Below are 115,343 nucleotides of genomic sequence, written 5' to 3'. Positions count from 1 at the left end.
ACAATTAGTACAAGCGATACATTCCAATTGAACCCCTCGGCGAATATCTATACCTGTTGGACAGGCCTTAACGCAGGCAAAGCAATTGATGCAATCACCATGCTCATTTTTTTCCATGCCTGGCTCTCTTCTTGGCTCTCCACGCTTCTCATCATAGATAATGGCCATAGAGTGCTCATCCATCATAACGGATTGTATTCTTCCGTAAGGGCAGGCAATAATACAGAACTGTTCTCTAAACCATCCAAAGTCGAGAAGAAAAAGAAGTGTTAAAAACCACATGAAAAGAAAAAGAGTCATGTGCTCGCTTGGAGGCGAAAGAGTAATCCAAAATAACTTTCTCGCACCAACAAAGTAACCTAAAAATGAATGAGATATATGCATGGAGACAACGAGAAAGAGAAACCACTTAAGTGATTTCTTCCAAGCTTTTTCAAAGCTCCATGGACTAGCGCTTAGCTTTTGTCTTTGTCGAGGTTTTCCTTCAACAAGGCCCTCGATTTTTAAATATATTGATGTAATGAAAACGGTTTGTGGACAGGCCCAACCACACCAAACTCTTCCCCAGATACTGGTGATAAATCCAATAGTAAAGAGAAAGCCTAAAAGGACAAAGAGTAGTAGGGGGGCATTGTGTGCATAAAATGTATAACTAAAGAATGTGAATTCTCTTGCTGGAATATTGAGGAGAACAGATTGCTTTCCTCCAATATTGATCCATGGAAGGATCATATAAAGAAAGATGAGAAACCAATAGAAATACTTTCTTCTTGTTCTCCAAATTCCTTTTACTTCTTCTGGGAATAGATAAACTCTCTCTCCATGTTCGCCAGTTGTTCCAAGCCTAGACTCATGAAGATCAAATTTGTTTTTCTTGCTCATTTTATTATCCTATTTTTTAGCATTCGCTTGTAATAACCGCCATGACTTCACTTTAGTCCAGGCTCCAAAAGTGGGCCATGACGGTCATCAAATTTGAGATTATTTCTCGATATTTTCCCCTTGAGGCTCTTTTGCCTTCGGAGGAGTTGTTCCCTTAAGCGAGATGACATAGGCAACAGCTGCGTACATGTCTTCTTGGCTTAAGATCTCACCCCAAGCTGGCATACCATTTTCTTCAACACCTTTGTTGACGACACGGTATAGCTCACTTGGAACTCTGTCTTTTACATTAAGCCAATACTTATCAGTTAGGTTTGGCCCGATGTCACCACCACCGCCTTCAGCGTGGCAAGTGAGACAGTTTTCAACATAGACTTGTTTTCCAATACCAAGGGCATCGTTATTCTTTGTCCATGCTTCATAGCTAGCAAGCTTGAAATCACCAAGAAGTTTCGCTTGCTCGGCCTTGATTTCTTTAATCTTAGCTAGGTCTTTTTCATACGTTGCTCTTAGACCATCTCCACCTGCGACATGAAAGTACATGAAGTAGGGAACAGAGAAAATAATTGAGATAATCCAAGTTCCAACCCACCAGCTTGGTAGAGGATGGTTTAGCTCATGGATCCCATCATAGTCATGATCTAAGACGAGGTGTTTTTCGTCATCCAGAAGATGAACTTTCTTTTTATCGTCGCTCATCATTTAGCTCCTTTAGAATTCATAGATGAAAGAGTAGTTCCATCTTCTAGAGGAAGGTTAGAGGCCTCATCATAAATTTTGTGGCTCTCCTTTCTCATGGTCCACAATGTGGCGCCAATAAAGATAGAAAAGAAGAGAAATAGTCCTAGTGTCGGATACCAGTGGCTATTTATATTTGCCATCACTTCTTTAAACATACTCGATCCTTTGTGATTATTGCTCGCTCTCGGCAACATTCTCTTGAGTTTCCTCTTCAGCTGTATCCACTCCTAAACGTTGTAGATAAGCAATGAGAGCAACCATTTCTTTGTTCTTAATACTCATGTCAACACCAGAACTTGCTAGATCTTCGGCAACCTCTTGCGCTTGTGTTTGCGCAATAGAAACTGCATTTTCGATCTGCTCATCACTGTAAGGAACACCAAGGGCCTTCATGACTTTGAGCTTTCTTTTAAGAGTGTTGTATTGAATTTTGTTTTTTGCTAACCACGGGTAGTTCGGCATAATTGATCCTTGAGTAACTTCTCTCGGATTGATCATATGCTTGTAGTGCCACATGTTGTTACGCTTTCCACCTTCTCTTGCGAGGTCAGGACCAATACGACGAGAACCCCACTGGAATGGACGATCGTAAACAGAGTCGGCCGCTTCAGATGGTTTTCCATATCTTAGATACTCTTCAGGAGTAGGACGAATGTGTTGTGAGTGACACACATAACATCCTTCTTTTATGAAGATGTCACGACCTGCAATTTCAAGAGGCGTGTATGGCTTTACTTTTGGGTTCTTCTCAACAAACTTATCAGAGATAAGTGATGGGATAATCTCAACAGCACCACCAACAATAATTGCTAGAGTTGTTAAGATAGTGAAGAGAATTGGAAGACCCTCTAGTTTTCTGTGAGCAGTCGCATTTGGCTCAAGTGATGAGCTATCCATTGCTGGTGCCAAAAACTCCTCTTCTTTTTCAGCTTTAGGAGCTGCTTTAATTGTCTTGTAGAGGTTATAAACCATAACAAGGAAACCAAGAAGAACGAATGTTCCACCAATAGCACGTACCCAGTACATTGGAATGATTTTAATAACTGTTTCAATGAAGTTTGGATAAACAAGCTTACCTGTTTCATCGATTGCTCTCCACATAAGAGCTTGAGTAATTCCCGCAACCCACATTGACATCATATAAAGTAGAAGACCAATTGTTGCTGACCAGAATTGAACATTTGCTAGCTTTACTGAGTAAAGTTTTGTTCTAAAAAGTTTTGGAACAAGAAAGTAAAGCATACCAGCAACCATCATGTAGTTCCAACCAATTGTTCCCGCGTGAACGTGTCCAACAATCCAGTCAGTGAAGTGCCCCATGTAGTTAACTGATTTAAGTGAAAGTAGTGGTCCTTCAAACGTTGCCATACCATAGAAAGTCACGGCCGTTGCAAAGAACTTTAGTACTGGATCTTTTCTAACTTTATCCCATGCTCCACGCAAAGTTAGAAGACCATTGATCATACCACCCCAAGAAGGCATCCAAAGCATAACTGAGAAAACCATCCCTGTTGTCTGTACCCACTCAGGTACTGCTGAGTAAAGGAGGTGGTGAGGTCCTGCCCAAATGTAGATAAAAACAAGTGACCAGAAGTGGATGATTGATAGACGGTAAGAGTATACCGGTCTATTGGCCGCTTTAGGGATGAAATAATACATAATCCCTAGAAATGGTGTTGTTAAAAAGAAGGCAACAGCATTGTGTCCATACCACCATTGAACAAGTGCATCTTGAACACCAGCATAAACTGGATAAGATTGCATGAAGTCAACTGGTAGTGAAATTGAGTTCACAATGTGAAGTACTGCAACTGTTACGATTGTTGCAATGTAAAACCATAGAGCAACATAGATATGGCGTTCACGACGCTTAACTAATGTTCCAATAAAGTTTGCTCCAAAAGCAACCCAAACTACGGCAATCGCAACATCGATTGGCCAGATAAGTTCAGCGTACTCTTTCCCTTGAGTGAACCCAAGAGGGAGTGTGATGGCGGCGGCAACAATAATTAATTGCCATCCCCAAAAGTGAAGACGTCCAAGGAAGTGACTCCAAAGGCGTGCTTTACAAAGTCTTTGCGTAGAGTAGTAAACACCTGCGAAAATGGCGTTACCAACAAAGGCAAAGATGGCCGCGTTAGTGTGTAGTGGACGTAGTCGGCCAAACGTTGTCCAAGGGAGATCCAGGTTGAGTTTCCAGTAGGCCAGTTGAAAGGCAATTGTAACACCTAGGGCTAGGGCTACAACTCCCCACAATACAGTGGCTCCTAAAAACATCTTTACCAAAGAATCATCGTAAGAAAACTTCTCCATTTTTGAGTTTTCCAAGGCTTCAGTGCTCATAGACTTTCCTTTTTAGGGTTAATATTGAGTGCAACATCTACTTTAAATTCTTCATCATCGAGGAGCATGCGGTGAGCTGGAGTTTCCAAGTCGTCGTATTGCCCTTGTTTTGTGGCCCAAATAAATAGACCAATAAAAACAGCTCCAAGTAAGAGGGCAAGAGGGAGGAGAAAGTATATAATATTCATTGAAGTTCTCCCTGAATGTTATTTGTAAGTCTCTTCATCGTTCTCGTTCCATAAATAGTTGAGAAAAGAACTGTTAAAGAACTCGCTGGCATAAAAAATGCCGCCCATAAAGGGCTTACCCAACCAACCATGGCGGCGTAAGCGCCAAATGCATTGTAGGCAAGAGAAAAGGCGAGGTTTCTATTGATAAGACTAAGTGTCTCTTTTGAAAGAATAATAAGATTGAGAATTGGTGCGATTCCTGCTTTTGTTAAGTAAGCATCGGCAGCACGCAAGCTAATATCAACACTTCCTTGTACCGCAATTCCAAGATCAGCTTTTCCAAGGGCAAGAGCATCGTTAGCTCCATCACCAACCATGATTGTTGAATCCATCGATTCGATAAGCTTGGCCTTAGCTTCAGGAGAAAGTTCACTGAGTGCTTTAGAAGAAGAAAGTCCTAACTCTCGACCCATTGCCTCTACAACTTCGTGGTGATCACCTGAGGCCATAAGAGGTTCAACATTCATCGCTTTAAGTTTAGTAAGTGAAGACTTAGCATCACTTCTAAGCTGATCACAGAGAGAGAAAGTCCAAAGTAGCTTGTCTTCTTTGTAGAGACCTACTTGAGTCGATATATCTTTTACACTTCGATCACTTTCATTAACTGTGCGCACTTGGTAGAGATCGCCTTCATATTGGGCCTGTACACCTTTTCCAATGATCTCTTCATAATCTAGAACTTCAATATCTAAGAGGTTATATTCTCTTTCGATAAAATCACAGAGTGCTCTTGCAAGAGGGTGCTTTGATTTTCTCTCAAGTGTATAGACGAGTGAGGCGTAAAGCTTTTGTGAATTTGAATCGACAAGCGATGAAAGCTCACTTTTTACGACACTAAACTTTCCTCTTGTTAGTGTTCCTGTTTTGTCGATGACCATATTCTTAAGGTGACCAATCTTTTCGAGAATTGTCTCATCCTTAATGATGATACCAAGCTCACTTGCCTTTGAAAGAGATTTTGTCATAGCAAGTGGAGTGGCCAGACCGAGAGCACATGGACAACTAATAATAATTAGAGCAAGGGCCCTTGAAATTCCTGTATTGATATCACCAGAAAAAGCAAAGTATCCCACTGTTGCAATCGCTAAAAAGAGAACGATTCCAACAAAATATTTTGAAATGATATCTGCTTTACTAACAATTGGCGCTTTTTGTGAGTGAGTTTTTTCAACTTCTTTTAAAATCTCTCCAACACGAGTGTGCTCACCGGCCTTTTGAACTTTAATGATCAGATCAGAAACGAGATTTTCTGTTCCAGAGAAAACTTCATCACCTGCTTTTACTTTTTGTGAAAGAGACTCGCCAGTGAGAAGACTTGAGTTGATCTGACCAGAACCTTCAAGGATAATTCCATCTGCTGGAATCATTTCTTGTTCTAGGACGCGAATGATATCACCGGCCTTAAGATACTTGGCATGTGTTGAGATAAACTTACCTGAGTCCTTATCTTTTCTAAGTACCTGACCACTATTAAAGAAGTGTCCAAGGCTTCCTGCTTCAAGACCTTTTTGTGAAGCCTTTTTCATGAAGTAGCGAGACAGAAGCAGAAGAAAAACAAGAGTTGCAATTGAATCAAAATAAATCTCTCCTGATCCTTGGATCAAGTGAACGAGGCTTACTGTGAAAGCGAGCCAAAGAGCAAAGGCAACGGGAACATCGATAGAGAGTGTTCTTCTTTTAAGTGCTGATCTTGCACCTTGATAAAAAGGAGTCGCACTATAAAGGAGAACAGGCAGAGAAAAAAGAAAAGTAATATACTCGAAATACTTAGCAAAAAGGCCATCAGCTCCAGCATAGAGACCTACAGCATAAAGCATCGCATTTCCGGCACAGGCCCCCGCAACACCAATTTTTAGAAGTGTCTTTCTCTCTTCAAGTCTTTTAAGTTTTTCAATCTTGCCACCTTTTTTTAGTGGGTGAGGACGATAGCCAAGTTTTGAAACTTCACTGGCAACTTCACTTAAAGAGTGATCTTTTTTCACAACAAATGTTGCAACTTGTTTTCCTAGATCGAGTCTAGCTGATCTTAGGGAAGGGATAAATTCAGGAGTTTTTTCAATAAGCCAAAGACAGGCAAGACAGTGAACTCCTTCAAGATAGAAATCAACACTAATGTCACCATTCTCTTGAATGAGGCAAAAGTCGTTAATAAAGTCTTTATCATTGAGATAAGAAAATTTATCTTGAGCAAGCTCTACTGGTCCATTTCCTTTTGTCTGGGCCTTTTCTTTGATATTGTAATACTGAGAGAGACCTTTTTCGTTTAGTAGGTTGTAGACTGCTCGACAACCATTACAACAAAAAGGCACAAGCTTTTGTGTGTCCTCTTGATTGAATAGAGGGTTGAGTGTTTCCTCTTCACAGTGCTTGCATTGAATTTTTTGAACAACAACTTCTTTCATCTCAGTTTCGCTTAATACCGTTGATTTTATTCTTCGTCTTTTGGTCTCATTATGTGAATGTCACATGGAGAATATTTAAGAAGGTGTTCTGCAAAAGAACTTGAAAAGAGACCTTCGATTCCATGTTTTCCTCTTGTCGCTACGACAACAAGATCGGCATTTGATTCTTTGAGATACTCACGAACTCTCTCTTTAGGAGAGTGAGAAAAGAAACACTGAAAATCAGCATTTTTAAGTTGCTCTTCTGTACAGATTTCTTTGGCAAGGTTACCAAGAATTGCTTTAGAAGATGTTTCAATTTCTGGATATTTTTCTTCAGTTGGAAAAACGTAAGGAGAAAAATCTGAAGTATAAATTTGAATCTCAAAGCAGTGAACAAAGTGAAGTTTTGCATCTTTTAAAAGATCATTTCCCTTGAGAAGTTTTAGTAAATCTAGGCTGTGGTCATTTAAAGAAGCACAGATAACGATGTTTTTCATATTTCAATCCCTTGTTTTATTTCAATTATAATTTTAAGTACTTCGAAGTCAAAAAAACATGATCTAAATCATTTTCTCTCAGGACCTTTGTTAAGATGTACTTAAGTTTTGATCAATTTCTGAAATAATTCTCCAATATCTTGTCCTTGATGTTTCTCAATGAATTCAAGCACAGAGCTCTTGTCTAAAAAGCAAACCTTAGTTCCTGGTAGGATCTGAGCACTGTAGTGCGATGGAGAGTTTGTCATAAGCTCTTTAACGCCAAATAAAGTACCCTTACTGATGATTGCTTTTACTTTCTTATTCCTAAGCATCTGTACGTGACCATCGAGAAGAAGGTAGCCAACGATTGGAATTTGCCCCTCATAGAAGAGGTCTGATTGAATAGGGAAGGTATGAGTGTCGACGGCTTGTTCGATCTCACAGATGGTTGAATCATCTAATTCTATTATGTTTTCTTCACTTACTCTTTTCATGTTCTTAATTTAGTTCGACAAAACTATTAAGAATATGATTTAGATAAGCTTTTTAAAAAATTATAGATAGTAATTGATAAAAAAAAACCGCCTTTTAAAGGGCGGTTTTTTCATTATGTAGAATAGATATAATTTGATTAGTAATTTAAGTTGGCCCAATCGACAAGTTTTTCTTCGTTAACAACAAAGAGAACTTTCCCTTCTTGCTCGATGAGATTCTCATCTTTAAATTCAGAGATAAAACGTATAAGAGTTTCATTGGCCGTTCCAATCATTGTGGCCATCTCTTCTCTTGTTAGTTTGATATTGAGCTTGAAGCGCCCTGTGGAAACTTCTTCTCCGTGTGTTTCTTTGAGAAGTAGAAATAATTCAGCGAGTCTTTCACGAACATTTTTTTGGTGAAGTGAAGTAAGTTTTGACTCCGCTGCACCCATATCTCGACTTAATTTGTTAATGACATTGAGAGCAACACTTGGTTTTTCTTCAATCACTTTCAAGATATACTTTTTATCGATAAAACAAACTTTTGAGTCTTCAATGGCCGTGGCCGTTGCCGAGTAGTAATCATTTGTAAAAAGGCTTCTATGACCAAGAACGTCTCCGCCTTTAACGATACGAACAATTGATTCTTTTCCATCAGGTCCCGTTTTCGTCACTTTGATATTACCAGAATTAATACAGTAAATTCCAAATGGGTGATTCCCTTGCACAAAGAGAGTTTGTCCCTTCTTGTACGTGTTGGTCACTTTATGCTCTGAAATCTCATGTAGTTCTGAGTTCTTCAGCTCACAAAAGATCCCCTGACCTTTTGAAGGGCAGTGCTCACATCCATTCATTTCTCTTGAATTCTTCATGGTAAATTCCCGTTTACAAACGAAAGCTAAATTTTTGCTTAAGCATAATTTAGCAATCGACGCGTATTCTCAATATGATCTAAATCATATTATAGACCAGAACGATAATAATTCTATAGTTAAAAGGAGTTTTTAAGCATTTAGAGGCGCTATTTCAAGGAAAAAGGCCCCTTTGCTTTAAGATAGGTTAGAACTTATTACAAAAAGAAAGAAATCTTTATTTTACACAAGATTTCTTCGCTTCTTTTACTGCATTTTTAACAACCTTGGCCATTTCATCAGTATCCAGTTGTCTAACCATAGAGAACATTTTCTCAAGAGCATCTGCTGGTAGTTGGGATGAAAGTGTCATAAAGAGGTCGTAATCTTCTTTATTATCTAGTTTTTGCGCGAGATTTTTTAAATTTTCAGCATAAGCTTCATCACTACTTCTTTGGTAAAAGGCCGAGAGCTTGTCGATTTCATCTTTTGAAACCTGACTTGTTCCTTTTGCCTTTTTAAGAAGATTAATTGCTTTAACTGCAGAAAGATCGAGTGCACTAAGTCCAACAGCGAGAACAGCATTTGTTCTGGCTTCTTTGAATCTCTCAAAGGCCTCCTGGTATTCGATCTTTTCTTGATCATCTGAAAGTCCCGAGAGAATTGCTTTTCTAGAGAGATCGTAGTCGTCATATTTTTCAAAAGAGCTCTGAGTCCAATATGCTGCTTCAGCTCCTCCAAGTGCCATGGCCGCTGGTGCTGACATGGTGAGCGCTGCACCTCCAGCAGCGAGCCCAGCAGTTAGACTTCCCCCTAAAAGAGCTCCACCGACAACGGCTCCAACCCCTGTGGCAATGAGAAGTCCCCCTCCAATGGCCGCTGCAATAATTGCTAGTTCATCACGTTTTTTTGCTTGTTCACTTTGGCGGTCAATATCTTTTATTAATGAACAGGCTATGGCCGAGAGTTCAGGTGAGTTTAAAAGAATCGGTCCAAGAGCGTGAGGGGAGTTTGCAATCAGGTCTGTGAGGTTTTTTTGCAAGGCCTGATCTTTCATTGAGTTTTCAATGAAATCTCCCTGAAGCATGCGGTTTTTAGGAACGCTAGGCTCTTTTGTCATCGTACTAAGATCGAGCATATGCTCTTGAAGCTTTGACGATATCTCTTTAGCCGCCTCTTCTATATCATCATGTTTAATTTTCTCGTGTGGCCTAAAAGAAAATTTATCTTTTCCGGTTGTGATGAATTCATCGTGATCTCTATTGTATAGATGAAGTTCTCCCATTTCGTCTCGTAGGTTTGAACTCATTAAAAGAGCTCCTCGAGGATCACTGGCCATTTCTAAGTACTGCTTTCTGTATTGAGAGTAGTGAGCATTTTTTTCAGGTAGATCAATCTTGTCAAACCAATACCATCTCTCATTACCTTTGAGATCAATTTTCGAAAGATTTCTATTGAGCTTATCAACGCCCTCATTGAGATAGTTTTTAAGTTCTTCTTTGCTATAGCTTGGCTTCGATGAAAACTCTCTACGAAGGTTTTCAATATATTGGTCAATGCTCTTTTTCTGCTCGCTAGTGCACTCAAGGTTTTGACATAATTTCTCACTTGAAAGAGGAGGTGCCTTTAAAACATTGGCATAGCGTTTTTCAAAAATAAGCTGTGAACGGATATTCGATTTTAAAGAGCGATCGATGAGTTGAGCTTGAAGCCTTTTCTTCATATTGCGCTCCATTGCCTTGGTGACATCGCCACTCCAACTTTTTATTTGTTGGAATTGGTCACCACTTGGTTGGCAAGGAGTGAGCTCTGCTGTTTGGGCAGCATTAAAACTTCGCTCGATAAGATTGTTATCTGTTTGGCATTGTGAAAATGACTTATGTAAAAAGAGTAGTCGCTTGGCCTTCTTTTGATTTTCGATTAACTTTTTGTAACCAGGTTGATTGGATAGAGAAGACGAGCTCCTCTGTATTTCTTTATCTAGTGAATCGATAATCTTTTTAGAAGACTGTTGAAAGAGTTTAAAGTCAACTTGTGGGGAGAAGAGTCGCTTTTGCACAGCGAGCATTTCTTGTACCTGAGTAGAGCCTAGGGCCTGTGGACTAAGGGCGAAGTTCAATAAAATAATGAGACTATTTAGTTTTTTAATTTCCATATCCCTCTTATCGGTGAAAATTCTCAACTATTGAGCTGTAAGTTATTGATAATCAATGAGTCTTAAAGATGCTAACTCTTCAGTTTACAAGAAGTTAGCTTTGCAAGAGTTCTCCTCTATGCTATATCCACAGGATTAATTTTAAATCAAAGGGAGCATTTGGCGTGAGTGAAAAAAAGTCACTAAATGTTATTGAGAACATTCTAACTGAGGCCAAGGCCTACACTTCTATCGAGTTGATTGAAAGTGCCGTCGAAGCGGGAAAAGACTTAAAGCACTTTCCTGTTCAACCTCTCTATTTGGTTGTTAAAGACCTTCCTCTCGACAAGATCTCACAAACATTGCCACTCATGACAAAAGACCAGAGAAAAGTTTGTCACACAATCGATCTTTGGAGCAAAGATAATTTGGATCTCGAGCATTTTCCTCGTTGGATTGTGGCCACAGCAGAATGTGAAGATGATAAGGTTCGCTTGGAATTTGCTTCAAGTAGTGAGTTTGCTCTTTTCTTGAAAGGTAAGTTCAATATTTGGACCTTCGATGTGGAAGATCCGCTCTATCCTGAACACGATAATTATTTTCTAACTGAAGACAATCTTCTGCTTGTTGAATTTGATGATGAGTGTGTTTATGTTGAGCATGTAAAAAAGCTAATCAGCGACCTCTACACGGAAATGGGAGTTGAAAATGCTTATGCCCACCTTTTCAAGTATGTCTCAGAGGGGTTTCTAACTCTACAAGAGGAAGAATTTCATTTTAAAAAGAATTTTATGAACGACTTTGGTTTTGTTGATTATTTCGAATCACTTGAAGTCGATAATAGTTTTCCAAGCTTTTCTCATATTGATCACTTTATTACATCTAAAAAGAGAATCACTGGAGAATTGCAAAATATTTCCAAGGAACAAGGTCTGCACAAGAATGCTCTTATGGCCTTTGAAAAAGGTTTTGAGTCTATTTATGAGCAGCTTAATAAGGTTACTGATGAAAAGAGATTCCAGTACCTTCACTTCAACTTTGTTCGCCTCATAAATGCTAAGGCAACACTAGATAACTCGCTTAAGAGTGGGTCTGTTGCTCTTACTAGAACGGGAAATCGAACGAAAGAAAGAATGATTCTTGGTTATGCTTACCTTATGGACTTTGCCTTGAAAGGTGAGATCAAAGAATTCGTTGCCGATGATTCAATTTTTAATCTCTTCGAGTTTACTGATGTCTATAAAGTTGGAAATTCCCTTATTTCTCTCGTTCAAAAAGAAGTGAAAAAAAACCTTCGCCAATTTCAATTTGAAGGTGAGGATGAAACATTTGTCGGAAGCTTTTGGGAAGATTTTCTCGATAATACATTTAATGAGCAAGTTCGCTATAGTGAAAATGGACGCGCAGAAAAAGCTAAGGCCGTTAGTGATGTTGAAACTTATTTGACATGGAAAAAGAGGGCCGAACTTTTTAATCAATCTGCTCCTTTTATTTCACAATTTAAAGTTGCATTTAACAAGCTCGTTGAAGAGGGAAAACTATCTGATACTTTTTATATTAACTATAAAATTGAAGAAATCGACTTTGAGGCCATTATCCTCTCTAGCTTAGCGAACTTTCTTCTAGGCAATTATGCTAAGGAAGATAGTGCGCAGAAAATGGGGCTTACTGTTGATGAGTTTAAAAGCTTTTGCAATCTTGTGTTAACAAGTGAGGGAGAGATTAGCCTCGATGATAAAATTGACGCTAAGTTTGAAGAATTTATCAATAACTTTGGTCTTTCTGAAATACCTGACTTTAAAACGTATCTTTTAAAAATTATTCAAGACCAACTTTCAGGTTATGATGTCACGACACTGACAATGGATGATTTTAAGCACGTTGGCGGACCGATTATTTTAAATGTCCTTTAAAAAAGAATTTTCAAGGAGTTTTTGATTTTTCAAAGGCTCCTTGCTTAAAATCTCATCTAAATTTTCAAGATCAAGCCACAACTCTTTTCTTTTTTTAAGCTCCTCGTCTGGAAAAAAAGGATTGTTGATGTAGTGAATTTTTCTCGAACTAATTTTAGACTTTAAAAGAGAGACGCGAACAATAGCATCATTGAGAAGCAATTCTCTTATCTTTCCTTTCGAGACGAGTCTTTCCATTCCATCATTTAATCTCTTGTGGAGCCTTTTATTTTTCTTACTTACAAAGAAGAAAAAAGGGGCGTGGTAAAACAAAGCATGAGTCTGATCTACAATTAATTCTCCTAGGCCATATTGGTGTATTTCTGTATAAGGTTCTGTAACACCGCGAGGATAGAAGTCATATCGTCCAATGCGAAGAAGATCAAAAGAGGAGTTGTAACTACTAAAAGGAAAAACATTGAATCCTTGTGATCTTAAAATTTCTGTGTCCGGCCAATCTTTTTCTTGGCCGAGCTTAATTTTTTTTAGTTCAGTAATTGTCTTTATATTTTCAAAGCGAACTTTATCTTCTTTTCTAATGATGAGAGTTCTAAGACCTATGAGACCCATCAACAAAGGTATTTTAACGGGTTGAAGTTTTTCTTCTCTCGAAATTGAAGTCATGGACCAGATGAGATTGAGCATCTTATTATCTGCTGTAAGGACGACCTCTCGTGCTTGAGTGTATTTTGGAGTTTCTTTTAAGATATAAGGGCCATAGTCTTTTTTTGTCTCTTCTAGAGCGGCCAGAAGTATTTTTCTGACGATTTCAAAGTGGGGTTGAACAAAAGCATGGCTAATGACATCTTGAGCACGAACTGTACTAATGAGTAAAAAGGATATGATTAGGACTTTCATCCTATCCTCCAAAGGCCCTTTTAAAAAGAAGTTCAATATTCTTATTAAGAGCACTATCGTTTTCAATATATTTGTGAACGAGCTTATGCTTGAGTTGAATTCTTGATTTCTCTAAGCTTTCAATGAGAGCTTCTGTATTGTCGCTCTTTATTTTACTTGGCAATTTAACTGCGTAGAGAAGATCTAGCTTTTTGTGTCGATTAAGTTCTGATTCTAGAAAAGCACTAATTTTATAGCTTTCTGTGAGCTTTTCATTGTCTCTTCTATTTTTCTTTGACTCTACTTGTTCAATTTCATCAACGACAAGATCCATGACCTCTTCAAAGCCTTGAAGTTCTTTCATTTTGTCTTCTGTTATTTTTTTTATTCTTTTAACCATGGGCCTATCTTCTCTCGTTTAATTCGATAAGTTCTTCGTAAAATGTATTCTCTTTACTTTTTTCGAAGAGTTTTCTTTGTTTTTTTACTATGGGAATGGCCTTGGCCTTGAGCTGGTCAATATTGATATTGGAAATTTTTTGGGCCAGTATAGAGGATTTATTTAAAAGAGATAATTCTTTATTCTTAACTCGAATTTGTTTTTGAATGAAATACTCGGGCAATTTCTCAATTGTATCGATCGTCAAAAATGGGCAATGGGGTATATCAAAGTCAGTAATGACATAGAAAGGATACGGAATATTGGGGTCCTTTTCTAGTTCAATAAACGCATTTCTAATATTTTGAATCGTCGAACTGACTGCGGCATAGCTTAAACCACGCAAGTCTGTGTAGAGTGGATTTTTAGTTGACGACTTTAGTTGAGTCGTTAACTCGGGTAGTGCGATGTCGTTAGTTTTTATTTTCTCAAATGTAGGAATTTTCATTGTTCTATTATAGCCCAATAAAAAAAATCTTCAAAGATTGCACTCTTGTTCCCAGGGCCTAAATTATTTAAAATTAAAGAAAAAAAGAGAAGAAGGGCCAAGTGTTAAAATATCCCTATATTAATTTTCCATCTGATTTCGCAACATTGTTGAGGATGAATATCCAGTCCGCAGCTAAAGACATGGGTCTTATTCACTCAACAATTTATTCAATGCCTAGCTTACTTGCCATGATAAAGAAAATGACAGGTCAAAGAGAGGAGAGCTTTATTCTTGAAAAGGAAGTTAAGGCGCAGGGATGGAAGCCTTTTGAATCGAGAATCGCAGCGTTTTATCTTGAAAAGAAAATGCGTGGAGAATATCCAAAAAAAGAAGATACGAAGATTTTAAAAGAAATCCTAGAATTTGAAGATCAGCTCTCTTCTTTTTCTATCGCCGGTTACTCTCGCTCTTTTCAACTTGGCATGTATTATAAGCTTTGGTCGATTGAGTCCAAGGATTTAGATGCAAGCTTTCAGGGCAATCCAATGATTGGCAAAGAGCATACACTAGAGCTTATCCGCTTAACTGGTTCGAGAGTTCTTCAAGTCGATTACCTCTATATCGTTCTACAACATCTAGGAACATACCTTGGAGTTGATAAGGTTAAGTATCATCTTGAAAATGGTGAAGATTACTTCTCTCTCTACGATCTTTTGGATCGCGACTTAAAAGAAAGTCTAATACACAATCTATTAACATACAGTGCATCTATTGATGATAAAGAATTTTTTCTTCCTTTGGAGCTATAAATGATGAATGAGGCAAACAGTGTTTGGAATATGATTAATGAGCTAAGCACGAAAAAGGGGATAAGTGAAATAGTCATCAATGATCCTAAAACAGTTTTCGTTGAACGTGGTGGTAAATTCATTCAGCTCAATGTTCAATTAACTAAAACTGATATGTATGAATTCATATCAGATGTCGCGAAATTTAATAAGAGAACTTGTGATGTTAATCATCCTATTCTCGATGGAAATCTTCCCGATGGAAGTCGTATTAATGCTATTATCGAACCGTTTAGTTCTGGCTCGCCTGCAATCTCTATTCGTCGCTATTTAAAAGTGGCCCAGTCTTTTGCTAAAAACCCAAATGCTTTTGGCCTTAATGAAAACTGGTGTGAGCTAATGAGGGCCCTTGTTAGTGCAAATATGAATGTCATCGTCTCCGGAGGAACGGGGGTCGGTAAGACGACTTTTTTAAATATGCTTCTTGGTGAGTTATCTGTTGGAGAGAGAGTTGTAACGATTGAAGATACTCTTGAATTATCGCTCAATCGCCCAAATGTTGTAAGGCTTGAAGCTGCTTCTCGCTCCACATCAAAAGCGGATATTGGTATCAGAGAGCTCGTTAAAAATACATTGAGAATGAGACCTGATCGAATTATTATCGGAGAGGTTAGAGGTGCAGAAATCTTTGATCTTCTACAGGCCATGAACACTGGTCATGATGGCTCAATGACATCGGTTCATGCGAGTTCTCCTGGAGAGTGCTTTCAAAGAATTGAAACCCTCTTTCTCATGACTGGCTTTGATGTTCCTATAAAAGTAATTCGTAAATTACTTGTTTCAGCAGTTGATTTTGTTATTCAAATTTCAAGGGATCGTGATGGAAATAGAGTGATCAGCGAGGTTCGTGAACTTACGGGCATGGAAGGGGATATGATTACATCTCAAGTGATTGCAACATTTGAAGATGGAAAACTAAGTGCAACGGGACTTAGTCCTCAGAGAATGGAGAAGCTCGCTAGACTTGGCGGACTTCCCCTGGACTTCTTTAATAGCTAATCTATCGAATTAATAGTCACTCTTAGATGTAAGGCCTTGCATGATTTGAACTCCACTGCTCGCACCCAATCTGCTGGCACCAGCTTCAATCATGGCCTTAGCCTGTTCAAGGTCTCTAATTCCACCTGAAGCCTTTATGAGCATGTTGCTTTCAATTGTAGACTTCATCAGTTTTACATCTTCGATTGTCGCTCCGCCGCCGGCAAAGCCAGTTGATGTTTTTACAAAATGGGCCTTGGCCTTATCTGTGATCTTTGTTGCTGTTGCAATTTCTTCTTTTTCTAAAAGAGCTGTCTCAATAATAACTTTAACAATAATTTCACTTTTAGAATCTTGCTCTTTTGCGGCCAAAACAACAGCGCGAATATCATCTTCTACTAGTTGAAAATTTCCCTCTTTAAGAGCACCAATATTAATAACCATATCAACTTCATCGGCTCCATCAGAAATGGCCTTCTTTGTTTCAAATACCTTTGTCTCAGTTGCATTGGCCCCTAGTGGAAAACCAATAACAGTACAAACTTTTACCGGACTATCTTTCAAGATCTCTTTTGCAAGTTTGATGTGTGTTGGGTTGATGCAAACTGAGGCGAATTCATATTCCATGGCCTCTTGGCATAAACGTTTTACTTGCTCACTCGTTGCATTTTGCTTGAGTAAAGTATGATCGATTGTTTTATTGATTGGCATCATAGAGAACCTCGTCTTTGATTTTTACTTAGAAATAACTCTTAAAATTGCTCATAATTCTAACAATTTGGTGGGCAAGAGTGAAGTTTTTAATCCCATTCTTTCGTGGTAAGCTAAATTATGCAAAAGTTACGTTGGTGGAATAGACCACTATTAATCCTCGTTTTAACGATTATAGCCCTGGGCGTTAGTTACTATCTCTATCTCGATAGCTATCTTCGTGTGCAAGAGGCCATGGCCAACTTTGTTATCAAGTATAAGCTCGAAGAAAAACAGGATCTCGATACTCAAAGCTGGGTCTTGATTCTTATTTTAAGTATTCTTTTAACGGTCATTCTTTTTGGAATGTCTATCATCTATGTCTACTACCAAAAAATGATTCAGCTCTATCGTATGCAACAGAGTTTCATTAATGGTTTCACTCACGAGCTTAAAACTCCAATTGCATCACTTAGACTGTTCCTCGATACTTTCACCAAACATGAACTCTCAAGAGAAGATCAGTTAAAATATCTCGAGTTCATGAAAAAAGATACTGAGCGACTTGCAGAGAATGTTGAGCAAATACTCTATTTAGGAAGAATTGAAGATAGAAGTTACAAAGGGGAGAGGTCAACATTAAACCTAGGTGACTTTATTTCATCGATTGTTGAAAAGTCATCCCACCACTTTGACGATTTGACGATAGAATTCAACGAAAGTGATGAATGCTGGTGTGAAGTGGATAAGAAGCTCTTTGAGTCGCTTGTTCTCAATCTTATTTCAAATGCTCAGCGCTATAAGAAAGATGGTCAGGGCCAGTTGAATATCTCATTGAATACTGCCGGTTCAAAGTGTTTCTTAGAATTTCAAGATCGTGGTATAGGACTTGAAAAGAAACATCTCAAGAAAGTGTTTAAAAAGTTTTTCCAAGTTGGAAAGAGTGTCAAAGGCTCAGGTCTTGGACTTTATTTTGTGTGGCAAGTGACAAAACTCCATCATGGATCAATCAGTGTTCATAGTGAAGGGTTGCAAAAAGGTTGTCTTTTCAAGTTAAGTTTTCCGCGAGTGATTTGGAATAAAAAGGATTCTCTATGAATCAAAATAAAAAGAAGATATTGGTTATTGAAGATGAATTTCATATTGCTGAGGGGATTAAGCTCAATCTCTCTTTGCAGGGGCACGATGTAAAAGTTGAAGGCGATGGTATTCGAGGATTAGATACGTGGAAAAAATGGTCGCCAGATCTTCTTGTTCTCGATCTCATGCTTCCTGGACTTGATGGGCACAAGATAATTAAGGCCATCCGTGAAGAGAATCTTCAAGCTCCAATTCTCGTTCTATCTGCTAAGGATCAGACCCGCGATAAAGTACGTTGCCTAGAGGATGGCGTTGATGATTATATCGCTAAGCCTTTTGACTTAGACGAGTTTCTTTTGCGTGTAAAACGACTTTTACAACAATCAGATTGGTATGATCATAGAAAGGGACAAAGTGATCTTGAAGTTAATGAGTCCCTTGTGGAATTTCAATTTGGCGACAATCAAGTGAACTTGAAAACACTTGAAGCGGTAAGTGGGAAGAATCAATTCAAGCTTACAGCTCAAGAAGCGCAGATTCTAAAGCTTTTCTTTTCAAATGAGGGAAGGCCTTTAAGTCGAAAAGAGTTGCTTCTTTTTGGATGGGACTATGATGCTGAGACATCAACGAGAACTGTTGATAATTTTATCGTCCGTCTTCGCCGCTACTTTGAAAAAGATCCCAAAAACCCACGCCACTTTATTTCAATGCGCTCAGTCGGATACGTCTTTAAAAAGGGCTAAATTAGCGGATTCTCGCTCTCTTTTGGGTTGTCATCACCATGGCCGCTTGTTACCGTAATTGCCATCTATTCAATAAGAATAAAGAAGGAAGGAATATGGGACTGTTACAAGATAAAAAAGTTCTAATTTTAGGTTTAGCAAATGATAAGTCGATTGCTTGGGGAATTGCTAAGCAAATGAAAGAGCAAGGGGCGAGAATTGGACTTTCTTACCTAAACGAAGCTCTTCAAAAAAGAGTTGAACCACTTGCGCAAGAACTTGGTGCAGACTTTACATTTGAAATGGATGTTACAGTTGATGAGCACTATGAAGATATGAAAAAAGTTGTCGAGAAAGAATGGGGAAGTGTCGATGTTATCGTTCACTCACTAGCTTTTGCCGATAAAACTGATCTTAAAGCTGGTTTCACGCAAACTTCAAGAAATGGATTTAAAATGGCCTGCGATATCTCGGCCTTCTCTCTTGTTGGTGTAACACAAGCACTTCAAGAACTTCTCTCTGACGATGCTTCAATTATGGCCCTTACTTACCATGGTTCTGTAAAAGTTCTTAATGGTTACAATGTTATGGGTGTTGCAAAAGCAGCTCTTGAAGCTTCTATGCGCTATCTTGCAGATGACTTAGGTCCAAGAGGAATTAGAGTTAACTGTATTTCTGCAGGTCCAATTAGAACTCTTGCAGCTTCTGGAGTGCCAGGTCTTAAACAATTTCTTAAAGATGTTGAAGAGAAAGCTCCTCTTAGAAGAAACGTTACTCAAGATGAAGTTGGTGGAACGGCCGTTTATCTCGGTTCAAAACTTTCTAACGGTGTAACGGGACAAGTTCTCTACGTTGATAGTGGTATCTCGATTTTAGGGGCATAGATTCCAAGATGATGGATCAAGAATATCCTCTCGATTTCTTTATACCAATTACCAATAACGATCATTTATTAGGTCGCCTAACTGTCAATAAGTTGGGCGATTCTTTTAGTGTTGAGATTGATATTATCTTTGATGAATCAAAGAAGATCTATCAGCACATTGATATTCTCTACAAGCGTGAGTCAAAAGAAGATGCCATTGACTCAGGTGTTTCGCGCTTGGCACAATTTCTCAATAGCTCCAATAAAAATCAGTAAGTTAGACTGTGTATTCCTTTCAGTAAAGACTGTTGATTTAGTCGTTTGAAATTTCTCATGCTAAAAGATTTCAATCACTGTGGGGAATACAATGAAAAAGATTATTTATTATTTCATCGACAATAGTTTTGTCGTCAATTTACTTTCGGCCTTCCTTATCATTCTTGGCGTCATTTCTCTTTTAACGACAAATCGTTCTTTAATGCCTCCTTGGGAAATGAAGCAAATTGATATTAATGTATCAATCCCTGGAGCAACTGCAAATCAAGTTGAGTACTATGTTACTTTTCCAATTGAGGAGGCCATTTCTTCTTTTGCTGGAATTGAAGAAATCAAATCAACCTCTTCTCCCGGTTATTCTCAAATTAAATTAACTCTCAGTGATAGTTTTAATGACGAAAAAGAACTAAAAGATAAGGTTGAATCAAGTATTAATAATCTCAAGTCCAATCTTCCTCGAGATATACGCTCTATAGAAGTAAAGCAAATCAAATCAACCGAGTTTTGGGTAGCTTCTATGAATCTTTTAAAATTTGATTACCAGTCCAGTGATCATCGAGAACTTCTAAAAAGCTTTATTCAAGAAATTAAAAGGCTTCCTGGAATTAGTAACGTTTACGAATATACAAGTGCTCCTTCTGTTATTTTAAATTTTAGGACCGATGCGCTTTCTCGATATCAAATCAATCTCTTATCCGTTCACCAAAAAATACAGGATTACTTTCAATTTGTTCCCATTGGAAGAATTACTAAGAATGGAAAGACGACCAATATTGAGATTAAGCAAAATTATAATGATTTAAATGATCTTAAAAATCTCATTGTAAGAGGAAATAGTTCGGGCTCTCTAGTTCGACTAAAAGACCTCGCTGAAGTTCGATTCGGCCAGTTTAAAAGAAGTAACATCAGTCTCATCGATGGAAAAGAAGTCGCAGGAATGGATGTTTTCAAGGATCAATCCAGCGATGTTATTAATATCGTCAATGCTATCAATGAGGTTGTCGAGAAATTTAACAAAGAACATTCTGTTCAGGTTGAAGCGAAGATGACTGTTGATGGTTCCTCATTTTTAAAGAGACAGCTTCGAACCCTTAATAGTAATGGAATCGCTGGATTCGTTTTGGTTCTTGTTACTTTATTTCTCTTCTTTGGCGCTAAAAACTCGCTTATGACAAGCTTTGGTCTGCCTCTTAGTTATCTAACAACCTTTACTGTTCTTTCCGTTTTAGGAGTTGGAATTGATTTAATTTCAGTCATCGGTATGCTTCTTGTTGTAGGTATCCTTGTCGATGATGCCATCATTGTCTCCGAACAATATACTCAATACCTTGAAGCTGGAAAAGAACCTCGAGAGGCCGCCTACCTGGCCGTTCAAAAGACTATGCTTCCTGTTACAGGAACTGTTGCAACGACTGTTGTGGCCTTTTTACCGATACTCTTAAATGATGGAGGTGTTGGGAAGATTCTTAGGGGGATTCCAATTGTCGTTATCTCTTCGCTGGCCATGAGCTGGATCGAATCATTCTTTATCCTTCCTAATCACTTGGCCCATTTTGTGAAAGTTCCACCTAAGAAAAAGAAAAAAGGAATCTTTGATAAAATCAAATATTTTTATACCTCGACACTAGGTCAAGTTCTTCGTTTTCGCTATCTCGTCGTGATTTCTTTTTTTGCTATGATGATTGGAAGCTTTATTTTAGCGAGTAAGAAAGTTCCTATGGTTTTTAACCTTCGAATTGGAAATGAAGCTGTTAAGCTTGTGACTATTTTAAAAGAGTCTGATTCAGTTGAACAAACTCGAGATAAATTAGCTCCTATATTTAAGATCGTTCAATCAATTGATCCAAAGAAGTATCAAAATTGGAGCGCTCAGATTGGACAAGTTTGGTATAACGGAGAGAAGAGTGAAGGTGAGCGCTTTGCAGGAATTCGCATTACTTTTTCAGAAGAGCACGATAGTTATAAAGAGGACTTCGAATTCATTAAGAATTATCTAGAAAAAGAAATCGAAAAATTAGATAAAGAACCATTTGAAGTTTTAACAATTGAGAAGAATATCGCGGGACACGATAATGCGAGAGAAAACGCACTCTCGTTGAGTGTTAAAGCAACAGATAATCTCGATGATTACCTTCTTGAAAAAAGAATCAAAGACCTAACGAAAGAGGCGAAGGGCCTAAAGAAAGTTTATCGTGATTCTCGCTTTCATGCCAAGGGTTGGATCTTCTATCCTAATGAGGAGCAGCTCCACTCTTACGGTGTTTCTCGTTATGATCTCGCTAGCTATATTCGTGGATTTGTCGATCGATCACTCGTGCATGAGTTTAGAAAAAATGGTGAACTCACAAACGTCTATTCTTATATCGAAGATTCCAATGAACTGACGTTTGAAAAGCTCAATGGTCTCTCATTCATTTTGGCCAATGGAACGAAAGTGGCACTCGTGAAACTTGGAAGCTGGAAAAAAGAAGAGTCCGTTGCAAAGATCTTACATGTCGATGGACTTAAGACTTTCGAATGGGATCTTTCTTTTGATCCTGAGCTTGTAAAAAAAGAAATCTTTCAAAAAGAAGTCGATAAATTAATTGCTCCCCTTAAAAAGGAATTTCCAAACGCGCAAATTGCACTGGAAGATGCAGATATTCAATCTAAAAAGAATAAGTCCTCGATGGGAAAGATTGTGGCCACGTGCTTACTTCTCATTTTTCTCGTTCTTGCTCTTATTTTGAAATCACTGGTCCAACCTGTTCTCATTGTCATGGCAATTCCTTTTGGTTTGACTGGTGTCATTCTAGCTTTTTACTTTCATGATCAGGCCATTAACATTATGGCCATGGTTGGAATAATTGGAATGGCAGGAGTTGTTGTTAATGACTCTTTAATTCTTGTGGATACAATCAACTCCCTGGCCAGAGCAATGGGTGAGAGGAGCCGTCAAATTATTGTCAATGCAGCTTCAAGTCGATTTAGACCAATCATCATTACGTCTCTAACGACTCTCGGTGGAGTCTTTCCCATGGCCTATGGGATAGGTGGAGATTCTGGATTTTCGAAAACCTTGGCACTCGCTATGGGCTGGGGTCTACTTTTTGCAACATTTCTCACTCTTTACTTGCTCCCTGCTTTGATTGAGACGACTTTTGATTTTTTGAATCTCTTTAAAAAGATAAAACGAAAACTTTCCAAAGCAGATCAGTCTTTTGATTCAGATGAAGGAGAGGGGTCAAAAAAACAACGCGAAGACGCACCAAGTCTGTCATAAATATGACGATTCTGTAGGGCGCTATCCACGTTAAATCAGCTACTTATGTTGCAGTTGAGTCGTCCGAAAAGTTGGCACGCACTTTGCTATATAGAGGGTGTGTGTGTAGGAGCTATTGAAGAAAGGATTTTTTCATACTCCGTCGAATGTCTCTCAAAAAAGCCCGCGACCAATCATCGCGGGTTTTTTTTTACTTGTTCTTATTACATATCTTCTTAAGATCTATGGCCGCGTCTAAAAGGAGCATTCCTGGCGAATCTTCACCCGTTCTATATTCACTAGGCAGGTCTTGGTATTCTCGAAGCCCTTTTTGAATCATAGGACGAGCTTCATAACAGTAGTCTTTAATTAAACTTCTAATCTCGCTTGAATTTCCTGTTGAACATGCGGATGTAATTTCTATGCTTTTTTCTACAAAGAAGTCGGTCTCATGATATTTACCTAGTTGATACAATTGCCAATTTACAGTTAGTGCCGTCGCATTAATATTAGTCAGCGATTCACATTGATTTGCATAGGTATGGACTGAAGTTAGTGCAATTAAGCTAATGAGAAGTTTTTTCACGGTGCCTCCTAAGTTGTTTTATTTCCTTGTTTCTAAATACTGTTTTAATACATATAGAAAAAAGTATTCTATTTTTGATGGGCAATGAAATGATTACAATTTGATAAAAAGAGGTCTTTAGGTTGTTGTTGTATCAACGATTAGTTAGGGCACTATACTTAAGGAGTTATTTTGAACTTATTGATTGGTCGGCAATCTATTTAAGTGAAAGGCCCGTTTCAACGGGCCACGCTATGAAAGATTATTCTAGTTGTGAAGGTGCACTTCTTCAAACATATGGTCGTGTAGAAATCTTCTTTGATCTTTACCTAGCATCTTAGTTACTTTTTCAAAGGCACCAATCATGATGTTAAGCTTCTTATTATAGAGCTTTTGAACCTGTCTTTTAACTTCGTGTACTTTTTGATCGTTATATTTCGGGTTAACTAGTTCTTTAAAGAGCATGATCTTAAGCTTTCTAATGTCCTGGTTAATTTCGTAAGTTTGAGACCAAACCTCGTCATGCATCGACATGAATTGCTCTTTCTGCTCTTCAGTGATTCCTTTTCCATGAGAGAGAACTTTTCTCATTCTCATCATCATTTCTTCTCTAGAGCCAACATTTGTCATTTGACTCTTTTCTTTTTGGATTTCTCTTTGAGTTTGCCCTGCACATGAAGTTAGAAGTGAGACAAGTGCGATGGCCGAAAGTAGTTTTTTCATTCTGATTCCTTATTTTTTTGTTTAACACATTCTCTTTATAGTTAATCGAAGTGGATTAAACTTTATTTTATCCTAGATAAAAAGATGACCTTTATCATGTTTAGAATAAAAAGGCATAAATTAGAGCACTGAGGTAGCGGGCCCCTTTCTGCGAGAGATCATCAAAGAGGGGATTGTACTCGTAAATACCCAGATACTTTCTCTCTTGCTTAAGCTCCTTGTACCAAGTGAAAATCTGTTCAACACAGTTGGCCGGAATTCCTTTGTGATTAACGGCACTAACACCAGACATGATATCACTTGAAAGAGCATCACAATCAAGACTCAAAACGACGGTGTAATCACGAAAATTTTCAGTGAGCTCGTCGAGCTTTGGACTAATGTTCTGTGTAAAGCTTTTAGTCCACTCTCTCATTTGATCGAGACCGTATATATCCATTTCACCCGTTTTTAGCTTTTGATAATTGCTCTTCGCGTTGGCGAAATCGTGAATACCTAGTTGAATGAGCTTAAATTCTCCCGTGGTTTCATTGGCAAATTGTCTAAAGGGAGTGCCCGAGTGGTAGAGCTCATCTGTTCGCGTATCAAGGTGAGCATCGATATTGATGACAAGGATTTTTCTCGATTCTTTTTCAATAGACTTCAAAAGAGGGTAGACATGATCATGACCTCCTCCAAAGTGGATAATATTTTTTGAACTCTCTGCCAGTCCTTGCGTTATATTTTCGATCTCTTTTTCTTGAAGTCTGTTGAAGTCATGAGCATCACGATCTGTGATGACTGTTTTTTCTTTCAGGCTTAAAGACTCGCCGTTTTGAACCTGCATCTTTTTTAAGCAGTTCATTATATTTTGAGCTGCGTAGCGAGTCCCTCTTCTTCCGCCGTTTCGACAAACACCAATATCACTTTTTGCTAAGAGGAACAGATGCTCTACTTGGTCATCGCTAAAGTAGGCCTGGAGGCGATCGCCTGCTCGTTTTGAGAGTTGTTCTTCTATTTCTTTAAAATCTTCTTTCATAAATGTTTCCAAGAGCTTGTGATTGTTTAAAGGAGAGTATAGCATGTTAGTATATTATGAATAAAGTATGGTTTGTTGTTGAAAATAATCAAATGCTCGGTCCTCTGGATCGCTCTCATGTTCTCGCTCTTTTGAGTGAAGGGGAGCTACGTGGAGAGAGTCTTCTAAAGAAGAAGGGGCATGATGAACTCTTTCGAGTCGACACGCTTGAAGAGTTTGAAGAGTTCTTTTCTCTTCCAGATCTACCTATTCAGCCAGAAGTTCTTCCCGAGCTTCCTGAACTACCTCCACTTCCTCCCGTTGATCTTAATGAAAGTGAAGAATTTGAGTTAAATGATTCTGATGACATCTATGAAATAGATGAAGATGAAATATCGGATGTGTCACAAGAGGATGTTCCTCCTATTGATCAACCACCGCTTGATATTCCTGAAGTCACTACTGTTCCAGAAAATGTTGAGCTTGAGCACGAAGAAGTTGTTTCCAAGGTCGATGAAATTCCTGATGAGCTTGCCGATGAATATATCGAAGAGTATGAAGAGCTTCCTGAACTCGAAACTGAACTCGATGAATCTGAAGATCTCTTAGAAGAACAACCAATCAAAGACTTTAGAAAGTTCTCTCACTCATCTGTCGTCTTAGTGATTGTTGGTGTAAGTGTCATGTTAAGTGCTCTTGGGATCGCTTACTTTTTTACAAAACCAAAGCTTGTTAATAATGAGCCTACTAATATTGTGGTTACTCAGCTGAGACAGTTGCAAAAAGTAGCCTATGCTAAACCTACTCCTTTGCAATTTGATCTGGCCCTCAATAGAGAGAGTTCTTTAATTTGGATGGCCTCTAATTTAAAAGGACTATTTGAAGTTCAAGTTGAGTTCAAATCCATCAAGGGCAAGACTTTGAGTGATAGTGAGACGATCTTCAGTGCAAGGGGAACTTTGAATGAGCATTTTGGTTCTCTTACAGACTTTCGTTATGAAAAGGGAATCAAAATAGATCACGGTGAATATGCTGTGACGATTCTTTATCGACCGATGGGATTAAAGTCGAAGCTCGATTCCAAAGGCCAAGAAATCCCTTTCAAAACTTATAAGAGAAATAGTCTTCTTTATCCAAAAGAAGCGCAAGAATTCCTTTCAAAACTTGAAGAGAGAAAGAAGGCCAAGAAAAAGGCCATTATTGATCCACTCAATCAAAGACTGGAACTTTATAAAACACTTCGTTCATTTACAATGCGATCAAGAGACTCTTACTTTAGACTCCTTGATAAGGCCTTAAACGGTGCTTCTGTAGATGAATTTGAACAAGAGTACCATCAGTATATTGGCCCTCTCTACAATGGGATCGTCATTAAAATTAATCAAAGAGTGAAGCTCAATGATAGTGAAACAGGTTTCTATGAAGACCTTTTCACATCTTATAAAGAATATGGATCACTGGTTAGTGATATGGTGACGTCAACTCGCTCAAAGAGATGGCTTAGAAAGAACGTAAAAAAGAAGCTTCGGGATGTCTTTGAGCGAAAGATCTCAACTTTCTTAGAAGAGATCGACGCTCAAATTAAATCATTAGAAGATCTTATTTCAAAAGCTCAGTAGCCAACTCTTCTTTGGCCTCATAACGCTTCTTTGCCACGTATTTCTTTCTCTCGTTTAATTCAATATCAGCACCCCAATAAAGTGGGTCGTGTTCAAAGATGGCCGTTAGATTTTTATCAATAACAAAATCGAGAAACTCTCTTTTGTATTTTGTCGTGACTCCTGGTTCTATGTCATAGCCCATGACCCAAGGGATATGAATGTGATTGCTCGTTGGGATGAGATCTGACAGGTAGATGAATTTGTCATCATAGGGATGCATGAGCCAAGGAGTATGACCAAAAGAGCACTTAAATCGAAGATCTCCTTGTGGCATAGAGATGAGTAGACCCTCAGTTCCTTCGTGCCAATGAATTTGATTTTTATCCTTATACCAATCAACTATGGGATTAAAGACATGCATATGAAAGGAGCCACCGTCTCTTTCTGTCGGGTTATTTGCATATTGGTAATGCTCTTTGTGTAGATGGAGAGTCGCCTTTGAAAAAACTGGCTCGAGCTGCCCCTCTTTTTCAATGGCAATACCTCCGATGTGATCAAAGTGCATATGGGAGATAATAAGATCTGTCACATCATCAACAGACAGACCAATGGCCGCGAGAGCTTTAGAAAGAGGTTCTTTTCCTTGGCGAACATCAAATTGATTATCGAATTTTTCACCGTGATAATCTCCAATTCCTGTGTCTATGAGGATGACTTTCTCATCAGTCCTAATAAGCTGAAGGCGAAGGGCCATATCAATTCTGTTGTGTTCATCACTAGGATGTACCTTGCTCCAAAGCGGACGAGGGATGATTCCAAACATTGCACCGCCATCAAGTCTAAATTTTGCCGGTTGTAAACAGTAATATTGTTTATTTTTAAGCATCGTAACGCTCCTTTTTCCTTATATTATCCTCTTTTTTTATAGTTGATCAAAATAATCAAAAGAAATCAACTTGTTATGGAACAGTGCTCCTAGTATGATAGGTGCGTCATGACTATTATTGAATCAACTTTGATTCCAAACATAAAAATCTTAGGAGTTTTTTTATGAACGTACACGAGTACCAGGCCAAGGCGCTGATGAAAGATATCGGTCTTAATGTCCTTGGAGGCCAGGTAGCAAAGACTGTGGACGAAGCAGTAGAGGGAGCTAAAAAGCTCGGTGGTAACATTTGGGTTGTTAAGGCGCAAATTCACGCTGGTGGCCGTGGAAAGGCTGGAGGGGTTAAGCTTGCTAAGTCTCTTGACGAAGTAAAGCTTCACGCTGAAGACATTCTAGGTAAAACACTAGTAACGCACCAAACAGGACCTGAAGGTAAGAAAGTTCACACTCTTCTTATTGAAGAAGGATGTGACATTGCTCACGAATACTATGCAGGTGTCGTCCTGGATAGATCGACGGGTAAAGTTACAATGATGGCTTCTTCTGAAGGTGGAGTGGAGATCGAAAAGGTCGCCGAAGAAACTCCAGAAAAGATCATTAAAGTAGCAGTTGATCCAGCAGCTGGTTTCACTCCATATGTTGGTAGAAAACTTGCTTACGGTATTGGTCTTAAAGATAAAGAAGAAGTGAAAGAAGCTTCTAAGTTTTTCAAAGGACTTTACGACCTTTATCTTGCAAAAGATTGTTCAATTGCTGAAATTAACCCACTAGTAAAAACTAAGTCGGGTGACTTCATTGCTCTTGATGCAAAACTAAACTTTGATGACAACGCTCTTTTTAGACAAAAAGAAGTTGCCGCTATGATGGACCCAACAGAAGAGAGTGAAAAAGAACTCGAAGCTAATGAGTACGGTCTTTCATATATCGCGCTTGATGGAAACATTGGGTGTCTTGTAAATGGTGCAGGACTTGCGATGGGTACAATGGATATTATTAAGCTTCACGGTGGTGAGCCAGCGAACTTCCTTGACGTAGGTGGTGGAGCAACTAAAGAAGCTGTTCAAAAAGCTTTCTCAATTATCCTTTCTGATGACAATGTAAAAGCTATTCTTGTGAACATCTTTGGTGGGATCATGAAATGTGACATTATCGCTGAAGGTGTTGTTGCTGCAGCTAAAGAACTTGGAATTCAGGTTCCTCTTGTTGTTAGACTTGAGGGAACAAACGTTGCACTTGGAAAGAAGATTCTTAATGAGTCTGACCTTGAAATCGTTGCAGCTGATGATCTAGGTGATGCGGCTAAGAAAGTTGTTGAAGCTGCTAAAGGGGAGGCATAATGGCCATTCTAATTAACAGAGACACAAAACTAATTACAGTAGGTTTTACTGGTAAACAAGGAACTTTCCACTCTCTTCAATCAAGAGATTATGGAACAAATTTTGTTGGTGGTGTTACTCCTGGTAAAGGTGGAACAGTTCACGAAGGTTTCCCTGTTTTCAATACAACTAAAGAAGCAATGGAAAAAACTGGTGCTAATGCCGCTATGATCATGGTTCCACCTCCATTTGCTGCTGACTCAATTCTTGAGTGTATCGACGCTGAAATGCCACTTGTTATCTGTATCACAGAAGGAATTCCTATTCTTGATATGGTAAAAGTAAAGGCTGCTCTTCAGGGTTCTAAAACAAGATTGATTGGGCCAAACTGTCCAGGTCTTATCACTCCAGGTGAGTGTAAGATTGGAATTATGCCAGGTCACATCCATATGCCAGGTAAAGTTGGTGTTGTTTCACGTTCAGGTACTCTAACTTATGAAGCGGTATATCAGCTTACTCAAAGAGATATCGGTCAATCATCATGTGTTGGTATCGGTGGAGACCCTGTAAATGGGACAGACTTCATTGACGTGCTAGAGCTTTTCGAGAATGATCCGGAAACTGAAGCTGTTATCATGATCGGTGAGATCGGTGGTTCAGCTGAAACAGATGCTGGTCGTTGGATTCAAAAGAATATGACAAAGCCAGTTGTATCTTTCATCGCAGGTGCATCAGCGCCTCCGGGTAAGAGAATGGGACACGCTGGTGCGATCATCGGTGGATCTGATGATACTGCAGAAGCAAAGTTCAAGATCCTTGAAGAATGTGGTGTAACAGTATGCCGCTCTCCAAGTGAACTTGGTCAAAAAATGGAAGAAGTTCTAAAAAATAGAAAGTAATCGACTTTTTTAAGGAGAATAAAAATGGAAAGAACGCTATCAATCATTAAGCCAAACGCTGCGCTTGATAACAACATCGGAAACATCGTAAAGAGATTTGAAGGTGAAAACCTAAGAATCGCTGCTATGAAACTTACTGTACTTTCAAAAGAAAAAGCAGAAGGTTTTTATATTGAGCACAAAGAAAGACCATTCTTTGGTGAGCTAGTATCATTCATGACTTCAGGACCTGTAGTACTTATCGTTCTTGAAGGTGAAAATGCAGTTGAGAAAAACAGAGAAATCATGGGTGCAACTAACCCTGCTGAAGCTGCTGAGAACACACTTAGAAAGCTTTATGCAAAATCAATCGGTGAAAACGCTGTTCACGGATCTGATTCTCTTGCTTCTGCTGATAGAGAGATTAACTACTTTTTCGACAAGAACGAAGTATTCTCAAGATTCTAATTCAAAAAAAAATAAGGCTCACTTCGGTGGGCCTTTTTTTGCCTATGATCTAATTGGGTTTTTATCTAACTCTTTCAATAAATCAGGAGTTGATTTACTTAGACTCCTAAGAATAATGTCTTCTAATTCTTTCTGATCTTTCTCATTTCCATTTATGTAATCAATAAGCACATCGGTAGAGAGGTTTTCTGTCACTTCCTTAATCGTGTCTACGAGATCAAATGTTGTTAGCGACTTATTATCATTTTCTCGCTCGACACTTGAGAGCTTATTAACAAGCTGGTTTCGAACAATTTCTAAATACTTCTTTCTAAGATCAACTTTCTTCATGAGTTCATGATTCGTCTTTTCTTTGGCCTCTTTGATTTTCTGCGCTCTTTTAAGCTCAAATAGATCTTTTGAGTAACTTTTTCTAGTTTCTTTTATTTCTTCAATTAGCTCATCGAGTTCATTGGTCGTGTAGTCTTTATACTTTTGTATAAGCTCATTTCGATAGGCAACCTCATCAAAGCCTTCGGGCTTTTCTTGTACGAGGTAGAATTCAAGAAGAAGATCGACATAGTTTTTAAGAGTAATTTCTTGGGCCCTATCAAGAGTTTTACTGTTGATAGCACTTTCAATACCACTTGAGTATTGATAGGTCATATACAGCATGCTGATAGAGCTTGCTGCTATAATAGCGCTTTTGGCATGGTTTATCGCTAGCTGAGCTGTGGCCCTGTTCTTGTATTTTTTAAGAATTATATCAGAGGCCTTATCGATTCCTTCAAAAGCGATTAATTCGAGCTCCTCTTTCGTGAAATTAAAGCGAACCATTTCCTTTGAAAGGCCTAGGGCCGGAAGTGAGATCATTGCAGTGAAAGTCTTCTTAAATATACTTTTTGTTTTTCCTACTGGATCGAGTCGCTCTAATAAGCTATTTCTAGCATGAAAGTGACGCTGAAGATTCTCCTCAAGTGATCCCTCTAAAGAGGCGAGAATAATTTTTTTGTAGACGAGCTCTTTAGCATTTAGACCAAAGTAACTCAATAGAGTGTTAACTCCCTGAGGGTCGACTCTATTGGCCATATATTGTGCATGAACGATGTCTTTTAATTGCCTGGGGCTAATTCCGTAACTAAAGTCGAGGCGATTGATTTTCTTAAAGAGATTATTTAGGTATTTCTTTTTAGAACGAGAGAGTGTTTTATCAAGCAATTGTGCTTCAATACTTGTGAGATTGTATTTATCGTACTCTGTAATAGCGTCAATAAAGGCAATCTTCTTTTCGAGCGTTTCAAAATAATCTTTTTGTAGTTTTTCAATTAAGACCTCTGTGGTCTTATTCTCTTCAAGAAGGCCTTTTATATAATCTCGCTCTTTGAGATAGCTTCTGTGATCAAAGTTATCCACAATTTCTATTCCATTGACAAAGATATTGTAGTTTTCTTTAAATTTAGAATAGTGCTTAAAGCAATTTTTAAAATTAAAAGAACTTGGCCCACGCTTTTGAAGTGTATTCATCGAGCATGAACTTAGAAGTATCATGGATAATAGGAGAGGTGTCTTTTTCATATCTTTTACTCTTCGTTCACTTGTTTAAGGAGCCAGTGCGCCTGGTTCTTTCTTCTATAGTTTCTAAAGGCACAGACGTGCGATGAATTCACTTCTCGTAAATCTTTTTTAGAACCGTAGTTCTCGCTCTTTTTAAGGGCCTTTTGATACTGGTAAATCATATCGTTGTAACTCATTGTGAGACTTGAACCATGTTCATCTAAGAGCATTGGGTCGAAGCTCTCAAGGCGTGAGTCTAGGCAGTAGTCGAGATACTTATCTTTATTTTTAAAAGCAAGAGACTGAATACAGAATCTCGCTTTTGTTGCACGTATACTATTGTATTCATCTTCTCTTGTGATGACCTTATCTACATCTCCTTGAAGAATTGGAAATTCATAGCGATCTCCTCGATAGAAGATATTAAAAAAGAACTTACCAAGTCCAAGACTTGGAATATAAGAGTCTTTTGCAAGATCACTTATATTCTTTTTAGTTATGTTGATATCACTATTATTTTTTCCACTTTCAATTAAATCCAATTCGCGAATAAAACGAATCATGTAATCTGAAAAAAGTCTTTCAATATTAGCGATATTCGTCTGGTTAATATATTGGGCCATGTTAAGTTGAGTCAACATACTCGCAGGATCAGATCCGATAGAGTCGTTCATAAGACGACTAAGAAGATCATTCCCTGATACTAAGAGTAGATCTTTTTGATACTCAGTCATATTGATTTTATTTTTAATATTGAATGAGTAGTCGTAGCGAACAAATGTATTTAAACGTGTCATCATGAATGATTCACGTTGTAAGAGAATATTGAATTGATCGTAGACTGTATCAATGAGATCGATATATGTTGAACCAAGCTGGCCTTTGGGATCACCCAAAACACGGATGGCCGCTTCAAAAGTTTTAAATTTATTGGTATCGTAAAAAAGCTGTAGTTTACCCTCGGAGTAGTCGGTGAGGAGTCGAAACTTTTCAAGAACAGCATCTATTTTTGTAATCGTATCAGCGATATTAGGAAGGATCTCAGGATCAACATAGTATTCACCTCTATGCTTTTCTAATTTGTTTCCAAATTTCGTTAGATAAGACTTAATGCGAATAAGAGAGTCTTTAACAGAAATCGTCTGACTCGTAACCGCTTCATCGACTAAGTTTCTAATATCGACAATGAAACGCTCTCTAAAGTATGCACTACCAGAACTAATGGCCTTATTTGTAAGGTCTTCAACCTGTCTTTCAATGATCTCTAAGAGTCTGTCAGGATCTTTAAAAGCAGGAATGTTTTCAAAAGATCCATCACCGATAACATATTTATCCCAGGCCATAACGAAACGACCTTCATTATTGGCCGCAACGGCCTCAGGAATTGTTCCAATACCCATGAAATACCAAGGCATTTCAATTTCTGGTACAACGATGTGGTAGAAGTTTACACTTCCTTGTTTAGAGTCTTGTCCCCATCCTCTTGCCGTCATTCCTACGAGTGCTTCAATTGTCTCAAGAAGATAGTTTCTCTTTTGTTTTATATTTTGAGCTGTTTTTGCGTAGTTGATTCTTCTATCACTTATGTAAGCAATCAAGTTGAAGTTATCAGAGAGCAATTTGTTAATGTTTTGAAGAACTGTGTTCTTATAAGTTGCATCGGTAATGAGCCTAGGCTTAACTCCAAATTGGACTCTTTGTAGCCAGTCTGTGACGATCTTAACTTCCCTGTTTAGAATAAAGTAACCTTCAAGAGGATTGTATTGATCCTTTTTGAACTCAGGAATCATTTCAGGTCTAGACTTTGAATACTCAATCATTTCGATTGCATCTTTAGCCGCGCAGTAGTTCTCTGTCGCAGATTCTAAGATACAAGAGATAGAGCTCCAGAATTCTGTAGCATTGATCTTTCCATAAATTTTAGAAAATTTCTTATTCTGAAGAAAGCTTACAAGACTTTCAACTGTCTTATTAATTCCCGAAGTGAAGATATCTCCACCACCCGCGACGGCAGAAATCATCTTTGTTGAAGCGTTTACTAAACTCCACGCTGCATTTGGATGATTGAGTAGACATTGTTCATGTTGAGGGAGTGCTTGAATAATACCATTGAGGGTTGAAACTCCACCTGCAAATAAATTTTCCGTTCTTAGATCTGACTTTTCGATATCTGTTTTAATAATTGAATTTTCAACGGCCTTAGCAAAGAGAATGCTAAGAGCATCAGAGCTTTGAGAGTATCTTGCGACATCTCTAATGACACCCATATCGATGCTGTTATTTTCTAGACCTTCAACTTTCATATCTGGTGCTAAGTTTTCAAGATTTGCAACATTGATTCCCTTAATGAGGCTTTGGCAATTTTCATCACCTTGGAGTTGTTCCATGACGCCTCTAATTTCGTCGAGCTGACTCAGGGCCTCTTGAACCCATTTTCCTTGAGAAATACAACTTCCTCCAAAAGAGAAGTTTGTAGAAGCTATACTTCTTAGTGGTGCTTTTGAGTTCTCACTCTTTGGCGCTTGCTCTTCGTAAAAATAAAGAGAGACACCTAGCGAGGTCGATAAAACTAAGGTGAAGATAATTTTCCACCATTCATTCAATGCTTTTTTCATTTAACATCCATTATCAAGACAAGTTGCAACTTCTGGCTTTTCGGTTTTTAAATGACGATCTTGAGTGAAAAGCTTGGGTATTGTGTGAAATTAGTAAGTTAGCTTGATTACTTGTCGTTTTCACATTCGATCTAAGAAGATAAAATAGGCTTAAGAAAGGCCTTAAAATGAAAAAAAAATTAGTTCAATCGTCACTTTTTCTCTTTGTTATTTTTTCGATAATTTTTTCGAATACAACTTATTCAAATGATATCTCCGAGATTTATTTCAACGTGCGATCAGCAATTTCTAAAGCGGATGATGAAAAGATAAAGACAAAGTTTAAAGATGTGACTTTTGTTTTTCTTCCTGGAATTCTTTCTGAAACAAGTATTGCTGATTCTAACCAGCCACTCAATGTATCAATTATTCTTGGAGACTATTTCAGAGACTACATGAATTACGCAAAAGAGATGGGGCTTAAGTATAAGCGAATCATTGTTGAGTCAGAAGATCCTGTTTCAAATAATGCGGCCTTTATTGAAGCAGAGCTTTCAAAGATTGAAGGGGATATTGTTATTATCTCTCATTCAAAAGGTGGGCCTGAATTTCTTTCAGTTATAATGAATAATACAAAAATTAAAAACCGCACAAAGGGATGGATCACAATGCAATCTCCCTTTTATGGCGCTTATATAGCCGATGTTCTAGGCGGTGGTCCCATTCTTGGAAGAGGCTCTAGGTGGATTTTTGATTTCTTTGGAGGAAGCATCGATGGGCTTCTTTCTATTTCAATGAAGCAGAGACAAGAGTTTCATAAAAAACATCAAGAGGCGATTGCTAAGGCCATGAAGGGGTTGAGGTTCATTCATTACCGATCTTCTATTGCCGATAGACCACTTGTTGAAACTCCACTTGAATTCACACGTGATCACATAGAAAAAAAATATGGAAAAAATGATGGTCTCGTAGAGCTTCGCTCAACACATTTTCCTTTTGGAGATAGTGTGATTGAAGAAGATGTGGATCATTTAACAACCGTTCTCGATTATAAGAGGCTTAGACTTCTTCCTCTTCGAAATAGAGAAACGAAGAATTGGAATTTCAATAAAGTGAATCATTTTAAGAGCTTACTTCTTTTACTCAATAAGAAAAACTTACATTATCTGTGAGTATAATTTGCTCTAAACTCTAATGGATGACAAAAGCATTTCTATGAAAAATTTAATGCTTCTTTTTGTCATCTCTGTTCTCTCTCTTAGTTCTTTTGCAAGGGAGCGAGTTGTCGTTTATAAAAGTAAACGTATCATGCAAATCTATCAAAATGATGAACTCATTAAAGAGTTCCCCGTCATGCTTGGATCAAATCCTAATGGACCTAAGAGGCAAGAGGGTGATCGCAAGACTCCAGAAGGAGAGTATATTCTTGATTACCATAATCCTGAAAGTCGCTTTTATCTATCGGTGCATGTGAATTACCCAAATGATAAGGACCTCGAGTATGCAAGAGAAAACAAAATAGATAACCCAGGTAATGAAATCTTCATTCATGGGCTACCAAAGAAAGTTCTGAATAAGACCAATTCTAAGGAGATTTATCAATTTCTAAAAAGACTGAATTGGACTTGGGGATGTATTGCTTTATCGAATGAAAATATGAAGTTCTTTTATGACTTTATTCCCGATGGAACACCACTTATTATTTATCCATAAAAAAGGCCCTCAATTGAGGGCCTTCTTTTTTATTGTTGTAATTCGGCTTCGTTGTGATCGTAGACATCATGCATTTCATGGATGTGCTCGTTAAGCTCTTGAAGCTCTTCATCGACATCGTACTGTCCTGCATTCTTATCGTTATAGACACTCTCATCAAATTCTTGTTCAGATTTTGCAACAAGGATTGAAACGATAGCATCACCTGAGATATTAACAGCAGTTCTTGTCATGTCGAGAAGTCGATCAACACCAATGATTAGTGCGATTCCTTCAACTGGTAGATTTACTTGTGTAAGAACCATTGAAAGAGTAATCAGACCAACTCCTGGAACACCAGCTGTTCCAATCGAAGCGAGTGTTGCTGTTAGGATAACTGAAATAAAATCACTTAGTCCTAGATCATGGCCATAGACTTGTGAGATAAAGACAACGGCAACCCCTTGCATAATGGCCGTTCCGTCCATATTGATTGTGGCACCAAAAGGGACAGAAAAAGATGCAATTGATTTTGAAACACCAAGTCTCTCAGTTACAGCTTTCATCGTTACTGGAATTGTTGCATTACTTGATGACGTCGAAAAAGCAACAAGAAGTGTGTCATAAAACTTCTTAAAGAACGTCATAACACTTAGGTTTCCAACAACTCTGAGCATTCCTGAATACACAAGCATGAGGTGTGCAAAGAGGACGGCAAGAACTGTAAGCATATACTTAATGAGTGGCAGAAGTGCTGAGACTCCTTGATTTGTAAATACCTTAGCAATAAGACAGAAGACCCCAAAAGGAGCAATAAGCATAACAAGTGTAATCATCTTCATAATGATTGTATTGAGCTCTTGAAAGAACGTAAGGATCATTTCTGCTTTCTTACCAACTGAAGCCAGAGCAATTCCTGTTAGCATGGCAAAGAAAATAACCTGAAGCATATTTCCTTCAACCATAGAGGCAATAACGTTGTTAGGGACAACATTAATAAGGACTTCAGCAAAACTTGGCGCTTGTGTTGCTTCAAATTTTGCAGCATTCGTTGCGATATCAAGCCCATGCCCAGGATTGATGAAACTTGCCATTCCAAGGGCAAGAGTAATTGCTAGTGCCGTTGTTAGTAGATAGAAAACAAGTGTTTTTCCACCAACTCGACCAAGCTTTTTAATGTCGCCAATTCCGGTTACACCACAAATAAGTGAGACAAAAACCAGAGGAACAACGAGCATTTTAATCGATTTAATAAAGATCTTTCCAACAACATGAAAGATTCCACCTGCAAGATTGTCTGCGATAAAGGCCTGGACTTCAGGAGATGAGTGCGCGCTTATCTGATTGAGAACAATCCCCGTGATAAGACCACCGATAAGAGAAAGTAAAATCCAGGTCGTCAGACCGATTTTTTTAGAATTAGACATAAACTCCCTTTATTTCAAAGTTAACGTCAAAATTGAAAATAGTGGCCCATCATAACCCCTTTTCCAATTTGATATCTTTTTTTTCTATTTCAATAAAATTTAAAGCAATTTTGATGCCAAAGGAGTGATTCCATCTTCTTGAAAGTAGGATCACGAATCCTTAATAAATTGTCCCTAGGTGTGACATTGTATAAAAGATCAACACTATTTCAATGAGGTGTAAAAGAATTATCTTTTTTTGATCTCTACATACACGTTTTTAAGGACTTTTAGTCCATCTAAACGATAATGATTTGTAGAAACGCTTTTAAATTTGACATCAATGCGTCCCTGAGTTTGCAGGCGCTGTAGATAATCAATACTGTGTTGTTTAAGCCCTACAAGTCTAATATGCCCTTCTATTGGCCTAATAACTCTGATGGCCTCATTAATGACTTCCCTTGATGTCCTTTCGTCTAAGTTATTCAAGAGCTGGTGGGCCATGATAATATCGATTGAGTTATCTTCTATAGGGATATCCGTTGCACTTCCCTGAATTAAATGTTTTCCATAGTTTCTCGTATATTCGCGCATTAAGCGAACTGTATTGTTATTTGCAGGAAGATCATCCATGGCGTGGTACCAAAGGTCGAGACCCTTTACTTCAATTCCTTGTGAAAGAAGAAAAGGAACTAGCCCACTAAAGCCCTCTCCAAGTGAGAGAGTTCTTGTACCGTTTGCCCGCCATTTTATCAGGTGGTAGGGCTCAATCATGAGACTATCGATAATGTCTTCTGTCTTATAAAGAACTTCTTCCCCAGTTACTAAGATGTCATTGACCCAGAGATAGGATCCGCTTTGATCCTCTTGGTAATTAAGTTTTTGTACACTTCTTTTAGATGAGAATTGTTTGTATTGGTCATAGCACTCTTGAGAATAAGAGTTCGTTGGGCCAAAAAGAAAAATAAAGGCCAAAAGAACGTTTGATATGACTGTGAAATGCTTGAAGTACATAGTGATATTATTTTCTTAATTTCACTCTCTTACCATTGATTCTGTAAAAATGAAGGGGGCCGTTAGCTTTCTGACAGGCGAAACTAGGGATTTTCATAGTGTAAGAATGGTGCGTTAAAAACATAAAACTTACATTTACTTACATAGTGGGTAAAAATATTCACTACTTATAACAATAGTAATGAGCTTCCAATATGTTTTGTTCATCAACAAAAAACAAAGGAAGTCAGTTGAAAAAGTTAAGTGTTTTATTGGTTATGTGTTTAGGGCTTTTCTCTTGTGGTAAACAAGATAACATTGCATCTAAAGAAGGATTTTTGAGCAGTGATATCGTTGCCCTAAAAGGTGCCAACTGGCCTCTTGGTTATACAATTCCAGTAACAATTATTGATGACTCAATTCGTTTGTCGGGTTTTGCTCATTCTAAAAGAACGACTGTGGCCGAACTTGTCGAAGAAGTTAAAGAATCGATGAATACGTGGTCAAAATTTGCCAATATCAACTTTGAATATTACTCAAGTCCAGATGATATTCCTGAGGAGCTTTCTGTAAGACCTCATGTGAGAATTACTTTCTTAGAGTCTAAGGGGAACTGGGCCTATGTTGGTCCAACTTATATTAATAAAAAGATTCCATTTAATATGTCCTTAGAGGGAATTGGGAATACATCTTTTACAAGAAAGGCCACGATGGTTCATGAATTTGGACATATTCTAGGTCTTGCTCACGAGCACCAGCACCCGGATCGTATTGTGAGTGATGACGAGATAAAGGCAAATTGCAAGAGAATAGGTTTTAATGAAGTCGGTTGTGAGTCGCAAATGTTAAAAACTCACAGTAGTGAAACAGCGGTAATTCTTCCTTATGTAGCAAATTCAATCATGCACTATGAGATTGAATCTTCTGCTGGTACGGAAGGAGTTGTTGGTGGAAGTGGTTTCTTTACTCAGGGAGATGCCGTTGCTGTAACTCATCTTTACCCAGGTCGCTTTGAATCAACTGAGCAATTTGAAAAGACATATGAAAATGCTCTTGCTGATTCAATTGATGAGTTTAATGAAGCTGTTCAAACAAAAAATTGTTTTATTGCAAAGCCTAGCTATTGTCCGAAGGATGCTCCTTTTCAAATTGCATTAAAGATGAATGGAACACCTTTAATGAAAAGTTGTGTAAAAAGTATCAGACTATCGATTAATTCGATGAACTCTTGGAAGTTCTGTCACTAGAAATAAATCATTGATTTTTCTTATAGTGGCCGACTTAGAAACCTATGTTTTAAGTCGGCCTTTCTCATTTAAACTAAAATTCATTTTTAATTCATCCCAAAATTTGACATAATAAGATTGACTTTGTTCAGGAGGAACAGATGAGTCTATTAAATTCCTATTCGATTGGAATGACAGGTCTTCAAGCAAGTTCAAAGAAAATGAGTAGCGTTTCTGATAATATCAGTAATTCCCAGACAGCAGGTTTTAAAAAATCAAATTCTGAATTTGAAGAAGTCCTTACTGATTCGATGAATGATCACTCAAACTCTGCCTCAAATCTTGGAGGAGTCAGAGAGTCGAGAGTGAAATCAAATTTTGATCAAGGCGAGCTTGCTAGAACTAGTTCGGCAACAGATATGGCCATTAATGGTAAAGGTTTTTTTAAACTTCAAACTCCCTTTGGACAGGCCTATTCCCGTGATGGTTCTTTCCATTTTAATAAAGATGGTGAACTTGTTAATAGTGATGGTCACAAAGTCTTAGGTTATCAAGTCGATGAAAATGGGAAACGTACGAATAAGCAGCTTCCAATAAAGCTTAATCAACTTGAGCTTGGAGCAAAGTCTACTAGTAGTATTAAAATGACCTATAACTTTGATGCCAGAGAGAGACCTAAGGTTTTCGATCAAAACAATCCCGACGCTACATCAAACTTTTCTCGCGTGATAGAAGTCTTCGATAGCAAAGGAGCTTCTAGGCACATTAGTGTTTATTTTAACAAAGTCTCAGAAACGCAGTGGCAATACAATGCCATGATTGATGGCAAAGACTATCAAGGTGGAGTGGCCGGACAAAAGTATTCGGGTGCCAGTGGAACAATTGATTTTAATGAAAAAGGTGAATTATTAAGTGAAACTAGCTTAACGAATTCTTTCAACTTTAAAGACTCTGATAATCCAGCACAGTCAATTAACTTTGATTTTGGTCCCTCTCTTAATGAAGGGGGTGATGGACGAAATGCAACGACTCACTATGGAACAAAGACAAGTGTTTCTAAGATGACAAAAGACGGATCTAAAGCAGCGACAATGAGTTCAATGAACTTTGGACCAAATGGAACTCTTCAGGCCTTCTTTGATAACGGGGAAGTTAAAGATGTCGCTCAGCTTATGATTGCCGATTTTACAAATGAGCAAGGTTTAAGAAAAGTTGGAGGCAATCTCTTTGTCGAGACATCAAGCTCTGGACAGGCCACTCTTGGTGCTCCAGGAGAAGAGGGAAGAGGGGAAGTTCTCTCAAAAAGTATAGAGCTTTCAAACGTTGATATGAGTACCGAGTTAGTCGATCTACTCGAAACTCAAAGAACTTTTACGGCAAACTCTAAGGCCATGAGTGTTTCTGACGAACTTCTTAGAAATGTTATTAACGTTCGAGGTTAAGTTGCGCTTTTTATTTCTCTTATTAATGGTTTCATTTCTCACTTCATGTTCAACGACAGTGGATTTTAAAATTCCTTCTAACCGCTTTCACACGCCTGAGTCATCGGGAAGAACTCTTGGTGGAGAAGTTGGAATAGGTTATGGTTCTTTACAAAAGTATGAAACGGCGCAAATCTATAATTATTATATTTTTGATGATGTTGAAGCTGATTTTACAGATTCCATTTCAAGATCAAGTGGGATCGCGGCTTATGCTCAGCTTGGGGTGCTAGAGAGATTAGATCTCTATTACAATACGGCCCATGATTCTGCAGATGTCTTTGGACTTAAATATCAGTTTTTAGGAAAGGCAAAAGAGCTTGGTCATAAAATGGCCATCATGTTGGGATATGGAAATGGGAGTGAGAGTAAGTCATCGACAAATCTTGTCTCTCGTTCGGACTCAAGGGACTATCAGGCTGACCTTGACTATGATGCCTATGAAGCAGAAATTCTCTACGGGTATAGGCAAACGAAGAATCTTCTTTATTATGTGAACTTAAACTATTCTCTCTATGATACGGTTACAAAATTAAGTTCTTCTAGTTACGAAGACGAGTCCATTCGCGGTATTGTGCGAACGGTAAACACATTAGTTGGTATTGAAATACAAGAGTCCAAAGAAATGCTCTCTATTCGAATTGAAGGGGGGATTGGTAGAAGTAAGTGGGAAGATCGCTATAGTAAAACGTTCTACCCAATTGGCTTCTTTGGTGTTCTTAAATTTTAGTGTAGTTTAAAACTTCTTCTATTTTAAAAACAGCTTCACCCTCGCAGTGATCTTGTGTTGTACAGATCTTTGGGATAAAGCATCTCTTTCCATTTCTCTTAACGCTTTCATAGTCTTCTACACCTGAGATGAGAATTCCTTCAACCTCTTCGGTTTGAGCGTTAATAACAGGAGAGCCAGAGTTTCCTTGAAAGGCATCAAGGCGAGCAAGGTAGTAGCTTTTAGAAGGATTTAGTGATTTTAATGTTCCAGCATCGGCGATCTTTTGTGGAAGTCCACTCGGGTGCCCGATAATAAGGAGTTCATCTTGTTTTGTGATCTTCGATTGAAGGTTTAATTTTAAGGGAGCTCTATCCGTTACGGGGCGATCTAGTTCGATCAGTGCAAAGTCAACGATATCTTTGCCATTGAAGTACTCAGCTTTTTGAGCAATTAGTTTCTTGCATGAGTAAACGTTTTTTTCGTAAACCTTGATGTTTTTTCCTGCGTAATACCCATTTCCAACTTTGTAATCAAAGACCCATTTTTTGTTATTACATTCATTTTGAGATTGTATGCAGTGGCCTGCTGTTAGAATTTTTGTTGGAGATACGAGAAATGCACTACACTCGGCAGCTGTCGTTTGACGAAAGAAATTCTCGTAAGAACAAATACCCAATTGTTCAAGAGTTTTGGATCGAAGTTGGGCCATTCCTTCTTCCACTCCAAAGCGAAAAGCATACATGGGAACTTGGGCCGCAACGGACTTTGCAATATTTTGAATCCTCTGCGACGCTTCCCTTGTTTCAATGCGATTGTCTTCACCATAAACGACTTTATCGAGTGAATATACCTGCATAGAGTAAAGGAGAGTTAAGAGTGTAACTGCTAATGTCGAAGATCTTGTGTTCATAGGGATTCCTTGGTGGAAATATCCTAAAAGAGATCCCTATGTATGGCAAATAATCTTTTTTTAAGTTCGTATTTTGGCAAGAAATGAGCTTGTTTGTTCATTTCTAAATTCAAGAGAGAATGTTTGCGATGCGCCATCATCTGTCTGAGCATTCTGTTCAATAAAAAGATCAATTTTCTTTGTACCAAAAGGGATCTCTCTTTTGAATGTCGCATAGAGAGTCTTTGCTTTTAGACCACGAGAACAAAGGGCATCTTCTAATAACTCAAAGTAGCAAGTGTTGTTTAGGTGCTGGTTAATATCAAAGTCCGTGTAGCGAAGGGCATAGGTTATTGGCTCTGATTGAAGGCCTACTTTTTTCAAGCGCCAATTGGAAATGTCACTTTTAAAATTCGTGCGATGAACTTGAATGAAATTTGGAAACATCTCGCTTGGAAATTCCTCAGGTTTTTTTTCAATGAAATTTAAATAAATCCACTCGCTCTGTGCTTTTACAAGAATCTCTCCCTGACAAGAAATTTCGTATTCGCGATGGCCTTTAATTCCTTGAGTTCCCTTAGACCAAGTGGCCACTTGGATTTGCTCACTAAGTTTTGGCAGGCGGGTTATGTGAATCTCCATCTTAGTTAAAACCCAAGAACGTCCCGATTTTACAACCTCATCCCAGCTTTGTGCTTTTGTCGTGTAGTGCTCTAAGGCAACTTTTTGAAACATCAGCAGAAGTCGCTTAAGGGTGAGTTGCCCTTTAATACAAACATCATCTGCATTGATATGAAGATCGTTTGAAAAGACTCCTTCATTATATTTTGTTGTCACAAGAATTCCTTTATCGATAAATTTTACTGTAGTGTATAAATTATTTCATTGGCAAGCCTTGCTTGCTAAGCCGGTTCGCTATAGCGTATCAAAAGCAAAAATATAAAGGGATTTGAAAATGAAAGAAAAACTATCACTACTACCCATCGCCTTATTTCTTGCCATCTTTTTAGGCGTTGGTAGCTATCTTCACTTGCAAGGTGTTGACTATGCCTTTTATCAATTTCCAGCACCTGTTGCGGTTGTACCTGCTTTGATTTTAGCTGTCATTCTCGGTGGAAGAAAAAAGATTCAAGAAACACTAGATACACTCATTAGTGGAGCCGGTGATAAAGATATTATAGGAATGTGTTTGATTTACCTTTTAGCGGGAGCTTTTGCTAGCGTCTCTAAGGCCAGTGGTGGAGTTGATGCTACAGTCAATTTTGGACTCTCTTTCATTCCTGTGGATTACATCTTGCCGGGAATCTTTATTATTAGTGGTTTTGTTGCAACGGCCATGGGGACTTCCATGGGAACAATTGCAGCAGTATCTCCAATTGCTCTAGGAATTGGGCAAAAGCTTGGTATTGATCTCTCTTTGATGGCGGGAGTTGTTTTAAGTGGTGCCATGTTTGGTGATAACCTCTCGATTATTTCTGATACAACGATTGCTGCAACTCGCTCTCTTGGTTGTCAGATGCGAGATAAATTTAAAGAGAATGTTCTCATCGCACTTCCTGCCGCTTTCATTACGATTGCTTATCTCATTTATGTCGGGGAGCCTCTTCCAAGTATTGAGGTGAGCGACTACGAACTCTATAAAGTTCTACCCTATGTAGCGATTTTAATCTTGGCGCTAATGGGAATGAATGTTTTTATTGTACTGATTATCGGTATTCTTATTGCTGGAGTTATTGGACTTTTAACAATTGATCAGTACACGGGGCTGAGCCTTGCTAAAGACGTATATAAAGGCTTCACCGGAATGCAGGAAATCTTTCTTCTCTCAATGTTTATTGGCTCTTTAAGCGCTCTTGTAAAGTCTCAAGGAGGAATGAAAGTTCTTCTCTCTCCCATAGAGTCATTGATTGAATATTCAAAACGCTTTGGCCCGAAAGTATCTTCTCTGGCATCAGAAGTGGGCATTTCTTTAATGGTTTCTGTCGTAGACCTCTGTACGGCCAACAACACTGTGGCGATAATTGTTTCGGGTCCACTAGCAAAAGAAATCCAACTCAAGTACCAACTTTCAAGAAAGCGCGTTGCCTCTCTTCTCGATATTTTTAGTTGTGTAATGCAAGGATTAATTCCCTATGGTGCTCAGGCCCTTTTAGTCGCGAGCTCTTTTAACATTTCTACATTTTCAGTAACTGAGAAGGCCTATTACTGCTGGGCCCTTGCTCTGGTTGCTCTTTCAAGCATGATAAAGAGAGCTTGGACTAAGTAGTCTTTGTTTAAGAATATGAATGATAAAGAGGGGGCGAATGCTCCCTTTTTTTTCATAAATGAAGCGATCTTAGGGTTCGCTTAAGAAAAAAACGCTACTTTTCCAAAATATTTATTAGTTCAATGTTATACTGATGATAGTTTTTTAGAAGCAAAAGACTGAAATTCCCTCTATCTCAGTTGTCTTTTTATCTCGGTCTCTGTCGTTGGTCTTGGGCTTCAAAAAAATCCCTTTAGAGGTTCTCTAACGGGATGAGAGCTAGAGAAATGGTGTGACGGATAAGCTTGAAAAGAATTAACCGAGCTTAATAAAACAATCTTTTTAAAACCCCAAATCTTTTTAGCAAGTTTGTAAAAATTACAACCTTTATTGAGGCATGTTTTGCTTTGCGGTATAACAAAATAGATTTATCTTGTTAGGAGGTAAAAATGTTTAAGATTGGCGATTATACGGTTTGTCCTGGACATGGTGTCGGACAAATTTGTGATATCGAAGAGCGTGAGTTTGGTGGTCAGACGAAGTATTTCTACATCATCAAAATTATCGCTAATGGTATGACAGTCATGGTGCCAACTGATAGTGAAAATGGCGTAAGAGATCTTGTTAGTGATAATGAGATCGATCAAGTTTATGGTCTTTTAAAAGATCATGAAATCGCAATTGATACATCCACTTGGAACAGACGATACAGAGAGTATATGAACAAAATTAAAACAGGCTCTATTACAGAGATTGCTGAAGTTTTGCGCGCTCTTTTTCTTCTTAAAGACAAAAAGAATTTAAGTTTTGGTGAAAAGAAGATGCTTGAACAATGTCGTGATCTGATCTCACAAGAGATTTCTCTTTCTAAGGGAATGGATCAAAAAGAAGTGAATACCTCAATCGATGGGTGTTTCAACTAAATCAACTTTCTTTTTTTAAAGTATTGATCAATAAGGCCGCATTTAAAGTGTGGCCTTTTTTTATTGCCCTTTCTAAAATACTTTCATGAACACAAAATCACCTTTCAAATTACAGTCAAAATTCTCTCCATGCGGAGATCAACCCGAGGCCATTGAGAAGCTCTTAGAGGGCTTTGAAGAGGGGAAAAAAGAGCAAACCCTCTTAGGGGTAACGGGTTCTGGTAAAACCTTTACTATGGCCAATGTGATCGAGAAAATGGGAAAGAAGACGTTGATCTTGGCCCATAATAAAACTCTTGCCGCTCAGTTATATGCTGAGTTTAAAGAATTTTTTCCAGAAAATGCAGTCGAATACTTTGTTTCTTATTACGACTATTATCAGCCTGAAGCCTATGTGCCAGGTTCTGATACTTATATTGAAAAAGATGCCTCTGTTAATGATGAAATCGATAAGTTGCGCCACAGTGCTACTCGTTCTCTTTTAGAACGGGACGACGTTATTATTATTGCTAGTGTCAGTTGTATTTACGGGATCGGGTCTCCCGATGAATATAGTGCTCAAAGAATCCCTCTTTTTGTTGGAGATACAATCGAGCGCGATGATCTTTTAAAAAAACTTGTTAGTATTCAATACGAAAGAAATGATATGGACTTCTCACGAGGATGTTTTCGCGTCCGTGGCGATCTTGTTGAAGTTTTTCCTTCACATGAAGACAGTGATGTCATTCGCATTGAATTTTTTGATGATGAAATTGAAACGATTTCAATCGTCGATCCTTTGCGTGGGATTGTTTTAAAGACTCTTTCTAAAGTTACGATTTATCCTAAATCGCATTATGTCGTTGGAGAAGAGAAGCTTGAAAGGGCCATTGATACGATAAAAGTTGAACTTCGTTCTCGATTGCAAGAATTAGAGTCACAAGGAAAACTTGTAGAAAAGCAAAGGCTTGAGCAGCGAACGCTTTTAGATCTAGAGATGCTCGAGGAGATGGGTTTTTGTTCTGGTATTGAAAACTACTCAAGACATTTAACAGGTCAAGAAGAAGGTTCGGCCCCTCCGACACTCATTGATTACTTTAAAGATGACTTTCTTCTGATCATTGATGAGTCCCATATCACCGTTTCTCAGGTTGGAGGAATGTATCGTGGGGATAGGGCCAGAAAAGAAAATCTCGTCAACTTTGGTTTTAGACTTCCGAGTGCTCTTGATAATAGGCCCCTCAATTTTAAAGAATTTGAAAAGAGAAAAGATCATGTACTCTATGTTTCAGCAACACCTGCTGATTATGAGTTAGAGCAATCAAATGGAGAGTATGTCGAACAGATTATTCGCCCGACAGGTCTTCTCGATCCCGTTATTGAAGTTAGAGATGCCACTGATCAAGTAGATGATTTTCTTATTGAGAGTAAGAAGGTCATTGAAAAGGGCTTTAAAGTTCTCGTTACAACTCTTACAAAGAAGCTTGCTGAAGAGCTAACAAATTACTACCAAAGTGTAGGAATGCGCATTCGCTATCTTCACTCTGATATCGATACACTTGAGCGAATGGAGATTATTCGTGATCTTCGCCTAGGGAAATTTGATATTCTCGTTGGGATTAACCTTTTAAGAGAAGGGCTCGATATTCCAGAAGTTGCTCTTGTTGGAATCCTCGATGCTGATAAAGAGGGCTTTCTACGCTCTGAGAGATCGCTTATTCAAACGATTGGAAGGGCCGCGAGAAATTCTGAAGGTAAGGTTTTTCTCTATGCTTATAAAAATACGAAGTCTATGCAAAAAGCGATTAGTGAAACTTCTAGAAGACGCTCAATTCAAGAAAAATATAACAAAGACAACGGCATAACTCCTCAAACGATTATAAAGTCTGTTTCTGGTGGAGTTATAGAAACTCTTAGAGGTGCTAAGGGACAATATAAAACAAAGAAAAATAAAGTTGTTGAAGAACTTCAAAGCATCGAAGAAATCGACTCTAAAATCGAGTCTCTGTCTCTTGAAATGAAGAAATTCTCTAGAGATTTACAATTTGAGAAAGCTGCTGAAATCAGAGATGAAATTAAAAAACTTAAGGAAGCCCGCCTTCTTCTCTAAAAGGTAAGAAACGTTACACCTAGAGCATGATTAAGATCAGTTTCCTTAAAGAGAATATAAAATATTCAATAAAAGTTAAGAACATTTTTATTGCTCTTGATTGTGTAAGTTATTGTAATCTTTGCCGGTATTAACTAGAGTTTACCTAAAGTTCACAAAAGTTGGGAAAAGCTGTTTTTTGCTCTTTTCAAGATCGTTTCTAAAGGATATTTATTCTCCCAAAATACAAAACATTTCACAAATCCAAACGGGAGAATGAATGAAAGCACTATTACCACTTTTGGCCCTTTTCATGGCCTTCAATGTTCACGCTGTAAACCTTGCATTCAAATTTGAAGTTACTTCTTCTGGTAACTCAATGTACGCTTGTAACGCTGGTTTAAAGCACAAGCCTTACCAAGATAGAGTTTGTTACGAGAGAGGTGACACGACGAAATCTTGTAACCCTGCTCAGTGTAAAGACGGTCAAGCATGTAACTGTGTTTGTACTGGTGGATTTACACTAGGACAATCTATGTCTGGAGACGGTGAGTACAGACTTGATTACTTCAATGCAAAAGTTGCTAACTGGAGTGATAACGGAGAAGCTGCTACAAACGTACAGACTATGACAAAGACAGCTCTTACTAACGGATACAGATTTGCTGTTGATTCTGCTGATGCATTTTCTACACAACTTCTTGGTCTAGAATTCTTTCTGGGTTCTGAAAGATACGGTGCTGAATACTTTGTTGATGTTTGTTTTAGAGCAACTCAAATTGATTACCCAACTAGCTATGACGTTGGTTACCTTAACTGGTCACTAACAAGAGCTGTTACAATTACTGATCTTGGAACATCTAATTCACCAGACACTCACGTATGGGACCTAGATGAAACTGATGATATCTGGTACACAGCTAAAACTTACCAAGATCTAGCTGGTCTAAAAGTTAAGTCACTTCTTTACTGTAAAAACAAAGATGGTGGAGTAACAATTAACGATCAAACTGATTGGACAGACTTTAACAACGCTCAAGCGATTACTTTTCCTTCAAAATCAACTCGTGAAGACCTTAAGGGTTGTTTCTTTAGATATGAATTTAAAGAATCAAATAGAGATGGTCTTGCAAGTGTAAGAAAGTGGAAAAAGCAAAAGGCAAGAATCTGTACTTACTCTTCTGCTAACGAAAGCGCTCAGTAAATTTTTTTAAACGGGTAGGTCTTCGGACCTACCTATTATAAGCTTGATTTGGTGATGTATGAATAAAACAATAATTGTTCTTTTTTTGTTTTTAAGAGGAATAAGCTTTGCTTGTTCAAGCATCAATGCGCCAACTCAAGTTAATATCGCACTCGATCCTGCTAATGATACTCGTTATTTTTACAACGATCTAAAAGTTCTAGGTGAAAGACCATTTATTGGAATTGAAAATTGTATTAAAACGGCAGCTGAGGACAAATTTCTTATGTTCTCTGTTGGACTAGAAAACTTCGTTTTAAGTGATGAGTTTCTAACTTATAGTTACAACGATCAGCTATCCTCAAAAGATAGTCAGTGTAAAATTGAGAATGCTCCACTTAAAGACCTATCGGATCAAGAGTCTATCTACAAACGTCTACTTTCTCGTCGAAAATTTCTCAATGAGTGTTTAACATTTCAAGTAACAGACTTTGCTAAAGCAGGTCTTTCGGTGCCTTCAAATCAACCGGGTTGTCAGGTCGAGAGAATATCTGATCACGCGATTAATTTTAAGGGACCATTTTGTTTTGTTAAACCCCACGCTGAATCTTCGATCGTCTTTAGCGTTGATATCAACGGAAGTTGTCTTGAAGAAGAGTTTTTAAAAGAAAATAAAATTAGTTATCAAGATGTTCTTGGTCTTCTTGCAATTTATAAAGCAGGGGATACAACGGGGACATCAACTGATTTAACGGCACTTAAGCAATTAAATCTTAGAGCATCAGTCAATGCTGATCCTAGACTATTAAAAACGAATACTGAGACGGGAACAAAGAGGCCGACGTGGCCAGTTGATTGGAATGTTACTTCAGTTCTTCCTGGAAAAGTTGAAATTAATAGTAAACTTTCAAAGTACGATGAAATTATTGTTCCACTCTATGTGAATAATGTTTGTGATCAAAAATGCGTAGATGGACTCTGTTCTTCGAGCTGTCTTTATTCTCAGCCAGTTGTTGGAGATTATCGTCTTTTTGAAATTACAGAAAAGGGACCAGACTTTCTCTACTCATGGTATGACGGTGGAATGGCCCCTGCTATGTGGAGAGGAATGCTTCATGGTCTTGGTGCAAAGATCCAAAAGGGACTTCTAAAAGAGGGGAAAAAGTATGTCGTTAAGATTGATCTAAGCGATCAAGAACTTAATTACATGACTTTCAAAGGAATGATTAAAAGAAGACTTGGACTTCGCCCTAATCATATTCCGAGAATCAATCGCGAGGGTGGTCGCATTGCAAAAATTCCACTTCTTGGAGTGATTGGAAATATTTCGAGACTTCCTGAGATTGAAGGAATTTCTGGCATTTCATTTTCTGGAGATGGCTTTATAGGGGTACGTAGGGCGCTTAATTCTATCAATAGAGTGTTTAAAAATATTTATTGGCCGCCATATTTTCAAAGAATGTGTTCTGGTGATGATTGCATTTCTGCGAAGAAACACAATCTAGAGCTCTTTGTTGAATTTACTTACAAAGATGGGAAAGCTGTTGATCTTAAAGGTCTTAAAAAAGGGTCTATGGTTGCAGGTAAACAACATATTAATGACCTTCCTCATTTGAACTGTGGGAACGATAACGATTCATCTGACGATGATTTCGATATCGATTTTGATTTTTAAGATGAAAAAACTTTTACTAACACCATTTATTTTATTTGTTTTAGGCCTAAGCTCTTTAGCATGTCCTGACTATAAAACTGTCGTATGTCACAGTGGTAGTGGTGCTCACTATGGTGAGATTTGTATTAGTTTCTCTGGACTTTGGGGACATCTGGCCCAACATGATCTCGACTATTATGGTAAGTGTAATGCTGTTGGAGATGAGGGAATCCCAAAACCTTATGTCTGTAATGCAGGTCTTAGACAGAAAGATTTGGATGAAGAAATTTGTTTTGAAAAGGGACGTTTGGAAGAGTTTAACGAATATGTTGAATGTCGAAACTCTTCAAACTGCGTTTGCTTTGACAAAAAAGATCTTTATTTAGCAGACTTTATGAGTGGGCAACTTTCAACGTTTAATCCTTATACAGAAGAAATTAGTAATACGACTTCTTTAAACCTTCAAGCAAAGAAGAATCTATTTCAAGTTTTTGGAACAGATCCATTTTTCCAAACACTCGCTACAGATCAAGGTCTTTCTTTTGAAATTGGTTCAGAGAGAATGAATGCAGAGTACTTTGTTGATACTTGCTTCACTAATACAAGTGGTCTTGAGGAATATTCGATTTCATTTCGATTGAATTCGACAATTTCAACAAATCTCTATCAAACACAAGTTGATTACCCGTCAATGAGTAAGCTTAAGTCTAAGTATCTTCTTTATTGTGACTCTGTTTATGATGGTCTTTTAAATTATGATACAGTTTCACTTGAAAAAGAGGGGAGCTTTTTTGATTTTAGAGCAGGACAGATCCACAATGATAGTGTCACAATCCAAAATAAAGAAGCGTGTGTTATTAGACAATATTTCAAAGAGAACGAATTATCTCTTGCACGCCAGCACGATCTTAAAAAAATCACAGTTTCTAATCTTTATGAAAGCTATGATGAGGAGTTTAACTTCTCCGGTGATCAGGTTGATATCTGTCACGTTCAGGCCTTAAAGCAAAATGGATTGAGTTTTCCTCTGCCTGGTCTTCCAAGTGATCCTATTGTTAGATTAAACGGAGTCTCAAGTAAGTATGCTTGTTTTCAAATGACTTTCACTGATCGTGATCAAGTGAAAAGATATGTAAGTTCTTATCACTCAAATACTGAATATAAAAAAATACATCAACATGACTATGTTGGATTATGTCGAAGTGTCTGTGGTCCAATCCATGGAAACGGAGCTAATTAGGAGTCCTTTATGAAAAAAATGTTTATTTTAGCATTAAGCTGTTTCTCTCTTGTAACTTACTCTGGTGATATCGATGACTACTTTGGTGGTGGTGAAGATACATATGATTTTGAACAGCGCTACTCTGATGCCGATATCCTAATGCAAGTTGATCGCGATGCCGCTGTTGCTTGTCACGGAAGTCTTTGTACTCTTCACTCTGTAACAAATCGTTATGGTGGGTTCGAAGTAGAATTTACTGTTGGTCAGAACCTCAATAATACAAACGGATCTGGTGCTGTTATCATTACTGGTAATGGTAAAGATGGATACGATACAACATGTGATACTTGTGACGAGGGAATTAGCTGGGGTGTAACACTTCGTTATGCTAAGGGGCAATGTACTCAAACAATTGATGTTCCTGTATCAGTTTACAAAGCGATTAACACTTATATGTATGGACTCATTAGGCAAGGTGGAGGAACAAGATCAGGTTTCACTCCTGCTGATGAATCAATGATCATGTTCTATACAACAATCATGAGCCAGGCGACTGGTTGTACAATGAAGTAGGAATAGTTGTTGAAAAATCTGAGCATAAGATTCATATTCATTTTTATTATTTGCGCTTTTTCTATAAGTGAGGCGAAGGAGTTTGGTATAAACTCTCTTCGTTTCACTAACCGTGCTCAGTGTGCTCTTGATTCTAAAAATCCTACTCGATCTGCTTTTGTTATTGTTAACAATATTGATCCGGGAAAGGCCATTTATAGGCTTGCAAAAGTTACTGGTCGCCCTGTAGGTGAAACAACAAAACGAGGGATTGAGCTCTTTCGTTATTCGGTCGTTAATCTTATACAAATGATTCATGAGAAAATGATGAATCGCGACCTTCCTCTTCTCGTTTCTAATACAACGAAAATTGAGGGTCATATTCCTGATGACTACTTAAAATATTCTAGAACATGTTCTAATGAAGATGAGTGTGATGAGCTCAATGATTACATCAAAGAACTTTGGGATAACTCTGAAAGAGATGTCTCATCAGTTCAAAAAGTTCTCGATAATTACAAGCTGGATAACTTCCACTCTAAAGACAATTATATGAGAAAAAAAGATTTTGATAAGAGCGGGCAAAAGCTCTATTGTCATTATCTCAAGAAATTTTCTCCACTTCAATCCCATCTTTTTGGGACAAAGCCTACTCGTAAGGCCTATGAGCAATTTGCTGTTGCCCTCGATAATATCGATCAACATTTAGGAGATTGCTATGACTTTAACTCACAAGAAAATCTAAAAGTTGCCGCTTATCAATTTGATCTAACGGGATTAGACGAAAAGGATTGGCAAAGTAAAGGGTTTGACTATTGGTATAGCATGAAAGTTTACTTTTCATGGGCCTTTCGTCATGCCGAAATAATGAAATCACTTTCAAATGAATATTATAATATCTTCAAGGGTCTCGATATCGAGAACCTTGTCATGATCATTAGTAATGGTTGTGAAAGTATCACAAGTCCAACTTGTGGAGGCGAACTCCTTTCAAAAGGAATCATGAGAGAGTTTGCGAAGGCCGATTTCAAAAAAGCCTCTCTAGATATGGATGTATTTGATGGTGTTCCTGATGGACCTCAAGACGATATCCTTGTTGATCCTTTTACTGATGTAAATACAAATATTATGGAAATTAGTACTCGAGATGCCGCTACAAAGTGGGGAGAAAATCTTGCAACTAATTTATCATCAAGTAGAAACCAAATTAAGAATAATTTATTGAAGGCCGTAAACTTTGTGAATATTCTTTCGAGACATTTTCCACTTCAATCTTTTGAAACAGTTTTTCAAAAACAATTTCAAAAGATTTTAGATGAGGAGAACTCTCGTGAAGGTGAGCTAAAAAATGAACTCTACTTCTTATGTAGTGAGTATTACTTTCTTTCGCATGAGACTTTTAGTAGTGTTTCTGGTGATCTTGAAATATTAAGAAAGACCAATGTCTTAAACGATGTTCTTTTTAACGCTTCAAAGAAAAATGTTTCAGAACTCTTTTCTTATTTTGATCTCTTTTCTAAAGAAGTGGTGAGGCTATGCTCTGGTCTTCGTCAAAAAGAGATCTTTGATGATCAATTTGTACTTGAAAGAGAAGGTTATCAACAATGGTACTTAGAGAAAGTCTTTACTAAGAATAATGTTGAATCAAAATACGATGCGATTCAACTTTCAAAGCTTACTCCTAATTTGAAGCCTCTTTTAAGTTACTCTCTTTTTAGTGAGAAACCGAACTTTGATAATATTGTCTGTATCGATGCTTCTCACTGTGCAAGACGTCTTGCTCGTTCAATTGTAGATATCTATCGTGCTGCAACTTATGCACGTGGACTATGGGCGAAAAAAGGTGAGGTTAGCTCTAATGAAGCTTTTAATCCTTATGCTGAAAGAGTCGCTTGTAAAGTTTATGATCCGTGGTTTAAAACGAAATCGATGATCTTTCATTTAGTAAGTGATATTGGGCAGGCCGCTGCAACTCTTGTTACTCCTGGACTTATCTATGGGCGAGTTGATTTAAAGCCTGGTCGGGTTGTTTCTTTTAAACAACTCGTTAAAGAAGGGAAGATCGAGTATGAGCCATCAATGGACCCTGAGAGAATCTCTCTTGGGTTACATGCTGATTTTGGACCTCTTCTTGGAATCCCTTGTAAGATCTCCGTATCGAATACGGCCAATAACCCATACGATTCACTTCGTTTTGTTGGTGTGAGTGCAAGCACTTGTCATTCAAAAGAAGAGCATACTGTTATTGCGTATTCAGGAAGCGATGTTCGAAGAACACCTGTTAATGATTATTCTGCTTGCGCAGGATGCCGACTAGATTTCGAAGCTGTTGCTTTATCTGTAACGAGAATGAGCCACTATGTTGGTCCTGTTTATTTTCTCGTGCGTGCTTTTGTTAGGCTTTATAAGGCCTTAAAAGATCCTCATAATATTCCTCGTGATTGGATTGCAGATCCAAGTGATGTTTATGATACTTACAAGAAGTACGGTTATATTCCAGCTCGCTGTGTGAAGAAGTTTAAAAAGGGGAAATCATGTCGATGAAGTTTCTTTGTTTACTTATTTTCTTTTTTTCGCTTCAGTCTAAGGCCATCGTTTTTTATAACGAGTGGACATTTGATTTTGAGAAAAAGTTGAACGTTGCTTGTTTTGAACAAGATGGAGATTTTTGTCATCGTTTATGTGGTGATTTTGAAGATTGCCAAGTAGATGAGCCCGTTTGTGAAAATTGTGTCGCTAATAATTTACTAATGACTAAGATCTTCTTTGATATGGGAAGAGAGTATGTCAATACTTATGAATTTGCGCAAAATGATGAACTCTTAGAGCTTCTACGTTCGGGCGAGTTTGTTAGTCTTGATTCAAGGTCTGTTTATAATCTTGTCACTGGTCACGATTCAGCACGTGTACAAGAAGGATTTCAGTCGCTTTGTTACAATGGTGTAGGCTACCCTCTCGTTCTTTTTTCTACTAAGAGAAATCGAATTGATAAGGTTAAGTTTGTCTCTTGTGGTGTTGATACTTTTCATATGAGTGACGAACCTAATATTGACTTTGAAAATGCTAAGGCAAATCTTTATTAGTGATTTTCATTAAAGTGACGGCAAGTAACTCTAGAAATCCTAACTTTTCCTTCTATTGTATGTTCATATTTCTGTAGAAAACTTTCTAAGGGAAGAGTAAGACCCATATCACAAGCAAAGCTATCTGCTTCAATTTGTGCTTCAAGGGGATCAATGTCTCTATAGGAATGTTGATAAAAAATGTGACCTACCTCATGCGCCAAAATTGCAAGTCCTTCTTCTGGCAGAGGAGATTTAAGCATTTTTTCTATTTCTGGAAATATCATGATAATGTGAAAGTCTTTTTGTGCACTAAGGGCACAGGCGTATTTTCCTTGGGCCTTAATAAAAGCGATGGGCCTTTCTTTTAATAGCCTTGTAACTTGCTTTTCATTCAGTCGATCAAAAAATGACTTAAAAGACTCAAGTAAATAACGGTCTTTAAGAATCCATTGATTTTCTTTATTTGATAAGAATGAGCGTTTAAGCTTTGATCGCTTTGTCGCCAGATTTTCTTTAAGTACTTTTGATTTTCTAAATAGTTCGAGCATTAGATGGCCTCCAGTATCCCTTTCGGCGCAATCGTTTACTGTAATAAGAGTGGTTGTACTAAAGGGAAAGATCTTCCAATGTAAAGTCAGTGCCATTTTTGATAGAATAAACGTGTGAATATATTGAAATTATTTATCTTTTCTTTGTTTTTTATCTCTTTATCAACACAGGCCGTTGAGAGATCTTCTGCCTTTATCATTAAGGCCTACGGAGATCACTTCAAAGTCCTGGCTCCCTCGCAATTTGTTGGTATAAAATCTATAACGAAAGCTAGACAAGTCGCTGTTATTATAGAAAATAAGACACTCTCTAAACTCTATGGAAAAATTGAGAGTTCAAGTGGTGATCAAAAAGTTTTCGTCAACACGAAGCCTGGCCAAATACCTTCAACGGTTGAGATCAAGTTTCAAACTAACCAACGCTATTTCTTCTACCCACTTAGTCCTTCTTCGCAAGAGGTTGAATTAAAAATAGGTCAAAAAGCATATGAGATTCCTGCAAAAAGATAAAATTATAAAGTCTGTTATTGTCATAAGCGATATCCACCTTGGGGCGGGACAATACGTTAATGGAGATCGAAATTATCTGGAGGACTTTCATTTCGATGAAGAGCTTGTTGATTTCCTCGATTTCTATAGTAGTGGGGATTACTTACATCGTGAGGTTGAGCTCGTGATCAATGGAGATCTTCTTGATCATTTGGCAGTTCCTTATGTAGAGTATTACGATGATGAATATTGGTCAGAAAAGGCCGCCATTAAAAAAACAGAAATGATTCTTGATGCTCACAAAGAAGTCATTAATGCGTTTGATGAATTTGCGAGTAAGAAGAAAAAGAAAATCACTTATATCATTGGTAACCATGATGCCGAGATGGTCTTTGAAAGTTGCCAAAAAGTTTTAAAAGATCGTCTTAGTGAAAAGGGGAGAGAGAACTTTCAAATTCTTTTAAACCCTGATGCAGACTATTCTCCTTATAAGGGAATTGTCATTAGACATGGTCATGAGTACGAGCTTGCTCATCAATTTGATCCCAATGACTCTATCATTGAAGCAAAGTCGGGAGATCGATATTTCAATCCTCCTTGGGGTTCTTACTATGTCACAAGAATTATTAACAAGTTTAAAGAAGAAAGAGACCATATTAATGCCGTAAGACCGATCAAAAAATTTCTTATTAACGGTCTTATTTATGATCCACTTTTTACGATTCGTTTCATGCTCGCTAATGCTTTTTACTTTTTCATGGTGCGATCGATTTTCATCATTAAACAATCTAAGAACCTTTCTAAAATATTTGATCTCGTCAAAAAAGAGCTTGAGCTCTTTCAAGATTACGAACTTTTGACTGAGAAGTACTTACAGGAAAATGAAGAGGTAAGAGTCCTTCTTGTTGGGCATACTCATGAGCCTGTTATCAGAACTTTTTCAACGGGACAAACTTTTATCAATACGGGAACGTGGACGAGAATGTATCATCTAGATTTTGGAAAAGGTCAGGATCTTCTTACTTATGCGAGTGTCGATATTAGTGAGGAAAATGAAGAAAGGCCACAATTAGAAGTGGCCCTTAATAATTGGAAGGGAACTAATAAGCTCCCTTATACTGAATTATCTTAGTTACCATCACCTTCAGCATAGCAAAGTTCCATGTACATTGGTCCATGGGCAGAGCTAATTGGGATAAGGATAACGATCGTTCCATTCGGATAAGAGATTGTGTGCTCTTTACCTTCTATCATGGATGGGATGGCCATATTTGATGTGTAACCAAGTCCTGCGAGATCTCGTTTGGCATTACCCATAATCATATTTGTAATCTCTCCACCGACATCTTGAATTTCTTCATTAAATTCAGTGAATGTATCCATAAGCATGGCAGAAGCTACTTTAAAGTATGTTTCATATGGCCATGAGAGGACAAGCATTGCTCTATATGGCCTTTTAACGCCATCTTTTTCTACTTCACCATTAAGGCCTAGAACCGCCGAAACATCACCCTTAGATGTATTTCCTTGCTTGATACTTGGCTTTTGGGGATCGAGTTTCGTAAATACCATAGTCTCGAAGACATTTCGTGCCGCTTCGATAAATGGCTTTGAGAACTCAATAAAGTTATGTTTAGCCGACATTATTTACTCCAGTCTTATAATCCTAAACTTGACATGAGATCATCAATTGAAGATTGAGACAGATTCTCACGATCTGGCTCAACTGCACATGATGAACGCTCAATATCTTTAAATTTATCTGATAACCAATTTAATCTTGTAACAAAGGCCTGTGTGTTTAATTTATCAAGAGCGTTGTCATTACCAGTTTTGATTTGATCAACCATTTTTCTAAGTAACTCTACTGAGTCGAATAAAATAGCGACAACAACTTCAACAAGGGCAACTTCTTTGGTTTGACTAGATTTGTAACCAATCAATTTACCAAGCTCACAAAATGTTGCAATTTCCATTGCACCAATTGATTTTGCTGCACCCATAACTCTATCAATAACTTGTCCGAATTCTTCTAGTTTTTCAGTTTTAGTTGGATCATCTTCTAAAACTTCTAGATGCTCTTCTAATTGACCAAATAATTCGAGCGACTCGTCACAAAAGTCGAGTACAATCTCTCTCATAGAAGGGTCATTAATTAAACTCATCAGCTATTCCTAATTAAAAATCTTATCAATTTTTTCTTTAAGAACTTGCGCAGAGAAAGGCTTGACAATGAAGTTACTAACTCCGGCCTTAACTGCAATAACAACGTTTCCTTGTTCAGCTTCAGCTGTAATCATAAGGAAAGGAAGTTTCTTTGTCGTTTCTGTAGCTCTCACTTTCTTTAGTAGTTCTAGTCCTGTCATCTGTGGCATGTTCCAGTCTGAAACGATAAATTCAAATGGCTCATTGGCCTGAATTGCTGATTCAATCATTGGCCATGCTGTTGCACCATCATCGGCTTCTTGAATATTTTTAAATCCAATTTGACCAAGCATGTTTTTGATAATCTTTCTCATCGTGGCCATATCATCGACGACAAGAATTTTCATGTTAGCATTCAGTGACATTTTTTCTCTCCTAAATCAATTGGCTATGCGGCCATATTTTCACTATCTCGATTATTTAGATTCGATTGTTCATCTTCTGTATTAATTATTAATGATAGATTTTCTAATATTTTATCGCCAAACTCTAATTCGAGTCCAGAGGTAAGTGTTTTATTTTTAAGGTTTTTAATAATTGACCTTAACGGTTTTTTTGTTCCGGCTACCTTTCCTTGAGAGTATTCAAAGAGGTGAGCTATAGCTCCAATTATCAGAGCTAATTGGTCAATATAATCTCCTTGGCGCATAGAGGGGTATCCCGAGCCATCGTAGCGCTCATGATGTTGAAAGATGATATGTTTACATCTATCGGATATATCCAGTTGTGCTTTAAGAATGAAGTGGTGAGAGTAGCCAGGATGTTTTTTAAACTTCTTTCTTTCTGTATCATTTAGTTCTACTTGAGGTTTGTGATTTAAGTAGAAATCCATCTGAGTCATTCCTAAATGACAAAAAAATGAGGCGCATATTAGATCAGAGAGGCTTTCTTCGTCTTTTATATCGCAGTTCTTCGCCAGAAAGTAAGATACGGCGACTATTCTATTTGTAATATTATCACTACTTAGTATTTTTTCAGCTAAGTAGGAGGCTAAGCTTACTGTGGCCGATACGCGCAGACCGAAGGTCATTATTTCCTCTTGGGCCGCAAGAATCATTGGAAGAAAGTTGTCATTCTTTTCGCATTCTTTAAATCCAATTTTAAGATCAAAGATACTCTCTTCATTATTAGTTCTTTTTTCAATCAATGCTTGAATTCTTTTCTCTCTTTCTATTTCAATTTCTTCTAGTTCCTGTTCTTGAAGAGAGGGAATATCTTCTTTAGATAATTCCATTATTGTAAAGAAAGTCTTTTGTTGATTGTCTGCAATCGCTATTTCACCATGTCTTTCTAGTGCGTAATCCAGAAAGAACTCTTTGTTAGAAGTGAGAGGGCTATTAGCATAGAGAAAAGGTGTGTGTTGATTTGTATTTGGATTATATAAATAAATATGAAAAGGAAAAATCTTTCTTCCTTTTAAATGTTCTTTTTCAATGTAAAAAAACTCTTCAGGGGCCTTCATCAACCAGTCCTTTTAAAGAATCTTCCGAAAAAAGATTTAATGGCCGAAACAGGATTTGTATTTTTCTCTTGTTCTTTTGCCTTTTCTTTTTCTTCACGTTTTGCTTTAAGTGATTCATATTCAACAAGTCTTTCCATTCCACCATGATAATGATCGAGAATAAATCCTCTAATACCTTCAAGAACAGTTTCGACTACCATTGATTCTTCTTCGCTAATACCTTCCGTGAAATCACAGGTTACTAGTCCCATGAGTTCAACACCTTCTATATAGGGAAAGATAAAAAAGTTATCGCTACTTTGGAATTTGTCATCTTGCCAAGAAGGTATACGCGTTTCTTGCCATTGGGAGAGATTCTCTTTTTTCATTCTCTTCCAGCGTTCAATACTTTCTTGCTCACTAATTCCAAACTTCTCGTCATTATAAAGAGAATAGACTTCTTGAGCTTTTGTTGTGCCCTTTTTAACTAAAAAGAAACTACAAATTGCTCCGTAGTTTGAGAGTAAGTAGTGAGAAGCTATTTCAAAGAGAGTTTCTTTCTTTGTCGCTCGATCGTAATAGAGATTGAGCATATCAATGGCCACTTCTATTCCACGTGGCTCGGGATAGAAAATTCTTCGCTGTTCCATTTGTGGATCTTTGTTTTGGGCAGGGATTGGAATATCAAGCTGATTTAAAAGATCAGTAGGGTAGTAATTTTGGGTCTTTGTTTTTCCAAGTGATTCTCCTGGAATATAAGTCGGACCTTGTTTTTTCTTTTTCTTTCCATCACCGTAGATCGTTACATTGGCAAACTCTTCTTTTATCTTTGAATAATCAATAGTCTGCTCACCAAGGTCAACTTTCTCTTTAAAGTTGATCTCTACTTCGCCCTTCTTTTTTCTTTCCATTTCGACTGATTCATTTTTTTCATCTTTCTTAAGATCCCAGTCAAATTCTTGATGTTTGACTCCTTTTCTAGAGTCATAATATGTTTTAATGTGCTCAGTTTTTGTTGAGCCCCTTTGATTTTTTTCTTCTTCAATATCTAGATATGATGACTTTGATTTTTTCTTTTTAAACTGGTCTTCTTCTGTCTTTTGAAGATCGACCGCTCCAGATTTATCACCGTCTAAATCGAGCTTCTTTTCGCCTTTACCTTGACCGTACTCTTTTTCTTCAGCTTCATTGGAATGCTGTTCTTTATTTTTTGAGTCATTTAAATCGAGATGAGTTTGCTTGTCTCTATCTTTGTTTTTAGAATCATCATCTTCTAAGTTAAGAGAATTTTCTTTTTCTCTTTTCTTCGTATCCTCTAATTCCTGCTCGTGTTCTTCTTTTTCTTTTCTTTCATCATCTGCTTGAAGTGAGAGACCTTCTTTTTCTCTTTCTTTTCTTTTTCTTTCTTCTTGGACCTCAGTCTCTTTGTTTCGAGAGGTATCATCACTTAAGTCAAGTTGTTGATCTTTCTTTTTTCTTTTCTTTTCACTGTCTTCTAGGTTGAGATCATTGTCTTCTTTTTTCTTCGATTTAGATTCTTCTTCTAAGTTGAGTGCTTTCTCTTTTTTCTTTTTGTCCTCTAGATTGAGTTCATCCTGCTCTGATGATCTTTTCTTATCATCAATAAGGTCTAGTTCATCTTTCTTTTTTGCTTTATTTTTCTCGTTTTCTTCTTCAAGATTTAGTGTGTTATTTTTCTTTTGATTCTTTTTTTGCTCATCCACTTCTTCATAGAGATCTCTGGCCGGTGAATCATCATCGAGATCAAGATTAAGTGCTCTTTTTCTTATACGATCAAGTTCATCGTCAAAGTCATCGTCTAGGTCCAGTTCTGTGTTCTTTTTCTTTTTTGCCTCTTCATCCGCATCGATGGAGAGCATTTCTTTTTTTGAACCATCTTCTAGATCAAGAGTGATTTCCTCACTCTTCTTTGTCTTTTGATAATCATCTTCTCCAACAAGAGAGAGTGACTCACTTTGTTTCATTTCATAGTCATCATCATATTCAAAAGATGATGTTTGCTTTTTCTTGTTGTCTTCTACATCTAGCTCTATTTCTACATCAGATTTTTTAGATTTTCCCTTGTAGTATGATTCAATGTGATTTTCTTCGTAATTCTTTTTCTTTTTCTTTTCATCTTCTTCATAGTCAAGAGAGAGCTCTTCTTGTTTTTTCTTCGATTTCCAGTGACCTTCGATAACTTCTTGACCCATTTTCTTTTTGGGTTTTTCTTCGATGTCACTTTCAATCTCTAGTTGCTTCTCTTTCTTTTTACGAGCATAGAGATCTTCATCATCTTCATTTGAATCATCTGCGAGAATTCCTTTTTCTACTCTTTGAGCTTCTTTAGGCTTTTGATCTTCATCTTCTTCTTTTTTAAAGACTTTCTCTTCTTCCTCTTGTTCATCGCTTTCTGTAACGACAATCGTGTTTACTTGCATCTTAACTTTGAACATGAGAGTCTTTGGGTTAACAGGATCTTCGATCATTTCTGTTAATCCAATTTTTTGAAATTTATCTAACGTTTTTCTTGGTAGTTTTTGCTTAGATAAAAGAAGAACTTTTGAAGAAAGCTTTTGAATATACTTTCTGTTTGCCTGAAGCATGAGGGCACATTTCTTTGGTTGAGCACATAGGACAACAGACTGCCCAATAGTTGGAAGCAGCTGGTTGATTTCCATAAGTTCATCAACATCAAAAATTTCAATCCCCATATCATCAACACTTTCTGTCAAAGCTTCTTTAAGCTTTTCTAATGACTCAGAAAGAGGATGAACAAAGACGAGGGGTTTTTTAGCACTCATACTCACTTTATCGTCTATTTTAACCTCTATCCTTAAAGAAAAAGGGCCATAGAGATAAAATTAAAGTGGACCTGTAAGGTCGGGTAATTGTTTGAAAAAAAAATATTTTTTTTCTTAAGGTTTTTGCGTGAGCGCCGAATTAGGTCTTGTAACACTTAACCACGGTGGTTGAGTCAAAAAAAGACATTTCTATTACGAGCAGTACGCTCATTGGTCCGCATGGTAAGGGACTAATCTCCAGTAAGGAGAGAGTTGAACCAAGGAGGATTTCAATGGGTTTACGTATTAACACGAACGTCTCGTCTCTATCTGCTCAAAGAACGTTAGGAAACAACAACGCGAAACAAGCAGACACTCTAGGGAAGCTTTCATCAGGTACAAGAATTGTAAAGTCGGCCGACGATGCTGCAGGACTTGCGATCTCTGAGAAATTGAAGGCACAAGTAAGATCAACAAATCAAGCGGAAAGAAACGCGAATGATGGTATCTCAATGATTCAAACTGCAGAAGGTGGTCTGAATGAGATTTCTAACATTCTTACTCGTTTAAGAGAGCTTTCAATCCAATCAGCTTCAGACACAGTAGGTGATTCTGAAAGAAAGTTTACAAATCTTGAGTATCAAAACCTTAAGCAAGAAATGGAGCGTATCTCTCAGGTGACTGAGTTCAACGGTAAGAAGCTTCTTAATGGACAAGGTGATACTTATGATTTTCAAATTGGTATCAACAATGATGATTTCCAAGATAGAATTAAGTTTGATGCTCAGCAGTTAAATGCATCAATTGGAAATCTAGGTGTTTCTGAACTTTCAGTAGGATCTAAAGAAGATGCTCAAAATGGTTTAGAATCAATTGATACGGCCATTCAAATGGTATCTGGACAAAGAGCGGAGCTAGGTGCGAAGCAAAACAGACTAACGTCTACAATCCAGAACCTACAGATTAGTTCTGAGAACCTCTCTGCTGCGAACTCTCGTATTAGAGATACTGACTTTGCTGCTGAAACTGCGAGAAAAACTAAGTTAGACATCCTAACTAACGCAGGTACTTCAGTTCTAGCTCAGTCTAACTCTCAAGGACAAGCTGCACTAAAACTTATCGGTTAATCAGTAAGATAGCTATGATAGGAAGGGCCCATCAAATGATGGGCCTTTTTTTATTCTACACTTTCAATTTCAATATTATTTTTTAAAAGAAGCGTTGATAAGACGCCTTCGCCTTTGATCGTTTGGCCACTGTAGGTTCCATCATAAATTTCACCATGACCGCACATTGGAGATTTACTTTTTAAGAGAGCTTTCGTTGCTCCTGTCAGTTTGGCTATTTTTAAGGCCTCGCTTGCACCTTTTTCATATTCAAAAGTAACGTCTTTGCCTTTTATCGAAAGAACTTTCCCATTAACAATTTCAGCCGGGTCTCGAGGTGTGGAAAGTCCTCCAAGCTGCTCTGGGCACACTGGAGTGGCAAGACCCTTTTGAACAAGCTCAACAACAAATTGTCTTTCTTTACTTTGACAGTCATAGCGACACTCAAGCCCTGCTAAACATGCACTGACAATATATTTCGTTTCCTTTTCCACGACTAACACCTTTTAAAGCTAACAGATACTCCTTGTCCCACACCGACACACATTGTGGCAAGGGCCTCATTAAAGCTTGGATGATCTTTCATTATATGAGTGAGTGTCGTAACTATTCTTGCTCCTGAGCAGCCAAGCGGGTGACCAAGAGCAATGGCTCCTCCTCGTAGATTTACTTTCTTCTCGTCGATATCGAGCTCTTTTGTACAACTTAAAACTTGAGCACTAAAAGCTTCATTAATTTCAAAGAAGTCAAAGTCAGTTATCTTTTTATTAAACTTTTTAAGGAGAACTTTTGTCGCTTCAACTGGACCAATTCCCATTGTATTTGGATGAACACCTCTGATACCCGCACCTGTTAACTCAACTAGTGGACTCAGGTTGTGGCGTTTAATAAAATCCTCACTAGCTAAAAATAGGCATGAGGCGCCATCGTTCATGCTTGATGCATTCCCTGCAGTAACTGAACCATTTTCTCTAAAGACGGCCCTTAGTTTTGATAACTTTTCTAAGTTTGTATCTTCTCTCGGTCCTTCATCTTGATTAACGATGAGACTTTCTTTTTTCAATTTAATTTCTAGCGGTAAAATTTCGTCGTTAAACTTACCACTCATTATCGCACTTATGGCCTTTTGGTGCGATGATAGCGCAAATTCATCTTGTTTTTCACGAGTGATATTATGTATCGTAGCAAGTTCTTCAGCTGTTTCTCCCATACTCCATAGAGGAAAGAGCTTTTTCATTTTTTCATTTGGAAAACGCCATCCAAAAGTAGAGTCATACATTTTTGAATCGCGGCCAAAAGAGCTTGAAGGTTTACTCATGACAAAAGGAGCGCGAGTCATACTTTCAACACCACCAATGAGGACGGCTTGATTAAGTCCAAGAGAAATTCTTCCCCAACCATCAATGAGGGCATCAAGTGAAGAAGCGCAGAGGCGATTGACAGTAAGACCTGGAACTTCAAAGGGAAAGCCTGCTAAAACAAGGCTCATTCTTGCGATATTCCTATTATCTTCTCCGGCTTGATTGGCACAACCTACAATCACATCGTCAATTTCGCTCATGTCAAAGTCGTGGCTCTTTTTGAAGTCTGAAAAAAGGGCAGCAAGCATATCATCTGGGCGCATGTGAGAGAGCGCTCCATTAATTCTTCCAATTGGGGTTCTTTTTGCATAGGTAAGAAAAACGCGAGTCATATGATCCTCATTGTTAGTTTTTCTCTTATTATGCCTTAAGGGTGGGGGGGATAAAAGAAGAAAAGGGCCTAAAATAGGCCCTTTGTATTTGAAAGATTATTCTAAGTAACCTCTTTTCATTTGATCTCTTTCAATGGCATCAAAAAGTGCTTGGAAGTTTCCTTCTCCAAATCCATTGTGGTTTTTTCTTTGAATGAATTCAAAAAAGAGGGGACCAACATAAGTCTCAGTAAAGTTTTGGATGAGGTATCCTTCTGGGTCTCCATCAACAAGAAGTTGTCTTTCCTCTAGAACTCCTAAATCTTCTTCTACATCAAAGTCGCGCTTAGGAATATCTTCATAGTAAGTGTGAGGGATATCTAGAAATTTAATTCCTCTCTCTCTAAGATCTCCAACTGTTGAGATTATATCTCCACAAGTTAGTGCGATATGCTGAACTCCAGCTCCTTTATGTAGGTCTAGAAATTCTTGAATTTGGGATTTTCCACCTTCTGCTTCTGGCTCGTTGATAGGAATAATAACTGCTCCATTTGGAAGTTGAACAACTTCTGATTGGAGTCCTGTTTTTACACCTTTAATATCAAAGTATCTCGTTACTTCAAAACCGTAAACGCGCTTGTAGAATTCTACCCACTTTGTCATTTCACCCTTAGGTACATTATTTGTAAGGTGGTCAATTCTTGCGACACGAGAAGAGAGTGGCCTTGCTTTTGGATCAGTCTCTACTTTTACATAATGAGGACGAAAGTTAGGTCTTGGTCTTTCAACAAATTCGTTAAGAACATCACCAAAACCTTGAATTGTTGCTGTTTTGTAGACACCAAATTCGCATTCGTTAACCTCGAGTTCACCAACAACTTCAGCGCCTCTTTTTTTCGCTTCATTAATGGCATGTTCACAATCTTCCACAAGGAAGCTCATTTTAGAAACACCTTCACCGTGCGCTTTAAAATAACGTGCAGGATGTGATGTTTCATCTTTGCTCGCAGTCATTAGAAAACGAACTTGTCCTTGAGTAAATAATTCTGTGTTGAGGTCTTTATTTTCTTCTGTTTTAGAAAAACCTAGAGTGTAGAAAAGCTCTTTCGTTTCTGTTTCGAGCGTTTCACAAGTAAACTCTAAGTGGTCAATGGCCAAAATCCCAAGTGGGTTCTTTTCACTAATTTGTGATCTCACGTAAGTCTCCCAGATTATAAAATGATCAATAATATCTATGTCGTTTTGGTGAGCGGCTATTCTTGCTTACAAATCATGACTCGTAAAGAGCGACGGGTCATAATGCTGCGCTGAGCCCTCGTTTTTGTTATCTCATTTCCAATTGTTATGTATCGCTGAGATCGTTATAATAGATCTATGAGAAAATCCGTCGTCGCTGCCATCCAATTTGAAGATCAACTCTTTTATATTAAAAGAAGTGAGAAGTTATCTGTTTTCCCAGGTTATCTCTCTTTTGTTGGAGGCAAAGTTGATAGAGGCGAAAACTTAAAAGAGGCCCTTTATAGAGAAATCCACGAAGAACTTGGCCTTAATTTAAATGATTCAATAGTTGAATCTATCGAGCCTTGGGCCATTGCAATAACGCCGGACTTTAATCCCTATCGCTTTGAAACTCATTTTTATCGTGTTGTTGTTAATAAGAGACCTGATTTTATTTTTAATGGTGAAATTAAAGAGGGGCTGTGGCTTAGTCACAAAGAGTTTTATAAGCTATTTGATCAAGGCGAAATTATTACAATTCCCCCAATCAAAATTTTAACGGATAAAATTAATTCACCAGAGTTCTTGGGTCATTTAGAGATTGACTTTGATAATGAGATACCTATTTTAGAAAGCCTCAAAAATCTCTTTGTTCTTTTCCCAAGATCTAATACATTCCCTCCGGCAAGTCGAACTAATTGTTTTGTTATTGGCAAAGAGGATTCGATCATTGTTGATCCTTCCCCCTGCGATGAAAATGAGTATGGGAAATTAAAAAGACTTCTGGCCCAATTTAAACCGCGATCAATTTTTTTAACTCACCACCATAGAGACCATATTGAAAAGGCCAACCTATTGGCAAAGGAGTTTAATATTCCCATCTATTCAAGCTTAGATACGAAAGAGCGAATTGAAAAAAGATGGAATGCTAACTACTTTGATGAAATCACTTGGAAAGAAGCTTTTGAAGGAATGAAACTAGGAGAGTGGTTAGGAGAGGAACTTCATGTTGTAGCCGTTCCTGGGCATGATGAAGGCCAGCTCATGATCATGGATTCAAAGAAGAGATTTGCCATAGTCAGTGATCTCATTCAAACCATTGGAACAGTGGTGGTAGGGGATGAAGAAGGAGATATGACTAAGTATTTTTTAAGCATGGAAAAAGTCATTTCTTTAAATCCAAAAGTCATTTTTCCATCACATGGCATAGGGCTTGGTGGTGTTTGGAAAATAAAACAAACACTCTCTCATAGAAAGCAACGTGAAAAAGTCATTAAGGAACTCTACCTAGAAGGAAGGAGTGAAGATGAAATTTTGGCGATTATTTACGCTGATTTACCAAAAGAGCTGATAAAATATGCTAAAAAGACCATTTCTTGTCATTTAGATCGAATAAAAACATTGCTATAGCAACTCTCAGTTAAAGAATTTGGGTAAACCTGTCGAAAAGTCTAGGGAATATTAATTTTTCTTAGGTGATCGGTTATTTTAAAAACAATTAAGACCCTATTAATTTCATCTTTTTTACTATTAAGCTCCCATGTGTATGCTGTTGGTGGGCTCAGTGGTTCTGCATCCTCTTCTCCATCTTCAAGTAATGCTAGTTTTTTTACAAAAAAGGTTAGCCCAATAACTTCTTCTGAAATGAACTTACTTTATCCAACAAAGTGTCAGAATGATTATTCAAGCTCAGGTGTTATTCCTCAAAAATTAAAGTGTTTTGCAAACGATGATACATTCCTTAATGAGGATAAAAACTTAAAAAGAATTCGTGAAAACTCGCTTGAGGTAAATGAAGAGCTTAAAACAAAGAAAAATGAAGATGGAACTCTAAGGTCCTTCAATTTTGATGAAGAAAATTATAAGGACGATGACATTATTGATTGTGAAAATGGATCTTCGAAAAAAGCGCCTGTGAATTCATTATTTCAAGATGTCTCAAAATCTGGAATGTGTTTAGTAAATGCAACTCCTGAGAAAGTTTGCTCATGCATTCAAAGTCAAGTTTCAAAAGGGAATCAAAAGGCCATCGGTAAAAAAGAAATTGATGATATTTCACATAAATTACGATCGATGATGCAAGTGAAGACCCTTTTAGGTGCCACTTCTAAGCAGGTCTCAATTTTTACAAAAATTCATTACTATTTAGAGCATGGAACAAAAGAGCAGAAAAAAAAGCTCCTAAGTTCTAATGAAGTTCAATGGTGTCTTCCAGGTATTTCAAAAAGAAAATTGAAAGCGAGTAGTTGTAAGAAAAGCACGATTAATAATGTGAGTAATACCTTAAAAGAAATTGCTAGAGATTGTAATAGAAATTCAAACTCGAGATCTCTTTGTAAGCCTTTAAAGACCTTTAGTGAAATGAGTGATATTAGTACAAAAGAACTTGAAAACGCTTCTCGACCACTTCTCACAATCGTCGATAGTAATATTGAACAAGCTCTGAAGAAATTAAAAGATAGCTCTGAGTATGCAGAAATTGTTAAATCAAAACCAAAAGATCTCCAAAAAGAGCTTTTGAGATTTATTGAAAATGAGAAGGAGACTGTTCATCTTCTCAATGCCTTTTCAAATGAAGGCTTTGAAAAAATGTCGAATATCGATTTCGTTAAAAGAGTTGATACTTATGAAAAAGAAAGGCTCAGAGAGGATTTTACTAGCAAGCAACGTGATGCAAACTTGCTTTTAAATAATTCAACACCAGCCCCTATGGGAGCGATCACAAAAGAACATTTACCTTATTATGAGCATGCAATGGCCCTTTCAAGCTATATCCTTAGAAGTCCAATTATTGGTAAAGAATACAGAGAGATGGTAGAGGGAAGTGAAGATGAGGGAATTTCTGAATTCTTAGAAAAGATGATTCTTGAGCAAGACCTTGGCGAGATGAGTTTTTCTGATTATGTCTTCTCTAAAGAAGATGAGGGAATTGAAGAATTAATTAGTACATGTGGTGAAATTGGAAAGGACTTTTCTAGAGTCTGTGGTGAAATTGAAACATTTGATAAAATATCCATTGATGATTTTTATAATAAAGATGGAAACCCAATGCTTACTGGACTTGAAGATTTAATCAATGTTGATTCATCTGGTGAAATGGGGATTAAAACAGCTCAGTACTACTGCGTTGCTTTTTCTCAAGCTCTTGAAAGAGGTAAAGACCCTTTAAGTGTTTCTGATCTTATTTATGATGATGATAAAATGAAAAATATTACATCCAACTCTAATAGTTATATGAGAAAAAATGGGTTGCTAAATCCTGACACAGAGCTGGTACAGGTCGGGAGCGTTCAACCTCAAAATACAAAATTGTCAGCAGCAACGAAAGCACAGGTTACACCTGAACAAAACTCAAGTGCCCCTAAAATGGCAACTCCAGATTATCAAAATACTAATTATCAAAACCAGTCCCTTGTCCCTCTTTATGATGGAATGGTCAAAAAAGAGGCCATTAGTGCAAGAGAAGAGGATAATTCACTGAGGCAAGATGATGGACGAGATGCTTTAGCTCAAGAAATTGCGGATTTAAAAGCTCAGTTAAAAAGTGCAAATTCCACTCAAGAGTCTACTCCTAGTGTCGAGGGCAACGAGAGAGTTGATTCCCTTTTAGCACAAATTAAAAGATTAGAAGATAAGATGGCAAAGTCTCGCGAGATTGCATCAGATGATGATTCTAGTGAAGGAAATAAGCAAACAAAACAAGTGGGTTCTAGTAGAACTTCTCCTTCTCGATCAAATAGCTCTAGAGTTTCAAGAGCTTCTAGCTCTCCAGGATCTGGTGTGATCAATGAATCTGTCGCATCTTCTTCTGGGTCTTCAGGCGTCTCGAGCTTAAGTGCACCAAGTGCAAATTCATCTGCTTCATCTTCTGGTGAGAGCTCTTTTTCAAGATCAGCGAGCACAAATGGAAAGACACAATCTAGTGCTCTTTCATTTTCTCGTTCTGATATTGGAAAAGATTCCATTGTCATTGGTCAAGATGGCGATCTCTTTCAAGCTCTTTTGAATTCTAAAGGAGAGCCGGTTTTTCAAGAAGTTGAAAAAGGTGTTTTCTATAAGTACGAGCCAATTCTTGGAGAAGATGGGAAAGTTGTTATAAAAGATGGTAAACCATTATTTAAGAAAGTTCTCGTTAAAGATAAAGAGAGGGCGATTGCTTCTGAAAGAAAGAAAAAGACAATTGCGGCCCCTAAAAAATCTCGTAAAATCTACCGATTAGATGAAATGAATCGTCAAATTGACGAAGCTAATCAGTAACAAAGGGATTTTATGAAGTGGTTGGTTATTGTTGTCTGTCTGCTCAGCTTCTCAAGTCATGCTAGAAAAAGTGAATTTTTCTCCCACACTGAAGCTGCTGATGTTTTTACTATCTTAGATAATCTCTCTGAGTGGTTTCCTGCCTCTAAACGCGAATATCGCGTAGCCTGGCAGAAAAAATTTGGACTTAGTGATCGCGATATTGAAAAACTGCAACTCTATCGTTCCTTTCGATTGCGTTTTAAACAAAAGTCTCCCTCTAGCGAAACTTCAATGTTTTCTGAACTCGATGTTCCTCTCGATATTATTTCTGAGGCCTTTTATACATCTGAATCTGTTGATGAAGCTTTAAGAAAATTAAGTCCAAAGCTAAAGAAGGATGATATTCTCTTTCTCGCCGAAACCATTAAGTATTTCAAAGAAAATATTAAAGAGTGGTACAAAGAATCCATCGCCTTTAAGTCAAAGGTGAAATTATTGAAAAAGAATTTTTCAAAAGATAAAGTCAACCGCGTTTTAAAAGATATTGCGAAGTTTTTGGGAGTTAAAAAACCAAATATCAATATACACATGGTTTGGTGGCCTTCGGCAAACGCTCCTGTTGCAAGCTTTTATGGTCATCATGTCGTTTTGCACTTTAATCCAATTGATCATATTTCTAATCTTAATAACTCTATTGTCATTGAAGCTGCAATTGCTGGAATGCTTAGAAACCTTCCTTCCAGCTCTAAAGAAAGTTTTACAAAGGCCTATTTTAATCAGTGCCAAATCCAAAAGAGATTCACTGCACTTTCACAAGAGCAATATCTGGAGCGTCCTTTAATTTTAGCTCTTAGTCATCTCAATCATGGAAATCAGAAGCTTAAAAAGAAATTCGATGTCTTCGTAAAATGGGATCAAAATGAAATGGTAAACCTTTTGGCCCGTGACTTTTTCTTTTATTACTTACAAGCGAGACGTTCAAAAGTTAGCTTTGGGACAGAATTTGCTAACGGACTTGGATCGGTGTGTCAGAGTTATGTTGACGCATTCTCCCAGGCTAAGAAACCCTAATTTCACGATCTAAGGGAAGGACATAAGTCCATTTATGACCTTCTCTTTCTAGAATTCATCTAATTTCATCATCTTAGTTCCCTAACAACTTGTGTTAGTGACCGCCCATGTCTTGTCGATTTTAAATAAACCAATTAAAATACTCGGGCTTAACACAACGCTTACACTGGGGAATCTATGGATGTTTACCATTCACAAATAGATGTTAATTCAGAAGTTTTCAAAGAGAACCAAGAGTTTCATCTTTCGTTGAGAAGCGAATTAAAAGAAAGATTATCTAAAGTTAAAGAATGTGGTGGTCAAAAGTATGTTGATCGTCATCATTCGCGTGGCAAATTCCTTGCTCGCGAAAGGATTGAGCGCATCTTAGATGAAGGCTCTCCATTTATTGAACTTAGTGCTCTGGCCGCCAATGGGATGTATGGAACTGACGTTCCTGCTGCTGGTGTTGTCTGTGGTGTGGGAAGAGTTCACGGAATTGAATGTATGTTCGTAGCTAACGATGCCACTGTTAAAGGTGGAACATACTTTCCAATGACTGTTAAAAAACACTTACGCGCACAAGAAATTGCTCGCGAAAATCGTCTACCATGTATTTATCTTGTTGACTCTGGAGGAGCCTTTCTTCCGATGCAAGATGAAGTTTTTCCTGATCGCGATCACTTTGGAAGAATCTTTTATAATCAAGCACAAATGTCTTCGATGGGAATTCCACAAATTGCTGTGGTACTAGGTTCCTGTACTGCTGGAGGAGCGTATGTTCCGGCCATGGCCGATGAATCGGTCATTGTAAAAGGAAATGGAACCATTTTCTTAGGGGGACCTCCTCTTGTTAAGGCCGCAACAGGTGAAGAAGTTACAGCAGAAGAGCTCGGAGGCGCTAAAGTTCATACAAGTGATAGTGGTGTTGCTGACCACTTTGCTGAAGACGAAGGTGAAGCACTGATCATCACGAGAAATATTGTTGAGAATCTCAATTATAAAAGCCCGGGGAAAATTCTTGGGCAAAAAGATATTAGTGAAATTAAAGAGCCTCTCTACGATAGAGAAGAGCTTTATGGAATTGTAAATAAAGATTCTAAAAAGCCTTTTGATATTCGTGAGATTATTGCTCGTTTGGTCGATGGTTCTGAGTTTCATGAATTCAAAGAACGCTACGGGACAACTCTTGTTTGTGCCTTTGCCAAAATTCACGGACAACAAGTCGGAATCGTCGCCAATAATGGTATTCTCTTTTCTGAATCGGCCGTCAAAGGTGCTCACTTTATTGAGCTATGTGGCCAAAGGAAAATCCCACTTGTTTTCTTGCAAAATATTACTGGTTTCATGGTTGGTAAAAAATATGAATCAGAAGGGATTGCTAAGCACGGGGCAAAGATGGTTACGGCCGTCTCAACTGTTGATGTTCCAAAGTTTACTGTGATCATTGGTGGTTCATTTGGTGCTGGAAACTATGGAATGTGTGGACGCGCTTATTCTCCTCGTTTTCTATGGATGTGGCCGAATGCTCGTATCTCCGTTATGGGCGGCGAGCAAGCAGCAGGAGTACTTACGACTGTTAAGCAAGCAGCTTCTAAAGGAGCTATGAGTGATGAGGAAGTAAAGGAATTTCAAAAACCAATTCTAGAAAAATATGAACGAGAAGGTTCTGCTTACTATTCTACAGCAAGACTTTGGGATGATGGGATCATTGATCCTGCTCATACGAGAGAAATTCTTGGACTCGCCATTTCAGCCTCTTTAAATGAAGAGATTAAAGAGTCGAAATTTGGCGTTTTTAGAATGTAAGGAGAAGATAATGAGTGATTTATATTTATTAGATATCGATTCGAGAGGAGTGGCCACGGTTACTCTTAATCGACCAGAACTACACAATGCCTTCAACGATGAACTTATTGTTGGGTTAACAAACGAGTTTCTTGAACTCGAAAAAAATGAAAAGGTACGTCTTATTGTCCTAACTGGTGCTGGTCGCTCATTTTGTGCTGGTGCAGATCTTAATTGGATGAAAAAGATGAAAGACTATTCTGATAGTGAAAACTATGAAGATTCACGTAAGCTTTCTCGACTCTTTGAAGTCATCAATAGTGTTACAAAACCAGTCATTGGAAAAGTTAATGGTCATGCCCTCGGTGGAGGAACCGGTCTTGTAGCCGTATGTGACTATGTCATCGCTAAAGAAGGTGCAAAGATTGGCTTTACCGAAGTTCTTTTAGGATTAGTTCCCGCTGTTATTTCTCCTTATGTTATGGCCAAAATTGGCCACTCTAAGGCAAGAGCTTACTTTTTAACTGGTGAGAAGTTTGGTCCTGAAAAAGCGATGGAAATGGAGCTTGTTCATCAAGTGTCTCTTGAACGATATTTCGAAAAAGACGTTGAACAAGTCGTATCAAAATTTCTTATGGCCGCACCTGGGGCACAACAGGTTTGCAAACAGCTCATTCAAAATGTTGATGCTAAAGTACTAGATAATCAATTTGAATCAGTCATTGATTACACGTGTAAAACGATTGCTAAACAAAGAACGAGCGAAGAAGGTCAAGAGGGGATGGATGCCCTTCTTACAAAGCGTAAACCAAATTGGTTAGAGGGAGTTTAATCGTGAGAGAAATAAAGAAAATTTTAATTGCGAACCGTGGTGAAATTGCTCTTCGAGTTATTAAGACAGCTAAAGAAATGGGCATTAAAACAGTCACGATCTACACTGAAAAAGAAAAGTCTTATCCTCATAGCTATATGGGTGATGAGTCTTATTGTTTAGGTGAAGGGGCCTTGAGTGAGACGTATCTCAATCAGGCGAAGATCATCGATATTGCTAAAAAATCTGGTGCCGATGCCATTCACCCTGGTTATGGTTTTCTCTCTGAGAATGGAACGTTTGCTGATCGTGTGATTAGTGAGGGAATTATTTTTATTGGACCTCGATCTGAGTCAATGCTGATTATGGGAGATAAGAAAACTTCTAAGCAAAAAATGGAAGAACTTGGAATTCCACTTATTCCTGGTTACCACGGTGATAATCAAGAGGAGAACTTCCTTCGTGAACAAGCAGTAAAAATAGGATTTCCCGTTCTTGTCAAGGCCTCTGCCGGAGGTGGTGGAAAGGGAATGAGGGTCGTTTGGAAGGAAGAAGAATTTCTCGAGGGCCTTCAATCAGCTATGCGAGAAGCCAAAAATGCTTTTGGTGATGATACCGTACTTATAGAAAAATACATTACTAATCCACGCCATATAGAAGTTCAGGTCATGAGTGACTCTCATGGTAATCATCTTCATTTCTTTGAAAGAGAGTGCTCGATTCAAAGAAGGCACCAAAAAATTGTTGAAGAAACTCCATCTGTTGCACTAAGTGATGAACTTAGAAAAGAAATCACTGAGAGTGCCGTGGCCATATCAAGTGGTATTGATTACCTCGGAGCTGGAACGATTGAATATATCCTCGATGATGATGGTCGATTCTACTTTCTTGAGATGAATACAAGACTTCAGGTTGAGCATCCTGTCACTGAAATGGTGACTGGAGTTGATCTTGTTCGCATGCAGATTATCGCTGCAAGTGGACAGCGTATCGAGATGAAACAAAGTGAGATTCAACAAAAGGGGCATGCTATCGAAGTACGTCTCTATTCTGAAGATCCAGACAATAATTTTCTTCCTGCAACGGGAAAAATCAGCTGCGTCGGTTACCCACTTTTAAACGGAGTACGTTTGGACTCTGGTTATGTAGATGGAAATGAAGTCACAGTTAATTTTGATCCTATGCTTGCTAAACTCATTGCATGGGGAGAAAGCAGAGAAAGTGCGACAGAGAAGATTCTTAATTCTCTGGATGATATTCCTTTTCTTGGAGTAAAAACAAATAGAGATTACTTAAAAAGAATTTTATCTACAGAAGAATTTGCTAAAGGGATTACTTACACCCACTTTGTTGAAACCTTTAAAGATAAATTATTGAAAAAAGATGAGACCGAGCATCAGATTGCAATGGCCATTGCGGCCTTTCTTATCAATGAAAGAAAGCAAAAACCTGCCCAGTCGGGACAAAGTGTTTGGCAATCAAGTTTTGGATTTAGAAACGTATAGGTGAGTGATGAGAAAATCAATTATAGTTAATGGAAATAAAGAAGAAGTCCTTATTAAAGATAGAAGTGCTCATCATGTAAACTTTGTTTTTAATGGGAAAGAATATAACGTTAATTTGAAATCCCAGCATACAAATGAAATGGTTTTAGAGAAAGAAGCTCAAAATCAGAGAATCTTCTTTGATGGGCAACGAGCACTTGTTGCTGGAGCAGAGATTTCTCTATCCAATGTTAATATGTCGAGGCGAAAAGGTAATCAAGATCAGGATAGTGAAATGAATGCCCCAATGCCTGGCAGTATTTTTAAAGTAAATGTTAAAGTTGGAGATGAAGTTAAAAAGGGTGATACACTACTTATAATGGAGGCCATGAAAATGGAACATGCTATTAAGGCATCTCATGATGGTACTGTATTAAAGCTCTTTTTTAATGAAGGTCAGCTGGTCGAAGCTGGTGCTCAACTAGTTGAGTTAAGCTCTCTTCCAGAAAAGGAGGCCTAATGCTAAATCATCTTCCAAGTGAAGTGAAGATCATTGAGGTTGGTCCGCGCGATGGACTTCAAAATGAAAAAACGGTCCTAGATACTCAGACGAAGCTTGAATATATTCGTTTACTCTCAAAAACGGGGCTTAAAACGATCGAAGCAACTAGCTTTGTTCGTGCTGATAAGATTCCCCAGATGGGAGATGCAAAAGCATTGTACGAAGGAGTACAGTCGCTTTCTCTAGACTCTTCGATTTCAACTCCTTGTTTAGTTCCTAACTTAAAAGGATTAGACCTGGCCTTGGAGTGTGGTGTTGGTGAAATTGCTGTTTTTACGGCCACAAGTGATACTTTTAATATGAAGAATATCAATGCCTCTGTCGATGAGTCTCTCACTCGCTTAGCTCCAGTTATTGATAAGGCAAAAAGTGAAGGACTTAAAGTCCGCGGTTATATTTCGACTGTTTTTGGCTGTCCTTATGAAGGTGAGACGAGCTTAGAAAACCTTTTCAAAGTTTCTCACTTTCTAGAAAAAGCTGGCTGTTATGAAATTTCGTTAGGCGATACCATCGGAGTTGGTCACCCGGTTCTCGTTAAAAACGTAATTAGCGAGCTCGATAGAGAGTTTGATATCTCTCTCTTCGCTATGCACTTTCACGATACAAGTGGAACGGCCTTGGCCAATATTTTAACTTCCCTTGAATATGGAATTAAGGCCTTTGACTCTTCTTCGGCAGGCCTTGGGGGATGCCCTTATGCTAAAGGGGCCACTGGAAATGTTGCTACAGAGGATGTTATCAATTTACTTCATTCAATGGGCGTTTCTACTGGGGTTGATATGGAGCTTTTAACAGAGGCGAGTACTTATATTTTAAGTTCTTTAAAAAAGCACTCGAGTTCAAAGTTTTATAATGCCTACCTTGGTAGAAAATCATAGAGGAGTATCTATGAGTACGTATTCAGATCTTAAAGATTTAAAAGTTGTTAAAGAAGATAACCTTTTATGGTTAAGTCTTGATAACTCTAAAATGAGTAACGCTATTACAAGTGATATGATCGACTCTTTAGAGTTGGTTTTAGAAAAAGCAGAAAATGATCAGTCTATTTCTGTTGTTATTTTAAAGGGTGAAGGAAAGCACTTTTGCGCTGGAGGCGATGTTAAGGCCATGCTGGAGCAAAGTGGAATGTTCGCCGGTGAACCTTTGGAGCTTGGGAAGAATTATAAGAAGTTTATTCAAAGAATTCCCCTGGCGATGGAGAGATTTCAAAAGCCTTTGATTGCAATGGTTAATGGAGCGGCAATTGGTGCTGGTTGTGATCTCGCTTGTATGTGTGATCTTCGAATTGGTTCAGAGAAGTCTCGCTTTGGAGAAACTTTTGCTAAGCTTGGTCTTGTGCCTGGTGATGGTGGCACATTCTTTCTTCAAAGAGTCGTCGGCTATTCTAAGGCAATGGAAATGATACTAACTGGTGATCTCTATGTGGGAGAGCAAGCAAAGCAAATGGGGCTTCTCACTCGTCTCGTTTCTTCTGAGGACTTAGAGAGTAAAACACGTGAACTTGCTATTCATGTTTCTAGTCTTTCTATATCAGCAATTGAATTAACTAAAAGGGCGATGAAAATGGCCATGAAACAAGATCTCTCTTCTCATTTAGAGGTTCTTTCAATGTATCAAGGCATCGCTCAAAGAAGTGACGATCATCTACAGGCCCTAGAGTCATTCAAAAAATAACTTTAAATTCTATACAAAAGGGAGTGTCAAAAGCTCCCTTTTGAAATGTTAGTTTTTTTTAAAAATTACTTTCTAATCTTTGTTGACAGAGTGTCGTCTAACCGTAAAAATTTTAATGAAAACAATATTTTACATGGATGTTCAGTGAGACCTCTCTACCTTCTATGTTTGCTCCTTGTTTCATGTTCAAGCATGACTTTTGACTTGAGTGAAGCGCAGAGTTTTAACCAATCTGGTAACGACAGAGTAACGAAAGTAAGTCGTTCTAGAGGAAGAATAGAGACATATCTTTGGGGAATGACTCCCGCCAAACAAGTTGTTTCAGTTAAAAATGAACTAAGGAAAACAGGTTTAGAGCGAGGAAGGTCAGTTAACTTGACTCTCTCTCATTCGGCCCTCGATAAGGCCCTTTTGTATTTGAGCTTTGGACTAATTATGCCTGCTCAGTATGAAGTCAAGGCCTATGGAGTGAATGACCAACGAAGTGAATTATCTTTCTAAGGTATTTAAGCATGAATAAGTTTTTATCTATTGCGCTCACTTTGTTTTTGGTTTCATGTGCTTCTGAAGTTCATGTGAAAGTCGGAAAGTGTGAAAATATAAAATTTGGAAAAGTTGATTCTCCTAGAGTCCTTTCAAAGAGATTTCTCTCTTTTAATGGACAAAGAGAATTGCTGTTTTCTAGTGTCTTTGATGGTAACGAAGTGGCTTGTCAGAATTTGGTCGTAGAAAAGGCCTTGCTTTCAAGAGACGTTATTGATGTGACCTTGAATTTAATTCCATTTGTGTATTCTCACTCGCTGACTTTAGTTTACGGTACAAGAGAATCTAAAAAACTCACGGATGATATCAATGCCAGGGATTAGGCAGCCTATTTTCCTTATTCATGATGAATAGGTGGAGGCCAAGGATGGCCTTCTTTTCTTTTAAATCCACACTTAAGACTTAGTAATCCTTACAATTGAAAAGCTCAATTTTTTAGTTCATGGTATATTGGACTCATGAAATTAGTGCTAGTTCTATTTATCTTTTGCCTCAGTTACTTCTCTTATTCTCGTGACTTAGGGATTGAACCAGAGGTTTTTCAAAGAGAGTATATTCATACTTCGCATATAAAACATAAGAAAATACAGACTTATGGACTTAGTACCTGTGTGGCGCTTTTTCTTTATGATACTACTAGAAAAGAAGCTGTCCTTGCTCATCTTGATGCTTCAGTTGATCTTGAAAAGGAAATTTCTCATTTAGCACGCTTACTTGATCGCGTTGATTTTTCCCTTGTTCTAGGTGGCCAAGAGCGCTCTGCAATTGATCTTCACTCAAAAGTTTTGACGATGATGAATTCTCTAGAGATTCCTGTTAGGGAGAGTCTTTACAATCAAAATTCCAAGTCATCGATGTCACTTACTTTTGACCTTGAACAAGGAAGCTATGAATTTTATGATGAAATGAACTTGAATACGGATTATCGAGTTTTAAATAAAAAAAATGATCGACTTAAATTCCACTCAAGGCTTTATCGCCACGAAGAGAGCTTGGGAGGGGGAGATCAAGTGATTATTGATGATGATCAAGAGTCCAACCCCTGGTCTTTTATTCATCCAATAGGTTCATCAGGCCTTTAAAGAAATCACTCTTGTATTCTTCGGCCTCGTCTTTACTCATATGACCAAAATTTGTTCTATCTTGAATCTGGAGAAGATCCTCTTTGTCTAATTCGAAAATAAAGCGCGATGGGTAGCGAGGAGTCTTGGCTCCATAGAGCTTTCGCTCTTTACAGTAGGTCATATAGAGCTTTTTTTGAGCTCTTGTAATTCCTACATAACAGAGTCTTCTCTCTTCTGAAACATCTTCGCCTTGTTTAACGGTTTTCTTGTGCGGGAGAAGTTCTTCTTCCATCCCAACGAGAAAGACGGTATTAAACTCGAGGCCTTTTGATGAGTGAAGTGTCATCAAAGTAACTTCATTCTTTCTGACATCGTCATCTTCATCTTCTTCATCTCTTTTATCTTGAGAATCTTGTAAGAGAAGTCGCTCAACAAACATTTTTAAATCGGCCTTTTCTGCCTGCTTTTCACTAAAGCGTGCTGCGGATTCAATAAATTGGTTCACATCATTTTTTCTTCGATCAATCTGTTTCAAAGAATCATAATTCTTAGCGATATATTCGAAGTAATGTAACTTCTCAACGAGAAGTGAAATAGACTCTGAGAGAGAATGACGTTTAAAAGTCTCTTTAAACTCATCAATTAAATCAGTGAAGTCTTTAATATATTGCTTTCTGTTGGGGTCAACATCAGGAAATCTTCTAAGGGCCTCGTAGAGTGTGATTTCTTCTTGTTCCATTTTCTCTAAAAACTTCTCGAGAGTTCTATTTCCAATTCCTCTATTGGGAACGTTGAGAATTCTTCTAAGAGACATTTGATCTTTGGGATTAAGAATCACAAAGAGATAGGCCATTAGGTCTTTAACTTCTTTTTTCTCGTAGAGTTTTTGACCACCAACAATCGTATAAGGTACTTGCGAGAGTCTAAGTTCATCTTCGAAGGGTTGAACCTGTGTATTTGAACGATAAAGAATCGCAATATCTCCAAGGTGACCACCTTTGGATTGGTGCTTTACGATTTCCTCAACGACAACTGCTGCTTCGTGATCTGTGTCGGCCATCTTCCATAAAAGTGGTTTGAAATCACTTTTCCATTCACTCCAAAGAGATTTATCTCTTCTATTTTTATTTTCTTTGATAACTCTGTTTGCCAGTTGTAAAATTGGAGAAATAGAGCGGTAGTTTTGCTCTAGTTTAACCACTTTTGCACCCTGGAAGTTCTTTTCAAAAGAAAGGATGTTGGTAATATCGGCACCTCTAAAAGAATAAATCGCCTGATCATCGTCGCCAACCACACAAAGGTTGTTATGAGTGCATGTAAGATGAAGGACCAGATTAAACTGAAGGGTGTTGGTATCTTGGTATTCATCGATCATGATATATTGAAATTGCTCAGAGTATTCTTTTGCAATGTCTGGATTTTCATCAAAGAGTCGCACAGTTAAAAGAAGAATGTCATCGAAATCGATTGCATTATAGAATTTCAATTTGTCTTGATAGTATTCATAGCAATAGAGAGTTGCATGACAATAGGGGTCTTCATCATCGAAGAAACTGCTATCGGCGTAATCGTCAGCCGTAATTCCTGCGTTTTTAAGATTACCTATTTTTGAAAGTAGATCTTCTCTTTTAAAACTCTTATCAGCATTATAGTGCTTAAGAGCATCGCGTAAAATTGCTAACTGGTCACTTGTGTCATAGATAGAAAAGTTTTTGTGATAACCAAGCTTCTCAATCTCTTTTTTTAGAATCTTTAGTCCTAGAGAGTGAAATGTCGCAAGAGTCATTCCTTTGGTCTGACGTTTCGAGAGGAGGGCCTGGACTCTCTCTCTCATTTCTTTTGCTGCCTTATTTGTAAAACTAACCGCCAAAATGTTTTTTGGAGGTATGCCTAAATTGTCGACCATATGGGCGATTCTATAGGTAAGCGTTCGGGTTTTACCACTGCCAGCACCCGCTAAAATAAGAACGGGGCCTTCAATGGTTTCAGCCGCTTCGCGTTGTTTGTCATTGAGACCGGCAAGAGAAATCATAGCCCCTAAAAATAGCGAATAAAGTGTCCTCCGGCAACTGAGAAGAGGACCTTTTTCACTCATATTTTTGCCTGACAATGAAATAATGGCCTGTTATAATTTTTCTGATCAAATTAAATATTTTGTTTACCAATATTAGTGGAATTGACGCTTAATTTTTATTGAGTGCTCTTCCTATCCAGGAGGTTTTCATGGCAAAGAAAAAGGCCACGAAAAAGAAGACAGTAACGAAGAAGAAAACAGCAAAATCTACTGCAAAGAAGAAAGTTGCTAAGAAAGTAGCAAAGAAAAAAGCAACTAAAAAAGTAGCAAAGAAGAAAGTTACTAAGAAAGTAGCGAAGAAAAAAGCAACTAAAAAAGTAGCAAAGAAAAAAGCAACTAAAAAAGTAGCAAAGAAAAAAGTTGCTAAGAAAGTAGCAAAGAAAAAAGCAACTAAAAAAGTAGCGAAGAAAAAAGTTGCTAAGAAAGTAGCAAAGAAAAAAGTTGCTAAGAAAGTAGCAAAGAAAAAAGTTGCAAAAAAAGTAGCGACGAAAAAAGTTGCAAAAAAAGTAGCGACGAAAAAAGTTGTCGCTAAATCAAATGATAGTAAAAACCTTTTTGATTCTCTCTTAGAACTCATTCGTTCAACTTCTGCAGAGATTCCAAGCGATGTTCAAAAAGTAGTTCTTGAAGCTCTTGATAGAGAAGAAAAAAATACAACAGCTGAATATGCAATGAATATTATCAAAGCAAACATAGAACTTGCTAAGAAAAAATCTCAACCTCTTTGTCAGGATACTGGGACAATTCTTTTCTACGTAAGTCATCCTGTAGGATTTAATCAAACTGCATTCACTAAGGTTGTCCATAAAGCCGTTGTTAAGGCCACTGAAGTTGGATACCTCCGTCAAAACTCAGTTGACTCACTAACTGGGAAGAACGAAACAATGAATATTGGTCCAGGTCATCCTGATATCCACTTTCACGAGCACAGTAAAAATACTGTTGAAGTTAAACTCATGTTAAAAGGTGGTGGATGTGAAAATGTTGGTGCTCAATATTCTCTTCCTAACACTGATTTAGGTGCTGGTCGTGATTTAGATGGTGTTAGAAAGGCCATTTTAGATTGCATTGTAAAAGCACAAGGAAAGGGATGTGGTCCAGGTGTTCTTGGTGTCACTATTGGTGGAGACCGTGGTGCGGGCTATGTATTTTCTAAAGAACAACTTCTTAGAAAACTTGATGATCAAAACCCAGTAGAGGAGCTAAAGAAACTTGAAGAAGATATTGTAGAAACAGCAAATAAACTTGGAATTGGTCCAATGGGATTTGGTGGAAAAACTACTCTTCTTGGATGTAAGATCGGTACACTTAACCGTCTTCCGGCTTCATTCTTTGTTTCAGTTTCTTATATGTGTTGGGCCTTCCGTAGACAAGGTGTAACTCTTAATAAGCAAAACAAAATTAGCAACTGGTTATACTAAGGATTGAAGATGAAGAAATTACAATTTCCATTTAAAAAAGAAGAGATTCTCGACCTACGTGTTGGAGATATGGTTCTCATTTCAGGTAAACTCTTTACAGGTAGAGATGCTGTTCATAAGAGACTTCATGAAGGTGTTAAGCCTCCAGTCGATCTATCAAATCAAATTATTTATCACTGTGGTCCAGTTGTGATCGGTGATAAAGAAGGTGGTTTTGAAGTAAAGGCCGCTGGTCCAACAACTTCAATTCGTGAAGAGCCTTATCAATGGGAAGTCATGAGAGATTACGGAATTGTTGGTGTCATTGGAAAAGGTGGCATGGGACCAAAAACTCTTCAAGGTTGTAAAGACTATGGGGCGGTATATTTTCATGCAATCGGTGGAGCTGCTCAGGTTCTCGCTGAAAAAATTAAGTCTGTTGATAATGTTTATTGGGAAGACCTCGGTTCTCCTGAGGCCATTTGGGAACTAACGGTAGAAGACTTTCCTGTTGTTGTGACAATGGATTCTCACGGTGGTTCTCTGCACGCAAAAGTTCAAGACTCTAGCGAAACTGAACTTAAAAAATACCTTTAATAAATAAAATATTGATTGGCCCTTCTCCTTGAGATGGGCCTTCTTTTTTGGAGAAACCATGGAAGAAAAACTCCTGTGGAGTCCTAGTCAAAGTAGGATCGAGAAAACTCAAATGTACCAATTTGCAAAACGTATGAAAGAGAAAGGTTTTGTTGATACTCTTGATTATAAAGATTTGCATACATGGTCTGTCGAGCACAAAGAATCTTTTTGGACGGAGTTGATTGAGTACTTTGATATTGATATGAACTTTGAAAAAGGTTCAGTCTTAGGTGAGGATAATTTTGAGAGCTACAGTTGGTTTCCTGGAGCAAGTCTCAATTTTGCAAAGAACTTACTTAAAAAGGGGCGTGATGAAAAGATCGCTCTTAATGCCGTTTATGAATCGGGAAAGTCTGTTAAAACAAGTTACAAAGAACTTCGATCGAAGGTCTCTCGATTTCAACAAGCGCTTGATCCTTTCTTTAATAAAGGTGATGTGTTGGCCTGCTACATGCCAAATATTAGTGAAACGGTCATTTCTATGCTTGCGGCCACTTCTTTAGGTGGAACATTCACATCGACTTCTTCTGATTTTGGTGTCGAAGGTGTTGTGGATCGTTTTGGCCAGTCAAGGCCGAAAGTTCTCGTAGCTGCTTGTGGTTATGAATATAATGGTAAGTATTTCGATTGCCTTGATAAGATAAAAAGAATTCAAAGTGAACTTCCTTTCATTGAAAAAATTATTCTCGTAAATTTTACTGGCGGCGAAGTCGATATTTCAGGTATTGAAAATGCCATTATGTTTGAAGACTTTTTGGCTGAAACAGAAAAGGAGTTAAAGTTCGTTGATGTCAGCTTTGATTCTCCACTTTATATTATGTACTCAAGTGGAACAACGGGAAAACCAAAGTGTATCGTTCATAGCACTGGTGGTGTTCTTCTACAGCACGTAAAAGAGTTGGGACTTCATAGTGATCTCAATGAAAATAAAAATATTATGTTCTTTACCACTTGTGGTTGGATGATGTGGAATTGGCTTGTCAGCTCTCTCTATTTCGGAGCGACAACGACTCTTTATGAGGGATCTCCGGCAATACCAAGTCTTAGTGGTTTTTTAGATATTATTAATAGAGAGGAAATTCATATTTTTGGAACCTCTCCTAAGTTCCTAAGGGCCCTTGAAGATAGCGGTGAGGAGATTTCAACATTTGATTCCCTCGAATCGATCCTTTCTACAGGTGCGCCACTTCTTAGTGATCAATACGATTTCATTTATTCTAAAATTAAAAGTGACATCTTAGTTGCAAGTATTAGTGGGGGAACTGATATCATTGGTTGTTTCATGCTTGGTTGTCCTATTCTTCCCGTTTATCGAGGAGAGCTGCAATGTTTAGGTCTTGGAATGGATGTGGCCTGCTTTGATTCAAATGGAAAGGCCCTTATTGAAAAAGAAGGGGAGCTTGTTTGTCGTCAAACTTTCCCAAGTCGTCCTCTCTACTTCTTAGGAGATGATAAGGGAGAGCGAATTAGAGATGCTTACTTCAACGCTTTCAAAGATACTTGGCACCATGGTGACTTTATTACCTTAACTAATAGAGGGACTGTTATTGTTCATGGGCGTAGTGATGCAACGTTAAATCCTGGTGGTGTTCGAATTGGTACTGCCGAGATTTACAGACAAACTGAAACGCTTTCTTACTTAGAAGATTCTATTTGTGTTGGTAAGCAGATTGACGGTGATGTTGATGTGTATCTCTTCGTTAAAATGATTGATGGAGAGAGCTTAACAGATGAGCGTATCGGTGAGATTAAGACGCTGATAAGAAAAAATACGACACCAAGGCACATGCCTAAGGTTGTTCTTCCTGTGAAAGGAATTCCCTATACAAGAAGTGGTAAAAAAATGGAATTAGCTGTTAGTCGACTGATTAATGGTAAAGAGCTCACGAATATTGAAGCTGTCTCAAATCCAGAATGTTTAAGCGAGTACAAATAAAAAAGGCCCATTTAATGGGCCTTTTATTTTTTTAGAATTTTAATTCGAATCTAACTCCGATAACTGGTTCGGAATGATTATTTTGCCCATCATAAAACTGCTGGCCAGGGTTATAGAACCAATGCGTGTTGGCCTCTTTAAAAATTTCCGCTTCAAATAGTCCATTAACACTATCTAAAAGGGCACCTGCAGGGTCCATAAGTCCAAGAGCTACAGAGCCTAGCTTTTTTGATCCTAGAAGTTCGCCTTTATTATCTTTAATCTTCTCTTCCCATTTGATGAAGGCTTCACCAAGAAGAGAACCAAGAATAGGTGTAATCAAAAGGTCTTGAATAGACGGAACTTCAGCAAAGGCCTCAAGTCCATATTCCCAAAAGAAAGTAGACATAAGAACACTATAACCAAATGATTGCATTTGATTTAATCCTGCGTGTCTTGCGACAACATAGTAAATCGCACCTGAGTATGAGTGACCAATATAGTTAATCGCCCAGTGGTCTTTGTCTTGAACTGGTCCTTCTTTGATATTTTCTTTATACTTATTGCCAAGATTATTCATCTCATCTTTATCCCAATTCGTAACACTTTCTGGGAGGAGGTAGAGAAAGCCAATCATCCCCGCACCGAGGACAGAGAAGTTTCTTGTCTGTCTTAACATCGTTTTTGTTTTAGGATTCATATCGCCAAATTCAATCGGACGACGTTGCTCACCATCAACTATAATAACTGAACTATAAGGGTTCTCTTTATCGAGATCACACATGCTCTGAGTTTGAGCGAGAGCTTGTCCTTTATTTTCTAATTCTTCTTGAATGGCACGACAGGCCTTTTGATCGCGAGTATCAATAGTGATGACTCGACCTTGTGAGAACTTTCTTTTTTGTTCGTTCTCTTGTTGGATATTGTCGTTAATTTCTTCCCATTTTTCTTTTGAGACAAATGAAGACATTGGATTAAACATCCATTCACGTTGTTCTTTGATTTGCCTTTGCTTTTCTAGCTCTTGTAAATGCTCTTTAGAGCCAAATTTAAAGTCTAAATCAGCGGAAAAACCTGTGATTGATTGGGCCAATAGAAGGCCGGCCAAGAGTGCTTTCACTTTCATAATTATCCTCATTTCTTCGAGTTTTGTTTATTTTGTAAGATTTTTTTGTTTTGTTCAGTCTGTTTGAAGAAAACACAGAGTCTGTTTAAAAACTAAACAAACATTTTCTTACAGACACGTACAAACGGTAAGTTACACAGCGTCACTTCAGATAGAAATTACAAGTCGATTTTCTATTCATGAATAAATTTTTATTTATTAATAAATATTTATTCTTTGAGGGGGGAATATGTTGAAAGCTGCTTATCTGTTCAGTGCTATCATTCTTTTATCTTTGAGTTCTAACTCGCACGCAAGTACTACTTCAACAAATAAAAGGGCCTTTTGCTCAGATAGAAAATCAAGTAATTACATTAAAAGTTTAGCTCAAACAAGAAAAGCGAATATGTCTTTTATAAATCGCGGAGGAATCGGCAATGCTGGGGTATGCTGGTGGCACTCTCGTTTTGTTAGAAATGCTCTTTATTTGACTTACTATCGCTCTGATCTACCAAGGCCATCAGATAGACAGGCCAAGAAAATAATCAAAAAAATTAGGAAAGGAAAATCAGTTGTTATGATTCCTGGTTTTAGAGACTTTCGTGAGTTTTCAAGAGAGTATGAAGACTTGATTCAAAAGCAACTTGAAAAGTGGCAATTATTTGATGGTTTGATTGCTCAGCAATGGGTCGTTGGACTTAGTGGTAAAAGTGAGGTTAAGGAAGAGAAGCTTCAAAGTATGATGGAAGAGCTTTATTCTTATGTTGTCGGTGGAAAAAATATTGCTTATCAAAAACTTCAGATTAAAGGAATTGATGCTCACTCTTGGTTAGTTGTTGATATGAAAAAGAGGGCCTATGGTTACGATCTCTATATCATTGATAGTAATTTCTACAATTCTCCGATCAGATATACTTATAATTACGGTGATACGTACTTTACTCACGCTCAATATGGGAATTTTGTCCCTTACTTAGAAAAAGAAAAAGAGTTAACGCGTCTAAAGAAAACTGTAGCGAAGTTTTGTCGATAAAAAAAAGGCCAGATTAATTCTGGCCTTTTTTATTTGCAAAATTGTTTTGGTTTTAATTTATTTGTAAGTTCGCAGTATCCATACCATTCTCCGCGATCATAGTATGAGTAGCCAAAGAACCATTTAATGTGAGTTTTCTTCGTGTTTGGCCACACTTCATTTGCGAGTACTTCTGGGATTTCTCCATCAACACTATAGCACCAACCATGAGATCTCATTGTTTCATCACTAAGAATTTCCATCGCATCAAGACCTGTGGGTGTGTTTAGAATAGAATTCATCCCCACATCGTTTCCTATAAAAGGGACGTTGTATTTTTGGAAAAGTTCAACGCTTATTTGTCCAATCGATTTTTTTAGATCGTTGATCTCCATCTCGCCTGTGTAAATTGGAGTCTCTTCACAGGGTCCAATTACTTCGAAAGTGATGGCCTTTGAATATGTAGAAAATGTTAAGAGTGCTAACAAAGATAGTAATTTCATGAGTTCTCCTTTTTACTGAGAGCTTTATAGAAAATGATCACTGATTTGGCAAACGAGTTGTTTTGTAATTTCAGTGTGTTAGAATAAAAGAGAGCAAAATTGGCCCCTATTATCTAAGATTTACTCTCAAGGTAAAATAAAGCTTAGAAGAGAGAATTAATATTCATGGAGGATATATGAAAAAGTTATTACTTGTTCTTTGTGCGACGTTGATGGTTAACGCGCAAGCTGGTGTTCTAGTTGAGCCTTATCTAGGTTACCGTTTAGTTTCTGGTGAAGATTCTAATTCATCTAAAACTGAATATGATTACAATGGATCAGTTATTGGTGGACGCCTTGGTTACCAATTTCTAGGTTTCATGGGTGGTCTTGATTATTCAAGAGGACTAGGAGCCTATGAGTTAGAGCAAAAAGATAGTTCTGGGACTTCTAAAAATGATTATACGCAAAGCTCTTTTGGACTATTTGCTGGTTATGAGCTTCCAATTCTCTTAAGAGCATGGGTTACTTACTGGATGAGCAATAAGCTTGAAGGTGATAGCGGAGCTGTTAATGGAGATGAATTCAATGGTAGTGGTTATGGACTTGGAATTGGTTTCACAGGACTTCCATTTGTTTCTCTAAACCTTGAATACCGTAATATGACGTACGATGAATTTTTTGATAAAGCAGCAGGGACAACGACTGCTCTTAGCGGAGATTCTGAGATTGGAATGAGTGAAATTCTTCTTTCTGTTTCTCTTCCACTTGATTTCTAGAAAAACAAAGGCCCCTATTTTGGGGCCTTTTTTTATTCTTACTTTTCTTTGTTATTTTCTTTGAGATATCCTTCTAGAAATTCTTTTTTAAATTCTAAAAATCTATCTTCTAAAATTGCTTCACGCGCTTTTTCAGCTAGCCCTTTGTAGAAGGCGATATTGTGAGTTGTCGTAAGTGTTGCTCCCAAGATCTCGTTAGAGTCGAAAAGGTGCTTAACATAACTTCTCGTAAAGTTTTGGCAAGTATAGCAGCTGCAATTTGGTTCTACTGGAAAGAAGTCACGACGATAGTTCTTGTGACGAATTCTAATTTTACCTCTATTTGTAAAGAGCGTACCACCACGAGCAAATTTCGTTGGAATGATACAGTCACTCATATCAATTCCATTTTCCCAAATCATGAGAAGGTCTTCTGGATTCCCTACACCCATAACGTATCGTGGCTTATCCTCAGGCATAAGAGGTGCAGTGAAAGAGACAATCTTTTCCATGAGCTCAGGGCCTTCACCGACAGAAACACCACCAATGGCATACCCAGGTAAGTCGCGGTCAATAAGTTCTTTGACACACTCTTTACGGTATTCATCATACGTCGAACCCTGAATAATTCCAAAAAGCGCTTGCTTAGGATTTGTCCAAGCTTCAATACAGCGGTCAAGCCATCTGTGAGTTCGATCAATCGAAGTCTTCGTGTACTCTTTTGTAGCAGGAAATGGAATGCACTCATCAAATGCCATCATAATATCAGAGCCGAGATTTTGTTGAATTTCAATACTCGTTTCTGGTGAAAGGAGTACTTTCTTACCGGCCTGGTCTCTGAATTCAGCACCTTCTTCTTTGATGCTTTTCTTTTGTAGTGAGAATACTTGAAATCCACCTGAGTCTGTCAGAATTGGTCTTGGCCAACTCATCCACTTATGAAGTCCACCGGCCTTTTTAATAAGGCTAGATCCTGGAGATAAGTGAAGGTGGTAAGTGTTAGAAAGGATAATTTTCGTATCCATTTCTTCGAGCTCTTTTGGTTGAAGAGCTTTCATGGCCCCATGGGTTCCAACTGGCATAAAGACAGGTGTAGGAATTGATCCATGTGGAGTGTGAATAATCCCCGCTCTGGCACCACTGTTCTTGTCTACGTGAACGAGTTCAAAGCGAAAGTGTTCTTTTACTTGGTCTTGAATCTTGGTCATTTTCTATCCATTTCAATAAGTTGTGGCGAGACATTAACATGCAATGTCTTTGCTCGCCACAACTTTTGTAGGAAATACTCTTAGATAAAGGCTTAGTTACTCTAGGGCCAAAAGTCCCTGGAGTTCTTGAAATTCTGGAGAGTTAATGACTTCTCCCTCGGAAAAGAGCTCTTGAAAAAGAGAGATGAGTTCTTTGAGATGCCCTTTAACTATTTTTTGTTTGCGAGTAGGCTCTTTAGCAAACTCAATGGACTTCATTTTATCCTTATAAAACTCAACAAAAAGTTGAAGTTCTTCACTCGTTGGCTCCTCTTGCTTCTCTTTATAAAGAGAGACAAGATGAGAGAGTTTAAATGGTGTTATCTGAACTGTTTTAAGCGCTTTATTGGCATAGAGTTCTGCATTGGCAAAGAGATGCTCTGCTAACAAGAGTGCATGCTCAGGATTGATACTGTAGTCGAGAGTGTAGTTTTCAATTTTATTATTTCTAACAAAGAAAACTGAGTACTGTGACTCCTGCTTAATATAAAAAGAAAAGACTTTGAAGCCCTTTGCTTGAAAGACTTCTAATTCATAATCAGAGAAAACACCAATCAGTTGAAGGATAGAGCTCTTTAATTCATAAAGCCTTTTGAGTTCTGGACCTTGTGAAAGAATGACATCAATTAGTGAATCGATCGAAATATTAAAAGCACTATAAATAATCTCTTCTATTTCACGATCGCTAACTTTCGATGAGCTATTCTGGTCTATGGCCTCAGAAAGATTAGGGCTTGTTAAAGAGAAAAAGAAGTTTCCGTCTTTAAAGTTATTTATCGTATTGAGTACGGCAAGTGAGTTCTTCTTTTTAATACCGGCTCTTTTTAATGAATTTTTACGGTAAAAATCAAGTCCAGCTGTCGTTTGAAGACTTCTACCGACACGAGGGAAGACTTCGTATTGATCGAGTTCAAAAGCACTTGTGAGATCGAGGATCTCGAGGCGGTTTGGCAATTCACTCCTAGGCACCATTTTGAAGTTTCTTATTTTTGCTGGTTTAGAATTCATTCCATTGTTTAAAAGAAATGGAATTTCTAGTGGTAGAAAGATAACAAGAATTGCTGGTACAAAACCAAGATATTTAAAGAGAAGGTTACTAAAAGATATTGGCGCTACTGAGACAAGTTCTTTAACCGTCTTCTTTTTAATTATCGCTGGTAAGTCAAATATGACAAAGAAGAAAGTAAACATGCCTAGGAATGTTCTAAAGAATGCTTTAATTCTTTTTGAAACACCACTGCCATTTGTCTTTGCACCAAAGAAAGTTAAAGGAAGACTAATTCCAAAGAGTAGGGACCAAAGAAGCTCTAAGGCGAAGTATATGATGATAAATTGTAAAACACCTTCACTTAGAACTTTTGTTGATAAGGTGTTGTAGAAAACTTGCGGGAGAAGGTCTTCAAAACCTAGAGATGAAAGTGCTCCGCGAGAGGTTTTAACGAGCTCTTTCATTGTCGATTGATCAATCTTTAAACCGAGCTCACCAATCATCAAGTGTGTAAGCGAGAAGTTTGCTAAAATTGAAAGAAGTCTAGGAATAAAACCTACGATATCAAGTTCATTTGTTACTTCGGCATTTTCTAATACTTCTTCAGCTACTTTTGGTTTTTTATTGCTCTTTTCTAACTTAGGCACATCTCTGGTCTTCATATTTTTGAGACGGGCCTTAGAAGGAATCTTGCTATTTTTTAGACCAAGTGGTTTTGCAGGTTCTTCGGACTTCTTTTTCTTCTTAGATTTAGGATCTTTCTTTAAAGCTTTGTGAATGATTGAAGTAACCGATTCAAAAAATGAAGTAGAGCTTGAGTAGTCCTCATCATCATCTTGATCATCGATTGAATCGTGTTGAATCGATGGCTCACTTAGGCGATCTTCAACTTCTTTTTCAGCTTTTTTTAGAAGATTTGCTCCCGTGCTTGTGGCCTTTGTTGGGCCAGTTCTTTGAGCTTTAACAGGAATTTCATCTTCTTCATCTTCCTCACTTAGATTTCTAGGAAGTTCATCCGTTTCATCAAATTCATTCTCATCAGTAAAAGCACTTGAACTTTCTGATTGCTCTTCCAATTGATCGTGCTCATCATCAACGATTGGCCGATCAATAGATTCTTCTTTTAGTTGTTGTAGTTCTTCTGGAAAGAGGTTACGAACAAGTGTGCTATCTGGTAGCTCTTCTTCCTCTTCGATTCGCACAATAATATCAATCTTATCAATCTTAATTTTATCACCGCTATCGAGTGCATATTTCTTACCCTTTTCAAGGGCGGTTTTTTCAAGATAGATTGTAGGGTTGTCACTTCCACACTGGATGGTAAGGACTCCTTGCTTATTGAGAAAGAGACAGTGAATTGGAGAGAGTGCAAAATCTCTTAAATGAATTTTGCAACGGGCATCACTTCCAAGAGCGATTTTCTTTTCGATTTCATATCGAACTGGTGCTTGACCAGGCAGACGTATTTCTAGAACGTAATGTTCGCTATTCATGAATTAATGACCTTCTTCCTTGAGTGATCTACTCTTTAATTTTTCCAAAAAAGCCCCTCTTTTACAAGTAATCTTACGCTCTTAAGAGAATTTTTCCGCCTAGCACTAACGATTTTTTAGCCGGATAATGAAACGGTAAGTTAGAAAACAAATTTTTTGGAGATTTTATGAGAAATTGGAAGAACCTCGCTCTCGGTGGGGCCCTTTTGTTGTCAACACAAACACTCTCTTATGATGTAGTTGATCGCTACAAATTATTAGAAGACAAGTTTAAAACGGAAGAAATGCTACGTCCTTATGGTCATGACTTTCTCTTTGACATTAGTGCCTATGCTAATAAAAACCTTCTTGATCTCGTTGATGATGTTGACTCAGTAGGGGATGCGGGCGATACGAATGCTCAGCTTAATGAGGCCAATCGCGTTCTAGAAAAATATGACAAAACAGAGCAATCACTTCGTTTGAATGCACAATTTGGAATTCCACTTTTTACGTTCCATGCTTTTGGAGCAAAGATTGTTCCTGATTTCAGATTTGGTGCTCAATTTGGTGCTAATATCGGAATTCGCTCTGATGAGCTTTCTCGTCAACTACTTGTTGATCTCTTCGACCTTTCACCTGAAATTGAAGAAAAAATCCTCGCCATGGATGATACTCAATTTACGAAGTTGAAAAACGGTACTTATACAGATGTTGAAGACCTTCTTCTCGATCTAGGTGTTGACTCTCGTATCGCTGCAGAGTTTGACGGAGACCAAGTTCCAGGTTCTGGAACTTCAAGTGTTCCAAACTTAGCCGTCTTCACTAAACTAGATGTAAAGGCCGGACTTCTTTTTAATGTTTTCAAAAATGAGTGGTTTGGTCATTGGAATCTTTACGGACTTCATAGAACAGACTTTTTTAGAAGACTTGATGCTAAGACGATCGTTAACGGTGACGATGTTCTAGGTGGACAAGATGAACTAAACTCACAGGTCTTCCTTGCAACTGACTTAATGGTTGGAAAGTCATTTTTAGAAACATACCGCGCCTATCTTGCTATTGAAGAAATTGAGATTGCAAGACTCTCTGATAATGTTGATAAGGCCGGTGAACTTACTTATGAACTCGACCCACTAATTAGACTACACGCCGATGCGCGCTTTTCTTGGAAAGGTCTCTCTCTTATGCCTTTTTTAGGAGTTCACAAGAGATCTGGCTATGGATTTGCTGATGGCCTTTATGCCGGTACTGATCTTGGTGCCCACGTATGGGGAGATCGCTTAGGTATTACTTTTAGAACGATCCTAGATAATGAGCACATTACATTGTCTCCGCAGTTAAAGCTTTGGTTCATGCAATTCCAGTACTCTCTTAAACAACCAATCAGTTCAACTGTTGATGATGTAAAGACAAGTACTATGCACTCGGTGAACGTACGCTTTTTCTTTTAAATAAAATAAATATTGTGGAAGGGACCTCGTTGGTCCCTTTTTTTTGCCTATTTCAGGTGTTTAGGACAAGTAATTCTTTTGCAGTGCATTTTAATCATTGATAAATGCCTAAATTCTTGATACTCCTCCCTTTGAATTTAAAGACTTATCAGTAAGGAAATGTATATGAAAAGCTTTTCAGATCTTCTAAAAATCGAAGAACTAAAGGCCTATTTGAAAGAATATGGTTTTAAAACTCCAACAGAGGTTCAACAGAAAGTTATTCCGCTTATTGGCGAGAATAAATCTGTTTGCGTTCTCGCACAAACGGGAACGGGGAAAACTCTCTCTTATGCTTTGCCAGTTGTTGAGCGACTCAAGCTTACAGAGAAGGGTTTAGAGCAAAAAAAGGCATCACCTCGTGCCATTATTTTACTTCCAACAAAAGAGCTAACGTTTCAGGTTCAAGGCGTTTTAAAAGAGATTTCTCATCACGCTAAATTACGAATCAGAACAATGGTTGGGATGGATAAGTCCAAAAGAACATCGAATATGAAAGATGAATTCGTCGATATTCTCGTTGGTGGTCCTGGAAAGATTAGACAGGCCCTTGCTAAGGGTGAAATTTCAGCAAAAGATTGTAAGTATCTCATCCTCGATGAGGCCGATCAATTACTTGATATGGGTTTTACAAGAGATATTAATGAGATTTATTCTCACTTTGAATGGTCGGACACACTCGTTGGACTAATCAGTGCCACAAGACCTGCTAACTTTGATGAATTTGTTGAAGCGACATTTAGAAAAGTCGACTTCTACGATGTTGAACTCTCAGATGCTCACTCAATAAAACAAAGTCATGAGACGTTCAATATTCATTTGGCCTTTAATGAAAAAGTGGCCATGACAGAAATGTTCTTACAAAAAGAAGCCAAGGGTAGTGGGATTATTTTCTTAAATAGAAAAGAGCAGGCCGAGGCCCTTCATGGAACACTTGTTAGTAAACTTCCAAAAATGAATCTCTCTCTAATCCATGGTGATATGTCGCTTAAAGAAAGAGAAGATAGTATTAAAGAATTTAGAAAAACAGGTGGAGTACTGATTGCAACAGATATCGTTGCTCGCGGTCTTGATATTAAGAAGCTTTGCTGGGTTCTTAACTATGACCTTCCTTTTGAAGCTGTTTACTACATCCACAGAGCTGGTCGTGTTGGACGTGCCGCTGCAAAAGGGCTTGTTTATAACTTTATCACTTCAAAAGACTTTGCTCTGATTAAGAGAATTAACGAATCGATTAGGAATCAAACTGCTCTTAAATTAAGTGCTCTGAAGGAAAATAAAGGTCCCCAAAAGAAGCCACAGAAAAAGACAACAACGGCTCCTAAGGCACCGCCTAAGAAAAAGATGAGAAAGAAAAAAGACCTAAGATTTGTCGATCAAAAGGTTAAGAGGGTTAAAAAAGGCCCACGCTACAAAAGAAAATAAGACTTTGATAAAATAAGGCCATGAGAAAATTAATCATGGCCTTTTTTATTTTAAATACCTGTATCAGTTGTTCTGAAGATTCTCCCACCTATACGCCGCTAGAGCTCTACGACATTGCCGTAAAGTATGATTCCGAAATTTCACAGGTACGTTTAAATGATTTAAATAGACCCAATTGTCTTGAGTACTCAGAAGGCTGCATTCAGGATTTTGTATTTCGCTATAAAGTCAGAAAAGTTGAAATGTCCGTCATCATGTTTGATACCCAAGAGAATGCTAAGAAGGCCGCTTTTAAAGTCGGACAATATTATGTGAGAAATTGGCTTTTCGATGATGTTGCTGGAGAGCCAGTACTGGAGCACTTTGTAACAGATGCCTTCAAAGCACAGAGGCCCACTAAAGATGATTTCCTAAAAGAATAGGGGACTTTTTAAAAATAGATTCAAATAGATCTATTCTCTTTTCCCACTCTTTTATCAATTCACTAGATTCTCTTTGTTCTTTTTCTAGTTCACTTAGCGTTTCTTTAAATAAAACAACCCAGCGACCGAGCTCGCCTTGGCGTATCTTTAAGTACTCATGCTTCTTTATAAGATTAAAAGGCCTTTCATTTTCCTGAAGTTTTTCACCTAGAAGTTGCATTCTCCAAAAGCGCTCAATGATTGGAAGGTGAGAAGCGAAGGCCTCCATTGGTGGTTTTAGGATATTTTCACCTTGAAATTCTTGAATCTTTCTAAAGTGATGCCCTATAAGGAAATCAGCCGTGGCCTTTTCGTAAAATCGATAAACAACGTCTTTTATCAGCTCTTTTTCGTTCATTTTAATACTTTATCATTTGGGCCACTTAAAAACGACGGACAAATTTGAAATTTGTCCACAGAATTTGTGAACACTTAGGACAATGTCTCTTTAAATGAGCAAATTTCTCATTTTTTTTGAAAGTCCTTTTTCTTGAATGCATAAATGCCTCATCACTTTTTACAACAACAATCGAAATCAACAGGAGATTTATGATGAAAAAAATTATGGCAGTAGCACTTCTTGTACTTGGAACTCAAGCAATGGCATTCGTTGAAACTTCAGCGAACACAGTTCTTTTCCCTGGTTCAATCGTTAAAATCACAGACACTTGTTTAAACGCTGATGGTGATCTAAGAACTAACTTTAAAGTTCAACAGTACAAAATCATTCGTAAGAAAAACAATGATGTTTATATCCCAACTGTAAAAAAATATCTTACAACTTCTGTAGATTATACTCAGAGAGTTTGTGTTGATTATGGAAAAGAAAACTGTAAATCATGGGAAACTGTTTACAAAACATACCCAATGACTTCTACAGTTGATTACTATGAAGTTAAGCGTGGAAGAGAAAGAGATGTTAAAAAATATCTTTACTCTGTAGAATTCACTGTACCAGCTTGTAAGTAATCAGAATTCCATATCTCGTATTGTGTTTTGGCCTTCCGTCCCTGGAAGGCCTTTTTATTTTAACTAGACTGTAAAGCTCGGATAAAGAGTGACCGATAGGAATACTAGGGTATTTCAAAGGGGCACTTATGAAGAAGCTAATCATTGCTATCTCGCTTTTTACATTTCAAGCATTCGCTCTAGAGGTAAAAAGTGTGGCCGGCGGTTCTTGCTGGGTTCAAGAGCTAGAAGATTCCATTAAAATTGCATCTTTCAATAATTCAATTTCTACAAATTTATCAAATCCCATGCTCGGTCAACTCATTGGCGACATTTCAGCGAAAGACCATCTCATAGGCCCAAGTGGGAATAATCAATTCTTTGTTCACTGTGGAAGTTTTGGAGCAAGACTCGTGATGAATTTAGAATCGACTCAAGGGAGAGTTTGTGTTTGGACAAATTTTGATGAAAGTGGAATTGAAAGTCATGAAGTTGGTTATTTAAAAAAGAATGAACTTGGTGCCTGTGATGGTTATTTGAAAAACGAATTCCTTCTTGGTCTAACAAGTGATGAGCAAAAAAGAGAAGAAGTGCTTAAGCATTTAGAAAAAAAATATCAGCATGACTTTAAGCTGATTGCCCTTACAAAGACTCTCTATAAAGTCATAAGAGTAAATGAGAGTTTTGACATTGAGGAGATAGGTCGTATCTACGGAGTGAAGTATATTGAACGCGTTATCATTAATCATCCCGTCGGGGAATTTCACTTACTTGAAAATCTCACAACTCAAGTATTTTAAGGAGGGTTATGCATCTTAAGAAAGTATTATTTGCTTCATGTCTCATGAGTGCGCTTGCTTTTAGTGTCGCAGCAAAAGAAGAGAAAATGACTTTTGATCAAAAAAAAGAAAAGGCCATGTCTCGTTTGGATAAGCATATAAAAATGTTAAGTGAGTTAAAAAGTTGTATTCAAGGAGCTAAAGACAAGTCGGCGATGAAAGCCTGTCGAAAGAGTCATAAGTCGCAAATGAAAGAGATGCGAAAATCTAGTGGTGGTGGAAAGAGGCATCGCCAAAGAAACAAACAAGAATCTGACGAATAAAAAAAGGCCCAATTAAATGGGCCTTTCTTTTTATCTTTTACCGATTTCTGAAAGAGTCTTTCCAAGGGACTTTGATCTTTTCAAGAAGAAGTTACTCTTCTCGTTAAGTTCAGACTCTTCTTTACATGAAATACAAAGCTCTGCAGTTGGTCTTGCTATGAGTCTTTCATAGGCAATCTCAGCATCACAGTCTTCGCAAAGACCATAAGTACCGTTTTCAACTTTCGTAAGAGTTTTGTTGATTTTCTTTAAATAGAAATTTTCTCTGTTTTTGAAACGAATTTCATGTGCTGTTTGCACGTTGATGCTCGCTTCGTCTACAGGGTCTGACAATTCGTTTTTGTCGAGATGATAAGTGTCTTTTTCACTGATGTTGTTGAGAATTCTTTCTTTGTCCCCAAGAAGCTTGTCCTTAAGGCTTTTGATTTGTTCATCACTCAGATACTCGTTTTCTCTGGTCATGAGTCCTACTCCTGTTAGTTGTTGTCTGTGTGTGTAAGTATATTTTTTCCAATGACTAAGGCTTACCGCTTTCATTCGTCCCTAAATGAAATTCCTTGCATTAACCCAAGCTAATCCATTGGATAATTTTAATTGATAAATTACTGGCCGATAAACATTCCGTAAAAGATATAATTCTTACAATGAATTACATTTCTTACATTTGTATCGGAGGAGGGAGTGGTGATGGGAATTTTGCTTCGCAGTAAGGGCAGAATTTCCAGAATTGAACGTCAATTTGACGCTTACAGCCTTCACACTGAATATTGTATTCCAAGTCTTCAAAAACCTCTTGGCCACCAACAAAGATGTCAACTCTTACAGCGCGAATGGTTGTTGGGTGGGCAAGATAGCCACCTGGAACAAGAGGGTCGGCCTTAAATTTAGCAGGTGAGATACTCTTATCTGGTCGAATATTTACTTGGACAACTTCATCGGGGCTTTGTTTAAAGTGAGCTTGTCCTGTTGCACTCTTTGCGCGCATGAGACGCTCGTACATCATTTGGTTTTCAAAGTCCTTATCTTTCACTTAGTGACCCCATCTCTTTTCTAGCATCTCAATAATTTGAAAGATGGCCTTTCTGTGTTTATTAAACCTTTCAAAGAAGTTTGGTTTCATGGCAAAGATCTTCTTTTTAAAAAAAAGGCCCTGAGAGCCAATGGATTCAATAATTCTGAGAGTCCATTCGACGACTTCTGGATCATCGTGCTCGAGAAGGCGCTCTAGTAGCTGGAGGTGAGACATTTCTAACCTATGGCCATCTTTGAATCTCGCTTCGGCCACTTGCTTTTGAAAAGTTCCAAGTAGAAAAATGATGGCCTCGCTATCAGTGAATGTTTCAAAGCTTTTTAAAATGAACTCTTCAAAGCGTCGTGTTGTTGTTTGAGTGTTATCTAAGATACACAGAACTTTCATAAGAAGTTCTCGATCACTTTGTGATAAGCACTGCGAGTAGGACTCGTAAATGTCATCAAGTACTTGCTCATTGAGTTTTACAAGAGGACGCTTACCATTTTTAAGATCATTGATTATTGATTGATAGAGTTCGTTAATTTTCATGAACTCATTTTAGCATTTATTCAGCAAGTTCAAAAGTGTGGTCGGCAAGAAGTTTTACCGCCCCAAGAAATTCTTTAAAGGGAGTACTCTTACCCCATTCCTTGGGTGAAACCATAGAGAGAATGGCCCCTTCACTTTTTTTCTCGTAGAGATAGTAAGTCGTTCCTATGACTGGCTTAAAGCGAATTTCAGCGTCGTAGACAATATTTGAAATGTGGCGTCTTTTTTTGATTTCGTTCATTTGATCAATAAGCGGCTTCATTTGTTCATAAATTTGATCGAGCTTGCGTTGGGTTTGCTCCATCATGGCCATGCGAGCGCGCGATTTTATTTGATCTTCATTATTTGGTGTTGCTACTGCGCCACCTTTTTCATGAGCATAATCAATAAGGCCTGGTATTGAAGAGGCATTTCTCTTTAGGGCCTCTAGGTCGATCTCGTTTAATTTTATCTCTTTTCTTTTGGCCATGTGAACCTCTAGCTTAGTGCCTCATGGAGAGCACCGGTTTGAACATTCCAAAGTTCAAAGTAGGATAGGCGGTTAGCAAGGAGTTCATGGTGGTTACCGGCCTCAATAATTTGCCCATCTTTAAGAACAAAAATTCGATCTGCACCGACGACTGTAGAAAGTCTGTGGGCAATCATTATTGTTGTTCGCTCTTTTGTAATTCTATCGAGCGAGCGTTGAATGGCCGCTTCTGTTTCGTTGTCGACTGCACTTGTGGCCTCATCAAAAATAAAAATAGGAGCTTCTTTTAAGATCGCTCGCGCTAAAGAGATTCTTTGTCTTTGACCGCCTGAGAGTTTCTGTCCGCGCTCTCCAACAACGGTGTTAAGCCCCTGTGGAAGCTTGGAAATGAAGTCATGGGCCTCTGCAAGTTTAGAGGCGACAAGAACTTCTTCATCCGTTGCTTTGGGATTTCCATAGCGAATATTTTCGAGAACAGTTCCGTGAAAAAGATAAGTATCTTGTCCAACATAACTAAAAAGAGATCTCAACTCGGATAGGGAGAGATTCTTAATATCGTCATTATTGATTTTAATTGAACCAACTTGAGGATCGTAGAAACGTAGAAGTAGCTTAACAAGCGTACTTTTTCCTGAACCTGTTGCACCAACAAAGGCAACCGTTTCACCAGGGGCGATCTCAATATTGAGATTCTTTAAGATAGCTCCTGAATCATTATAAGAAAAAGTTAAATCTTTAATACTAATTCCCGTTTCACTCAGGTTTTTAGTGTGGTTATTTTCTCCACCAGTTATTTGAATAGGCGTATCAATTAATTGAAATATGCGATCAATAGAGGCCATGGACCTTTGATAGAGATCAAAAGTTTCAGCGAGTCCAGTTAGAGGCCAAAGAAGTCTTTGTGTCATGAAAATAAGAATAGAGTAGGAGCCTACTTCTAATGTTCCCTTTTCAGTAAGCCATCCTCCAAGAAGTGTCGTTGCGATAAAACCACAAAGAATAACCATTCTAATTAAAGGAGAGTAACTAGAAGATACTTTAATGGCCTTTGAATTAGCTTTTGCATAATCAATTGACTGTTTTTCAAGTCTTTCAATTTCAAATTTTTCTCTTACAAAACTTTTAACTGTACTCATTCCACCTAGGTTATTGGTAAGGATACTGCTTAAGAGACCAACTTCGTTTCGCACGTCTTTGTAAAGCGGTTGAATTTTCTTTTGAAAATAAAAAGAACCCCAAAGAATAAGTGGGATGGGAAGAAAGGAAAAGGCCGCAACAAGAGGCGAGATACTAAAGAAGATACAACCAATGATGATCACTGTGGTCATGACCTGTAGTAGAGAGTTTGCTCCTATATTTAAAAAGCGCTCTAATTGGTTAACATCGTCATTTAAGATAGAAATTAAATTCCCCGTACTCTTATCTTCAAAATAGGCCATTTCTAGGTGCTGTACATGAGAAAAGGCCTCAATGCGAAGTTCATGCTGTATTGTTTGGGCAAGATTTCTCCACATAATTTTTAATAAGTATTCAAAAAAAGATTCAAGTCCCCAGATGATCAACGTTAAAAAAGCGACAACAAAAAGTTGTTCCATAACTGTTTCAACAGGGATAAATCTCGTTAAAAAAGAACTCTCTTTTTTCACGACAATATCAACGGATAGACCGATGAGAAGAGGTGGGGCAAGGTCGAAAATCTTATTGAGTATTGAGTAGAGGCAGGCCTTCGTTATTTTTTGGCGAAGGTGCTTATTGTGATTCCAGAGTCTATTTAGGCCATTTTGTTTTGCTTGCATGGTGAATTTGTCCTGATCTTTGAATTTAGCCTCTTTTCAGTAGTCTAGAGTGTCTAAAATCTGGCAAGTTTTTGTAAAAAGGTTACTCAATATGTACCACAGATTTTTAATTTGTGTTATACAAAGGCTAGTTATTTAATGGACAAAAATATGAAAGATTATCTTATCAATTCAATTTATCGAGCAACGGAAGGGGAAGGGGTCCTTATTGGATCACCACAAGTTTTCGTTCGTTTTCAAGGTTGTGCTATTGGTTGTCTTAATTGTGACTCCAAAGATACATGGGACTTTGACGGTGAGTTGATGGATCTTGAAGAGATTATGCTTTCTGTTTATCAAGAGACGTTTCAAGGAAAGATCAAACGTGTTTCAATCACTGGTGGAGACCCTCTTCATCCTAAGCATGTTCCTTACGTTTTAGAGTTAACAAAGAAACTTAAAGATCAAGGTTACTTTGTAAATATTGAAGCGGCCGGAACACGAGTTGTACCAGAGATCTTTGAACTTGTTGATTATATCAGTTTTGACTATAAAACACCTTCGACTGGTGTTCGCACAAACCCTGCTTTGATTGTAAAGCTCGCTAATCAATATCAAAATAAATTTCAAATTAAGTCAGTCATAGAAACAAGAGAAGACTTCGATCAGACGGTTCTAGCTTATAATGAAGTTCTCTCTCAAGTCGATCATATGACGTTTCCATGGTGTTTAACGCCTAGTTATAATACTGAGGAAGAGTTTCCTGAAGCTCGATTTATTGAAGTTTTAAAATGGAATGAAGCATTCGGTGGAATGTTTCGTGTCATTGGTCAACAGCATAAATGGATTTTTGGGCCTAAGAAAAAGCAGTGTTAAACGACTTGCATAAGGAGCGCTTGTCTCTCTTTTGCTTCAATCATTTCAATTCCATATTTTTCTAATCTTCTATGCTCTATGAGACTATAGCCTAAGTCTTCTGCTTCCATCTTTTCAGTAGCACCTGTTTTAAGACAGACAACAACTAGTCTAGCGTCTCTTGGGATTTTCTTTAAAGCGACTTTGATGATTCCTTTTGTCTTTGCATATTGAGGAGCACAGTAGATCACATATTTCTTATCATCTCTTTTCGCACTGAAATGCCAGAGGTTTGTTCTACTCTTAGAGACTGTAACTTCGTATTCGTATGTTTTAAATACGAGGCTACAAGAGTCGATAAAGTCTTGAATGGTCCTCTTTTTTGACATGTGCCGTCCTTCGAATATGTTAAAGAATGTTCATATTTTATTATCGGCTTTGGACTAAAAGCAATAAAGTTAAAATTGGTTAAAAAGTAATGGAGTAAATGATTGTAATTACTTATCTAGTAGCTTAAGAGCTTTTTAAGCGAGTTGGCACTTTGTTGCAGTCCTTTCTTAAATGAAAGCGATTTACCCATTTTATTGCCAATCTTGGCACTGTCAGGACAATATTTTGAGCCTTTTGAGTAGCTGAATCCCATTTTCCCATGAACCATGGCCGTTTTATCCTTGAGGTCCTTCTCAAGAACAATTAAGGCCCTAGAATCACCTGAATGACTTTTCTGTTCATTAATTTTTGAAACGTAGCCCTTGGCCACAGATTTCATAAATGTATTCTTTGAGGCCTGTCCTTTAAGATTGGAGTTCTCTCTTTTGGCCCTCTCCCATAATCTTTCTAATTCCGTATCGAGAAAGCCTGCCACATAGGAAGCGATCTCGACATTTACCTTTTGACCAATCACTTCGAGATAGAATTGACCTTGTCCATGATTGAAAACTGGTTGGACAAAGAAAGTTGTTAGAATTTCATAGATTGCCTGGGCCTTGGCATTTTTTCTTTTCCCGCTAAGGACTCGTTCTAGATAAGCTTCTTGATTGTCATCCTCTTCATAGGAGGCAATTGATTGAAGGTTGTATTTTAACAGAAGCTCGTTGGCCTTCATTGTAGCTAGAGCTGATTCATTTTCATTATCAGAACTTGCAAGATTCATGAGTTTTTGAATTCTTTGAAGAATTCTTTCACCTTTTAAATCTCCCTCCTTTTTATCATTGGCAAGAGAGATACTCATATAGGCGCGATAAACCTCTTCACCCCAACCATAAGATTGGCATATCTTTCGATATTCGACTCCATGGGCATCGGCCGTATTTTTATAGATTAAGTGGCATATAAAGTGGGCCAGTTCATGGCGGATGATATCTTTTAAAACACTATCCTTCGCGTTGAACATGAGTGTTTTGTTAAAGGCCACTTGATAGAGATGGGAGTTGAAATATCCTAGTTTTTTTTCATCTTCAAAGACGACAAATGAAATGGGGATTAAGTGATTTTTCCACAAAAAGCGATCTCTTTTAAGAGTGAGATTCATTTCCTTATGCATGATTTCTCGCGCATAAGTCTTACATTTTTTTTGAAAAGAAAGTGTCGTAGAGTTGTAGATAAACATAGTGTTCAACTATAGCAAAAAGCATACAAGTGGACAATTTCGCTTATTAGTATTTTACACTACACCCATAAGGCTTTGTTTTTGATGGTCTAATCTCCTTGCCATCAAGGTTAGCCAGCATTGCTCTTTCAATATAATTTGTCGCATCCTTTATATCAGCAGGGTTAGCGCTTGGGATACTATCTATTGCCCCTTGGTATTGGACAATACCATTTTTATCAATGAGGACCATCTGTGGCGTTGTCACTGCTCCATAGGCCTTTCCAACACTACCTGTAGTATCTAAGAGAAGGTGAGAGGCCTTGGATTTCTCTTTGTTAAGTTGAGATAGAGCTTCACTTGCATCTGTGAGATGGCCTTGTTTACCTTCTGCAGAAGAGACAATACTTAGCCAAACAATTCCTTTCTCTTTTGCTAGTTCTTGAGACTTTTGCATATTACTTGAATCATAGTGCTTTCTAACAAAAGGGCAACCTTTGTTATACCACTCTAAAACGACCGTTTTCCCCTTGAAGTTACTTAGTGTGACTTCTTTGTTGTTTTGGTCAATAAGTGTAAAAGAGGGGGCCTTTTGTCCTGGAGAGATGGCAAGAGATTGAAGAGTTAGAAAGAGAGAGGTGATTGTTGCTAGTTTTTTCATATTAAAATTCTAGCATAAAAAAGGGCGACCTAAGCCGCCCTTTGTGTCAATTGTATGTCAATTTTTTCTATAGAAAAGAGAAGACACTTGTTCCATCGTCATTTCTGTAACGGTGACGTGGAAGAACTCTTAGTTGTGCTTTGTAGTAATCTACAAGCGCATCAGTGATAAACCCATTTGCATAGTTATAAAGTAGTGCAATAGGTAGATCAAAGAGTGGTTTTTCTTCATCTGAGCTTGGTGTGTTTGCAATCTGATCTTTGATTGTAACAACTTCACTCATCGCTTGTGCTCCAGCTGTGTAGATCTCAAACAGTAGTGGTCCTTGTTCAGCACCAAATTGCTGAGAAAAGATCTCTAGTGTGAACTGCGCACCCTGGTTTGCGTAGTTAATAAGAGCTACTTGCCAAGATTCGTCTAGTGAGAAGTATGCTTTTTGAGCATCTGTTAACTCTGCTGGTGCTTGTGGATTCATTCTTTGCTCAAGCACTTTTGTAATGAGTTCGCTATTTGCACTGTCTAGAACTTCTTTTCCATTGATAGTTGAAAGCATCGAGTAAGCAACAGTGTTATTCTCATTAGCAGCATAAACTCTATCATCATTTGTTCTCAGGTAAGAGAATCCCTCAGGTCTTTGATCAAGAGAGAGGTAGATGTTTAGTCTTCTAATTGAAGCGTAGTTAGCTGTTAAGTAAGCTTGATCTCTATAGTCTTCACCATAATCAACACCAGATTTCTCAATTTGTGCAAGCGTTGTATCGATAAGGTTTCCTTTACCTGTTAGTGGTAGTCCTAGGAACATCTTTACCCATACAAAAGCATCTTCTGGGTTGTTGATTTTGTAGTCTTTCGCAATAGCGTAAGGAAGAACAACTTTCTGACCATCTGCCATTGTAAATGGTAGAGGAGCATTCATTGGTTCACCCATTGCTAAGTGATTAATTACATTTTTAGCGTCTTCATAAATAAATGGAAGATCAACAAGGGCCATGTGCTCATCGTCAGTTGATGGTCTATACCACTCTCTTTTGAAAAGCATTCTCATTGCCATAACTTTATCAACCCAGTATCCACGAACAGCGATGTCTGATGAGTACTTGTATTCTGGGTTTGTGTCTCTGAAGCTGTTTAGGAATTTTCCATTTTCTGCAACAGGAACGAGGCTATCTTCTGCAAGTTTTGCAACAACTTCTTCATCGAAACAGCTTGTTACAACATCGTAGCGACCTTTGTCAGACATTGTGTACTTAATGTCATCATAGATTTCAGAAAGCTTCTTGTACTCAGTAACAACTCTTGGATCAGCTGTGTTAACAACAGCACAAAGGTGATCTGGAGTCTTTAATACGTCCATGAAGAAGTTACCAACAATTTTAGTCGCTTCTAGACGGTCGTTGATTTGCTTACACACTGGATACTGTGCCGTATCTTGTGGTGAACATCCTTGGGCCATAAGGTCTTTTCCAAAGAATGTTGTGAAGAATTCATACTCTTCAAAGATATCACGAATTCCAGAGAGCTCGATGTATCTCCATACTACGTATGAACCAAGTCCGTAAGTAGAGAAGTTAAGACGCTCATCTCTGAAGTTTCTGTATTTGTAGTAATCTTTGTAACGCTTAATTCTGTGGTTAGCAATTTCAACAAGGCTTGTCCCTTCGTCAAAACGGTTACACATAGAAGAAAGACCAGCGTTTTCATCTGTACAGTATTGGTATGACTTAAGCTCTTGACCATTGGCCTTAAGCTCTTTTTCTAGATCTGAAACGGCCCCTTTAACTTTTACAATTGAACCATCTTTTGTTTCAACTTCTCTTTTGTAAGCAAAACGAAGTGCTGCTAGGTCGTATTTACCAAAAGCATTAAGCTCGTTGAATTGGCTAAATCCGTAGTCCATGATCGAAGAGTATGCTGGAGCATCATCTAGACCAAGTTCTGTTTTAGCTTCTTCTTTTGTATAGAAGTTTTCCTTGTCCCATGATCCCATGAAGTTGTGACGTAGACCAAGGTTGTGTCCAAATTCGTGAACAAGAGTTGAACGGTAAGACTTAACTAGAATGATATCTGTAGCTTTGCTCTTTTGAGAAGCGCTAAGCTCGTTCCATCTTTTAAGTGTTCCATCTTCATTCTTAATGTCTGCGATAGCAAGAAGCTCTGGGTAGATAACTTTTGCTGTACCACCAACTTGGAAGAACTCTGTCGCATAAGCATTATTTTCTGCATAATGGTTAAGACGCTCTTGTTCTTTTTGAACTTCTTTTTGGAAGTCATCAAGCTCTTCTTTGTTCATGCTTTGAGCGATATCAAGTCTCATATCTCTTGTTGTAGAAATACGCTCTTGAGCTCTTCTTTCAAAGGCATGGTGGTCATGATTGTGTAATTTACCTTTAAGTGCATGCGAGTGTGCATGAACATTCATTTTGCTACTTGCAACTTCAGCATTTTTTGATGCTACTGCTGGAGCTTGCTTTGTAGGTAGTGGTTGAATTTGACTTGGTAGTGGTACCTTTTGAGTTTGAATATTACTTACAGCAAGTGACTCAGGTAGGTTACCAAGTGCAGATGGTGCAACAGCAAAGCGAACTTGTGCTACTGATTCACCTTTTTTCTCATTAACTTCATCAATAGAAATATCTACAGCTGACTCATAAACAGAGCGAGTCATTGCCTTAAGAACACCACCGTACATATTAACGTGACCTTGAACAATCTCACCTGTTTGTGGGTTTGTTACTGTTGGCCCATATCCAAGAAGTCCGTTTGCTAGTGGATCGTCAATTAGAACGACCATGTTATAGCGAAGGTCTCCAGATTTCTTACCAGAAGGCTCCTCTAATTTAATTGTAAAAGGACTTCCGATCTTTTTAAGTCCATTGTTCATGGCCTCAATTGTATCGTAAGTTGCTTTCTTTAAAAGTGCATTCTCTGGCTTGTTGAATGAATCTGAAAGGTGGTAAACGAGTTCACCATTATTTCTCTCTGGATTCCAACGGTTAAGAAGGATTTTTCTTTCTTTTCTTTGAGAATCAAAGTCATCTTTAAGAACAAGTTCTTCGTTTTTAAAGTAACCGAATTCATCATGGTCAGGAGTTGGGTAGTCAACGGCCTTGTAACCTGGGCTAGCAAGTTTATCAAGACGTACGAGAGAATAGAAAAATCTAACTTTGAAACCATTGTAAGAGAAATTATCTCTAATGTAGTTCGTCCATAGACAGTTCCAAGACTTGTTAACTTTATAAGTTTTTTCAAGTTCAACGTTGATAACACCAGGTTGAACTTCATAGTCTACAAGTTTTGTTCCGTTTGGAGATAGACAGCTACTTCTAAGAGCAAAGACGTCAAGTTCGTTAACTTCTTTAACTTTTAGACCTTCAAAATCTGGTTTGAAGTGAGTTGTGTCGTACCACTCTTGCTCAGAGTTTACTTCCTCATTATTTGTACACTCACCATAAGCATCTTCACGACAGCGGTAAGATAATTGATTACCTGGAATCGTTAATACTGGTGTGTCGTTAAGATCATTGTCAGAAAAACGCTCATCTTTTTCTACTTCTAGAACTTCAAGACCATCTTTTGACCATTGAAGACGAACAATTTTTTCTTGCCCTTGATAGAATGGCATTGCTTCAGGAACTTCTCTTGGAGTTCCCATTGTCATTGGAACGTAAAGATACTTTACAGGTTCATCTGAAACAGATCCATTTTTTTGAGTTACCTTCTGAGTGATTTGATAGAGTCCTTTACTACCAACCTCAGGAGCTTTGTAAACTTCATCGTAAGGCTTGTCCTTAGCACATCCAACAAGCACTAAAGCACTCATTGTAAGTGTGGCAAGCATCGTAAGTTTTTTCATTCCCTTTCTCCTCATCCTATTAATACACGTAGCTAACGCTCGTATAAACACTTGATTTATTTTTATCAAATAGAGCAACGTCTAAACTGTCACCTGTGTAACCGTAAGTGAGTCCACCTAGGTCGTGACCAGCACTAATGCTGAAACCTTGCTCAAGCGCCCAGTAAACACTTTGTCCCATTGAAAAAGTGTCACCTTTTGTCTTGTTCTCATAATCCCATCTAGAAGTGTTAGAAAAGTAAAATGAGAAACTAACTTTCTTAAAAGGTGCATAACCTAGGGCGGCCGTATTTGTGACATAGTAGTTTGTATTTGGACTATTGGTGCGGGTTCTTTTAAATTCATGAAAATTTTTCGCACCAGTTGAGCTCAATGTAAGACTTACATATTTAAGCCCTAGTTTCGCAAGATTGAATGATCCTGAAAGACCCGCCATAACTCTACCATTGAACGTTGTATCTCTTCTCGAATTAGCGTTTACTGGCAAATAGACGCGAGTAAGACCAGAGAGTGAGATATCTGAGTTAAAGCTCTTAATAAGACCAGAAAGTCCAAGATAAGCACTTGAGAAGTACTGTTTTCTTGCTCCTTTCATCTCTTTTGCTGCGGCCACTGAAGACTGAGCAGTGAGTCTGTCGTTTAACTTGTAGGAAAGCCTAGCTGATAGTGATGAGTTCACGTAGTTATCATAGCTGTCGGCCTCAACAACACTTGCAGAAGTTGTCGAGCTAACTGAAACATTCCAATTTTTAACAGCACTTGTCGATTCACTTTCAAGTGAGCCTGAGAGTGTCGTAGCAGTGGACTGGGCCAGAGAGCTAGTAGCAAGAGTTGTAGTCAATGCGATAAGTAGTAGTTTCTTCATATTCTCCCCATTAAGTTGGGGAATAATAGGGAGAAAACTGGAGGAAGTCATGGCGTCTTTGTCAACAATGGAGAAAACCACCCACAATGTAAGAAAAAGTTAGAACGAAGTAAGAAATGGGCCGAAAGTACGGGAAAAGTGGTGCAAAAAGGTCGGGTAAGGGGGAGTGTTGGCCAACATTTGAGATGTAAGAAATGGTAAAGCATAATTCTTGTAATTTCATATGCTTATATTAATTTCACGGTGTGTAATTTGGTGTGTGTAAAAAATATTGTGAAAATTAGGCAAAAAAAAGCCCCTCGATTGAGGGGCCCTCGATTATTTCTTTGGTGTTGCTTTTGATTTTACAGCAGCAGAGAGGAAGTCTCTGTTCATACGTGCAATGTTTGAAATCTCAATTCCTTTTGGACATGAGGCCTCACACTCAGCTTCGTTAGTGCAGTTACCAAATCCTAGCTCATCCATTTTAGCAACCATGTTTTGAACACGTTGCTCAGATTCAACTTGTCCTTGTGGAAGAAGAGCAAGTTGAGAAACTTTGGCCGAAACAAAGAGCATGGCCGAAGCGTTCTTACAGCTAGCTACACAAGCTCCACATCCAATACAAGCAGCTGCATCCATTGAAAGTTCAGCATCTGATTGTGGGATTAGAATAGAGTTTGCATCTTGTGCATTTCCTGTGTTGACTGAAACAAAACCACCAGCGGCGATGATATCATCAAATGCAGTTCTATCGATCATAAGGTCTTTAAGAACAGGGAAGGCCTTCGCTCTAAAAGGTTCGATAACAACAGTGTCACCGTCTTTGAACTTTCTCATGTGAAGCTGACAAGTCGTCGTCTCTGCTTCTGGACCGTGTGCTTGACCATTGATCATTAAAGAACACATCCCACAAATACCTTCACGACAATCGTGATCAAAGGCAACTGGGTCGATTCCTTCAGCAACAAGTTTTTCATTTAAAAGGTCAAGCATTTCAAGAAAAGATGCATCTGGAGTTACGTTTTCAATGACGTAATCTTCCATTGACCCTTTATCTTTGGAGTTCTTCTGTCTCCAAATTTTTAGGTTTAATGTCATTAGGTTATCTGAACTCATATTTTACTCCAAATTACTTGTATGATCTTTGAGTTAGCTTAACGTTTTCAAAGTTAAGTTCTTCAATGTTTCTAATTGGGTCAACCTCGTCACCAGCGTATTCCCAAACAGCAGCGTGGATGAAGTTAACGTCATCGCGTTTCGCTTCATTTTCTTCTGTTTGATACTCATCTCTAAAGTGACCACCACAAGATTCTTCTCTTGTAAGAGCATCTCTTGCCATAAGTTCACCGATTTCTAGGAAGTCAGCAACGCGGTTTGCTTTTTCAAGCTCAACGTTGATCCCATCAGCAGAACCAGTAACTTTAACGTCTTTCCAAAATTCTGCACGAAGTTCTTTAATTTGCTTAACAGCTTTTTCAAGACCTTCTTTTGTTCTTGCCATACCAACGTATTCCCACATGATATTACCAAGCTCTTTGTGGAAAGAGTCTACAGAGCGAGTTCCGTTAACTCCAAGAAGTTTAGAGAATCTCTCTTTTGAATCAGACATGGCCTTGTCAAACTCAGGATTTGTTTCGTCAACTTTTAAGTTGATGAGGTTCTGACTGGCAAGGTAATCACCAAGAGTGTATGGAATAACGAAGTAACCATCGGCCAGACCTTGCATAAGAGCTGAAGCTCCAAGGCGGTTAGCGCCGTGATCAGAGAAGTTTGCTTCACCAAGAGCAAAACAACCTGGAACTGTCGTCATAAGGTTGTAATCTACCCATAGTCCACCCATTGTATAGTGAACAGCTGGATAAATTCTCATTGGAACTTCGTAAGGGTTTTCATCAGTAATTCTTTCGTACATATCAAAGAGGTTACCGTAACGAGCTTTAATGGCATCAAGACCATCTCTTTGAATGGCATCAGCAAAGTCGAGGTAAACGGCAACACCAGTTGATCCAACACCACAACCACTATCAACAGCTTGCTTTGCGTTTCTAGCAGCAACATCACGAGGTACTAAGTTACCAAAAGATGGGTATTTTCTCTCTAGGTAGTAATCTCTTTCTTCTTCAGGAATTTCGTTAGGGTGACGTTTGTCTCCCTCTTTCTTTGGAACCCAAACACGTCCGTCGTTTCTTAGAGACTCTGACATGAGTGTAAGCTTTGATTGGAATTCACCGTGTTGTGGAATACACGTTGGGTGAATCTGAGTGAAACATGGGTTAGCAAACATGGCCCCTTTCTTATAAGCTTTCCAAGCCGCTGAACCGTTAGAGGCCATAGCGTTTGAAGAAAGAAAGTAAGTGTTTCCATATCCACCAGTACAGAGAAGAACAGCATCAGCAGAGTATTTTTCAAATTCACCAGTGATGAGGTTTCTTGTAATGATCCCTCTGGCCTTCCCGTCAACAACAACGAGTTCAACCATTTCACGTCTTGTGTAAACTTTAACTTTACCTTTTCCAACTTCTTTCATCATTGCTTGGTAAGCACCAAGAAGGAGTTGTTGTCCCGTTTGTCCACGAGCGTAGAATGTACGAGATACTTGAGCTCCACCAAATGAACGGTTAGAAAGAGTTCCACCGTATTCGCGAGCAAAAGGAACACCTTGAGCTGCACATTGGTCGATGATGTTATTGGCAACTTCAGCTAGACGGTAAACGTTAGCTTCTCTTGCTCTGTAGTCTCCACCTTTGATTGTGTCGTAGAAAAGTCTCCACACTGAGTCACCATCGTTAGGGTAGTTCTTCGCAGCGTTCACACCACCTTGAGCGGCAATTGAGTGAGCACGACGACCAGAATCTTGAATACAGAATGTTTTAACGTTGTAACCAAGTTCAGCAAGTGTTGCTGAAGCTGAGGCACCGGCAAGACCAGTTCCTACAACGATTACGCTATATTTACGCTTGTTAGCAGGGTTAACAAGCTTCATGTTGAACTTATGATTTGTCCACTTGTCTCTAAGTGGGCCTTCAGGGATTTTACCATCTAGTTTTTTAATATCCGTCATTATTTACCCCCCATCAGGTAGCAGTAGATTGGAAGAGCGATGTATCCAGCAGCAATAACTACTGCAAAAAGTTTTGAAGTTAGTTTTAGAGTACAGTTGTATTTTGGATGGCTAAATCCAAGTGACTGGAACGCTGACCAAAATCCATGAGAAAGGTGAATACCAAGAGCGATCATTGCTACGATGTACCAAAGAACGTTTAGTGGGCTCTGGAAGTACTCAACAACAGTTTTGTAGATATCTCTCACTTCAACACCATCAAGAGTTGTCATGTAAACAGGACCAAACTTGAAGTTGAAAAGGTGAAGGACAAGAAAGATAAGAATCATTAAACCTGTATAAGGCATCGTTCTTGAAGCGAATGTTGCTCCATTTCCTGTCATTTGAGACATGTAGTAACCAACTGGTCTTGCTTTTTTGTTTTCAACTGTTAGGCGAATTGCAAGTCCAATGTGACTTAGAAAGATTGATGCTAGAATTGCTTCAGCAACATAAATAAGCTTGTTACTTGTTAGAGCATGAGCGTAAGCATTGAATGCGTCAGATCCAACATAGAGAAGACAGTTTCCGATTAAGTGGGTTACTAAGAAGCCACAAAGAAGGAGTCCTGTCACGGCCATCACCTGTTTTTTCATAACAGATGTTTTTAAATACGTGCACAGTGTAGATGCCATAGGAATTTTACCCCTTTGAAATGGTGAGAAATAAAAAAATAATGTATTGAATTTCTTGACCATTCTAACCGATTAAAAATGAATGGTTAAGCCTTTTTTCTTTAAAGATGACCATTCTAAAAAATGTATAATTTAGGTTAAAATAGACCGTATTTATAAATTTACTTTTTTATCGGTATAAAGAAGGAAATGATGAATCAAAGTAACGATAAAGATCAAATTGAGTTAGACAAAAAAGAGGCAGTGCAAAAAGAGCTTGTCGTCTTTTTTGATGGGCACTGTGGTCTTTGCAATGGCTTTGTTGACTATCTTTTAATGGCCGATCAAGAAAAAAAATTGAGATTCGCTCCACTACAGGGGGAACTTGCCAAGAATCTCTTAAGTTCCAACTATATTCAAAATCTAGACACGGTGTGTTTTTATGAGAGGGGAGAAATTCACACTCATTCTGATGCTGTTCTTCGAATTTTTTCCCATCTTCCTTCATTTAATAAGTTCATTTTAGTCTTTTGGTTGATCCCTAGAGCGATGAGAGATTTTTGCTATGGGCTTCTTTCAAAGTCTCGCTATTCCATTTTTGGTAAGAGTGAGACGTGTCGACTTTTGAATGAGGAGGAGTCATCTCGTTTTTATCCATAAAGGCCGTTCTATTTTTGTAGAGAATGGCACTTCCCATGAAAATGAGAAAAATAGCAAAAATCTTTTTTAACTTTTGCTGAGAAACATATTGAACAAAATAGGATCCAATAAAAATACCAACGGTCGTCATAAAGCTAAAGCTTAGGAGAAACTTCCAAGGAACTTCTATTTGACCTAGGTATCCAAGAAACCCAGAAAGAGAGTTAAAAGCAATGATCAAAAGACTTGTACCGATGGCCTCTTTCATGGAAATTCCTGCTAGTAGAACGAGGGCGGGAACAATCATAAAACCACCGCCAACACCAACGATTCCAGTGATAACTCCAACGATCATGGCCAGAGTCATGACGAGAAGGTGAGGGATTGCTTTTTGCTCATCGGCCTTTTGGTCTTTTCTTCCCTTGAACATAAA

At 38.0% G+C, this 115,343-nt stretch carries 105 protein-coding genes and 2 pseudogenes (2 of these 107 only partly in view); 54 read left to right on the top strand and 53 right to left on the bottom strand.

Annotated features, from left to right (window positions below):
- From ccoG to HBN50_RS09790, 10 genes are all read right to left on the bottom strand, one after another.
- On the bottom strand, window positions 1–882 hold the 5' portion of the coding sequence (gene ccoG / locus HBN50_RS09835; RefSeq protein ID WP_273869568.1) for a cytochrome c oxidase accessory protein CcoG. It extends 543 nt beyond the left edge of the window; only the first 882 of its 1,425 coding nucleotides appear in the window; its start codon is at window positions 880–882; the stop codon falls past the left edge of the window.
- Window positions 883–981: 99 nt separating this feature from the next.
- Window positions 982–1,584 carry a c-type cytochrome gene (locus HBN50_RS09830; protein ID WP_273869566.1) on the bottom strand — a complete coding sequence of 201 codons (603 nt, stop codon included), beginning with the start codon at window positions 1,582–1,584 and terminating at the stop codon, window positions 982–984.
- Window positions 1,581–1,778 (bottom strand): cbb3-type cytochrome oxidase subunit 3, encoded by a 198-nt coding sequence (locus tag HBN50_RS09825; protein WP_273869564.1) that lies wholly within the window; start codon window positions 1,776–1,778, stop codon window positions 1,581–1,583. The genes HBN50_RS09830 and HBN50_RS09825 overlap by 4 nt, the downstream gene beginning before the upstream one ends.
- Before the next feature lie 16 nt (window positions 1,779–1,794).
- Window positions 1,795–3,966, bottom strand: coding sequence for a cytochrome-c oxidase, cbb3-type subunit I (ccoN, locus tag HBN50_RS09820; protein ID WP_273869563.1), 2,172 nt, complete (start codon window positions 3,964–3,966; stop codon window positions 1,795–1,797).
- Window positions 3,963–4,154 (bottom strand): cbb3-type cytochrome oxidase assembly protein CcoS, encoded by a 192-nt coding sequence (ccoS, locus tag HBN50_RS09815; protein ID WP_273869562.1) that lies wholly within the window; start codon window positions 4,152–4,154, stop codon window positions 3,963–3,965. The genes ccoN and ccoS overlap by 4 nt, the downstream gene beginning before the upstream one ends.
- Window positions 4,151–6,598: a heavy metal translocating P-type ATPase gene (locus tag HBN50_RS09810; RefSeq protein ID WP_273869561.1), complete on the bottom strand. Its 2,448-nt coding sequence runs from the start codon at window positions 6,596–6,598 to the stop codon at window positions 4,151–4,153. The genes ccoS and HBN50_RS09810 overlap by 4 nt, the downstream gene beginning before the upstream one ends.
- Before the next feature lie 26 nt (window positions 6,599–6,624).
- Window positions 6,625–7,077 (bottom strand): universal stress protein, encoded by a 453-nt coding sequence (locus HBN50_RS09805; protein ID WP_273869560.1) that lies wholly within the window; start codon window positions 7,075–7,077, stop codon window positions 6,625–6,627.
- Between the two features lie 101 nt (window positions 7,078–7,178).
- On the bottom strand, window positions 7,179–7,553 hold the full coding sequence (locus HBN50_RS09800; protein WP_273869558.1) for a cyclic nucleotide-binding domain-containing protein: 375 nt from the start codon (window positions 7,551–7,553) through the stop codon (window positions 7,179–7,181).
- Between the two features lie 137 nt (window positions 7,554–7,690).
- Window positions 7,691–8,407, bottom strand: a complete 717-nt coding sequence (locus tag HBN50_RS09795) for a Crp/Fnr family transcriptional regulator (protein ID WP_273869556.1) — start codon at window positions 8,405–8,407, stop codon at window positions 7,691–7,693.
- Between the two features lie 217 nt (window positions 8,408–8,624).
- Window positions 8,625–10,541: a hypothetical protein gene (locus tag HBN50_RS09790; RefSeq protein ID WP_273869555.1), complete on the bottom strand. Its 1,917-nt coding sequence runs from the start codon at window positions 10,539–10,541 to the stop codon at window positions 8,625–8,627.
- A gap of 164 nt (window positions 10,542–10,705) precedes the next feature.
- Between HBN50_RS09790 and HBN50_RS09785 the strand changes: the two genes are divergently transcribed.
- Window positions 10,706–12,433, top strand: a complete 1,728-nt coding sequence (locus HBN50_RS09785) for a DUF6178 family protein (RefSeq protein WP_273869554.1) — start codon at window positions 10,706–10,708, stop codon at window positions 12,431–12,433.
- Here HBN50_RS09785 and HBN50_RS09780 read toward each other — a convergent pair.
- Genes HBN50_RS09780 through HBN50_RS09770 form a run of 3 tightly spaced genes read right to left on the bottom strand, consistent with a single transcriptional unit; the run spans window position 12,419 to window position 14,196 of the window.
- Window positions 12,419–13,330: a transporter substrate-binding domain-containing protein gene (locus HBN50_RS09780; protein WP_273869553.1), complete on the bottom strand. Its 912-nt coding sequence runs from the start codon at window positions 13,328–13,330 to the stop codon at window positions 12,419–12,421. The two genes, HBN50_RS09785 and HBN50_RS09780, sit on opposite strands and share 15 nt — an antisense overlap.
- A 1-nt stretch (window position 13,331) precedes the next feature.
- The gene (locus tag HBN50_RS09775; protein ID WP_273869552.1) at window positions 13,332–13,709 is read right to left on the bottom strand and encodes a hypothetical protein; all 378 of its coding nucleotides are present in this window, start codon (window positions 13,707–13,709) and stop codon (window positions 13,332–13,334) included.
- 4 nt (window positions 13,710–13,713) lie between these two features.
- A complete protein-coding gene (locus tag HBN50_RS09770; RefSeq protein WP_273869551.1) occupies window positions 13,714–14,196 on the bottom strand; it encodes a hypothetical protein in 483 nt (160 codons plus the stop codon).
- Window positions 14,197–14,351: 155 nt separating this feature from the next.
- Here HBN50_RS09770 and HBN50_RS09765 point away from each other — a divergent pair, with 155 nt between their 5' ends.
- A complete protein-coding gene (locus tag HBN50_RS09765) occupies window positions 14,352–14,987 on the top strand; it encodes a hypothetical protein (protein ID WP_273869550.1) in 636 nt (211 codons plus the stop codon).
- Window positions 14,988–16,025: a CpaF family protein gene (locus HBN50_RS09760; protein ID WP_273869549.1), complete on the top strand. Its 1,038-nt coding sequence runs from the start codon at window positions 14,988–14,990 to the stop codon at window positions 16,023–16,025. It begins immediately after the preceding gene.
- A 9-nt stretch (window positions 16,026–16,034) separates the two neighbouring features.
- On the opposite strand, the gene deoC is transcribed toward HBN50_RS09760, so the two are convergent.
- Window positions 16,035–16,715: a deoxyribose-phosphate aldolase gene (gene deoC / locus HBN50_RS09755; RefSeq protein WP_443135172.1), complete on the bottom strand. Its 681-nt coding sequence runs from the start codon at window positions 16,713–16,715 to the stop codon at window positions 16,035–16,037.
- Window positions 16,716–16,835: 120 nt separating this feature from the next.
- On the opposite strand from deoC, the gene HBN50_RS09750 reads away from it, so the two are divergent.
- From HBN50_RS09750 to HBN50_RS09730, 5 genes are all read left to right on the top strand, one after another.
- On the top strand, window positions 16,836–17,792 hold the full coding sequence (locus HBN50_RS09750) for a sensor histidine kinase (protein WP_273869547.1): 957 nt from the start codon (window positions 16,836–16,838) through the stop codon (window positions 17,790–17,792).
- Window positions 17,789–18,517 (top strand): response regulator transcription factor, encoded by a 729-nt coding sequence (locus HBN50_RS09745; RefSeq protein WP_273869545.1) that lies wholly within the window; start codon window positions 17,789–17,791, stop codon window positions 18,515–18,517. The genes HBN50_RS09750 and HBN50_RS09745 overlap by 4 nt, the downstream gene beginning before the upstream one ends.
- 95 nt (window positions 18,518–18,612) lie before the next feature.
- Window positions 18,613–19,380 carry an enoyl-ACP reductase FabI gene (locus HBN50_RS09740; protein ID WP_273869543.1) on the top strand — a complete coding sequence of 256 codons (768 nt, stop codon included), beginning with the start codon at window positions 18,613–18,615 and terminating at the stop codon, window positions 19,378–19,380.
- An 8-nt stretch (window positions 19,381–19,388) separates the two neighbouring features.
- Window positions 19,389–19,637, top strand: coding sequence for a hypothetical protein (locus tag HBN50_RS09735; RefSeq protein ID WP_273869541.1), 249 nt, complete (start codon window positions 19,389–19,391; stop codon window positions 19,635–19,637).
- Window positions 19,638–19,728: 91 nt separating this feature from the next.
- Window positions 19,729–22,899 carry an efflux RND transporter permease subunit gene (locus HBN50_RS09730; RefSeq protein ID WP_273869540.1) on the top strand — a complete coding sequence of 1,057 codons (3,171 nt, stop codon included), beginning with the start codon at window positions 19,729–19,731 and terminating at the stop codon, window positions 22,897–22,899.
- A gap of 190 nt (window positions 22,900–23,089) precedes the next feature.
- Here the strand turns inward: HBN50_RS09730 and HBN50_RS09725 are convergent, their stop codons facing one another.
- The 3 genes from HBN50_RS09725 to HBN50_RS09715 form a co-directional block, all read right to left on the bottom strand.
- Window positions 23,090–23,464 (bottom strand): hypothetical protein, encoded by a 375-nt coding sequence (locus HBN50_RS09725; RefSeq protein ID WP_273869539.1) that lies wholly within the window; start codon window positions 23,462–23,464, stop codon window positions 23,090–23,092.
- Window positions 23,465–23,710: 246 nt separating this feature from the next.
- Window positions 23,711–24,166 carry a hypothetical protein gene (locus tag HBN50_RS09720; protein WP_273869538.1) on the bottom strand — a complete coding sequence of 152 codons (456 nt, stop codon included), beginning with the start codon at window positions 24,164–24,166 and terminating at the stop codon, window positions 23,711–23,713.
- A gap of 100 nt (window positions 24,167–24,266) precedes the next feature.
- Window positions 24,267–25,184 (bottom strand): arginase family protein, encoded by a 918-nt coding sequence (locus tag HBN50_RS09715; protein ID WP_273869537.1) that lies wholly within the window; start codon window positions 25,182–25,184, stop codon window positions 24,267–24,269.
- Window positions 25,185–25,240: 56 nt separating this feature from the next.
- Between HBN50_RS09715 and HBN50_RS09710 the strand changes: the two genes are divergently transcribed.
- Entirely contained in the window at window positions 25,241–26,782 is a 1,542-nt protein-coding gene (locus tag HBN50_RS09710; RefSeq protein WP_273869536.1) for a hypothetical protein, read from the top strand.
- Here the strand turns inward: HBN50_RS09710 and HBN50_RS09705 are convergent.
- The gene (locus tag HBN50_RS09705; protein WP_273869535.1) at window positions 26,763–27,650 is read right to left on the bottom strand and encodes an MBL fold metallo-hydrolase; all 888 of its coding nucleotides are present in this window, start codon (window positions 27,648–27,650) and stop codon (window positions 26,763–26,765) included. The two genes, HBN50_RS09710 and HBN50_RS09705, sit on opposite strands and share 20 nt — an antisense overlap.
- Window positions 27,651–27,814: 164 nt before the next feature.
- On the opposite strand from HBN50_RS09705, the gene sucC reads away from it, so the two are divergent.
- Genes sucC through ndk form a run of 3 tightly spaced genes read left to right on the top strand, consistent with a single transcriptional unit; the run spans window position 27,815 to window position 30,312 of the window.
- Window positions 27,815–28,987 carry an ADP-forming succinate--CoA ligase subunit beta gene (gene sucC / locus HBN50_RS09700; RefSeq protein ID WP_273869534.1) on the top strand — a complete coding sequence of 391 codons (1,173 nt, stop codon included), beginning with the start codon at window positions 27,815–27,817 and terminating at the stop codon, window positions 28,985–28,987.
- Window positions 28,987–29,865 (top strand): succinate--CoA ligase subunit alpha, encoded by an 879-nt coding sequence (gene sucD / locus HBN50_RS09695; RefSeq protein ID WP_273869533.1) that lies wholly within the window; start codon window positions 28,987–28,989, stop codon window positions 29,863–29,865. The genes sucC and sucD overlap by 1 nt, the downstream gene beginning before the upstream one ends.
- Window positions 29,866–29,883: 18 nt before the next feature.
- On the top strand, window positions 29,884–30,312 hold the full coding sequence (gene ndk / locus HBN50_RS09690) for a nucleoside-diphosphate kinase (protein ID WP_273870852.1): 429 nt from the start codon (window positions 29,884–29,886) through the stop codon (window positions 30,310–30,312).
- A 42-nt stretch (window positions 30,313–30,354) separates the two neighbouring features.
- On the opposite strand, the gene HBN50_RS09685 is transcribed toward ndk, so the two are convergent.
- Together HBN50_RS09685 and HBN50_RS09680 are read right to left on the bottom strand one after the other, a co-directional pair.
- On the bottom strand, window positions 30,355–31,866 hold the full coding sequence (locus tag HBN50_RS09685; protein WP_273869532.1) for a hypothetical protein: 1,512 nt from the start codon (window positions 31,864–31,866) through the stop codon (window positions 30,355–30,357).
- A gap of 5 nt (window positions 31,867–31,871) precedes the next feature.
- A complete protein-coding gene (locus HBN50_RS09680) occupies window positions 31,872–34,460 on the bottom strand; it encodes a hypothetical protein (RefSeq protein ID WP_273869530.1) in 2,589 nt (862 codons plus the stop codon).
- A gap of 167 nt (window positions 34,461–34,627) precedes the next feature.
- On the opposite strand from HBN50_RS09680, the gene HBN50_RS09675 reads away from it, so the two are divergent.
- Together HBN50_RS09675 and HBN50_RS09670 are read left to right on the top strand one after the other, a co-directional pair.
- A complete protein-coding gene (locus tag HBN50_RS09675; RefSeq protein WP_273869529.1) occupies window positions 34,628–35,611 on the top strand; it encodes a hypothetical protein in 984 nt (327 codons plus the stop codon).
- A 43-nt stretch (window positions 35,612–35,654) separates the two neighbouring features.
- Window positions 35,655–36,152, top strand: a complete 498-nt coding sequence (locus HBN50_RS09670; protein ID WP_273869527.1) for a L,D-transpeptidase family protein — start codon at window positions 35,655–35,657, stop codon at window positions 36,150–36,152.
- 29 nt (window positions 36,153–36,181) lie between these two features.
- Here the strand turns inward: HBN50_RS09670 and HBN50_RS09665 are convergent, their stop codons facing one another.
- The gene (locus HBN50_RS09665; RefSeq protein WP_273869526.1) at window positions 36,182–37,558 is read right to left on the bottom strand and encodes a dicarboxylate/amino acid:cation symporter; all 1,377 of its coding nucleotides are present in this window, start codon (window positions 37,556–37,558) and stop codon (window positions 36,182–36,184) included.
- 228 nt (window positions 37,559–37,786) lie between these two features.
- Window positions 37,787–38,551, bottom strand: a complete 765-nt coding sequence (locus HBN50_RS09660; protein WP_273869525.1) for a class I SAM-dependent methyltransferase — start codon at window positions 38,549–38,551, stop codon at window positions 37,787–37,789.
- 230 nt (window positions 38,552–38,781) lie between these two features.
- Here HBN50_RS09660 and HBN50_RS09655 point away from each other — a divergent pair, with 230 nt between their 5' ends.
- From HBN50_RS09655 to HBN50_RS09645, 3 genes are all read left to right on the top strand, one after another.
- Window positions 38,782–39,777 (top strand): M12 family metallopeptidase, encoded by a 996-nt coding sequence (locus tag HBN50_RS09655; RefSeq protein ID WP_273869524.1) that lies wholly within the window; start codon window positions 38,782–38,784, stop codon window positions 39,775–39,777.
- A gap of 140 nt (window positions 39,778–39,917) precedes the next feature.
- Window positions 39,918–41,198, top strand: a complete 1,281-nt coding sequence (locus HBN50_RS09650; protein WP_273869523.1) for a flagellar hook protein FlgE — start codon at window positions 39,918–39,920, stop codon at window positions 41,196–41,198.
- A 1-nt stretch (window position 41,199) separates the two neighbouring features.
- Window positions 41,200–41,967 (top strand): hypothetical protein, encoded by a 768-nt coding sequence (locus HBN50_RS09645; protein ID WP_273869522.1) that lies wholly within the window; start codon window positions 41,200–41,202, stop codon window positions 41,965–41,967.
- Here HBN50_RS09645 and HBN50_RS09640 read toward each other — a convergent pair.
- Window positions 41,957–42,859, bottom strand: coding sequence for a trypsin-like serine peptidase (locus HBN50_RS09640; RefSeq protein WP_273869521.1), 903 nt, complete (start codon window positions 42,857–42,859; stop codon window positions 41,957–41,959). The two genes, HBN50_RS09645 and HBN50_RS09640, sit on opposite strands and share 11 nt — an antisense overlap.
- Window positions 42,860–42,919: 60 nt before the next feature.
- On the bottom strand, window positions 42,920–43,675 hold the full coding sequence (locus HBN50_RS09635) for an acyl-[acyl-carrier-protein] thioesterase (protein ID WP_273869520.1): 756 nt from the start codon (window positions 43,673–43,675) through the stop codon (window positions 42,920–42,922).
- Window positions 43,676–43,793: 118 nt separating this feature from the next.
- Here HBN50_RS09635 and HBN50_RS09630 point away from each other — a divergent pair, with 118 nt between their 5' ends.
- The 9 genes from HBN50_RS09630 to HBN50_RS09590 all read left to right on the top strand — a co-directional run bounded on the left by HBN50_RS09630 (window position 43,794) and on the right by HBN50_RS09590 (window position 55,768).
- Entirely contained in the window at window positions 43,794–45,104 is a 1,311-nt protein-coding gene (locus HBN50_RS09630) for a Na+/H+ antiporter NhaC family protein (protein ID WP_273869519.1), read from the top strand.
- Window positions 45,105–45,532: 428 nt separating this feature from the next.
- Window positions 45,533–46,006 carry a CarD family transcriptional regulator gene (locus HBN50_RS09625; RefSeq protein WP_273869517.1) on the top strand — a complete coding sequence of 158 codons (474 nt, stop codon included), beginning with the start codon at window positions 45,533–45,535 and terminating at the stop codon, window positions 46,004–46,006.
- An 85-nt stretch (window positions 46,007–46,091) separates the two neighbouring features.
- Entirely contained in the window at window positions 46,092–48,095 is a 2,004-nt protein-coding gene (gene uvrB, locus HBN50_RS09620; protein ID WP_273869516.1) for an excinuclease ABC subunit UvrB, read from the top strand.
- Window positions 48,096–48,354: 259 nt separating this feature from the next.
- The gene (locus HBN50_RS09615; protein WP_273869515.1) at window positions 48,355–49,278 is read left to right on the top strand and encodes a hypothetical protein; all 924 of its coding nucleotides are present in this window, start codon (window positions 48,355–48,357) and stop codon (window positions 49,276–49,278) included.
- 58 nt (window positions 49,279–49,336) lie between these two features.
- Window positions 49,337–50,932 carry a hypothetical protein gene (locus HBN50_RS09610; protein WP_273869514.1) on the top strand — a complete coding sequence of 532 codons (1,596 nt, stop codon included), beginning with the start codon at window positions 49,337–49,339 and terminating at the stop codon, window positions 50,930–50,932.
- 1 nt (window position 50,933) lies between these two features.
- A complete protein-coding gene (locus HBN50_RS09605; protein ID WP_273869512.1) occupies window positions 50,934–52,151 on the top strand; it encodes a hypothetical protein in 1,218 nt (405 codons plus the stop codon).
- A 9-nt stretch (window positions 52,152–52,160) separates the two neighbouring features.
- Window positions 52,161–52,706, top strand: coding sequence for a hypothetical protein (locus HBN50_RS09600; protein WP_273869511.1), 546 nt, complete (start codon window positions 52,161–52,163; stop codon window positions 52,704–52,706).
- Between the two features lie 9 nt (window positions 52,707–52,715).
- Entirely contained in the window at window positions 52,716–55,229 is a 2,514-nt protein-coding gene (locus HBN50_RS09595; protein WP_273869510.1) for a hypothetical protein, read from the top strand.
- Window positions 55,220–55,768, top strand: a complete 549-nt coding sequence (locus HBN50_RS09590) for a hypothetical protein (protein WP_273869509.1) — start codon at window positions 55,220–55,222, stop codon at window positions 55,766–55,768. Before HBN50_RS09595 ends, HBN50_RS09590 begins: the two co-directional genes overlap by 10 nt.
- On the opposite strand, the gene HBN50_RS09585 is transcribed toward HBN50_RS09590, so the two are convergent.
- Window positions 55,765–56,298 (bottom strand): hypothetical protein, encoded by a 534-nt coding sequence (locus tag HBN50_RS09585; protein WP_273869508.1) that lies wholly within the window; start codon window positions 56,296–56,298, stop codon window positions 55,765–55,767. The two genes, HBN50_RS09590 and HBN50_RS09585, sit on opposite strands and share 4 nt — an antisense overlap.
- A gap of 114 nt (window positions 56,299–56,412) precedes the next feature.
- On the opposite strand from HBN50_RS09585, the gene HBN50_RS09580 reads away from it, so the two are divergent.
- Both HBN50_RS09580 and HBN50_RS09575 read left to right on the top strand, forming a co-directional pair.
- The gene (locus HBN50_RS09580) at window positions 56,413–56,808 is read left to right on the top strand and encodes a hypothetical protein (RefSeq protein ID WP_273869506.1); all 396 of its coding nucleotides are present in this window, start codon (window positions 56,413–56,415) and stop codon (window positions 56,806–56,808) included.
- Window positions 56,786–57,919: a metallophosphoesterase gene (locus HBN50_RS09575; protein ID WP_273869505.1), complete on the top strand. Its 1,134-nt coding sequence runs from the start codon at window positions 56,786–56,788 to the stop codon at window positions 57,917–57,919. Before HBN50_RS09580 ends, HBN50_RS09575 begins: the two co-directional genes overlap by 23 nt.
- On the opposite strand, the gene HBN50_RS09570 is transcribed toward HBN50_RS09575, so the two are convergent.
- From HBN50_RS09570 to HBN50_RS09550, 5 genes are read right to left on the bottom strand one after another with little or no spacing between them, the layout of a single operon-like run.
- Window positions 57,916–58,431: a chemotaxis protein CheX gene (locus HBN50_RS09570; RefSeq protein WP_273869504.1), complete on the bottom strand. Its 516-nt coding sequence runs from the start codon at window positions 58,429–58,431 to the stop codon at window positions 57,916–57,918. The genes HBN50_RS09575 and HBN50_RS09570 overlap by 4 nt on opposite strands.
- 14 nt (window positions 58,432–58,445) lie before the next feature.
- Window positions 58,446–58,952 carry an Hpt domain-containing protein gene (locus HBN50_RS09565; RefSeq protein WP_273869503.1) on the bottom strand — a complete coding sequence of 169 codons (507 nt, stop codon included), beginning with the start codon at window positions 58,950–58,952 and terminating at the stop codon, window positions 58,446–58,448.
- Window positions 58,953–58,961: 9 nt separating this feature from the next.
- Window positions 58,962–59,357, bottom strand: a complete 396-nt coding sequence (locus tag HBN50_RS09560; protein WP_273869502.1) for a response regulator — start codon at window positions 59,355–59,357, stop codon at window positions 58,962–58,964.
- Between the two features lie 23 nt (window positions 59,358–59,380).
- Window positions 59,381–60,454, bottom strand: a complete 1,074-nt coding sequence (locus HBN50_RS09555; protein ID WP_273869501.1) for an HD-GYP domain-containing protein — start codon at window positions 60,452–60,454, stop codon at window positions 59,381–59,383.
- Entirely contained in the window at window positions 60,454–63,237 is a 2,784-nt protein-coding gene (locus HBN50_RS09550; RefSeq protein WP_273869500.1) for a hypothetical protein, read from the bottom strand. The genes HBN50_RS09555 and HBN50_RS09550 overlap by 1 nt, the downstream gene beginning before the upstream one ends.
- A gap of 272 nt (window positions 63,238–63,509) precedes the next feature.
- Here HBN50_RS09550 and HBN50_RS09545 point away from each other — a divergent pair, with 272 nt between their 5' ends.
- Window positions 63,510–64,343 (top strand): flagellin N-terminal helical domain-containing protein, encoded by an 834-nt coding sequence (locus HBN50_RS09545; protein ID WP_273869499.1) that lies wholly within the window; start codon window positions 63,510–63,512, stop codon window positions 64,341–64,343.
- 50 nt (window positions 64,344–64,393) lie between these two features.
- Here HBN50_RS09545 and HBN50_RS09540 read toward each other — a convergent pair whose 3' ends face one another.
- From HBN50_RS09540 to hppD, 3 genes are all read right to left on the bottom strand, one after another.
- Window positions 64,394–64,816 carry a DUF523 domain-containing protein gene (locus HBN50_RS09540; protein ID WP_273869498.1) on the bottom strand — a complete coding sequence of 141 codons (423 nt, stop codon included), beginning with the start codon at window positions 64,814–64,816 and terminating at the stop codon, window positions 64,394–64,396.
- Between the two features lie 2 nt (window positions 64,817–64,818).
- On the bottom strand, window positions 64,819–66,015 hold the full coding sequence (locus HBN50_RS09535; RefSeq protein WP_273869497.1) for a thiolase family protein: 1,197 nt from the start codon (window positions 66,013–66,015) through the stop codon (window positions 64,819–64,821).
- 96 nt (window positions 66,016–66,111) lie between these two features.
- The gene (gene hppD, locus HBN50_RS09530) at window positions 66,112–67,191 is read right to left on the bottom strand and encodes a 4-hydroxyphenylpyruvate dioxygenase (protein ID WP_273869496.1); all 1,080 of its coding nucleotides are present in this window, start codon (window positions 67,189–67,191) and stop codon (window positions 66,112–66,114) included.
- 177 nt (window positions 67,192–67,368) lie between these two features.
- Between hppD and HBN50_RS09525 the strand changes: the two genes are divergently transcribed.
- The 12 genes from HBN50_RS09525 to HBN50_RS09470 all read left to right on the top strand — a co-directional run bounded on the left by HBN50_RS09525 (window position 67,369) and on the right by HBN50_RS09470 (window position 80,445).
- Complete coding sequence (locus HBN50_RS09525) at window positions 67,369–68,622, top strand: MBL fold metallo-hydrolase (protein WP_273869495.1); 1,254 nt, start codon at window positions 67,369–67,371, stop codon at window positions 68,620–68,622.
- Between the two features lie 132 nt (window positions 68,623–68,754).
- Complete coding sequence (locus HBN50_RS09520; protein WP_273869494.1) at window positions 68,755–71,469, top strand: hypothetical protein; 2,715 nt, start codon at window positions 68,755–68,757, stop codon at window positions 71,467–71,469.
- 12 nt (window positions 71,470–71,481) lie between these two features.
- The gene (locus HBN50_RS09515; RefSeq protein WP_273869493.1) at window positions 71,482–72,522 is read left to right on the top strand and encodes a hypothetical protein; all 1,041 of its coding nucleotides are present in this window, start codon (window positions 71,482–71,484) and stop codon (window positions 72,520–72,522) included.
- Window positions 72,523–72,699: 177 nt separating this feature from the next.
- The gene (locus HBN50_RS09510; RefSeq protein ID WP_273869492.1) at window positions 72,700–74,310 is read left to right on the top strand and encodes a carboxyl transferase domain-containing protein; all 1,611 of its coding nucleotides are present in this window, start codon (window positions 72,700–72,702) and stop codon (window positions 74,308–74,310) included.
- A gap of 10 nt (window positions 74,311–74,320) precedes the next feature.
- Window positions 74,321–75,121, top strand: coding sequence for an enoyl-CoA hydratase-related protein (locus tag HBN50_RS09505; RefSeq protein WP_273869490.1), 801 nt, complete (start codon window positions 74,321–74,323; stop codon window positions 75,119–75,121).
- Window positions 75,122–75,123: 2 nt separating this feature from the next.
- The gene (locus tag HBN50_RS09500) at window positions 75,124–76,605 is read left to right on the top strand and encodes an acetyl-CoA carboxylase biotin carboxylase subunit (protein ID WP_273869488.1); all 1,482 of its coding nucleotides are present in this window, start codon (window positions 75,124–75,126) and stop codon (window positions 76,603–76,605) included.
- Between the two features lie 7 nt (window positions 76,606–76,612).
- The gene (locus tag HBN50_RS09495) at window positions 76,613–77,104 is read left to right on the top strand and encodes a biotin/lipoyl-containing protein (RefSeq protein WP_273869486.1); all 492 of its coding nucleotides are present in this window, start codon (window positions 76,613–76,615) and stop codon (window positions 77,102–77,104) included.
- On the top strand, window positions 77,104–78,024 hold the full coding sequence (locus tag HBN50_RS09490; RefSeq protein WP_273869484.1) for a hydroxymethylglutaryl-CoA lyase: 921 nt from the start codon (window positions 77,104–77,106) through the stop codon (window positions 78,022–78,024). The genes HBN50_RS09495 and HBN50_RS09490 overlap by 1 nt, the downstream gene beginning before the upstream one ends.
- Before the next feature lie 10 nt (window positions 78,025–78,034).
- Complete coding sequence (locus HBN50_RS09485) at window positions 78,035–78,820, top strand: enoyl-CoA hydratase-related protein (RefSeq protein ID WP_273869483.1); 786 nt, start codon at window positions 78,035–78,037, stop codon at window positions 78,818–78,820.
- Between the two features lie 144 nt (window positions 78,821–78,964).
- Window positions 78,965–79,321 carry a hypothetical protein gene (locus tag HBN50_RS09480; RefSeq protein WP_273869481.1) on the top strand — a complete coding sequence of 119 codons (357 nt, stop codon included), beginning with the start codon at window positions 78,965–78,967 and terminating at the stop codon, window positions 79,319–79,321.
- An 11-nt stretch (window positions 79,322–79,332) separates the two neighbouring features.
- Complete coding sequence (locus tag HBN50_RS09475) at window positions 79,333–79,686, top strand: hypothetical protein (RefSeq protein WP_273869479.1); 354 nt, start codon at window positions 79,333–79,335, stop codon at window positions 79,684–79,686.
- Between the two features lie 135 nt (window positions 79,687–79,821).
- Window positions 79,822–80,445 carry a hypothetical protein gene (locus tag HBN50_RS09470; protein WP_273869477.1) on the top strand — a complete coding sequence of 208 codons (624 nt, stop codon included), beginning with the start codon at window positions 79,822–79,824 and terminating at the stop codon, window positions 80,443–80,445.
- Here HBN50_RS09470 and HBN50_RS09465 read toward each other — a convergent pair.
- On the bottom strand, window positions 80,414–82,459 hold the full coding sequence (locus HBN50_RS09465; protein WP_273869475.1) for an ATP-dependent helicase: 2,046 nt from the start codon (window positions 82,457–82,459) through the stop codon (window positions 80,414–80,416). The two genes, HBN50_RS09470 and HBN50_RS09465, sit on opposite strands and share 32 nt — an antisense overlap.
- 413 nt (window positions 82,460–82,872) lie before the next feature.
- On the opposite strand from HBN50_RS09465, the pseudogene HBN50_RS09460 reads away from it, so the two are divergent.
- The 3 genes and pseudogenes from HBN50_RS09460 to HBN50_RS09445 all read left to right on the top strand — a co-directional run.
- Window positions 82,873–82,953 (top strand): annotated as a pseudogene (locus HBN50_RS09460) (histone protein); the annotation flags it as partial.
- Window positions 82,954–83,052: 99 nt separating this feature from the next.
- Window positions 83,053–84,498, top strand: a pseudogene (locus tag HBN50_RS17620) (FumA C-terminus/TtdB family hydratase beta subunit); the annotation flags it as partial.
- Between the two features lie 58 nt (window positions 84,499–84,556).
- The gene (locus tag HBN50_RS09445) at window positions 84,557–86,476 is read left to right on the top strand and encodes an acetoacetate--CoA ligase (protein ID WP_273869471.1); all 1,920 of its coding nucleotides are present in this window, start codon (window positions 84,557–84,559) and stop codon (window positions 86,474–86,476) included.
- 31 nt (window positions 86,477–86,507) lie between these two features.
- On the opposite strand, the gene HBN50_RS09440 is transcribed toward HBN50_RS09445, so the two are convergent.
- Entirely contained in the window at window positions 86,508–87,581 is a 1,074-nt protein-coding gene (locus HBN50_RS09440) for a DUF3943 domain-containing protein (protein WP_273869469.1), read from the bottom strand.
- 229 nt (window positions 87,582–87,810) lie between these two features.
- Between HBN50_RS09440 and HBN50_RS09435 the strand changes: the two genes are divergently transcribed.
- The gene (locus tag HBN50_RS09435; protein ID WP_273869467.1) at window positions 87,811–88,593 is read left to right on the top strand and encodes a hypothetical protein; all 783 of its coding nucleotides are present in this window, start codon (window positions 87,811–87,813) and stop codon (window positions 88,591–88,593) included.
- Window positions 88,594–88,622: 29 nt separating this feature from the next.
- Here the strand turns inward: HBN50_RS09435 and HBN50_RS09430 are convergent, their stop codons facing one another.
- Window positions 88,623–89,075 (bottom strand): hypothetical protein, encoded by a 453-nt coding sequence (locus tag HBN50_RS09430; protein WP_273869466.1) that lies wholly within the window; start codon window positions 89,073–89,075, stop codon window positions 88,623–88,625.
- Between the two features lie 176 nt (window positions 89,076–89,251).
- Between HBN50_RS09430 and HBN50_RS09425 the strand changes: the two genes are divergently transcribed.
- Window positions 89,252–89,833 (top strand): outer membrane beta-barrel protein, encoded by a 582-nt coding sequence (locus HBN50_RS09425; RefSeq protein WP_273869465.1) that lies wholly within the window; start codon window positions 89,252–89,254, stop codon window positions 89,831–89,833.
- A 38-nt stretch (window positions 89,834–89,871) separates the two neighbouring features.
- On the opposite strand, the gene tgt is transcribed toward HBN50_RS09425, so the two are convergent.
- Window positions 89,872–91,020 carry a tRNA guanosine(34) transglycosylase Tgt gene (gene tgt, locus HBN50_RS09420; RefSeq protein WP_273869464.1) on the bottom strand — a complete coding sequence of 383 codons (1,149 nt, stop codon included), beginning with the start codon at window positions 91,018–91,020 and terminating at the stop codon, window positions 89,872–89,874.
- Window positions 91,021–91,116: 96 nt separating this feature from the next.
- Complete coding sequence (locus tag HBN50_RS09415; protein ID WP_273869463.1) at window positions 91,117–93,540, bottom strand: FHA domain-containing protein; 2,424 nt, start codon at window positions 93,538–93,540, stop codon at window positions 91,117–91,119.
- Between the two features lie 167 nt (window positions 93,541–93,707).
- Between HBN50_RS09415 and HBN50_RS09410 the strand changes: the two genes are divergently transcribed.
- From HBN50_RS09410 to HBN50_RS09400, 3 genes are all read left to right on the top strand, one after another.
- Entirely contained in the window at window positions 93,708–94,973 is a 1,266-nt protein-coding gene (locus HBN50_RS09410) for a hypothetical protein (RefSeq protein WP_273869461.1), read from the top strand.
- A 165-nt stretch (window positions 94,974–95,138) separates the two neighbouring features.
- Window positions 95,139–96,437, top strand: coding sequence for a DEAD/DEAH box helicase (locus tag HBN50_RS09405; RefSeq protein ID WP_273869458.1), 1,299 nt, complete (start codon window positions 95,139–95,141; stop codon window positions 96,435–96,437).
- A 20-nt stretch (window positions 96,438–96,457) separates the two neighbouring features.
- The gene (locus tag HBN50_RS09400; RefSeq protein WP_273869457.1) at window positions 96,458–96,859 is read left to right on the top strand and encodes a hypothetical protein; all 402 of its coding nucleotides are present in this window, start codon (window positions 96,458–96,460) and stop codon (window positions 96,857–96,859) included.
- On the opposite strand, the gene HBN50_RS09395 is transcribed toward HBN50_RS09400, so the two are convergent.
- Window positions 96,834–97,256, bottom strand: coding sequence for a hypothetical protein (locus HBN50_RS09395; protein WP_273869454.1), 423 nt, complete (start codon window positions 97,254–97,256; stop codon window positions 96,834–96,836). The two genes, HBN50_RS09400 and HBN50_RS09395, sit on opposite strands and share 26 nt — an antisense overlap.
- A 191-nt stretch (window positions 97,257–97,447) precedes the next feature.
- Here HBN50_RS09395 and HBN50_RS09390 point away from each other — a divergent pair, with 191 nt between their 5' ends.
- From HBN50_RS09390 to HBN50_RS09380, 3 genes are all read left to right on the top strand, one after another.
- Window positions 97,448–97,867 (top strand): hypothetical protein, encoded by a 420-nt coding sequence (locus tag HBN50_RS09390; protein ID WP_273869453.1) that lies wholly within the window; start codon window positions 97,448–97,450, stop codon window positions 97,865–97,867.
- 128 nt (window positions 97,868–97,995) lie between these two features.
- On the top strand, window positions 97,996–98,646 hold the full coding sequence (locus tag HBN50_RS09385) for a hypothetical protein (RefSeq protein ID WP_273869452.1): 651 nt from the start codon (window positions 97,996–97,998) through the stop codon (window positions 98,644–98,646).
- An 8-nt stretch (window positions 98,647–98,654) separates the two neighbouring features.
- A complete protein-coding gene (locus tag HBN50_RS09380; protein ID WP_273869451.1) occupies window positions 98,655–98,948 on the top strand; it encodes a hypothetical protein in 294 nt (97 codons plus the stop codon).
- Window positions 98,949–98,978: 30 nt separating this feature from the next.
- Here the strand turns inward: HBN50_RS09380 and HBN50_RS09375 are convergent, their stop codons facing one another.
- From HBN50_RS09375 to HBN50_RS09355, 5 genes are all read right to left on the bottom strand, one after another.
- Entirely contained in the window at window positions 98,979–99,410 is a 432-nt protein-coding gene (locus HBN50_RS09375; RefSeq protein ID WP_273869450.1) for a TraR/DksA family transcriptional regulator, read from the bottom strand.
- A 196-nt stretch (window positions 99,411–99,606) separates the two neighbouring features.
- Window positions 99,607–99,978 (bottom strand): hypothetical protein, encoded by a 372-nt coding sequence (locus HBN50_RS09370; protein WP_273869449.1) that lies wholly within the window; start codon window positions 99,976–99,978, stop codon window positions 99,607–99,609.
- Complete coding sequence (locus tag HBN50_RS09365; RefSeq protein WP_273869448.1) at window positions 99,979–100,509, bottom strand: hypothetical protein; 531 nt, start codon at window positions 100,507–100,509, stop codon at window positions 99,979–99,981.
- 16 nt (window positions 100,510–100,525) lie between these two features.
- On the bottom strand, window positions 100,526–100,978 hold the full coding sequence (locus tag HBN50_RS09360) for a DUF2452 domain-containing protein (RefSeq protein WP_273869447.1): 453 nt from the start codon (window positions 100,976–100,978) through the stop codon (window positions 100,526–100,528).
- A gap of 8 nt (window positions 100,979–100,986) precedes the next feature.
- Window positions 100,987–102,774, bottom strand: coding sequence for an ABC transporter ATP-binding protein (locus HBN50_RS09355; RefSeq protein WP_273869446.1), 1,788 nt, complete (start codon window positions 102,772–102,774; stop codon window positions 100,987–100,989).
- Between the two features lie 150 nt (window positions 102,775–102,924).
- Between HBN50_RS09355 and HBN50_RS09350 the strand changes: the two genes are divergently transcribed.
- A complete protein-coding gene (locus tag HBN50_RS09350) occupies window positions 102,925–103,629 on the top strand; it encodes a 7-carboxy-7-deazaguanine synthase QueE (protein WP_273869445.1) in 705 nt (234 codons plus the stop codon).
- Here the strand turns inward: HBN50_RS09350 and HBN50_RS09345 are convergent.
- The 8 genes from HBN50_RS09345 to HBN50_RS09310 form a co-directional block, all read right to left on the bottom strand.
- Window positions 103,626–103,997 carry a hypothetical protein gene (locus HBN50_RS09345; RefSeq protein WP_273869443.1) on the bottom strand — a complete coding sequence of 124 codons (372 nt, stop codon included), beginning with the start codon at window positions 103,995–103,997 and terminating at the stop codon, window positions 103,626–103,628. The two genes, HBN50_RS09350 and HBN50_RS09345, sit on opposite strands and share 4 nt — an antisense overlap.
- A gap of 116 nt (window positions 103,998–104,113) precedes the next feature.
- On the bottom strand, window positions 104,114–105,151 hold the full coding sequence (locus HBN50_RS09340; RefSeq protein ID WP_273869441.1) for a DUF2786 domain-containing protein: 1,038 nt from the start codon (window positions 105,149–105,151) through the stop codon (window positions 104,114–104,116).
- Window positions 105,152–105,263: 112 nt separating this feature from the next.
- Entirely contained in the window at window positions 105,264–105,857 is a 594-nt protein-coding gene (locus tag HBN50_RS09335) for a redoxin family protein (protein ID WP_273869439.1), read from the bottom strand.
- 67 nt (window positions 105,858–105,924) lie between these two features.
- A complete protein-coding gene (locus HBN50_RS09330) occupies window positions 105,925–109,710 on the bottom strand; it encodes a zinc-dependent metalloprotease (RefSeq protein WP_273869438.1) in 3,786 nt (1,261 codons plus the stop codon).
- Between the two features lie 19 nt (window positions 109,711–109,729).
- Window positions 109,730–110,575, bottom strand: coding sequence for a hypothetical protein (locus HBN50_RS09325; protein ID WP_273869437.1), 846 nt, complete (start codon window positions 110,573–110,575; stop codon window positions 109,730–109,732).
- 318 nt (window positions 110,576–110,893) lie between these two features.
- Window positions 110,894–111,655, bottom strand: coding sequence for a succinate dehydrogenase/fumarate reductase iron-sulfur subunit (locus HBN50_RS09320; RefSeq protein WP_443135171.1), 762 nt, complete (start codon window positions 111,653–111,655; stop codon window positions 110,894–110,896).
- Window positions 111,656–111,686: 31 nt separating this feature from the next.
- Window positions 111,687–113,618: a fumarate reductase/succinate dehydrogenase flavoprotein subunit gene (locus tag HBN50_RS09315; protein ID WP_273869435.1), complete on the bottom strand. Its 1,932-nt coding sequence runs from the start codon at window positions 113,616–113,618 to the stop codon at window positions 111,687–111,689.
- Entirely contained in the window at window positions 113,618–114,292 is a 675-nt protein-coding gene (locus tag HBN50_RS09310; protein ID WP_273869434.1) for a succinate dehydrogenase cytochrome b subunit, read from the bottom strand. The genes HBN50_RS09315 and HBN50_RS09310 overlap by 1 nt, the downstream gene beginning before the upstream one ends.
- 189 nt (window positions 114,293–114,481) lie before the next feature.
- On the opposite strand from HBN50_RS09310, the gene HBN50_RS17615 reads away from it, so the two are divergent.
- Window positions 114,482–114,931 carry a thiol-disulfide oxidoreductase DCC family protein gene (locus HBN50_RS17615; RefSeq protein ID WP_443135166.1) on the top strand — a complete coding sequence of 150 codons (450 nt, stop codon included), beginning with the start codon at window positions 114,482–114,484 and terminating at the stop codon, window positions 114,929–114,931.
- Here HBN50_RS17615 and HBN50_RS09305 read toward each other — a convergent pair.
- Window positions 114,813–115,343 carry the 3' portion of a sulfite exporter TauE/SafE family protein gene (locus HBN50_RS09305; protein ID WP_273869433.1) on the bottom strand. It continues 330 nt past the right edge of the window, so the window shows 531 of its 861 coding nt (coding positions 331–861); its start codon lies off the right edge, out of view — the gene reads right to left on this strand; its stop codon occupies window positions 114,813–114,815. The genes HBN50_RS17615 and HBN50_RS09305 overlap by 119 nt on opposite strands.

Source organism: Halobacteriovorax sp. GB3, from assembly GCF_028649655.1.
Lineage (GTDB): Bacteria > Bdellovibrionota > Bacteriovoracia > Bacteriovoracales > Bacteriovoracaceae > BSW11-IV.
This window is presented reverse-complemented; position numbering and strand designations above follow the sequence as displayed.

Bases quoted from the DNA above. Each gene is read 5' to 3' on its own strand.
- HBN50_RS09600 (WP_273869511.1), top strand. From the start codon at position 52,161: ATGAAAAAAATGTTTATTTTAGCATTAAGCTGTTTCTCTCTTGTAACT.
- HBN50_RS09830 (WP_273869566.1), bottom strand. From the start codon at position 1,584: ATGATGAGCGACGATAAAAAGAAAGTTCATCTTCTGGATGACGAAAAA.
- HBN50_RS09780 (WP_273869553.1), bottom strand. From the start codon at position 13,330: ATGAAAGTCCTAATCATATCCTTTTTACTCATTAGTACAGTTCGTGCT.
- HBN50_RS09575 (WP_273869505.1), top strand. From the start codon at position 56,786: ATGAGATTCCTGCAAAAAGATAAAATTATAAAGTCTGTTATTGTCATA.
- HBN50_RS09650 (WP_273869523.1), top strand. From the start codon at position 39,918: ATGAGTCTATTAAATTCCTATTCGATTGGAATGACAGGTCTTCAAGCA.
- HBN50_RS09565 (WP_273869503.1), bottom strand. From the start codon at position 58,952: ATGAGTTTAATTAATGACCCTTCTATGAGAGAGATTGTACTCGACTTT.
- HBN50_RS09760 (WP_273869549.1), top strand. From the start codon at position 14,988: ATGATGAATGAGGCAAACAGTGTTTGGAATATGATTAATGAGCTAAGC.
- HBN50_RS09505 (WP_273869490.1), top strand. From the start codon at position 74,321: ATGAGTGATTTATATTTATTAGATATCGATTCGAGAGGAGTGGCCACG.
- HBN50_RS09800 (WP_273869558.1), bottom strand. From the start codon at position 7,553: ATGAAAAGAGTAAGTGAAGAAAACATAATAGAATTAGATGATTCAACC.
- HBN50_RS09775 (WP_273869552.1), bottom strand. From the start codon at position 13,709: ATGGTTAAAAGAATAAAAAAAATAACAGAAGACAAAATGAAAGAACTT.
- HBN50_RS09625 (WP_273869517.1), top strand. From the start codon at position 45,533: ATGTTTAAGATTGGCGATTATACGGTTTGTCCTGGACATGGTGTCGGA.
- HBN50_RS09750 (WP_273869547.1), top strand. From the start codon at position 16,836: ATGCAAAAGTTACGTTGGTGGAATAGACCACTATTAATCCTCGTTTTA.
- HBN50_RS09395 (WP_273869454.1), bottom strand. From the start codon at position 97,256: ATGAACGAAAAAGAGCTGATAAAAGACGTTGTTTATCGATTTTACGAA.
- HBN50_RS09560 (WP_273869502.1), bottom strand. From the start codon at position 59,357: ATGTCACTGAATGCTAACATGAAAATTCTTGTCGTCGATGATATGGCC.
- HBN50_RS09335 (WP_273869439.1), bottom strand. From the start codon at position 105,857: ATGAAAAAACTAGCAACAATCACCTCTCTCTTTCTAACTCTTCAATCT.
- sucC (WP_273869534.1), top strand. From the start codon at position 27,815: ATGAACGTACACGAGTACCAGGCCAAGGCGCTGATGAAAGATATCGGT.
- HBN50_RS09350 (WP_273869445.1), top strand. From the start codon at position 102,925: ATGAAAGATTATCTTATCAATTCAATTTATCGAGCAACGGAAGGGGAA.
- ccoN (WP_273869563.1), bottom strand. From the start codon at position 3,966: ATGAGCACTGAAGCCTTGGAAAACTCAAAAATGGAGAAGTTTTCTTAC.
- HBN50_RS09390 (WP_273869453.1), top strand. From the start codon at position 97,448: ATGATGAAAAAAATTATGGCAGTAGCACTTCTTGTACTTGGAACTCAA.
- HBN50_RS09430 (WP_273869466.1), bottom strand. From the start codon at position 89,075: ATGAAATTACTATCTTTGTTAGCACTCTTAACATTTTCTACATATTCA.
- HBN50_RS09495 (WP_273869486.1), top strand. From the start codon at position 76,613: ATGAGAAAATCAATTATAGTTAATGGAAATAAAGAAGAAGTCCTTATT.
- HBN50_RS09660 (WP_273869525.1), bottom strand. From the start codon at position 38,551: ATGTACTTCAAGCATTTCACAGTCATATCAAACGTTCTTTTGGCCTTT.
- HBN50_RS09555 (WP_273869501.1), bottom strand. From the start codon at position 60,454: ATGAAGGCCCCTGAAGAGTTTTTTTACATTGAAAAAGAACATTTAAAA.
- HBN50_RS17615 (WP_443135166.1), top strand. From the start codon at position 114,482: ATGATGAATCAAAGTAACGATAAAGATCAAATTGAGTTAGACAAAAAA.
- sucD (WP_273869533.1), top strand. From the start codon at position 28,987: ATGGCCATTCTAATTAACAGAGACACAAAACTAATTACAGTAGGTTTT.
- HBN50_RS09795 (WP_273869556.1), bottom strand. From the start codon at position 8,407: ATGAAGAATTCAAGAGAAATGAATGGATGTGAGCACTGCCCTTCAAAA.
- ccoS (WP_273869562.1), bottom strand. From the start codon at position 4,154: ATGAATATTATATACTTTCTCCTCCCTCTTGCCCTCTTACTTGGAGCT.
- HBN50_RS09400 (WP_273869457.1), top strand. From the start codon at position 96,458: ATGAGAAAATTAATCATGGCCTTTTTTATTTTAAATACCTGTATCAGT.
- HBN50_RS09405 (WP_273869458.1), top strand. From the start codon at position 95,139: ATGAAAAGCTTTTCAGATCTTCTAAAAATCGAAGAACTAAAGGCCTAT.
- HBN50_RS09615 (WP_273869515.1), top strand. From the start codon at position 48,355: ATGAAAGCACTATTACCACTTTTGGCCCTTTTCATGGCCTTCAATGTT.
- HBN50_RS09720 (WP_273869538.1), bottom strand. From the start codon at position 24,166: ATGAAAAAACTACTTTCGGCCATCGCACTTGTCTCACTTCTAACTTCA.
- HBN50_RS09340 (WP_273869441.1), bottom strand. From the start codon at position 105,151: ATGCATAAGGAAATGAATCTCACTCTTAAAAGAGATCGCTTTTTGTGG.
- HBN50_RS09685 (WP_273869532.1), bottom strand. From the start codon at position 31,866: ATGAAAAAGACACCTCTCCTATTATCCATGATACTTCTAAGTTCATGC.
- HBN50_RS09435 (WP_273869467.1), top strand. From the start codon at position 87,811: ATGTTGAAAGCTGCTTATCTGTTCAGTGCTATCATTCTTTTATCTTTG.
- deoC (WP_443135172.1), bottom strand. From the start codon at position 16,715: ATGCCAATCAATAAAACAATCGATCATACTTTACTCAAGCAAAATGCA.
- HBN50_RS09515 (WP_273869493.1), top strand. From the start codon at position 71,482: ATGAAGTGGTTGGTTATTGTTGTCTGTCTGCTCAGCTTCTCAAGTCAT.
- HBN50_RS09425 (WP_273869465.1), top strand. From the start codon at position 89,252: ATGAAAAAGTTATTACTTGTTCTTTGTGCGACGTTGATGGTTAACGCG.
- tgt (WP_273869464.1), bottom strand. From the start codon at position 91,020: ATGACCAAGATTCAAGACCAAGTAAAAGAACACTTTCGCTTTGAACTC.
- HBN50_RS09445 (WP_273869471.1), top strand. From the start codon at position 84,557: ATGGAAGAAAAACTCCTGTGGAGTCCTAGTCAAAGTAGGATCGAGAAA.
- HBN50_RS09365 (WP_273869448.1), bottom strand. From the start codon at position 100,509: ATGAAAATTAACGAACTCTATCAATCAATAATCAATGATCTTAAAAAT.
- HBN50_RS09415 (WP_273869463.1), bottom strand. From the start codon at position 93,540: ATGAATAGCGAACATTACGTTCTAGAAATACGTCTGCCTGGTCAAGCA.
- HBN50_RS09470 (WP_273869477.1), top strand. From the start codon at position 79,822: ATGAAATTAGTGCTAGTTCTATTTATCTTTTGCCTCAGTTACTTCTCT.
- HBN50_RS09765 (WP_273869550.1), top strand. From the start codon at position 14,352: ATGAATATCCAGTCCGCAGCTAAAGACATGGGTCTTATTCACTCAACA.
- HBN50_RS09735 (WP_273869541.1), top strand. From the start codon at position 19,389: ATGATGGATCAAGAATATCCTCTCGATTTCTTTATACCAATTACCAAT.
- HBN50_RS09790 (WP_273869555.1), bottom strand. From the start codon at position 10,541: ATGGAAATTAAAAAACTAAATAGTCTCATTATTTTATTGAACTTCGCC.
- HBN50_RS09465 (WP_273869475.1), bottom strand. From the start codon at position 82,459: ATGATTTCTCTTGCCGGTCTCAATGACAAACAACGCGAAGCGGCTGAA.
- HBN50_RS09355 (WP_273869446.1), bottom strand. From the start codon at position 102,774: ATGCAAGCAAAACAAAATGGCCTAAATAGACTCTGGAATCACAATAAG.
- HBN50_RS09490 (WP_273869484.1), top strand. From the start codon at position 77,104: ATGCTAAATCATCTTCCAAGTGAAGTGAAGATCATTGAGGTTGGTCCG.
- HBN50_RS09385 (WP_273869452.1), top strand. From the start codon at position 97,996: ATGAAGAAGCTAATCATTGCTATCTCGCTTTTTACATTTCAAGCATTC.
- HBN50_RS09510 (WP_273869492.1), top strand. From the start codon at position 72,700: ATGGATGTTTACCATTCACAAATAGATGTTAATTCAGAAGTTTTCAAA.
- HBN50_RS09380 (WP_273869451.1), top strand. From the start codon at position 98,655: ATGCATCTTAAGAAAGTATTATTTGCTTCATGTCTCATGAGTGCGCTT.
- HBN50_RS09680 (WP_273869530.1), bottom strand. From the start codon at position 34,460: ATGAAAAAAGCATTGAATGAATGGTGGAAAATTATCTTCACCTTAGTT.
- HBN50_RS09640 (WP_273869521.1), bottom strand. From the start codon at position 42,859: ATGAACACAAGATCTTCGACATTAGCAGTTACACTCTTAACTCTCCTT.
- HBN50_RS09360 (WP_273869447.1), bottom strand. From the start codon at position 100,978: ATGGCCAAAAGAAAAGAGATAAAATTAAACGAGATCGACCTAGAGGCC.
- HBN50_RS09535 (WP_273869497.1), bottom strand. From the start codon at position 66,015: ATGACTCGCGTTTTTCTTACCTATGCAAAAAGAACCCCAATTGGAAGA.
- HBN50_RS09670 (WP_273869527.1), top strand. From the start codon at position 35,655: ATGAAAAATTTAATGCTTCTTTTTGTCATCTCTGTTCTCTCTCTTAGT.
- HBN50_RS09805 (WP_273869560.1), bottom strand. From the start codon at position 7,077: ATGAAAAACATCGTTATCTGTGCTTCTTTAAATGACCACAGCCTAGAT.
- HBN50_RS09745 (WP_273869545.1), top strand. From the start codon at position 17,789: ATGAATCAAAATAAAAAGAAGATATTGGTTATTGAAGATGAATTTCAT.
- HBN50_RS09345 (WP_273869443.1), bottom strand. From the start codon at position 103,997: ATGTCAAAAAAGAGGACCATTCAAGACTTTATCGACTCTTGTAGCCTC.
- HBN50_RS09315 (WP_273869435.1), bottom strand. From the start codon at position 113,618: ATGACGGATATTAAAAAACTAGATGGTAAAATCCCTGAAGGCCCACTT.
- HBN50_RS09810 (WP_273869561.1), bottom strand. From the start codon at position 6,598: ATGAAAGAAGTTGTTGTTCAAAAAATTCAATGCAAGCACTGTGAAGAG.
- HBN50_RS09475 (WP_273869479.1), top strand. From the start codon at position 79,333: ATGAATAAGTTTTTATCTATTGCGCTCACTTTGTTTTTGGTTTCATGT.
- HBN50_RS09590 (WP_273869509.1), top strand. From the start codon at position 55,220: ATGTCGATGAAGTTTCTTTGTTTACTTATTTTCTTTTTTTCGCTTCAG.
- HBN50_RS09730 (WP_273869540.1), top strand. From the start codon at position 19,729: ATGAAAAAGATTATTTATTATTTCATCGACAATAGTTTTGTCGTCAAT.
- HBN50_RS09325 (WP_273869437.1), bottom strand. From the start codon at position 110,575: ATGAAGAAACTACTACTTATCGCATTGACTACAACTCTTGCTACTAGC.
- HBN50_RS09310 (WP_273869434.1), bottom strand. From the start codon at position 114,292: ATGGCATCTACACTGTGCACGTATTTAAAAACATCTGTTATGAAAAAA.
- HBN50_RS09525 (WP_273869495.1), top strand. From the start codon at position 67,369: ATGAGAAAATCCGTCGTCGCTGCCATCCAATTTGAAGATCAACTCTTT.
- HBN50_RS09570 (WP_273869504.1), bottom strand. From the start codon at position 58,431: ATGTCGGCTAAACATAACTTTATTGAGTTCTCAAAGCCATTTATCGAA.
- HBN50_RS09740 (WP_273869543.1), top strand. From the start codon at position 18,613: ATGGGACTGTTACAAGATAAAAAAGTTCTAATTTTAGGTTTAGCAAAT.
- HBN50_RS09610 (WP_273869514.1), top strand. From the start codon at position 49,337: ATGAATAAAACAATAATTGTTCTTTTTTTGTTTTTAAGAGGAATAAGC.
- HBN50_RS09320 (WP_443135171.1), bottom strand. From the start codon at position 111,655: ATGACATTAAACCTAAAAATTTGGAGACAGAAGAACTCCAAAGATAAA.
- HBN50_RS09675 (WP_273869529.1), top strand. From the start codon at position 34,628: ATGAAAAAAAAATTAGTTCAATCGTCACTTTTTCTCTTTGTTATTTTT.
- HBN50_RS09605 (WP_273869512.1), top strand. From the start codon at position 50,934: ATGAAAAAACTTTTACTAACACCATTTATTTTATTTGTTTTAGGCCTA.
- HBN50_RS09715 (WP_273869537.1), bottom strand. From the start codon at position 25,184: ATGAAAGAAGATTTTAAAGAAATAGAAGAACAACTCTCAAAACGAGCA.
- HBN50_RS09770 (WP_273869551.1), bottom strand. From the start codon at position 14,196: ATGAAAATTCCTACATTTGAGAAAATAAAAACTAACGACATCGCACTA.
- HBN50_RS09545 (WP_273869499.1), top strand. From the start codon at position 63,510: ATGGGTTTACGTATTAACACGAACGTCTCGTCTCTATCTGCTCAAAGA.
- HBN50_RS09710 (WP_273869536.1), top strand. From the start codon at position 25,241: ATGAATAAAGTATGGTTTGTTGTTGAAAATAATCAAATGCTCGGTCCT.
- HBN50_RS09705 (WP_273869535.1), bottom strand. From the start codon at position 27,650: ATGCTTAAAAATAAACAATATTACTGTTTACAACCGGCAAAATTTAGA.
- HBN50_RS09630 (WP_273869519.1), top strand. From the start codon at position 43,794: ATGAAAGAAAAACTATCACTACTACCCATCGCCTTATTTCTTGCCATC.
- HBN50_RS09550 (WP_273869500.1), bottom strand. From the start codon at position 63,237: ATGAGTGCTAAAAAACCCCTCGTCTTTGTTCATCCTCTTTCTGAGTCA.
- HBN50_RS09330 (WP_273869438.1), bottom strand. From the start codon at position 109,710: ATGAAAAAACTTACGATGCTTGCCACACTTACAATGAGTGCTTTAGTG.
- HBN50_RS09410 (WP_273869461.1), top strand. From the start codon at position 93,708: ATGAGAAATTGGAAGAACCTCGCTCTCGGTGGGGCCCTTTTGTTGTCA.
- HBN50_RS09375 (WP_273869450.1), bottom strand. From the start codon at position 99,410: ATGACCAGAGAAAACGAGTATCTGAGTGATGAACAAATCAAAAGCCTT.
- HBN50_RS09665 (WP_273869526.1), bottom strand. From the start codon at position 37,558: ATGTCTAATTCTAAAAAAATCGGTCTGACGACCTGGATTTTACTTTCT.
- HBN50_RS09585 (WP_273869508.1), bottom strand. From the start codon at position 56,298: ATGCTCGAACTATTTAGAAAATCAAAAGTACTTAAAGAAAATCTGGCG.
- HBN50_RS09440 (WP_273869469.1), bottom strand. From the start codon at position 87,581: ATGAAAGTGAAAGCACTCTTGGCCGGCCTTCTATTGGCCCAATCAATC.
- HBN50_RS09825 (WP_273869564.1), bottom strand. From the start codon at position 1,778: ATGTTTAAAGAAGTGATGGCAAATATAAATAGCCACTGGTATCCGACA.
- uvrB (WP_273869516.1), top strand. From the start codon at position 46,092: ATGAACACAAAATCACCTTTCAAATTACAGTCAAAATTCTCTCCATGC.
- HBN50_RS09485 (WP_273869483.1), top strand. From the start codon at position 78,035: ATGAGTACGTATTCAGATCTTAAAGATTTAAAAGTTGTTAAAGAAGAT.